An 81,667-nucleotide genomic window follows, 5' to 3' on the forward strand; every position below is an offset into this window, starting at 1 on the left:
GGTGCCGCTGACGACGATCCAGTGTTCGGCGCGGTGGTGATGCATCTGCAGGCTGAGCACGGCACCGGGCTTGACGGTGATGCGCTTGACCTGGTGACGGTGACCCATGTCGATCGAATCGTAAGCACCCCACGGACGATAGACCTTGCGATGCCAGGTCGCCTCGGAGCGACCGTCGGCCTTGATCCGGCCGACCACATCCTTCACTTCCTGGATGCGATCGCGGTGACCGACCAGAACGGCGTCTGGCGTTTCCACCACAACCACGTCTTCCAGGCCGACCATGGCGATCAGGCGCGAGCCATACGCATAGGTGTTCTTGCAGTCCAGCTGGATGACATCGCCGTGGTGCGCATTGCCCTGGCCGTCCTGTTCGGAGACGTCCAGCAGCGACGACCACGAGCCGACATCGTTCCAGCCGGCATCCAGCGGCACCACCACTGCATCGGCGGTCTTTTCCATCACCGCATAGTCGATCGAATCCGATGGGCTGGAGGCGAACGCGTCCTTGTCCAGACGGGTGAAGTCGGCATCGCGCTTGCCGCCTTCCCACGCCTTCTGGCAGGCATCGGCAATGGCCGGCTGGAACTTGCGCAGTTCTTCCAGGTAGCGCGAGGCACGAAACAGGAACATGCCGCTGTTCCAGTAATACTCGCCGCTGGCCAGATACCCCTGCGCGGTGGCCAGGTCGGGCTTTTCGACGAAGCGCTCGACCGCAGTGGCGCCGGTGCCGGCACCGGCCTTGATGTAGCCATAACCGGTTTCAGGCGCGGTCGGCTTGATGCCGAAGGTGACCAGCTTGCCCTGCTCTGCGGCGGCGGCTGCGACGGTGACTGCCGCCTGGAAAGCAGCCTCGTCACGAATGACATGGTCCGAAGGAAGCACCAGCAGCAGCGGATCACCACCGTTACGGGTGGCTTCCAGCGCAGCGACGGCAATTGCCGGGGCAGTATTGCGTCCCTTGGGCTCGAGCAGGATGGCCGACGGCTTCACGCCCAGCTGCTGCAACTGCTCGGCGGCCATGAAGCGATGCTCTTCGTTGGCCACCACGATGGGGGCGTGTGCCGCCACCGGAGCAGAACGCAACCAGGTGGCCTGCAGCATGCTGTGCTCGCCGACCAGCGGCAGGAACTGCTTGGGATAGGATTCGCGCGACAACGGCCAAAGGCGCGTGCCGGAACCGCCGGACAGAATAATCGGAAGGACATCGCTCATGAGCGGGGGAAACTCCAATGCGTCAAAGTGGGGGACGATGTTAAATCAGCCGCGCAGCAGGTTGGAAATTTCCTGCGTACGCGTTTCCAGCAGTGCGGCGTCGCCGCGCGTTTCCACGTTCAGACGCAGCAGCGGCTCGGTATTGGAGCTGCGCAGGTTGAAGCGCCATTGGCCGAAATCGGCACTGATGCCGTCGGTGTAGTCCAGTTCCGGCGACTGGTCGCCGTAGTGCTCCATCACGCGGGCAACCGCCGCCTTGGCATCGTCCACCTTGAAGTTGATCTCGCCGCTGCAGGGGAATTTCTGCATGCGCGCTTCGACCAGATCCGCCAGCGAACGACCCGACTGCGACACCAGCTCGGCGATCAACAGCCACGGAATCATGCCGGAGTCGGCATAGGCGAACTCACGGAAATAATGGTGCGCGCTCATCTCGCCGCCATAGACGGCATTTTCGCTGCGCATCTTTTCCTTGATGAAGGCATGGCCGCTCTTGCACAACACCGGAATACCGCCGGCGTCCTCGACCATCTCGACGGTGTTCCAGGTCAGGCGCGGGTCGTGCACGACCTTGCCACCCGGCTGCTTGGCCAGGATCGCCTGGGCCAGCAGGCCGACCAGGTAATAGCCTTCGATGAAGCGGCCGGTGTGATCGAAGAAGAAGCAGCGATCGAAGTCGCCATCCCAGGCAATACCGAAATCGGCGCCGTGTTCCTTGACCGCCCTGGCCGTGGCGTCGCGGTTTTCCGGCAACAATGGGTTGGGAATGCCATTGGGGAAGTTGCCATCGGGTTCGTGGAAGACGCGGACGAACTCGAACGGCAGCTGCGGTGCAAGCAGGTCGACGATCAGGCCGGCGCCGCCGTTGCCGGCGTTGACCACCAACTTGAGCGGCTTGAGCGTGCTGCGGTCCACGTAGCTGAGCAGATGCTCCAGGTAGGCCGTCTTGTCGGTGCGGCTGTGCTCGCTTGCGGTGGGCTCGCCGGGGGCGGCGGTGTCGGCAGCGACGGTGTCGCGAATCGCGAACAGGCCGGTGTCGGAACTGATCGGCCGCGCCTGCTCGCGCACCAGCTTCATGCCGTTGTAGTCCATCGGGTTATGGCTGGCCGTGACCATCACGCCGCCAGCCGCCTTGAGGTGATCGGTCTGGAAATAGACCTCCTCGGTGCCGCACAGGCCGATGTCGATCACTTCGCGGCCGCTGGCGCGCAGGCCGGCCGAGAGCGCTTCCTGCAGGCCGGGGCTGGCCAGGCGCACGTCGTGGCCCAGGACCACCGGCCCTTGCTCCAGCTGCGCCGCCAATGCCACGCCGATGCGGCGCGCCAAGTCCTCGTTGAGTTCATCCGGCACGCGGCCGCGAATGTCGTAGGCCTTGAAGGCGGGTAGCGTCATGGGCAATTCCTGGGGTGGGGGAAATCCCGAGTTTAGCGGCTGCGCCGTGTCTTGGGTGTGGCGGAATTGCGATCGGGGACAGGGAACAGTCAGCGGCTAGAATGGCCGCTTCACATCAGCGAGGCGAGGGCGGTGATGAGCAATGATGGGCGTGGTGCGGCAAGCGGCAAACGCTATGCCGATGCCGGGGCGGCGCTGGATGGGGTGCTGGCCGATGGCCAGACCCTGGCGGTCGGCGGCTTTGGCCTGTGCGGAATTCCGGAGGCGCTGATTGCAGCGGTGCGCGAGAGCGGGGTCGGCGGGCTGACCGTGATTTCCAACAACGCCGGCGTCGATGGATTCGGGCTGGGCCAATTATTGGCCACCCGGCAGATCCGCAAGATGATTTCGTCCTACGTGGGCGAAAACAAGGAATTCGAGCGGCAGTATCTGGCCGGCGAACTCGAGCTGGAGTTCAACCCTCAAGGCACGCTGGCCGAGCGTCTGCGCGCGGGCGGTGCGGGAATCCCCGCGTTCTACACCGCAACCGGCTACGGCACCATCGTGGCCCAGGGCAAGGAAACCCGCGAATTCGACGGCAAACAGTACGTGATGGAAACCGCGCTGCAGGCCGATGTCGCGCTGGTCAAGGCCTGGCGTGCGGACACGGCCGGCAATCTGGTGTTCCGCAATACCGCGCGCAACTTCAACCCGGCCTGTGCCATGGCCGGTCGCGTCTGCGTTGCCGAGGTCGAGGAGATCGTCGAGGTGGGCGCGATCGATCCGGACCAGGTGCATCTGCCCGGCATCTATGTCGACCGGCTGGTGCTCAACGCCACGCCGGAAAAACGCATCGAACAGCGCACCGTGCGCGAAGGACAGCACTGATGGCCTGGACCAGAGACCAGATGGCCGCACGTGCGGCGCGCGAATTGACCGATGGCGCCTACGTCAACCTGGGCATCGGCCTGCCGACGCTGGTGGCCAATCACATTCCCGATGGCATGGACGTCTGGCTGCAATCGGAAAACGGCCTGCTCGGCATCGGCCCGTTTCCCACCGAGGACGAGGTGGATGCGGACCTGATCAATGCCGGCAAGCAGACGGTGACCGCGCGTGCCGGTGCCAGTTATTTCGGCAGCCACGACTCGTTTGCGATGATCCGCGGCGGGCACATCGATCTGGCGATTCTCGGTGCGATGCAGGTCACCGACCGCGGCGACCTGGCCAACTGGATGGTGCCCGGCAAGATGGTCAAGGGCATGGGTGGCGCAATGGACCTGGTGGCCGGCGTCAAGCGCGTGGTGGTGCTGATGGAACACGTCGCCAAGGACGGCAGCCACAAGATCCTGCCCGAATGCGATCTGCCATTGACCGGCGTCGGCGTGGTGGATCGCATCATCACCGACCTGGCGGTATTGGATGTCACCGATGGCGGGCTGGTGCTGGTGGAGGCGGCCGATGGGGTAGAACTGGAGGAGTTGCGCCAGAAGACCGGCGTGGCACTTCTGACGCCTCAACCGTGAGGCCAGGCCGGATGACCGTCAGGTCATCCGGCCCGAACCGATCCGCGTCCGGTGAAACGGTCGTCGAGTTGCAGATCCGCCAGCCACGGCGCCTGCCAGCGTCCGGAGCCGACGCACTGCAACGGGATCTGGACCGCGGCTCGATTGAAGTCCAGCAGATGGCTTTCGTCCTGCGCAACCTTGCAAACGTCTGCAATGAACGCCAATGCACCTTCGTGCACCTGTGCGATCGTCGCCCATTGCGCTGGCGACAGCTCCGCACTGGCGTAGACCGCAGTCGGAACGTTGGTGGCGTCTGCAAAATAGGAAAACTGCGGCGAAGGAGCGGTGAGAAGTGTCTCCAGAAGCAGGTCATGGCGCAGGATCGTCGACTGCTCCGGAGCACCTTCGGTACGGCCATCAAAATAGCGGGCGGCGGCCCAGCTCTGGGCAGCGATCTTCGTGGCGCGCCCGTTCAGTGCAAAATACGCGCCACCCAGCGGCTGCCCGGTCAATCGCGCGAGGTTGGCCTGGATGGTGCCGGAGTACCCTATGTCGGCCACCATGGCGGCACCGTCGCCTGCGGTCGCCGTCCAGTAACGCAGGTAGGCCGTCCTTTCAGTTTCGGCAAGCGCCAGCAGGTCATTGATCGCTGGGGCAATGAGTTGCAGCAGCTCGGCATGCATCTCCGGCAGGTAGACATCGCGTTGCATGACCGGGCGCCCCAGGCGACGTTCCAGAATAGCTGCGGCAGCATCTCCCAGGCGCGCCTGTATCAGGCCGCTCAACGTGCCGGTGTAGGTGCTGTCCAGCAGCACTGCAAGATCATCCGGCGCATGCAGCGAGGGTGTTCCGGTTCCCCGCCGAGATGCCAGCAGATACTTGCCCTGAAGCTGCTGCAGCGAAGGCGAGGTTTGCCTTACTAGCTGAAAACCCTGCTCCAGCAGGTGGCCTTCTCGGCTCAAAAACAGGATTGTTTCGATATTGGCTTGCTTCGCCATGCGGATCAGCCAGGCGAGATAATCGAAGATCAGCGGGCCGATGACCACGTAGCCGAGAGATGCCGGTGAAAGCATCGACAGCGGCATCAAGGTTTCCGGGTGCCGGTCGGCAAGATCGGCGAATCGATTGGCCAATAGGCCAAGCCACAACTGGTCCTGCCACCGCGTTGCGTCACCCGACGGCGGTCTGAGCGGGCGCAATGCGGGGACCACCTCAAACAGCGCGGATGGGCGAAGCACGTGCACCGGCGTCAACAGCTTGTGCATCTGTGGACGCTGGACATCTGCATGTTCGTTGTCGCCGACATGCAGCCAGTGCGATGTCTCGATGTTTTCGATGCCTGGCAGTTCCTTCCAGGCGCTGTCAGCATCCTTGCGCCAGCCCGTCTCGCACGACACATACCAGGCAGCTGGCAACGCGCTGACGTCGGCCGGCAGGACCTGCTGCAGCAACGTGCTATCCAGATACATGTCCGAAAGCGCAACCAGGCGGATGCCACGTTGTTGCAGGTGCGCCGCCGCTGCGATCACGCCTCGCCGTGGTTGCAGCAATCTGGCTTCCAGCGCCACTTCCAGTGCCTGCAAGGCACCGATGGGAAGTCCTCCCGCACCGGGCAGGCCAGACAGCGTGGTGTAGATGCTTGATAGATCGATATCGGCGCCACGTTGATGGCGTGCCTTTGCCTCGGCAAGCTCGCGGAGTTCGAGAAAATTCCCGACCCCGAATCGGTCCGCGACCAGATGGGCAAGATAGGCGCGCGCACCCGCCGGAAACAGGAACGGCCTCACTACCAAGGTATCGAAGATATCCAGCGACACCAGCCGAGCTTGAAGAGAGGACAGGGTCAACCGCGTGGCGATCGGTGTTTCGAACGCCGCCTGCCAGTTGCGTCCACCTTCGCCGCTGAGTGCCAGCGTGCCATCTTGCGGCAATATGCCAATCCGATACTGCTGGTGGCGCACAACAGCGACGAAGATGCGCTCCACTGCGTGGTGCAGGGTGCCATCGATCTGACCGTGTTCTTCCGGAAAATCCTTGAGTTCCAGATCCAGCGCGTACAACGGCCGCAGTGCATCCACCTTTGCCCAGAACATCGATCCGGCAGGAAAATCGATGTACTCCGAGGGGCTGATGTCGAATCCGAGTCGCTGGGCAAGCGCGCGACACACGCTGAAATTGCTGAGCCAGGTATGCGCCCACAGCAACACCCGCTCGTAACTCTCGGGATAGAGCATGCCAAGCCGTGGCTCGGCCTGAAACATTCCCAGGTGCCAGGCGATGCGCTCCGGGCTCCCCATCAGGGATGACACCAGGTAACGGCGCCATTGGCCTTGCTCGCTGCCTGTATACAGCGACTTTTTCGTGTGCAGATGGCCAACGACATCCAATGCCAGGACCTGTTCGCGAAATGTCACCAATAGCGGCGCGATGTCTCGGCCACGGTTGGGCACGATGCGGATATCGAGCTTGTCCACCCGCGGCAACCTTGAAAAACGGTCTCGCACCTGGACGGCGGCGGCTTCATCCATCACCGATACCAGCAGGTCGTAACCCACCGGCATGTGCTGAAGTGACTGTGCGAATTCGTCGATCAGGTCGGGATAGAAGACGTGCAGCATCACGCCAGTCTTGAGCCGCAGCTGCGACAGCGGCGCAGGCGCGACGAAAGGTTCCTGGTCAGACAGGTGATGGACCGCCGGCTGCGTACGCCCGGCCAGTTGCAGCCGCCCCAGCAGGCCGCGTATGCCCAGGGCGCGGATGACCTTGAAGGCCCGTATTGCGACCGTGGCTACGCCGGCGAAGCCGCCACCATGGAGCTCTACCGAGCGACGTGCCGCAGCCAGGAGCTTGGAGAGACCGCCGCTCACGCGGTATGCCGACCGTTGCTCACAGATTCTGGTAGTTCGGGCCCGAACCACCCTCCGGCGTGACCCAGGTGATGATCTCGTACGGGTCCTTGATGTCGCAGGTCTTGCAGTGCACGCAGTTGGCGGCGTTGATCTGCAGGCGCTTGCCGGACGGGCTGCCGGCGTCTGCGACCATTTCGTAGACATTGGCCGGGCAGAAGCGGGTGCAGGGATTGTCGTATTCCTGTACGCAGCGGGTAGCGCACACGTCGGTATCGAGTACCTTCAGATGCACGGGCTGGTCTTCGTCGTGCTCGGTGGCAGCGAAGTACACCGCCTGCAGCCGGTCGCGCGGAGCGAGCTCGCGCGTGCCGTAGTGGCGCGTGGGTTGCTCGTACTCGCCGATCTTGTGCAATGCCGACCAGTCGGGCTTGTTTTTCAGTGTCCATGGTGAGGCGCCCTTGAGCGCAGTTTCCCAGGCGGCGTTGAGCAGGCCGAACCACAGGCCCTTCTTGAAGCCCGGCTTGATGTTGCGCACCTGCTTGAGCTCGGCCATCGCATCGGAGGCGCGCAACTTGGCGTCGAAGCCTTGCGGCGCCAGCTGCGATTGCACCAGATGTTCGGCGGCCAGCATGCCGCTGCGGATCGCCTGGTGGGTGCCCTTGATCTTGGGCACGTTGAGCAGGCCGGCAGTGTCGCCGATCAACAGGGCGCCCGGCATTTCCACCTTCGGCAGCGACTGCCAGCCGCCGGTGACGATGGCGCGCGCGCCGGCCGAGAGGATGCTGCCGCCTTCCAGCAACGGCTTGATCAGCGCGTGGTTTTTCCATTGCTGGAAGGCTTCCCATGGCTGGTATTGCGGGTCGCTGTAGTCCAGCCCGCTCACATAACCAAGCGCGATCTGGTTGTTGTCCAGGTGATACAGGAAGCTGCCGCCGTAGGTGCGGTTGTCTGCCGGCCAGCCCAGCGTATGCACGATCTTGCCGGGACTGACGCGCCCCTCCGGTACCTGCCACAGTTCCTTGATGCCGATCGAATAGCCCTGCGGGTCGGCGTCGGCGGTGAGGTCGAAGCGCTTGAGCAGGCGCTTGGTGAGGTGCCCGCGTGCGCCTTCGGCCAGCACGGTGACCTTGGCACGGATGTCGATGCCGGCGGTGTAACCGGGCTTGTGCGACCCATCCTTGGCCACGCCCATGTCGCCGATACGTACGCCGATGACCTGGTCGTTGGCGTCGTGCAGCGTTTCGGCAGCGGCAAAGCCCGGATAGATCTCCACGCCCAATGCTTCGGCCTGCGGCGCCAGCCAGGCGCACATTGCGCCCAGGCTGACGATGAAGTTGCCGTGGTTGCGCATGCCCGGCGGCACCACCGGGAACTTGCGCGCGCTGTCCTTGCCGAGGAACCAGAACTCGTCGTCGGTGGCGGCCACGCAGATCGGCGGCGGGTTGTCGCGCCAGCCCGGCAGCAAGGCATCCAGCGGGCCCGGCTCGATCACCGCGCCGGACAGGATATGCGCACCGATGGTGCTGGATTTTTCGATCACGCAGACGCTGATGGCCGGATCCAGCTGCTTGAGCCGGATCGCAAAAGCCAGCCCGGCCGGGCCGGCGCCGACGGTGACGACGTCGTACTCCATCACGTCGCGCTCGACCGTCTCTGGCGCACTTGCGCCGACTCCTGCTTCCGACATTGCTCCGCTCCCGTTGGCTCGATGGCTACCGCGCATTTTCCGGGATTCGATGTGACGCCGGCAAATCGGATCGATTCATCCGTACCGCCCAGCCTCACGTAGCGGGAGCGTGCTAGCGTTTGAAGCATGAAGATTCGGGTTGCCTTGCCGCATGCAGAGATCGCCTGGTGCCGTGGCTGGTTGCCGCGCGCGCAGGCCGATGCGCTGCTGCAGGCGCTGCTGACGCAGGTGCAGTGGGAGGTGCATCGCATCCGCATGTTCGGGCGGACGGTGGATTCGCCGCGTCTGAGCAGTTGGATCGGCGATGCGGACGCCAGCTACCGCTACTCGGGCACGCAGTTCGCGCCGCAGCCGTGGCTGGAGGTATTGCAGCCTCTACGCGCGCGCCTGCAGGCCGAGACCGGGGCGCCATTCAACAGCGTGCTGGCCAACCGTTACCGCAGCGGCAACGATGCGATGGGCTGGCACAGCGACGACGAGCCGGAGTTGGGCGCGCAGCCGTTGATCGCTTCGCTGAGCCTGGGCGCGACGCGGCGCTTTGCCTTCAGGCATCGCGAGGATGCGGCGTTGAAGCAGGCGCTGGAACTGGGGCACGGCGATTTGCTGCTGATGGGAGGCGATACCCAGCGCCACTACAAGCATGCGTTGCCGCGCACCGCAAAACCGGTCGGCGAGCGCATCAATCTGACGTTTCGCAAGATTGATGCGCGGGGCCCCAAGCGCTAGTCCGGCTGTCGCGGTGACAGCGGACGCGGCACTCGCTGGCTATCCTGCTGGCCATTGAGTAGGGTCCAGCCGACCAGTTCGGTGGTGACCTGCGTCATCGCCTGTTCGAATGCCGCTGCCACTGCCGCCGTGTCGGTGCCGCTGGACGGGCGTGCCACCAGGAAGGTGCGCGAGGCCACCACGCGCTGGTCGGCGGCGTGCAGCAGCTTGGCATTGAGCTCGATGGTGGCCGAGGGTAGCGCCTGGCCGGCGTAATCGGACTCGAAGCGGCGCAGGTCGATCGCCAGCTTGTAGTCGGAACGGATGCCGGTGCCGATGCGGGCGACCGCGGCGATCTTGCCGGAGTCCTCGAATGCGCGCACCACGCTGTCTTCCAGCATATCGGTGGCCGGCTGCGCCCAGCCTGCGCCGTGGTAGACCTGCAATTCGCTCGGGGTCGGGCGCACGTTGATGCGCGGGCTGTCGATGATGCGCGCCGCGCTCGGCTTGGCCACTGCCAGTTGCCAGGTCACCTGCGGCCAGGACGGATTGGGTGTCACCCGCACGGTCGGCGCGTAGATGGTGGCCGGCTTCTGGTCGCCGCCGGTCAGCAGCGAGCAGCCGCCCAGCGCCAGCAGGGAGACGCACAACACGGGACGCAACAGGCGCATGGCAGTCATTTCGGTTCGAACTCCTTGGGTGCGTCGCGGCCAAGCAGGTAGCGCGCAGGGTTGTTGTCCAGTTTGTCGCTGACCCGGCGCAGGTCGCGGATCAGGCCGCGCAATTCGGTCAGCGTGGGCCCGAGCTGGCCCAGCCCGTCGTTGGCAAAGCTGTTGATGGCCGCGCGGTTCTCGCCAAGGATGTTGTCGGCGTTGCCGGCAGCCGAATCCAGCTTGACCAGGGTGGCATCGAGCTTCTCCAGGATGCCCGGCAGCTGCTGCACCAGGTTCTGGTCCAGCCGCTTGATGGTGCCGTTGGTGGTGGTCAGGGTGGTGTCCAGATTGCGTGCGGCATCGCGCGCGCTGACGATCAGCGCCTGCATGCCTTCGTCGCGATCGGCGATGCCGCCGCTGATCTTTTCCAGGTTCTGCAAGGTGGCGGTGATGCTGGCCACGTTCTTGTCCGAGAGCATCTGGTCCATGCGCTCGACGATGCGGTTGGCGGTGTCGGTGATGTTCTGCAGCGCCGACGGCGTGGTCTGGATGATCGGCGCGTCGCTCTTGTCGATGGTGGTCAGCGACGGTGCCTCGGGCGTGCCGCCGGAGAGCTGGATGATCGACGGGCCGGTCAGGCTGGTGATGGCCAGCTTGGCGCGGGTATCGCTCTTGATCGGCGTGGTGGAGTTCACCCGCACGTGTGCGACCACCTGGCGCGGGTCGTTCGGCGCCAGCGTCAACTCGGTGATCGAGCCGACCGCGATGCCGTTGTACTGCACCGGGCTGCCGACCGACAGGCCGGTCACCGCCTCACGGAACACCACCCGGTACTGCTGCCAGGTGCGGTCGGAGGAATACTTTGCGGCCCATAGCCCGAACAGCAGCAGGGCCAGGCCTGCCACGATGGTGAAGGCGCCGATCAGGACGTAATTGGCTTTGGTTTCCATGCTCAGGCGGTCTCGGTGGAGTCGGTCTTGGCCGCGCGCGCGGCGCGGGCGCGCGGACCGTGGAAGTATTCCTGGATCCAGGGGTGGTCGACCTGTTCGATCTCGGCCAGCGGCGCGTTGGCAATCACCTTGTGATCGGCCAGCACCGCGATGCGGTCGCAGATGGCGTACAGCGTATCCAGGTCATGGGTAATCAGGAACACGGTCAGGCCCAATGCCTGCTGCAAGGTGCGGATCAGGCGGTCGAAGGCGGCCGCGCCGATCGGGTCCAGCCCGGCGGTGGGCTCGTCCAGGAACAGCAGCGGCGGATCCAGCGCCAGCGCCCGCGCCAGGCCGGCGCGCTTGCGCATGCCGCCGGACAGCTGCGAGGGCAGTTTGTCCAGCGCATCGGCCGGCAGGCCGGCCAGCTTGATCTTCAGCAGCGCCAGCTCGAAATACCAGCGCTCCGGAAACTCGCCGTGATGCTCCTTCAGCGGCACCTGCACGTTTTCGCCGACGGTCATCGACGAGAACAGCGCGCCGTCCTGGAACAGCACGCCGGTATTGCGGGTGATGTGCTGGCGGTCGGCGAAGCGGCCCGAGCGCGCATCCGCCCCCAATACCTGGATGCTGCCGGCATCCGGCTCGCGCAGGCCCAGGATGCTGCGCATCAGCACCGACTTGCCGGTGCCCGAGCCGCCGACCACGCCCAGGATCTCGCCGCGCCGCACGTCCAGATCCAGGTCCTCGTGCACGACCTGGCTGCCGAAACGGTTGGTCAGCCCGCGCACGGAAATCGCCAGCTGGTCGTCGTCGGCCTCGGCCTCTGTGCCGGGATTGGGGAGTGGGGATTCGGGATTGGTCACAGCACAGCTCTCCCGGGTGTCAGGGCGCCAGCTGCGCTTCTGCCTTGCACGAATCCCGAATCCCGAATGTCCAATCCCGGCTCCATCACCACCCCATCTTCATGAACCACAGCGCGGCGACCGCGTCGAGGATGATGACCAAGGAAATCGTCTGCACCACCGAGGAGGTGGTGCGCTCGCCCACCGATTGCGCGGTGCCGCTGACCTTCAGGCCTTCCAGGCAGCCGATCAGGCCGATCACCAGCGCAAACAGCGGCGCCTTGGACAGCCCGACCAGGAAATGCCGCAACTGGATGGTGTCGTGCATGCGCGCCAGGTACATCTGCGGCGGAATGTCCAGGTCGAACGCGCCCACGGTGACGCCGCCGGCCAGGCCGGCGATCATCGCGATGAAGGTCAGCAGCGGCAGGGTGAAGATCAGCGCGAGCAGGCGCGGGATCACCAGCAGGTCGATCGGGTCCAGGCCCAGGGTGCGGATCGCGTCCACTTCCTCGCGTGATTTCATCGCGCCGATCTGCGCGGTGAAGGCGCTGGCAGTGCGCCCGGCCAGCACGATGGCGGTCAGCAGCACCGCGAACTCGCGCAGGAAGGCGATGGACACCAGCTCCACCACATAAATTTCCGCGCCGAAGTCGCGCAGGATGGTCGAGCCCAGGAACGCGATCACCGCGCCAACCAGATACGACAGCAGCACCACCAGCGGCACCGCATCCAGGCCGACCTGCTCCATGTGGTGCACGGTGGCGGTCAGGCGGAAGCGGCGCGGCTCGTGGATCAGCCGCCCGATCTTGACCAGGTTCTCGCCCAGAAAACTGTTCAGTTCCAGGATGCCCTGGCCGACGCCATGGGTGGTGCGGCCCAGACGGTCCAGCGCGGCGACAAAGCCGTAGTCGCGTTTGGGCTTGGGGCGTTCGTCGTTGAGTTCCTCGATGGTGCACACCAGGGCCTGGTGCTCATCGCGGAAATCGATCGCATCTTCCTTCAGGCCCATGCGGCCGGCAAAGCGCAGCAACTGCAGCACGCCGGCCGAATCCAGTTGGCCGATGCCGCGCGCGTCGATGCGGCGCACCCCGTCGGGCACGGCCTGCAGCTGTTCTGCCTGGGACAGGGCGGTTGCCAGCACCCAACTGCCGGCGAGGCGGAGCTGGGTCTGATCCTGCGAGTCTTGGTCGATGCGGGGAGGTTGCGGTTTGATCATGGGTGGCCTGTCCGTGGCGCCAGCATACCGCGCCCGGCGTGAGCGAATGATGGGGACGCTTCGCACTTGCGGTCCCGGCACAGACGATCGGCACGCCGGCCAGGGGCGCTGCGGCATACACTGGCGGCCTCGCCAGACGGCGTTTCTCCGATCCGACCCGCCACGCATGTCCGCTGCCACCGTCGTCCAACCGTCCGCCAGCGCCACCTATGCCCAGCGCGTCGCCTTTGTTTCGGAAATCGCCGGACGCCTGCATTCCTACGGCACCACCGCGCAGCGCCTGGAGGCCGCCGTGGTCGGACTGTCGCAGAAGCTGGGCCTGGACTGCGAGCCCTGGTCCAATCCCACCGGGATCATCTTGAGCTTCAGCGATCCAACCAAGGCCATCGGCTCCAGCGACATCACCCGGGTGATCCGGCTGGCCCCGGGCGAGAATGACCTGTACAAGCTCAGCGTGGCCGATTACGTGGCCGACAGCGTGGCCAACGGGCGCATGAGCATCGCGCAGGGCCACACCGCGCTGCGGCGGCTGGACCGCGAGGTCGATCGGCGCGGCAAGACCATGCAGGTGCTGGCATTCGGGCTGGCCGCCGCCGGCGTGGCAGGGCTGTGGAAACTGCCCTGGCTGGACATCGCCACCGCCGGTGCGATCGGCATGTCGATCGGCCTGCTGACCCAGTACACCGACAAGCGGCCGGCGACCAAGGAGGCCGGCGAGGCGCTGGCCGGGCTGTTGGCCGGGGTCGTGGCTGCGGTGGTGGCGTCGCTGCTCGGGCCGCTGAACCTCAATACGGTGATCATCGCCTCGCTGGTGGTGCTGCTGCCCGGCATGTCGTTGACCAATGCCTTCAACGAGCTGGCCAGCCAGCACTGGGTCTCGGGCACGGCGCGGCTGGCCGGTGCGGTGACCACGGTGCTCAAGCTCACCGTCGGTGCGGTGATCGCGGTGACGCTGACCCAGGTGGTCGGCCTGCATCCGCAGGTGGCCGCATTGCGCCCGCAGGCCAGCTGGGTGGAATGGGCCTCGCTGCTGGTGGCCGCTTATGCATTTGCGGTGTTGTTCAAGGCCAATCGGCGCGATTATTTATGGATCATGGCAGCGGCCATGTCCGGGTATGTCATTGCGCGTTATGCCGGACATGCCTGGGGTGGTCCGGCCGGTGTCTTTGCATCGGCGATGGCATTGACCGCCGCCGGTAATCTGTTCGGGCGGGTGGTGCAAAAACCCGGTGCATTGATCCGTTTGCCCGGCATCATCATGCTGGTTCCGGGCAGTGTCAGCTTGCGTGGCTTTCTGACCCTGGTACAGCAACAGGATGTCAGTGTCGGGCAGGCCGCACTATTGGCGGTGACCAATATCGTGATGGCCTTGATGGCCGGGTTGCTGTTCGGCAATCTGTTGATTCCGGCCCGCAAGAATTTATGACAGATAAAAACGCGCAATAAAAACCCCGGCAATGCCGGGGGTTTTATTGCGGTGAATCAGGCGGCCTTGGACTTCTTGGGCGCGCGCTTGGTGGCGGCCTTGCGCGGGGCGGCCTTCTTGGCCGGAGTCTTCTTGGTGCTGACCTTGCTGATCAGAAAGTCTTCGACTTTCTTGCCGGCGGCGGTCAGTTCGGCCAGCCAGCGCGGCTGCTTGCCGCGGCCGGTCCAGGCTTCCTGGGGATTGGCGGGGTTGCGATACTTGGGCGGAACCTTGCCCAGCTTGCGGCCGGCGCGCGGGCCCGGCTTGGCAGCGGCAGCAGGACGACCCGGGCCGGCGCTGGTGCCAAACAATTCTTCGATGGAATAACCCTGGGCTTTTGCCGCGCGGGTCAGTTGCGTGCGGACCTTGGCAATCGGAGCACGCTTGGCAACCACGGTCTGCTGCTTCTTCGCGTTTTTGATCAGGGCACCCAACTGCTTGGCCGACAGGCCGCTAAGATCGATCGACATCACTACTCCGGAGGATGAGAGAGAAAAGAATGCCGGTCCGTGGCAGCGCTGGCCATCATAATGTCAGAAAACCCGGGTGACAAATGCGCCGAAATAATTCGGCGCCTTGTGTTCATCCAATCCAAGTAGTTTCGGCTGATTTGATCAACAACCCAGGCGGGAGAATAACCCGGCCTTATCCAGGTTTTCTGCTGCCTCTGCAGTGCGGGCACGATATTCAAATGTGCCGGCGGCCAATCCGCGTTCGGAGACCACCACCCGATGCGGAATGCCCAGCAGTTCCATATCGGCAAACATGGCGCCCGGGCGCAGGCCGCGATCGTCCAGCACCGCGTCGATCCCCGCGGCGATCAATTCGTCCAGCAATGCCTGGGCGGCGGCAACCACCTGTGCATCCTGCTTGGGGTTGATGATGCAGATCGCCACCTGCCACGGTGCCATCGGTGCGGGCCAGACAATGCCGGCATCGTCATGGTTCTGCTCGATCGCCGCAGCCACGATGCGCGAAATGCCGATGCCGTAGCAGCCCATCTTCATCACCGCGGGCTTGCCGTTCTCGTCGATCACGGTGGCCTGCAGTGCCTGCGCATACTGGTCGCCGAGCTGGAACACATGGCCCACCTCGATTCCGCGCGCCAGACGCAGTTCGCCGCCATCGGCCGCGCGTTCACCGTCGATGACGTTGCGCACATCGGCAACGGTGTCAGGTTCGGGCAGGTCGCGGCCCCAGTTGACCCCTGCCAGGTGCTCCCCGGGCACGTTGGCACCGACCACGAAATCGGCCATCGCCGCGACATCGCGGTCGGCCACCACCCGCACCGGGCGGGCGGTGTTCACCGGGCCCAGGAAGCCCGGCTCGCAGCCGAGGTGGTCGCGGATCTCGGTCTCGTTGGCCAGGCGGTAGCCGGCCAGGCCGGCGACCTTGCCGAGCTTGATCTCGTTGACGGCGTGATCGCCGCGCACCAGCACCAGCACGAAGCCGGCCTCGGTCATCACCGCCACCGACTTGACCGTGCGCTGCAGCGTGATGCCCAGCAACCGGGCGACGTCTTCGCAGGTCTTCTGGGTGGGCGTTGCGACCTGGCGCATCGCCTCGCCAGCCTCGGCGCGCGGGGCGGGCAGGGCGGCGCTGGCGGTTTCCACGTTGGCGGCGTAATCGGAGCCGGTGGAGAATGCCAGCGAGTCTTCGCCGGAAGCGGCAATGACGTGGAATTCCTGCGAGGCATCGCCGCCGATCGCGCCGGAGTCGGCCTGCACGGCGCGGAATTCCAGCCCCAGCCGGGTGAAGATGCGGGTGTAGGCCGCGCGCATGTTGTCGTATTCGCGCGCCATGTCGGCATCGGTGAGATGGAAGGAGTAGGCGTCCTTCATCAGGAATTCGCGCGCGCGCATCACGCCGAAGCGTGGACGGATCTCATCGCGGAACTTGGTCTGGATCTGGAAGAAGTTCAGCGGCAACTGCTTGTAGCTGTTGATTTCCTGGCGCGCGAATTCGGCCGCAGCCTCTTCGGCGGTCGGGCTGTAGCAGAACTCCTGCTCCTTGCGATCCTTGATCTTGAGCAACTGCCCGCCGAACTTTTCCCAACGACCGGTGGCATCCCACAGTTCGCGCGGCTGGATGGTGGGGAACAGCACTTCCACCGCCCCGGCGCGGTTCATTTCCTCGCGCACGATGGCCTCGACCTTGCGCAGCACGCGCAGACCCAGTGGCGACCAGGTATACAGCCCGGAGGCCAGCTTGCGGATCATGCCCGCGCGCAGCATCAGACGGTGGCTGACCAACTCGGCGTCGGCCGGGGTTTCCTTGGTGGTGTGCAGGTGGAACTGGGAAAGACGCATCGGGCTTCGCTTGGGCGGAAAGCCCATAGTTTGCCAGTCTCGCGCCCTGCCGGTCAGTGGCGCCGGCCGATCGGCCGGACGCATGGGCCGGTAGGTGGCCGCTCCCGGGCCGGCTCAGGAGGCCGGAGTGCCGCTCGCTGCCGGCTTGCAATAGGCCTTGGCGGCCGCTTCGGCGAGGTTGCGTTGCGCCGCGCGGGCATCCGGGTCCAACGGGGTGCCGGGCTTGCCATCGGCGCCGGCGCCCATGGTGACCTCGCCCTTGCCACTGAGCAGCTCCAGGTTGCGGCGTGCGGTCAGGCAGTCGGCCGATTCGGGCGTGGTGGTGTCCGGCGCGGCGATGGCGGCGGTGCCGCTGCGTGCATCGATCCGGCGCGCTTCGTAGCGCTGGCCGGACGGTGGCGGGGTTTCGGTGTAGTGGGTGACGCCCTTGGCGTCCTTCCATTTGTACAGATCGGTCGCGCCGGCGGCGGCGCTGACCAGCATCAACAGGGCGCAAAGCCCGGACGACAGGTGCATGTGGCTTCCCCTGGATGATTCCCGCGGCGATTGCAGCATCCGCGGCCGGCGCTGGCAAGTGAGGCTGCACGCCGCCGGCGCGCTACCGCCGGATGGACCTCAGGCCCTACACTTGCCGGATGGATGAGATGAGACCGCCCCCGCGCTCGCGCACGATCTACCTGCTGCCGAACCTGTTCACCACCGCCGGGCTGTTTTCCGGTTTCTACGCCATCATCGCCGCCGCCAACGGGCAATTCGTCCAGGCCGCCATGGCGGTGTTCGTGGCCGCGGTGATGGACGGGCTGGACGGCCGGGTCGCGCGCCTGACCAATACCAGCAGCGAGTTCGGCGTGCAGTACGACTCGCTGGCCGATCTGGTCAGCTTCGGCATGGCCCCGGCGCTGGTGATGTATCACTGGTCGCTGTCGGCGCTGAAGTACGACAGCAACGTGATGGGCCGGGTCGGCTGGTCGGCCGCGTTTCTGTATGCGGCCTGCGCGGCACTGCGCCTGGCGCGCTTCAACACGCAAGTGGGGGTGGTCGACAAGCGCTGGTTCATCGGCCTGGCCAGCCCGGCCGCCGCCGGCTTGATGATGTCCTTCGTCTGGGCGTTTGCCGACGACAGCCTGGGTTTCGATGGCGAGCAGCTGCGTTACCTGGCGCTGGCGGTCACGGTGGTATCGGCCTTGCTGATGGTCAGCCGGATCCGGTTCTGGAGTTTCAAGGGCGGCGCGCGTGGTCCGCGTGCCGACCGTGTGCCGTTCCTGGCGCTGGCGATCGCCACGGTGGTGATCGCGCTGCTTGTGATCGATCTGGCCCGTTCGCTGCTGGTGATCGGCGTGCTGTATGCACTGTCCGGGCCGGTGATGTGGCTGTGGCGGCGCTGGCGGCGTACGCCCGAGCTGCCATGAGCCAGATGCCATGAGTCAATTGGCCTCCGAGCCGATGTGGTCCGATCTGCAGGTGTCGTATCTGCAGGCGTTGGGACACACCGTGTATCTGGATCGCGACACCGTGGACGCGGCGGCGGTGCCTGAGGAGACGATGGAGCGCGCGCCGGCGGCCGCACCGCCGCGCGTGGAGCGCACGCCACCAATGCCGGCGCCAGCGGTAGCGCCGGCGGTCCGCCGCAGCGCACCGGTAGCGCCGGCCCACGCGCCGGATGCAGTCACGACTGCGCCGGCAGCGCCGCCGCGGCGCAGCCGGGTCGGCATGCCCGATCGCCTGCAGATGGCGTTGCTGCGCGCCTCCGGCTGCAACCCCGGCGATCCGAATACGCAAGCCTTGATGGCGTCCTGGCCGCTGGCCGAGCTGCGCGGCAACCCGGCCGCCAAGCGCGCGCTGTGGCCGCAACTGCGCGCGCTGCGGCGGCGTCGGAACCCGGCATGAGCGCCCTGAACGCGCCGCTGCCCACCTCGCTGCGCGCCATGCGCGAGAGCGATCTGGATGTGGTGATGGACATCGAACATCGGGCCTATCCGTTCCCGTGGACGCGCAGCATCTTTCGCGACTGCCTGCAGGCCGGCTATCCGGGCTGGGTGATGGAGCAGGGCGGGCAGGTCATTGGCTACGGAGTGATCAGCATCGCTGCCGACGAGGCGCACGTGCTCAATGTCTGCATCGCACCGGAGGCGCAATCCCGCGGGCATGGCCGCGTGCTGTTGCGCGCGCTGATCAAGGGTGCCTGCGATCGCGGCGCGCGGCGCGCGTTTCTGGAAGTACGCCCGTCCAATCCGTCGGCGATTGCGCTGTATCACTCCGAAGGCTTCAATGAGATCGGGCGGCGCCCACGCTACTACCCCTCCAATACCGGCCGCGAAGATGCGCTGGTGATGGCAATCGAGTTGTCCTTCGAAGGGTTCTCCTGAGCCTCATCGGCCGAGGCTGATGGAAGCGTTCTCCCGCGTCCGGCTGGTTCTGCCCCGACGCACCTGATACGCGTCGCGCGGTTGCATCGGTGAGGCACGCGTCACGACCCGAGACACCACCCCGGCTCCTGCATAGCCGCCAGGCGACCGTGCTGGCGCTTTGCTGTTTCGCCCCGAAGCGGCGTTGTGGTGATGCACCACAATCAGTTCATCAGGCAATGCACCCGCTGTGCGCCGAGCTGTTGTGCATCGCTGCAATCGATCGCAACAGGGTGAATGTTTTTCCATTTGCATCGCACGAGGTGTCGCCTGCACGGCGCCATCCGGCAGGGCGCACCTGCAGCCGCGACGGTGATCATGCCGCCACGTGCCACCCGTGGTTTCCAGCAGCGCCAATCGACTGTGTCCATGTGCCAGGCGCACTGCGATAGCGATGCAATTGCCGTGCGCGCCGAAAAAAAACATGCATGCATGTGATGGCGGCGGCACACCGTGCTGGAGCTGTGTCGGTCTGCGTTGCACTGCAGAGCATGCTGCGCTGCAGTGTCCTCATGCCTGTCCCCGCATGTCTTGATTACAGCGTTTTGTCTTCTCCTGGATGTCCCGCAACCGTTTGCGTGACTGCGCGTGCACATCGATACATCGGCTAGATACAAGCCATTGCGATGCTCCTAGTATCGGCGTCGCGGAACTGAACATTACAAAGATGAAAAGTATGTTCCGCGCCTGCTAGACGAGGGGTGTGCCGCCGCGCGGCGCATCGAACCTATCCGAGGGAGAGATCAAGATGAAGCCGAAATTTTCAACGGCGGCCGCCGCGTCGCTGTTTGTCGGGTCGTTGCTGGTTGTTGGCGTTGCCTGCGCCGATCCTGCACTGGAAGTTGCAACCACTGGTTGGGCAACACAGAACGGAGGGACCAAAGGCGGTTCCAAAGCGGCCGCAGCCAACATCTACACGGTCAAGACTGCCGCCGAGCTGAAGAGCGCGCTGAAAGCCAGCGTGGGCAGCAACGGGCGCATCATCAAGATCAGCGGCATCATCGACATCAGCGAAGGCAAGCCGTACACCACGACCTCGGACATGAAGAGCCGCGCGCGGTTGGACATCCCCACCAAGACCACGCTGATCGGCATCACCAGCAATGCGGAGATCCGCGAAGGCTATTTCTACGTCAAGGCCAACGACGTCATCATCCGCAATCTCACCATCGAAAATCCGTGGGATCCGCAGCCGGTCTGGGACCCGGATGACGGCAGCGCCGGCAACTGGAATGCCGAGTACGACGGCCTGACGGTCGAGGGCGCAACCAATGTGTGGGTGGACCATGTCACCTTCACCGACGGTCGTCGTACCGACGATCAGAACGGCACCGCCAACGGCCGTCCCAAGCAGCATCACGATGGCGCGATGGACGTCAAGAAGGGCGCCAACTTCGTCACCATTTCCTACTCGGCGTTCAAGTCGCACGAGAAGAACGACCTGATCGGTTCCAGCGACAGCGCCTCCAGCACCGACAGCGGCAAGCTCAAGGTGACCATCCATAACACCTTGTTCGAGAACATCTCTGCACGCGCACCGCGGGTGCGCTTCGGGCAGGTGCATCTGTACAACAACTACCACGTCGGCAGCACCACCCATCCGGTCTACAAGTTCTCGCACGCCCATGGCGTGGGCAAGGAGTCGAAGATCTTCTCCGAGCGCAACGTGTTCGACATCAGTGGAGTGAGCAGCTGCGACAAGATTGCGGCCGACTACGTCGGCAGCGTCTATCGCGATCAAGGCTCACTGCTCAACGGCAAGGCGCTGACGTGCTCGTGGAACAGCAACATCGGCTGGACCCCGCCTTACACCTATAGCCTGCTGTCGGCCGACAAGGTCGCTGCGGACGTCAAGGCGAAGGCCGGCGCCGGAAAGCTGTAAGCCTTATCAAGGCACCACGCAAATGCAGTGCCCGCAAGACGGGTACTGCAAATGCGTTCGACATCGGTGGTGTGAGCAGCTGCGACAAGATCGCCGGCGACTACAAGGGCAGCGTGTATCGTGACCAGGGTTCGCTGATCAACGGCAAGGCGCTGAATTGCTCGTGGAACAGCAACATCGGCTGGAAGCCGCCGTATACCTACAGCCTGCTGGCCGCCACCAAGGTGGCGGCAGACGTCAAGGCAAAGGCCGGGGCGGGCAAGCTGTAAGGCCCCTGCGGTACGCAACGCCGCGATGCGTGCAGCGTTGCACGTCTTTCCATAACGCCCGCAGCACTGTGGGCGTTGTGCGTTTGCGTAATGTCCTTATCGATGTCTCATTGTCCGGCGACATACGCTGTTTCGACGCCGTGGCGCGTGCGCGCAGCATCACGCGTCTTCAGTTCTCTGCGCAGCCGGGCGTAGGATCCATGCAGGGCCCTTGCCCGCCCACCATTACGCGGCATCGATGCCGCGTAAGGTCCCGCGACGGTGGGCGGGCAAGGACCAGTCGAGATGATCGGTGTGCATGGTTTTCAGTAAAGCAGCCGACCAACTGTCTGGCGCGGTGTCCTTGCCGGTTGCGGGACCGTGTGGCGGCATGGATGCCGCCACCGAGCCCCCAGGGACAGGTTCACGGCGTGTCCCGCAAGCGGTGAGGGCACCGCGCACTCGACGCTGCGAGTTTGCTGCAGGGCCCTTGCCGGCCCACCATCGCGGGACACGCCGCAAGTACGTCCATGTAGGCTCCGGCGCGGCATCCATGCCGCTCAGGGTCCCGCGACGGTGGGCCGGCAAGGACCAGTCGAGATGGTCGGTACGTAACGTAGAGCAGTGCTGGGTGCGCCTTGTTCGATCGTGAAGCATCGCCTCCACGTCTGATGCGCACCGCGCGACAGACAGCTTTCAGATGAGCGCCGACCAACTGTCTGGTGAGGGCACAGCGCACTCGACGCTGCGCCTTGGCTGCAGGGCCCTTGCCCGCCCACCATCGCAGGACACGCCGCAAGTACGTCCATGTAGGCTCTGGCGCGGCATCCATGCCGCTCAAGGTCTCGCGACGGTGAGCGGGCAAGGACCAAGCGAGATGGTCGGTGTGCATGGTAAGAGCGGTGCTGGATGCGCCTTGTTCGATCGTGAAGCATCGCCTCCACGTCTGATGCGCACCGCGCGACAGACAGCTTTCAGATGAGCGCCGACCAACTGTCTAGTGAGGGCACAGCGCACTCGACGCTGCGCGTTGGCTGCGCGGCCCTTGCCCGCCCACCATCGCGGGACACGCCGCAAGTACGTCCTTGTAGGCTCTGGCGCGGCATCCATGCCGCTCAAGGTCCCGCGACGATGGCCGGGCAAGGGCCAGTCGAGACGGTCGGTGTGCATGGAAGAGCAGTGCTGGATGCGCCCTGTTCGATCGTGACGTATCGGCCCCGCGTCTAATGCACACCGCACGACAGACAGCTTTTCAGATGAGCGCCGACCAACTCTCTGGTGCGGTGTCCTTGCCGGTTGCGGGACTGTGTGGCGGCATGGATGCCGCCACCGAGCTCCCAGGGGCGGGTTCACGGCGTGTCGCGCACGCGGTGAGGGCACCGCGCCCTCGACTAACCAGGCTGTTGACCCCGTCCCGGCCAACAGTGATTGGCGGTCCTAGAGCTTGGCGCGTTGCTCGCGCAGGCCGGTCAGCTGCGTGGTCCAGTCGTTCAGGCGCGCGCGTTCCTGCTCGACCACCACGGCCGGTGCGTTCTGCACGAAGGTGGCGTTGCCCAGCTTGCCATTGCACTTGCCGATCTCGGCTTCCACGCGTTTGATTTCCTTGTCCAGGCGCGTGCGTTCGGCATCCATGTCGACCAGGCCTTCCAGCGGCACCAGCAGGGTCAGCTCGCCGACGATGGCCGTGGCCGACGGCGGTGTGTCCTGGCCGGCGTCGAGCCAGTCGATCGCTTCGAGCTTGAGCAGGAACGACAGCTGCGAGGCGAAGCGGCCGACACGGGCGCGATCGTCGGCAGTGCCGGCTTGCAGCAGCAGGCGCACCTGCTTGGACGGCGGTACGTTCAACTCGCTGCGCACACGACGCAGTGCCGACACCATCGACTGCAGCCATTCGACATCCGCCTCTGCGCTGGTGTAGCCCGCAGTGTCGACATCGCCGGCCTGCGGGAATGCCTGCAACGAGATCGTGGCGGCGCTGATGCCCAGGCGCGGTGCAACCTGCTGCCACAGTTCCTCGGTGACGAACGGGGTGAGTGGGTGCAGCAGGCGCAGCAGCGCTTCGAGCACGTACAGCAGTGTGTGGCGCGTGCTGGCGGCTGCCTCGCTGTCCTGGCCGTTGAGCGCGGGCTTGGCCAGTTCGACGAACCAGTCGCAGAACGCATTCCAGGCGAACTCGTACAGCGATTGCGTCAGCAGATCGAAGCGGTAGCTGGCGTAGTGTGCGTGGGTTTCTGCAGTCACCTTGTCCAGGCGCGCCAGAATCCATTGCTCGGCTTCGGTACGCGGCTGCGGCACGCCGGCAAAGCGCGCGCCTTCGGTGTTCATCAGCACAAAGCGCGTGGCGTTCCACAGCTTGTTGCAGAAGTTCTTGTAGCCTTCGGCGCGGCCCAGATCGAACTTGATGTCGCGGCCATGCGTGGCGAGTGCGGCGATGGTGAAGCGCAGCGCGTCGGCACCATGGGCGATGATGCCGTCCGGGAACTCCTTGCGCGTGGCTTTTTCGATCTTCTCGGCCATGCGTGGCTGCATCAGCCCGGTGGTGCGCTTGGCAACCAGGTCTTCGATGCTGATGCCGTCGATGATGTCCAGCGGGTCGAGCACGTTGCCCTTGGACTTGGACATCTTCTGGCCCTGCGCATCGCGGATCAGGCCGGTGATATAGACATCGCGGAACGGCACCTGGCCGGTGAAGCTGTCGGTGGCCATGATCATGCGCGCCACCCAGAAGAAGATGATGTCGAAGCCGGTGACCAGCACCGACGACGGCAGATAGCGCGCGAAACCGCGCTCGGCCATCGCGTTCGCGTCCGGCCAGCCCAGCGTGGAGAACGGCCACAGTTGCGAGGAGAACCAGGTTTCCAGAACGTCGCTGTCCTGGTGCAGCGCGACGTCGGCACCCAGGCCGTGTTTCGCGCGCACCTCGGCTTCGTCATGGCCGACATAGCACTTGCCTGCCTCGTCGAACCACGCCGGAATGCGATGCCCCCACCACAGCTGACGGCTGATGCACCAATCCTGGATGTTCTCCATCCAGTGGCGATAGGTATTGATCCAGTTCGGCGGGACGAACTTGACCTGGCCGCTTTCGACCAGCTCCAGGCCGCGCTTGGCCAGCGCGTCCATCTTCACGAACCACTGGTCGGTGAGATACGGCTCGATCACCTGGCCGGTACGGTCGCCGCGCGGCACCTGCAGCTTGTGCGGCTTGGTTTCGACCAAGACGCCCAGGTCTTCCAGTTCGGACAGCACCAGCTTGCGTGCGTCGTAACGATCCAGGCCGCGGTACCGCTCCGGCGCATTCTCGTTGATGGTGGCGGTGACGGTGAACAGGTTGATCAGCGGCAACTCGTGCCGCACACCCACCTGGTAATCGTTGAAGTCATGCGCAGGCGTGACCTTGACCACGCCGGTGCCGAAGGCGCGGTCGACATAGTCGTCGGTGATCACCGGCACTTGCCGGCCGGTCAGCGGCAGCACGATGCGGGCGCCGTGCAGCGTGGCATAGCGTGGGTCTTCCGGATGCACCATCACCGCGGTATCGCCCAGCATGGTCTCCGGGCGCGTGGTGGCGACCACCAGGTAATCGCGGGTCTCGCGCAGCGTCTCGGCGCCGTCGGCATCGTGCTCGACGTGCTCGTAGGTCACGCCATCGGCCAGCGGATAGCGGATCGACCAGAGGAAGCCGTCTTCCTCGACGTTTTCCACCTCCAGGTCGGAGATCGCGGTCTTCAGCACCGGGTCCCAGTTGACCAGGCGCTGGCCGCGATAGATCAGGCCCTGCTCGTACCAGCGCACGAACGCTTCGTTGACCGCGGCCGACGGCTGCGGGTCCATGGTGAAGGTGCTGCGCGACCAGTCGCTGGAGGTGCCCAGGCGGCGCATCTGGCGCTCGATGGTGTCGCCGGATTCGGCCTTCCACTCCCACACCTTGGCGATGAAGCCCTCGCGCCCCAGCGAGTCGCGCGTTTCGCCCTTGCCTTCCAGCGCCAGGTTGCGCGACACCACCATCTCGGTGGCGATGCCGGCATGGTCGGTGCCCACCTGCCACAGCGTGTCGAAGCCACGCATGCGGTGATAGCGCACCAACGCATCCATCAACGTCTGCTGGAACGCATGGCCCATGTGCAGCGTACCGGTCACATTCGGCGGCGGCAGCAGCACCGTATACGGCTCACCCTGGCCGGACGGCACGAAATACCCGGCAGCCTCCCACTGCGCGTACAGGCGCGATTCGAAGGAAGAGGGGTCGTAGCTGGAGGCGAGGGTGGTCATAGTGGGGCGGGGATTCGTTGTTCGGGATTCGGGATTGGTTGCGTCATGGGGCCGGCGAGAACCGCCGGCATCCAGTCATCAACGTCAGTGGTGGTGCCGTGGAGCGAAGGTCGGCCGTTTGGGATTAGTCGTTGGATGCAGTCCTCGGAGACGCAAAAAATCTGCTTTTACGAATCCCCAATCCCAACTCCCCAATCCCCGCCCCTCTCACATGTCGTACTTGGTCAGTTCCAGGCCCAGGGCCTTGTACTGCTTCCAGCGTTCGCGCAGCGGTTCGCGGGCCGCCGGGTCGGCGGGGACGACTTCCAGCACGCGGTCGCAGGCGCCCAGGTAGGGATCGTCGCGCAGGTTGATCACCAGCGGGCGCGAGGGAGCATCGAACTCCGGCGAGGCGATCAGTACCGGCGCCAGCTCGTCTTCCTCGTCGGTGCCGGCAATCTGGTGCGGAATGTAGGCCTCGTCGTCGAATGCCCACAGCAGGTCGTCCAATGCCTCGGCCTGCGCAGCGTCGCGCGCCAGGATCAGCGTAGGCAGGTTGGCGTCGTTGGCCTTGCGCGCCAGCTCGCAGACCAGCCGCAGCGGTTCGTTGAGGAAGCGCGGTTTGGCGATCAGGTAGAAGTCGGCACGGGGCATCAGGGCAGGGAATCGGGAGAGGGGAATCGGGAATGGTCACGGCATCGCCGCGACCTCGAAGGTCGCGGCGGTGACTGAGAGGAAAGGGATTTCACGATTCCCTATTCCCGATTCTCAATTCCCACCTGCGGCGCGGTCCAGCAACCACTGCGTCAACAGCCCCACCGGGCGTCCGGTGGCCATGCCGCGCTTGCCTTCGTCGCTGGCGACGCCGGCGATGTCCAGATGTGCCCAGCGCTGGTTCTCGGTGAAGCGCGACAGGAAGCAGCCGGCGGTGATCGCGCCGCCCCAGCGGCCGCCGATGTTGTAGACGTCGGCGAAGGTGGAATCCAGCAGGCCCTGGTACTCGTCCCACAGCGGCAGGCGCCAGGCGCGGTCGAACACGTGCTCGCCGGCGGCCAGCAGTTCGTTGGCCAGGTCGTCGTGCTTGCTCATCAGGCCGGCGGTCTGGTGGCCCAGCGCCACCATGCAGGCGCCGGTCAGCGTGGCCACGTCCACCAGGGCTTCGGGGTTGAAGCGCTCGGCGTAGGTCAGCGCATCGCACAGGATCAGGCGGCCTTCGGCGTCGGTATTGCCGACCTCGATGGTCTTGCCGGACATGCTGGTGATCACGTCGGAGGGGCGATAGGCATTGCCGTCGATGGCGTTCTCCACCGCCGGCACCACCACCACCAGGTTGATCGGCAGCTCGGCCTTGACCGTGGCCACGAAGGTGCCGATGACGTTGGCGCCGCCGCACATGTCGTACTTCATTTCCTCGATGCCGCCCTGCGTCTTGAGGTTGACGCCGCCGGTGTCGAAGGTGATGCCCTTGCCGACCAGCACATAGGGGCGCGCGTCGCCGCCGCCGTTCCACTTCAGCACGATCAGCCGCGGGCGGTTGGCCGAGCCACGCGCCACCGACAGCAGCGAGCCCATGCCCAGCGACTCCATCTGCGTCTCGTCCAGGATCTCGGCCTCGGCGCCGGGGAACTTGCCGGCGAAGGCGGCCGCGGTCTCGGCCAGGTAGGCCGGGGTGCAATAGTTCGGCGGCAGGTTGCCCAGCTCGCGGGCGAATTCCACGCCCTCGGCGGTGGCCACGCCCACGGCCAGGGCACGGGTGTCGTCGCCGGCGATCGCCAGCGTGGTCAGGCCGGTCTCGTCGACCTTCTTCTTGCCCAGCGTGGCGGTGTAGCGGTAGGCGGCATGGTCGCTGACGATGATCGCCTGGCGGATGTTCCAGGCGCTGTCGCGCGCCTTGACCGGCAATTCGGTCAGGGTGAGCAGGGCGGTGCCGACCGGGCCGGTCTTCAGCGCGCGGGTCGCATCGCCCACCGCCTTGAGGTACGGCGCCACGCCGAACTTGCCGGCCTCGCCCAGGCCCACCACCATCACGCGCGGGGCAGCAACGCCCGGCAGGTCGTGCAGCAGGCTGGTGCTGCCGGTCTTGGCAGCCACGTCGCCACGTGCCACCAGGGCCGTCAGACGGCCCTGGCTGGCACTGTCCAGCGCCTGGGCGGCGGGCGACAGGGTCTTGTCGGCGAACACGCCAACCACGATGCAGTCGACGGCGGCGCTTGCCGGCGCGTCTTGGTTCAGGGTGAATTGCAGGGCCATTGATCAGATTCCGTAGGCAAATCCGTACAATCGCGGGCTGTTTACGCCAACCGGACTAGGCTGGCGCCGCCGCGAACGAATCCGAGAGTTTAAAACAAGCCCACCCCATGCCGAAGCTCGATCGATACCTGCTTAGCGATTTCACCCAGAGCTTCCTGGCCACCTTGATCGTGCTGCTGGTCGTCAGCGTGGGCGGTGTGCTGGTGGATATCCTCGGCAATATCGCCGATGGCCGCATCCCTGCTCGCTTGCTGCTGTCCCAGGTGGGCCTGCAATTCGTGGCGTACCTGCCGATCATCCTGCCGCTGGCGCTGATGCTGGGGCTGTTATTGGCACTGGCGCGGCTGTACCGCGATTCAGAAATGGCGGTCATCACCGCCATCGGCGTGGGCCCGCGGCGCATGTTGCGGCCGATGTTGATGCTGGTGGTGCCGGTCGTGGTGGTGATCGGGTTGTGCTCGCTGTGGCTGGGCCCCTGGGCCAGCCGCACCGCCGAGACCATGCTGGAGGACGCCAACCGCAGCATCGTGATGGCCGGCCTGGAATCGGGCAAGTTCACGCCGCTGTCCGGCGGCGGGGTGGTCTACCTGACCACGATCTCGGCCGACGGCAAGGGCCTGGGCAAGGTGTTCCTGCAGCGCCAGAAGGACGACCGCATCGACGTGGTCACCGCCGACCGCGGCGCGATGTTCTTCGAAGGCAAGGCCGACCGTTACCTGCGCCTGGAGGACGGCTACCGCATCGAAGGCCCGGCCGCCGGCAACACCCTGGACTACCGTTTGATGAAGTTCGCCAGCAACGACGTGGCCTTGCCCGACCGGGCCCAGGTGCACGATGCCAACGATCCGGAAGTGATGTGGACCACGCAGCTGCTCTCGGACCAGCGCCCGGCGGCGCGCGCGCAGCTGCATGAGCGCCTGGCGCCGCCGTTGCTGGCGCTGGCCTTCGCGCTGCTGACCCTGCCGCTGTCGCGCAGCGCGCCGCGGCAACAGCGTTACGGCCGGATCATGCTGGCCTTCCTGGCCTACATGGTGGGTACCAATCTGATGATCGTCGGCACCCAGTGGATCGCCAATGGCAAGACCCCGGCTGCGCTCGGTCTGTGGTGGCTGACCTTGCCGCTGCTGGCGGTGGCGATCTGGGCGTATGCGCGCGATGGCCGCGTGCGGCGGCCGAGGGTGCGCGCATGAGGCTGATGCCGCGGGTGCATGACTGGTACGTCGGGCGTGCGGTGCTGTTCACCGTGCTGCTCACGTGGGCGGTGCTGCTGGGCCTGGACCTGGTCAATGCCTTTGCCAGCGAGGCCAAGAACATCGGCCAGGGTGCCTACACCTTTGGACACGCGATCGCGTATGTGGCCTACACGGTGCCGCGCCGGGCCTACACCTTGTTTCCGACCGCTGCGGTGATCGGCGCCTTGATGGGCCTGGGCCAGCTGGCGGCGACGTCCGAACTCACCGCGCTGCGCGCACTCGGCGTGTCGCGCAAGCGCATGTCGGCTTCGGTGGTGGCGGCCATGGCGCTGCTGACCGCCACCATGGTGATCAGCGGCGAGACCGTGGGGCCGTGGGCACAGAACCAGGCCGATACCCTGAAAACCAGCGCCCGCTACAACAGCGACATGGCAATGGCGCGCTATTCCGGCCTGTGGGCGCGCGAGGGCGACACCTTCCTCAATGCGCTGAGCGGCGAAGAGAAGCTGCTCGACGGCGGCGGCACCGCATTGGATCTGCACGATGTGCGGCTGTATCACCTCGATGCCGGCGGCCGTCTGGCGCAGCTGACCTACGCGGCGCTGGCCGAGAACCGCAACGGGACCTGGACGCTGCGCCAGGTGCGCCGCGATACCTTCCAGGAACGCTCGGTGCAGCGCGAAACCTTCCCCGAGCTGGCGTGGCAGTCGCAGCTCAGCCCGGCAGCGCTGGCGGCCGGGCTGGCCAAGCCGCGCAACCTGTCTGCGCGCGATCTGCAGCAGAGCATCGAATACCGCCGCCGCAACGGCCTGGATGCGCGCGACTACGAAGATCAGTACTGGAGCCGCTGGTTCTACCCGCTCAACGTGCTGGCGCTGTGCATGGCGGCGATCCCGTTCTCGTTCGGTTCGCTGCGCAGCGGCGGGCTGGGCAAGCGCCTGTTCCTGGGCATCCTGTTCGCGCTGGGGTTCTGGCTGCTGCAGCTGTTCTTCGGCCGCATGGCCGGTGCCCTCAAGCTGGACTACCGCATCGCCTATGCGCTGCCGCCGATGGTGATGCTGGGCGTGTCGGTGTGGTTGTTCCGACGGCGCAGCAGCTGACGCGGCTGCGCCGGTTCAGCGTCTTCGGAACCGTGCGCTGCCTGCGCTAAACGGTGGTACCGGTTTGCGCGTGTGGCTGCCAGGGCTTTGCATGGCGGCCCCATTCCAGCACTGCCTGCCGGGGAGGTCGGCAAGCTGCCGGCCCGGGCGTTTCAGCGCTTGGGCGTGCGCTGCAGCCGGGTGCCGCTGGCACGGTCGTGCCAGGCCAGCCGATCGCGGTCCAGCCAGGCCCACCAGAATCCCGCGCCAGCCAGGGCCAGCGACAGCGTGCCGACGGCATAGCGGATCCACAGTACGCGCCACGAGGCTTGCGGCCCGACCAGCGACAAGCGCCACGGGCGCATGCCCAGGGTCTGGCCACCCCGCCGCCAGCTGACGGTGGCGTAGACCCCGGCCGCGATCCAGCAGCACAGCCACAACAGCCATTGCCAGCCGCTGAAGGGGGCAATGTTTTCGCGGGCCGGATGCCCGGCAAGCGTAAATCCCAACGTGAACGCGGCGGAGATCAGCATCCACAGCGCGAGCACCGGCCAGGCGTCGTAGCACATGGCCAGCAGTCGCCAGACCACCAGGGCAGGTGCGCGCGCGCTGCGCGGTGCGGGGGGCGAAGTCATGCTGCGAGCATAGCCGGCGCAGGCGAGCGAGCAACGTCGCGCTGCGGCAATCCCGTGCCAGGCGGGGCCTGGGTGTTGAGCTGAGAGCCACGTGGCGTGTGGCCGATCGAGGCAGTCTGCGTTGCCAAATCCCGCTCCTGGCTGACATGGCGCGCCGCAAAACGCATGCCACGCTCTATGCTGTTGCGATGTCAGCCAGCAGTCCTGCCGAACGCCGCCAACTGGCGCAACACCTGCCGCCGGTGCAGGCCGCCGATGCCGCCGCCATCGAACGCTTTCTGGACCGGTTGTGGGCCGAGCAGGGCGTGGCGCGGCAGACTCTGGACAGTTACCGGCGCGACCTGGAAGGGCTGGCGCGTTGGCGCGACGGTGCCGGCGGCGGCTTGCTGGGTGTCGATCGGGCGGTGTTGTTCGACTATCTGCGCTGGCGCACCGAGGCGCGCTATTCGCCGCGCAGCAATGCCCGGCTGCTGTCGACCCTGCGTGCGTTCTACGGCCTGTGTCTGCGCGACGGCGTGCGCGGCGACGACCCTACCGCATTGCTGGACCCGCCACGCCTGCCGCGCTCGCTGCCCAAGGCGCTGACCGAGACGCAGATCGAGGCGCTGCTGGCCGCGCCCGATATCGCCACGCCGCTGGGCCTGCGCGACCGCGCGATGCTCGAGCTGATGTATGCGGCCGGCCTGCGCGTCAGCGAACTGGTCAACCTGCCGGCGGTGGGGGTCAACCTGCGCCAGGGCGTGCTGCGGGTCACCGGCAAGGGCAGCAAGGAGCGTCTGGTGCCGTTGGGCGAGGAATCCCAGCACTGGCTGGAGCGCTATCTGAGCCAGGCGCGCCCGCTGCTGGCCAGCCACAAGGCGGTGGCAGCGGTGGACGGGCAGGTGCCGTTGTTCATCGATGCGGCGCGGCAGCCACCCAGCCGCCAGCAGTTCTGGGCGCTGGTCAAACGCTATGCGGCGGTGGCCGGGATCGACCCCGCCACGGTCAGCCCGCACGGGCTGCGGCACAGCTTTGCCACCCATCTGCTCAACCACGGCGCGGACCTGCGCGCGCTGCAGATGCTGCTCGGGCACAGTTCGCTGTCCACCACCCAGATCTATACGCTGGTTGCGCGTCAGCACCTGCAGAAGCTGCATGCCGCCCATCACCCGCGCGGGTGATAGCGGGTGCGCCGCAGGCGAGGCAACGGTCCAGAGAAAGAAGAAAGCGTTTCAGCCGCTGTCTGGCTTCATCTGCGCTGTGCGAGAATCCAGGCACCCCATTCCACTGGATGCGTGAATGTATCGTCTTGCCATCGCCGCGCTGCTGGGCGCACTCAGCCTTACCGCCTGCGCGCAATCCTCGCAGCCTGCGGCAAGCAACGCCGGCGCCAAGCCAGCCGCTGCTGCCGCCCCCGCCGCCGCCGCGGGCAACGTGGACCAGCGTGTGAGCGTTGCGCTCAAGGCGCTGGATCCGGATTTCAAGCCGGACTACATCGGCGCAGCGCCGTTTCCCGGTTTCCGCGAAGTGGTGGTCGGCGGGCAGGTGCTGTACGTCAGCGACGACGGCCGTTACCTGATCCAGGCGCAGCCGTTCGACATCCAGAACAAGCAGTTCGCTGCCAGCCCGGGCCTGCTGGCCTACCGCCGCAAGCAGCTGGAGACCGTGCCCAAGGCCGACCGCATCGTGTTTGCGCCGGCAAACCCCAAATACACCGTGACGGTGTTCACCGACGTGGAATGCGGCTACTGCCGCAAGCTGCACAGCGAGATCGGCGAGCTCAACAAGCAGGGCATCGCGGTGGAATACCTGGCGTTTCCGCGCATGGGCCTGGGCAGCCAGGACCACAAGGAAATGATCGCGGTGTGGTGCGCCGCCGACCGCAAGCAGGCGCTGACCGCGGCCAAGTCCGGGCAGCCGGTCAATGCCAAGGACTGCAAGAACCCGGTGTCGATGGAATACACGCTGGGCCAGCGCCTGGGCGTCAACGGCACCCCGGCGATCTTCGCCCCGGACGGCACCCAGCTGGGTGGCTACCTGCCGCCGGCGCAGTTGCGTGAAGCGCTGGAAAAGCGCGCGGTCACCACCGCCGGTGGCAGCCGCTGACGTCGCCGCCAGCAGCGCCGTGATGCTGCGCTGACGCTGGCCGCCGCGACGGTCGGCGTGATCGATCAACAGGCCGGGATGCGCATGCATTCCGGCCTGTTGCGTTTCAGGACCGGCTGGCAGCGGGGTTTGGGCTGGCAGCACGGTTTGTCGGGTGAGAGCGGCGATGGACCGGCGTGGCGGCCAGCGCTGCGGAGGTCGGCCCCGCGCGCAGATCCGGCCCAAGGCAGGTGTGCGCGCGAAACCGGGTCGGCATCGCCATCCGCCGCTGCCGCTGCCGCATCTGGCCGGAACGTGCCGAATCCGCGCCGGGCGATGCGAGTCACCACCGCACAGATCGCTGGCCGCCACATCCCGGGTCCGGCGCCGACGCATCAGCTCCGTTACAATCTGCAGCCCCGTTTCTGACACGGTTCCCCGGACATGATGGTCCTCGAGGGCGCTTCCGCCCTTTCGCCGTTCCGCCGCGCTCGGCTCGAAACCCGCCTGCAAACCCTCGTTCCCGCGCTGCGCATCACCGGCGCCTGGCACGTGTACTTCATCCGCGCCGAGGCCGGGCAAGCGCCCGACCAGGCCACCTTGCAGCGGATCCTGCAGGCCGAAGCCGCCCCCGCGCCGCGGGCCGAGGAGGCTTCCTCGCGTTACGTGGTGCCGCGCCTGGGCACGCTGTCGCCATGGTCGAGCAAGGCCACCGAACTGGTGCGCGGGGCCGGGCAGCCGATCCAGCGCGTGGAGCGCGGCACCCGCATCGATCTGGCCGGCTGGCCGGCCGACGACGCGACGCAGGCCGCCGTGGCCAAGCTGCTGCACGACCCGATGACGCAGTCGCTGCTTGGCTCGGCCGCGGCCGCCGAGGCGCTGTTCAACGTGCCCGATCGCGGGCAGTTGCAGCGCGTGCCGCTGGCGGCGCTGGAGCAGGCCAACCGCGACCTGGGCCTGGCCCTGGCGCAGGACGAGATCGACTACCTGCGCGAACGCTTCGCCGAGCTGGGCCGCGACCCGGCCGATGTCGAGCTGATGATGTTCGCCCAGGCCAACTCCGAGCACTGCCGGCACAAGATCTTCAACGCCAGCTGGACCATCGACGGCAAGCCGCAGGAACGCTCGCTGTTCCGCATGATCAAGCACACCCACCAGCAGACCCCGCAGCACACCCTGTCGGCCTACAGCGACAACGCCGCGGTGGTGGAAGGCGTGCCGGCCGCGCGCTATCGCCCGGATCCGGCCAGCGGCGAGTACCGCGCCGAGGCGGTGCTGCCGTCGGCGTTTGCGATCAAGGTGGAAACGCATAACCACCCCACCGCGATCGCGCCGTTTCCCGGTGCCGCCACCGGTGCCGGCGGCGAGATCCGCGACGAGGGCGCCACCGGCCGCGGCGGCAAGCCCAAGGCCGGCCTGACCGGGTTCACGGTCTCGCACCTGCGCATCCCGACCCTGCCGCAGCCGTGGGAGGCGCCGCGCGCGCTGAACCCGCGCATGGCCCCGGCGCTGGACATCATGCTCGACGGCCCGCTCGGCGGCGCCGCGTTCAACAACGAATTCGGCCGGCCGAACCTGCTCGGCTATTTCCGCAGCTTCGAGCTTGCCGAAGGGCAGGGCCTGACCCGTGCCTACGACAAGCCGATCATGCTGGCCGGTGGCCTGGGCGCGATCGATCGCAACCAGGTCGAGAAGCTGCGCCTGCAGCCCGGCGATGCGGTGATCGTGCTGGGCGGCCCGGCGATGCTGATCGGCCTGGGCGGCGGTGCGGCCAGTTCGGTGGCCGCCGGCGACAGCGCCGAGGCACTGGATTTCGCCAGCGTGCAGCGCGAGAACCCGGAGATGGAGCGCCGCTGCCAGGAGGTCATCGACCGCTGCGTGGCGCTGGGCACCGACAACCCGATCCGCTGGTTCCATGACGTGGGCGCGGGCGGCCTGTCCAACGCCATTCCCGAGTTGCTGCACGATTCGGGCGTGGGCGGCATCATCGACCTGGGCCGCGTGCTCACCGACGACCCCTCGCTGTCGCCGCTGGAACTGTGGTGCAACGAATCGCAAGAGCGCTACGTGCTGGGCGTACCGCAGGCGCGCCTGGACGAATTCGCCGCGATCTGCGCGCGCGAGCGCTGCCCGTTTGCCGCCGTCGGCGTGGCCACGGCCGAGGAGCGGCTGGTGGTCGGCTATGGCGTCTTCGACGCCGGGAATGGGGAGTCGGGAATCGGGAATGGTAACGGCGCACTGCCGGTTGCCGATGCCGCTTCTCACCATTCCCCATTCCCCACTCCCGATTCCTCGCTGCCGATCGATTTGCCGATGGACGTCCTCTTCGGCAAGGCGCCGAAGATGCATCGCGATGCGGTGCATCCGCCGGCGCCGCAATGGCCGGTGCTGCAGACCGCCGTGCTGGATCTGCAGCAGGCTGGCCTGCGCGTGCTGGCGCATCCCACGGTGGCGTCCAAGAGCTTTCTGGTCACCATCGGCGACCGCAGCGTGGGCGGCCTGACCGCGCGCGAGCAGATGATCGGGCCGTGGCAGCTGCCGCTGGCCGATTGCGCGATCACCCTGGCCGGCTTCGATACCTTCGCCGGCGAGGCGATGTCGATCGGCGAGCGCACCCCGCTGGCGTTGTTGAACGCCGCCGCGTCGGCACGCATGGCGGTGGGCGAGGCGATCACCAACCTGTGCGCCGCGCCGGTGCAGACGCTGGACAGCATCAAGCTCTCGGCCAACTGGATGGCCGCGGCCGGTCATGCCGGCGAAGACGCCTTGCTGTACGACGCCGTGCGTGCGATCGGCATGGAGCTGTGCCCTGCACTCGAATTGAGCGTGCCGGTGGGCAAGGACTCGCTGTCGATGCAGGCGCAGTGGGTTGTCGAGAATGGGGAATCGGGAATCGGGAATGGCGAAACGCCGCAGCCCGCCGCTTCCACCATTCCCGATTCCCTACTCCCCATTCCCGGCGAAACGCACAAGAGCGTTTCACCCGTCTCGCTGATCATCAGTGCGTTCGCACCTGTCGCCGATGTGCGCACGCAATTGACGCCGCTGTTGCGTAGCGACGAAGAGAGCGAGCTGTGGTTGATCGGGTTGGGCGGCGGCAAGCAGCGTCTGGGTGGCTCGGTGCTGGCGCAGGTGTATGCCGACGATGCCGCGCTGCCGGCATTCGGCGGCGAGGTGCCGGATCTGGACGATGCGCAGCGCCTGCGCAGTTTCTTTGAACTGATCCGCGCCGCGCGCGAGAGCGGCCTGTTGCTGGCGTACCACGACCGCAGCGATGGCGGTGCGTTTGCGGCACTGTGCGAAATGGCGTTCGCCTCGCGCCAGGGCCTGGATATCACACTCGATGCCTGGGGCGACGACGCGTTCCGCAGCCTGTTCAACGAAGAACTGGGCGCGGTGGTGCAGATCGCCAACGAGGATCGCGCCGCGTTCGCCGATCTGGTCGAGCGGCATGCCTTGACCGAATGCGCGCAGCGCATCGCACGTCCCACCGGCGCGCCGCGCATCCGCGTGAGCGGGCAGGGCCGCGTGCTGGCCGAGTGGCGTTGGGAAGCCTTGTTCGATGCCTGGTGGTCGGTGAGCCACGCCATGCAGAAGTTGCGCGACAACCCGGAAACCGCCGACGAAGAGCGCGCGCAGGCGCGCGACTTCCAGGCGCCGGGATTGCGTCCGAAGCTGGTGTTCGATCCGTCCGAAGACGTGGCCGCGCCCTTCGTGGCGACCGGTGCGCGGCCCAAGGTGGCGATCCTGCGCGAGCAGGGCGTCAACGGGCAGATCGAGATGGCCTACAACTTCGAGCGCGCCGGTTTCCGTGCGTTCGACGTGCACATGAGCGACCTGATCGAAGGCCGGGTGGATCTGGCGCAGTTCTCCGGGTTTGCCGCCTGCGGCGGCTTCAGCTACGGCGACGTGCTGGGTGCCGGCCGCGGTTGGGCCACCTCGATCCTGGAACGGTCGGCCTTGCGCGATGCGTTCGCCGCGTTCTTCGCACGCAGCGACACCTTCGCGCTGGGTGTGTGCAACGGCTGCCAGATGCTCAGCCAGCTCAAGGACATCATTCCCGGTGCCGAGCATTGGCCGCGGTTCCTGCGCAATCGCAGCGAGCAGTTCGAAGCGCGCACCGCCTTGCTGGAAGTGGTGGAGTCGCCGTCGATCTTCCTGCGCGGCATGGCCGGCTCGCGGATTCCGGTGGCGGTGGCGCATGGCGAAGGCCGCGCCGAGTTCGACACCGTGGTGGATCAGGCCGCTGCACGTGTGGCCCTGCGCTTCATTGATGGCGATGGCGCGGTGGCCTCGCAGTACCCGCTCAATCCGAACGGCTCGCCGGACGGCATCACCGGGCTGACCAGCACCGACGGTCGCGCCACCATTCTGATGCCGCATCCGGAGCGCACCCCGCGCACGGCAAACCTGAGCTGGCACCCGGCCGACTGGGGTGAGGACTCGCCGTGGCTGCGCATGTTCCGCAATGCGCGGGTCTGGTGCGGTTGATGATGTGGCGCGGTACGGCATGAGCTGAAGCGCCGTACCAACGGTGCCATTGGACGGCCGTGTGCAGCGATGCACACGGCCGTTGTCGTTTCTGGTCCTGCAAGAAAGTAAGTAATCAACGCCGGGACATGGTTTGCTTTACGTCACTATAAAAACTACTAGTTATTTACTCGCGGTATATGGTGATGCTGCTTGTGTGATGTCAATCCCAATTGAATCTTTGGTTTTTCAATAGATTCAGACCACGTTTTGAATCATTGATTCATGGCGTTTCTGCAGCACTTTATGTCGCGATTCGTGGGTTCTTTTGCGCGGGTAATCTCCGGCGCAGACGCAGTGCGAGTGCATTTTATATAAACCTCAGGGGGACCGTGCGATGCAATCGCGCGGTGGTCGGTTTTTACACCAGACCAATGGGGAGTAAGTCGTCGATGAAACCAATGTACTTGGATGCCGGCGGTGGGCAGCATGCCCATTGCCGAACGGGCAGGCTTGCCTGCGATGTGGGGAATCAGCGGTTGAATCGATCGCCGGTGCACGCGCGCGGCAGGCTGGCGGTAGCGATGCTGCTGGCACTTGCCGGCGTGGCCGCAGCTGCCCAGGCCACCACGCATGCCGATGCGCTTGCGCATTGCACGGTGGTCGAGGGCCGGCAACGTTGCGACACCGATGCGGCGACCCGCAACGACGTAGTGCCTGCAACCGCGAGCGCGCAGGTGACCGCAACGCCTGCGGCCGATACCGATGCACCGGGGTTTGCGGATGGGCAGGATGCGTTGGCACTGGGCAATGCAAGCAATGCGCTGGGCGATGGCACCAGTGCGTTCGGTGGCGGAAGCCTGGCGCTGGAGCGCGACGCCACCGCGATCGGGCACAACGTGTCGGCCGCCGGGGAATCGGCAACCGCCATTGGCGGCGTGGCAACGGTCTACGACTACGACGCATTCGGTTTTGTCATCGGGCAACGCGAACAGGCCACGCAAGCGTCCGGGGTGGGGGCGACGGCCATCGGCGGTGGTGCACTGGCCGGCGATCCGTTTTCCAGCGCCCTGGGCAGCGGCGCCAGCGCCATCGGCGTGCAGGGCACGGCGGTGGGGTATCGCGCGCAGACCGGCAACGACGGCGCCACCGCGGTGGGCGGTCTGTCCACGGCCAGTGGTTTTCTGTCCACCGCCGGCGGCTACAGTTCGCGTGCCAGCGGAGATACGTCCACCGCCTTCGGTTACCGGGCGCGCAGCGAAGGCAGTAGCAGTATTGCAGTGGGCGATACCGCACTGGCCAGCGGGGTGCAAAGTGTGGTGGTGGGTGGCATCAGCAACTTCGGCTCGATCACCGCCGCCACCGGAACAGGCGGCATCGCGCTCGGCGCAGGTGCGCAGAGCCAGTCCGACTATGCGATTGCCATTGGCTACGATTCCAACATCTTTCCGAATCGGCCTGGCAATACCGATTCCGTGGCGATCGGCCACAGCGCCGGTTCGTTCGCGCCACGCACGGTATCGCTGGGTGGTTTTGCATTGACGATGGGCGATGGCGGCATCGCGATCGGTCACGACAGCACGGCCTACCTGGAAAACAGTATCGCCTTGGGCGCGCGCGCCGCCACCTCGTGGTTCAACGGCAACAACACCGCGATCGGTGCAGATTCCCAGACCAATGGCATCGATGCGCTGGCGATCGGCTATGGCGCGCGCGTGGGCGATTTTGTCGACGATGCCTGGAATCGTTCGGCATCCAGTGCCGTCGCACTGGGCGCACATTCCTACGCGTACCGCAGCAACACGGTGTCGGTGGGCGATGTGCAGGCCGGGCTGACGCGGCAGATCACCAGCGTGGCGGCAGGCACCGAAGCCAACGATGCGGTCAATGTGGCCCAACTCGACAGCGTGCGTGCGATCACCAATCGGCTCGACAGCACGCTGGCCATTGGCAAGACCGATACGGACGAAGCCGCTGCCCATGTCGACGGACTCAATGCGCTGGCCTTGGGGAGCGCCAGCAACGCCATCGGCGATGGCGCCAATGCGCTGGGCTCGGGCAGCCTGGCGCTGGGGCGCGATACCGTGGCCGTTGGCCGCAACGCCAGCGCGGCCGATGCCTCGGCCGTTGCAGTGGGCGGCGTGGCGTCCGTGCCGGTGTTCGACGCGGCGGGCTCGATCGTCGGCGCGCAGGAACAGGGTGCCTCGGCCCAGGCGCGCGGCGCGGTGGCGCTGGGCAGCGCGGCCATTGCCCAGCGCAGCTTCGCCACTGCGGTCGGCACGGGGGCCGCGGCCAGTGGCGAGCAATCGATGGCGGCCGGATTCAGCGCCCGTGCGCAGGATGATGTGGCCACTGCGGTGGGCGCCTTTTCGAGCGCCCGCAGTGCGGCGGCGTCGGCCTTCGGCTTCGGTGCGCTGGCCAACGCGAGCATGACCACGGCGGTGGGCTTCAACGCCTCCAGTCTTGGCGAAGGCAGTGTGGCCGTGGGCAGTCTGGCGGTTGCCGCTGGCGAGCGCAGCGTGACGCTCGGCGGCATGTCGCTGATCAGCTCCACACTCAGGTCGGCAGGTGCCTTCCGGGTCGGTGGCGTTGCCATCGGCGCCGGCGCGCGAAGCGACGGCGATTACGCCGTTGCGCTGGGCTACAACGCCAATGTGTTCTCCAACGACAGCAATGCCGATGCGGTGGCGATCGGCCATAGTGCGGCCTCGTTCGCGCCGCGCACGGTGGCGCTGGGGGCGCTGGCATCTGCCGAGGGCGTTGAGGGGATCAGCATCGGCTACGACGCGCGCGCCACCTCCAGCAGGAGCATTGCGATCGGCAGCGGCGCCAATACGTCGATCCTCCATGGCGACAATATCGCCCTGGGAACCAACGCCAGGGCGGATGCGCCCGACGCGATCGCGATCGGGCGCAATGCCAGCGTCGGCGTATTCGTCGGTGAAGCGGGCAGCGCGGCGATGGCACTGGGCGTGCAATCCAATGCGCTGGGCAACAACAGTCTGGCGATGGGCTACAACGCCTTTACTCGGCAAGGGGGCAGTAACGCCGTCGCACTCGGTGCCGATGCCGGTGCCAGTGGTGCCGATTCGGTGGCGCTGGGCGCGGGCTCGCGCAGCTACGAGGCCAACGTGGTGTCGGTGGGCAACGGCAATGGCCGCGGCGGGCCGGCCACGCGTCGCATCGTCAATGTCGGCAGCGGCGCGATTGCCAGTGCCAGCACCGATGCAGTCAACGGCGGCCAGTTGTTCCAGTCGTTGAGCAACGCTGCCAGCTTCCTCGGCGGTGGCGCGGCGATCGGTGCGCAAGGGGTGTTCGTGGCACCGACCTACGTGATCCAGGGCAGCAGTTACCGCAATGTGGGCGAGGCGCTGACTGCGCTGGACAGCAAGGTCAGCGAGCTGGATGCGCGAGGTGGAGCGGCCACCCCCGGCACTGCCGCACGTTCAAGCGCTGCGCGTGTGGCAACGGCGCCTTCACCAGTTGCGGACGCCTCGACTGTCGCCACCGCGGCGGATGCGACAGGCGATGGCCTGCAGGCGACAGCGCTGGCCACCGACGGCATGCCAGAAAGTTCGGCGTCGTCGGTTGCTGCAACGGCGAGCGCGCTGGATGCAGGCAACGCGGTGCAGGGCAGGCCGACTGCGGCGGTGGTCGGCAGCATCACCCCGGCCGCAACGTCCACCGCCGTCGGCACGGCGGCAGTGGCCAACCACGTGACCGGCACGGCGATCGGCGGCAGCGCGTATGCGCATGGCCCCAACGACACTGCGATCGGCAGCAATGCGCGCGTCAATGCCGACGGCAGCACCGCGGTCGGCGCCAATACGCAGATTGCCGCGGTGGCGACCAATGCGGTGGCCATGGGCGAAGGCGCGCAGGTCAGCGCGGCCTCCGGCAGCGCGATCGGACAGGGTGCACGGGCAAGCGCACAAGGTGCGGTGGCCCTGGGTCAGGGATCGGTGGCCGATCGCGCCAACACGGTGTCGGTGGGCAGCGTCGGCGGCGAGCGGCAGGTGGCCAATGTGGCCGCCGGCACGCGTGCCACCGACGCGGTCAACAAGGGCCAGCTGGACAACGGCGTCGCCGCGGCCAACAGCTATACCGACAGCCGCTACAGCGCGATGGCCGACAGCTTCGAGACCTACCAGGGCGACATCGAGGACCGTCTGCGCCGGCAGAACCGTCGCCTGGACCGGCAGGGTGCGATGAGCTCGGCGATGTTGAACATGGCCGCCAGCGTCGGTGGCATCGCCACGCAGAACCGCGTCGGTGCCGGCGTCGGTTTCCAGAACGGCGAATCGGCGTTGTCGGTGGGCTACCAGCGTGCGATCAGCCCGCGCGCCACGCTGACGGTGGGCGGCGCGCTCAGTGGTGACGACAGGTCGATCGGCCTGGGCGCCGGCTTCGGCTGGTAACGCAGGCCTTGCCGTTGCAGCGGCGCGCGTATGGCCGCTGCGTGCTCACTCATTTGCTTTGCATTTCATCTTGAAGAGGACGTCATCGTGATTCAGACCCATCGTTCCCGAACGCTCGCCATCGCCTGCAGTGCCGTCCTGTCGCTCGCCAGCGGCATCGCCACCGCGGCCACGCCGGATTCCGGCGTACGCACTGCGCAACGTCAGCAGGCCATGCGCGACGCCCCGGTCGACAGCATCATCGTCAACTATCGCAGTGGCCGGGTGAGCGCGCGCAGCGCCGGCACTGCGTCGGTAGCCACGATCGCCGCGGCGGCATCGCGCGCGGCAGTGCGCCTGGTGCCGGCCGCGCGCAGCGGCACGCAAACCGCGCCGACGCATGTGCGTACGCTGGCGGTGGGCAGTGAGTTGATCAGGTTGCCCGCACAGCTCAGCCGCAGTGACGCCGACCGCCTGGTGCGCGAACTGCAGGCCGATCCTGCAGTGGAGTACGCGCAGATCGACACGCGCATGTATCCGTTGCAGAACAGCGGTGGCAGCCTGCCCGACGACCCGCTGCTGGCGGGCAATCAATGGCATCTCACCGATCCGGTTGGCGGCATCGATGCGCCGGCGGCCTGGGCCACCGCCCAGGGCGAAGGCGTGGTCGTGGCGGTGATCGATACCGGCATCTTGCCGGGGCACCCGGATCTGGCCGGCAACCTGCTGCAGGGCTACGACTTCATCACCAACGCCGACAGGTCGCGACGCGCCACCGACGCGCGTGCGCCGGGCGCGCTGGATTACGGGGATTGGGAAGCAACGGACGGCGAATGCGGCATTTTTTCAGCGGCCCGCGACAGTTCCTGGCACGGCACGCATGTGGCCGGCACGATTGCCGAAGCCACCGGCAACGGCATTGGCGGTGCCGGTGTGGCCTACAAGGCCAAGGTGCTGCCGGTACGCGTGCTGGGTCATTGCGGCGGTTCGTCCTCGGACATCACCGATGCCATCGTGTGGGCGTCGGGCGGCCATGTGGATGGCGTGCCGGACAATCGCAACCCGGCGGAAATCATCAACATGAGCCTGGGCGGCGTTGGCCCCTGCGATTCGGTCACGCAGGCGGCGATCAACGCTGCGGTGTCGCGTGGCACCACCGTGGTGGTGGCGGCCGGCAACGATGGCGCGGACGTGTCCAGTGCCGTGCCGGCCAACTGCGCCAATGTGGTATCGGTGGCGGCCACCCGCCTGACCGGCGGGTTGGCGTACTACAGCAATTTCGGCAGCTTGATCGATCTGGCTGCGCCCGGCGGCGGCGCGCGCGATCTGGAAACCGACACCTTGTACGACGGCCCGATCGGCAGCTGGATCTGGCAGACCGGTTACACCGGCAAGACCACGCCCACGTCCGGCCAATTCGCCTATCTCGGGCCTGGCTTTGCCGGAACCTCGATGGCCGCGCCGCATGTGGCGGGGACGGCCGCGCTGGTGCAGAGCGCCCTGATCGCCGACGGCAAGCCGCCGCTGACACCCGCGGCACTGGAGCGCCTGCTCAAGCGCAGTGCGCGCGCGTTCCCCGTGCAGTTGCCGTTGAGCACGCCGGCCGGTAGCGGCATCGTGGATGCCGGCGCGGCCATCGATCGGGCACTGCGCCGTTGCGACAGCGGCGACCTGGGCTGCCAGCTGGACGCGCAGACGCTGCGCAACAGCGTGCCCGAGCGCGGTCTGTCAAATGTGGCCGGCGATGCCGGCGTCTTCGCCTTCGAAGCGAATGCGGGTGCGGTGCTGAGCGTCGTCAGCTTCGGCGGCAGCGGGCAGGTGGCGCTGTATGTCGCCATGGGCCGCGCGCCGACCGCAACCGACAACGACGGCATGTCCAGCCGCAGCGGGACCAGCCAGACGGTGCGCTTCACTGCACCGCGTGCCGGAACCTATTTCATCCGGCTCGATGGCAGCAGCTTCGATGGGGTGAGCCTGTTGGCGCGCCAGTGATCCGACACGCGGTGGCCCCAGAGGGCGCTGCCGCCGGTTTCTTGGCGCGATGATGCGGATGAGAGCGGCCTCATTGCGAGGCGTCGTGGCCTGAAGCGTCGGCGCGGGACGCGCTGGCGCGGTTCCTGACCTGTTTCGCGCGCGGTTTTGCGCAACCAAGCCTGCTGGCGTCCTGCCAGCGGGCTTTTTTGTCTGCTGCAGACATCCGTATTCAGCTTTCAAATGTCTCGCGGGACATGATCTAGATCGCTGTTTTCCAAAGAATTATCAAAAAACTAATAAACGCAAGCCGAAGTGTGACAGAAAGCACGCTTAGCTTCGCTTTCTGTCAAAAACTTGACGCCCGATTTGACCGCTGTTAACACTTCGCTCAGTTCTATGGTTGGGTAGCGTTCACTTTTTGACTATCCAGGGTGCCGCTTTCCGCGCACCGCCAGTTGGCCCATGGCACCAATCACCACGGGGATCGCAGTGGCTGACGGCTTCGCGACGGTGGGTGTTTGTCAAAAAAACCAGTCCCAACATTCAGGAGCAGGGCGTCGATGAATCGGATTTATCGCAAGGTCTGGAACAAATCGTTAGGCGTGTGGGCCGTGGCATCGGAGTTGGCCAGCGGCGACAGCCCGGGCGCAGTGAGCACCGCCGCATTCATCGACCGCCGCCAGAGCCGTTGCCTGGTTGCCGCGATCGCCCTGGCGCTGGGTAGCGCCGGCATCGCCATCCCCCTTTCCGCAGTGGCGCAATCGGTCGAAGTCGGTCGCGGTGCGTCGGCACCTGCCGCCAACGCCACCGCCATCGGCGCCGGGAGTCGCGCCAGCGCGACCGGCGCGCTCGCCACCGGTGCCGACAGCAGCGCCAGCGGCGTCAACAGCAGCGCGATCGGCCGCCAGACCAATGCGATCGGCGAGAACGCGGTGGCCATCGGCTACAACAGCTTCGTGCGCCAGAGCGGCGAAAACGGCGTGGCGCTGGGCGCCAACGCCGGCGTGACCGGTGCCAACTCGGTGGCGCTGGGCGCAGGCTCGCGCACCCACGAGGACGATGTGGTGTCGGTCGGCAGCGGCAATGGCCGCGGTGGCCCGGCCACGCGCCGCATCACCAACGTCAGCGCCGGCGTCAACGCCACCGACGCGGTCAACGTGGCGCAGTTGCGCGACGTGGCCGACGTGGCCGAAGACACCGCCACGTTCTTCAAGGCGACCCCGGGCGAAGACAGCGTCGGCGCCTATGTCGATGGCGACAGCGCGCTGGCTGCCGGCGATGCCGCCAATGCCACGGGCACGGCGACCACTGCGCTGGGAACCGGTGCCAATGCGGTGGCCGACAATGCCACCGCGGTCGGTGCCAATGCGCTCGCCTCCGGGCAGAACAGCGCGGCATTCGGCCATAACGCGCAGGCCAACGGCCCCGGCAGCGTGGCCGTCGGCGGCGCTGCAGTAGACGAAGACGGCGAGCCGTTGGTCACCAACGGCGGCGTACCGGTCACCACCGGTGCCACCAGTGCCGGCGTCGGCGGAACCGCGGTCGGCGCCAGCGCCAATGCCGATGGCTTCGCGGCCTCGTCGTTCGGCGTCGGCGCGTATGCGGCCGGTGCGCAGTCGTCCGCGTTCGGTGCGGTTGCCAATGCGGCAGGCGATTACGCCACCGCCGTAGGCACGCAGACCAGCGCCAGCGGCACCAGCAGCACCGCAGTCGGTGGTCCGGTCGATTACGTCCCGGGTCTGGGCTTCTTCGTGCAGACCCAGGCCAGCGGCGATGCGTCCACCGCGCTCGGCGCCGGGGCGATCGCATCGGGTACCTACACCACCGCCGTCGGCGTGCTCAGTGAAGCCTCCGGCACCGAAGCCACCGCCGTGGGTTACTTCGCCTATGCACCCGGCGAAGGCGCCACGGCAGTCGGCCCGGAATCCTGGGCCAGCGGCGAGCTGAGCACGGCGCTGGGTTACTACAGCACCGCACGCGGCGCCAACTCGGTTGCGTTGGGCGCCAATTCGATTGCCACGCGCGCCAACACCGTGTCCGTTGGCGCGGCAGGCGATGAGCGCCAGATCACCAATGTCGCCGCCGGTACCGAAGGCAGCGACGCGGTCAATCTCGACCAGCTCACCGCCGTGTCCGACGTTGCTTCCACCACCGCGCGCACGTTCGTGGCCACCGGCGATGGCACCGCGATTGCAGAGGGCATCGACAGCGTTGCGGCCGGTTCCAACGCATCGGCAACGGGTGACTACAGCACTGCATTCGGTTCGACCAGCCAGGCATCCGCGCAGGGCAGCACCGCGCTCGGCAGCGGCGCCATCGCGACCGGCGAGAATGCAAGCGCGCTCGGTTTCAACAGCAATGCAGTCGCCGACAACGCCACTGCGCTTGGCGCCACCAGCAGCGCGTCGGGCGAGTCCAGCACCGCAGTGGGCGGCGCAAGCCAGGCCACCGCCAGCGGCGCGACCGCACTGGGTTACGAGAGCATCGCCAACGCCGCCGACTCCACTGCGCTGGGGGCGGGCAGTGTGGCCTTCGGCGACACCAGTACGGCCGTGGGCGGTGCAAGCGTCGCGTTCGGCGATGACAGCGCCGCTTTCGGCGCCAATGCCGCCGCCGGCGGTAGCGCATCCACTGCGATCGGCGCAAACAGCAGTGCCTTCGGCGAGCGCACCGTTGCGCTGGGTGGCGCCAGTAATGCGTCGGGCGACGACAGCATCGCACTCGGTGCGAGCAGCCAGGCCTCCGCGCTGGGCACGACGGCGGTCGGCAGCAATGCCAACGCCAGCATCGCCAATGCCACGGCGGTGGGCTTCAACAGCAGCGCCAGTGACGACTACGCCACCGCGCTCGGCGGCGACAGCAATGCATCGGGATATTTCAGCACCGCCGTCGGCGGCAACAGCATCTCCAACGGACGCTACTCGACAGCGATCGGCTATGAAAGCATCGCCAACGGCGGCTCGGCCACTGCGCTGGGCAGGGCCAGCGTCGCCTGGGGCGATGGCAGCACCGCGATCGGCATCGAGAGTTCGGCCTATGGCTACGACAGCACCGCAGTGGGCCCCAATGCCTTCGCCGCCGACACCGCCTCGGTGGCGATGGGTGCATTCGCCAACGGATGGGGCGCGCGTGCCATTGCACTTGGCAGCGAATCTGCCGCGGTAGGCGATGAAAGCGCTGCGCTGGGCTGGGAAGCGCAGGCCGATGGCGCGCAGAGCGTGGCCATCGGTAGCAACGCGCTTGCGTCCGCGCAAAACAGCGTAGCGCTGGGCGCCGGCGCAGTTGCCGATCGCGCCAACACGGTGTCGGTGGGCAGCGTCGGTGGCGAGCGCCAGGTCACCAATGTCGCCGCCGGTACCGAAGGCACCGACGCGGTGAACCTGGACCAGCTCAACGCGGTCGGCGAGACCGCCGAAACAACTGCGCGCCTGTTTACCGGTACCGGCACCGGCACCGCCGATGCGCAGGGCGAGGACGCCATCGCGGCCGGGTCCAACGCCACCGCCGATGGCGATTACAGCAGCGCGTTCGGCTCCAGCAGCCAGGCCACCGCGATCGGCGCGGTCGCCATCGGCAGCGGTGCCAGCGCCACCGCGCAGTACGCCAATGCGGCCGGCTACAACGCCGCCGCCAGCGGCTACGGCAGTGTGGCCAGCGGCGCCTTCAGCCAGGCCAGCGGTGATTATGCCGTGGCCGTGGGTGGCGAAAGCGAAGCCGCCGGCGCGCAGAGCACCGCGCTGGGTGCGGCGGCAGGCGCCTATGGCGATGGGTCGCTGGCGGCCGGCACGCTGAGCGTGGCCGATGGCAGCGAAACCACCGCAGTGGGCTATTTCGCCAGCGCCAGTGGCGATTCGGCCACCGCGGTCGGCGCAGAAAGCGTGGCCGATGGCACCAGCGCGGCGGCGTTCGGCTTCGGCGCCGAGGCCACCTCCAACTACTCCACCGCCCTGGGCGGCTATTCCAGCGCGACCGGGTTCAACAGCACCGCGCTGGGCAATTTCAGCACCGCCAGCGGCTCCAGTACCGTGGCCGTGGGTGGCGATGCCACCGCAACCGGCGACTACAGCGTCGCGGCCGGCCAGGGCAGCGTGGCCAGCGGCTACAACAGCGTGTCGGTCGGTGGCGCCTTGCTCGGCCTGCTGCCGACCGAAGCCTCCGGCGACTTCTCCACCGCGCTCGGCGGCGCTGCATGGGCGCCTGGCCTCAACAGCACCGCACTTGGCAATTTCGCCGAATCCACCGGCGAAAGCAGCGTGGCGCTGGGCGCCGATTCGGTGGCCGATCGCGATTTTGCGGTCTCGGTGGGCAGCGCCGGTAACGAGCGTCAGATCACCAACGTGGCCGCCGGTACGCAGGGCACCGATGCGGTGAATCTGGACCAGCTCAACGCCGTGGCCGAAACCGCGCAATCCACCAGCAAGTACTTCCAGGCCAGCGGCAGCGCCGACAGCGATGCCGGCGCCTATGTGGATGGCGACAACGCGCTGGCTGCAGGCGAGGGCGCCAATGCCACCGGCACCGGCACCACGGCGTTGGGCGCAGGCGCGCAGGCGGTGGTCGATAACGCAACGGCGGTCGGCGTGAGCGCACTGGCCAGCGGCATCGGCGCGGCGGCGGTGGGCAACAATGCCCAGGCCACCGGCGAAAACAGCAGCGCGGTCGGCAGCAATGCCCTGGCCAGCGATGTCGGCGCCACCGCAAACGGTGCCGGCGCGCAAGCGGTTTCGACCTATACCACCGCGCTCGGCAGCGAGGCAGTGGCATCGGACAACCAGGCCACGGCGGCCGGTTTCCGCAGCACCGCCTCCAATGTCGGCAGCGCCGCCTTCGGTGGCTACAGCGAATCCAGCGGCCGGCTGTCGTCGGCGCTGGGTTACGGCGCGGTGGCCTCGAGCGACTACAGCACCGCGGTCGGTGCCGCATCGCTGGCCTCCGGTGCAAGCGCGGTCGCCGTGGGCGAGTTCAGCGAAGCCACCGGCGACGAAAGCGTGGCGGTGGGCGGCAGCACGTTCTTCGGCTTCATCCCGGCGCGTGCCACCGGCACCGGCGCTGCCGCATTCGGTGCAGGTGCCTGGGCCACGGCCGACTACACCACCGCGATCGGCTGGAATTCCTATGCCGACGGCGTCAATGCCACCGCGCTGGGTCAGAGCGCGGCGGCACTTGCCGACAACACGCTGGCCCTGGGTGGCGGCAGCCGCGCCGATGCAGTCGGTGCCAGCGTGGTCGGCGTGGATGCATCGGCGACCGGCATCAACAGCACCGGCGTCGGCCGACAGGTCAACGTGATCGGCGAGAACGCGGTGTCGGTGGGCTACAACTCGTTCGTGCGCCAGAGCGCGGTCAACGGTGTGGCCCTGGGTGCCAATGCCGGTGCGACCGGTGCCGATTCGGTGGCGCTGGGCTCGGGCTCGCGCAGCGACGAAGCCGACACGGTGTCGATCGGCAGCGGCAACGGCCGCGGCGGTCCGGCCACCCGTCGTATCGTCAATGTCAGCGACGGCCAGGCGGCGACCGATGCGGTCAACAAGGGCCAGTTGGATGCGCTGGCGGCCGATGTGCAGACCACCACCGGCATGGTGCAGACCACCGGCGAAGGGGTGGCCACCGCGACCGGTGATCGCGCCACCGCCGCAGGTGCCGGCGCAACCGCCAGCGGCGCACGCAGCGTGGCGATCGCCTCCGGCAGCCGCGCCTCGGCCACCGGCGCCAGCGCCATGGGCGTGGACAGCAGCGCCAGTGGCGTGAACAGCACTGCGATGGGCCGGCAGACCAATTCCATCGGCGAAAACGGCGTGGCGCTGGGCTACAACTCCTTCGTGCGCCAGAGCGGTGCCAACGCAGTGGCGCTGGGTGCCAATGCCGGTGCCAGCGGTGCCGATTCGGTAGCGCTGGGCTCGGGCTCGCGCACCTACGACGCCAACGTGGTGTCGGTCGGTAGCGGCGATGGCCGCGGCGGCCCGGCCACGCGTCGCATCGTCAATGTCGGCAGCGGCGCGATTGCCAGTGCCAGCACCGATGCGGTCAACGGCGGCCAGTTGTTCCAGTCGTTGAGCAACGCTGCCAGCTTCCTCGGCGGTGGCGCGGCGATCGGTGCGCAAGGCGTGTTCGTCGCGCCGACCTACGTGATCCAGGGTGCCAGCTACAACAACGTCGGTGCGGCATTGACCGCGCTGGACAGCAAGGTCACCGAGCTGGACGCACGTGGCGGTACTGCAACGGCCAGCACTGCGGCACGCACGCTGTCGCTGCGCACCGCAGCGGTGCCGGCTGTTGCCACCAGTGCAGTGACTGCATCGAGCAACGCTGTCGCCGATACCGGCGCCAGCGTGCAGGGCACGCCGACCGCAGCGGTGGTCGGCAGCATCACCCCGGCCGCAACGTCCACCGCCGTCGGCACGGCGGCAGTGGCCAACCACGTGACCGGCACGGCGATCGGCGGCAGCGCGTATGCGCATGGCCCCAACGACACTGCGATCGGCAGCAATGCACGCGTCAATGCCGACGGCAGCACCGCGGTCGGCGCCAATACGCAGATCGCTGCGGTGGCGACCAATGCGGTGGCCATGGGCGAAGGCGCGCAGGTCAGTGCGGCCTCCGGCACGGCGATCGGCCAGGGCGCAAGGGCGAGTGCACAAGGTGCGGTCGCGCTGGGCCAGGGGTCGGTCGCCGATCGCGCCAACACGGTGTCGGTGGGCAGCGTCGGCGGCGAGCGGCAGGTGGCCAATGTGGCCGCCGGCACGCGTGCCACCGACGCGGTCAACAAGGGCCAGCTGGACAACGGCGTCGCTGCGGCCAACAGCTATACCGACAGCCGCTACAGCGCGATGGCCGACAGCTTCGAAACCTACCAGGGCGACATCGAGGACCGTCTGCGCCGGCAGAACCGTCGCCTGGACCGGCAGGGTGCGATGAGCTCGGCGATGTTGAACGTGGCCGCCAGCGTCGGTGGCATCGCCACGCAGAACCGCGTCGGTGCCGGCGTCGGTTTCCAGAACGGCGAATCGGCGTTGTCGGTGGGCTACCAGCGTGCGATCAGCCCGCGCGCCACGCTGACGGTGGGCGGCGCGCTCAGTGGTGACGACAGTTCCATCGGTGTGGGCGCCGGCTTCGGCTGGTAACCCGCTGGGTGCATGACACGCGCCGGCGCCGGTGTGCGCCGCCGCGCCAGAGCAAGGCCCGAGGGGGCGGGCAAGGACCGTGGCTGGGCCGGCCAACGGATTCGATGGAGTGATGGCCTTATCAGGAGTGGCTGATCAAACGCAGCGAGCTGCACCGCAGTTGCGCAGCAGTTTCGAAAGCCGCTCCCAGCTGATCGACGAAAAACACGAAGAGGACTTCACCGTGATCGACAAGAATTTCCGTCTCTCCCCGCTGACCGGCGCCATCTTGATGATGGCGCTCGGTGCATCGGGCACGCTCGCTGCTGCCCCGCAACTGCTGGTCAAGGAACCGACCCAGGCAGCATCGGCCGGCGCTGCGTTCAGTAGCCGCCTGATCGTGCGCTACAAGGACAACACCGCCGCCGCGACCGATCGCGCCAGCAAGCTGAGCGCGGTGCAGGCCGCCGTCGGCCGTGTCGGTGCGAGCACTGGCGCACGCAGCAGCGCAGCCGCCGCCAAGGCGACGTATGTGCGCAAGCTCGGCATCGGCTCGGACCTGATCAAGCTGTCCAGCACGCTGACCACCGCACAGGTGGACAAGGTCGTGGTCGAGCTCAAGAACGACCCGTCCGTGGCCGACGTGCAGATCGACCGCATGCTGCGCCCGGTCGAGATCAAGAAGAGCCTCGCCGCCACCGACGTGAGCCCGCAGCTGGTGCCCAATGACCCGCTGTACGCGCAGTACCAGTGGCATCTGAGCAACCCCAACGGCGGCATCAATGCGCCGGCCGCATGGGATCTGTCGCAGGGCGCCGGCGTGGTGGTGGCAGTGCTGGATACCGGCATCCTGCCGGGCCATCCGGATTTTGCCGGCAACCTGCTACAGGGTTACGACTTCATTACCGATGCCGAAGTCTCGCGCCGTCCCACCGACGCCCGGGTACCGGGCGCGCTGGATTACGGCGACTGGGAAGAGGCCGACAACGTCTGCTATGACGGCTCGGTGGCACAGGAAAGCTCCTGGCACGGCACCCATGTTTCGGGCACCGTGGCCGAGGCGACCAATAACGGCGTCGGCATGGCCGGCGTGGCGCCGAAGGCGACCATCCTGCCGGTGCGCGTGCTCGGCCGTTGCGGTGGCTACACCTCCGACATCGCCGATGCGATCGTCTGGGCCTCCGGCGGTACGGTTGCTGGCGTGCCCGCCAACACCAACCCGGCCGAGGTCATCAACATGAGCCTGGGCGGCGGCGAGCCGTGCGATTCGGCCACCCAGCTGGCAATCAACGGCGCCGTCTCGCGCGGCACCACCGTGGTGGTGGCGGCCGGCAACAGCGGCGAAGACGCGGCCAACCATTCGCCGGCCAGCTGCAACAACACCATCACCGTGGGTGCCACGCGCATCACCGGCGGCATCACCTACTACTCCAACTACGGCAGCAAGGTGGACCTCTCCGGTCCGGGCGGCGGTGGCAGCGTGGACGGCAATCCGGGCGGCTACATCTGGCAGGCCGGCTATACCGGTGCGACCACGCCGACCTCGGGCACCTATACCTATATGGGACTAGGCGGCACCTCGATGGCATCGCCGCACGTGGCCGGTGTCGTCGCCCTGGTGCAGAGCGCGGCGATCGGCCTGGGCGATGGCCCGCTGACTCCGGCCGCAGTGGAAGCCCTGCTCAAGCAGACCAGCCGCCGCTTCCCGGTGACGCCGCCGGCCAGCACCCCGATCGGCAGCGGCATCGTCGATGCCAAGGCCGCGCTGGAAGCGGTGCTGGTGGAGCCCTGCGATCCGGCCACCGAAAGCTGCGCGCCGACCGCCATTGCCTTGACCAACAAGGCCCCACTGACCGGCCTGAGTGGTACCGCCGGCAGCGCCACGCTGTACAGCTTCGAAGCCAAGGCCGGGGCCGTGCTCAGTTTCATGACCTACGGTGGCACCGGCGATGTGTCTGTGTACGTCAGCCATGAAGCCGAACCCAGCGCGACCAGTTACGACGCCAAGTCGACCCGCCCGGGCAACAGCGAAACCGTGCGTTTCACTGCTCCCAAGGCAGGCACCTACTACATCAAGCTGGTGGGCGCTGGCGACTACGCGAAGCTGACGCTCGTTGCACGACAGTAAGTAGGCAGATAGTGTGACCGATGCCCCCGGCCAATCACCGGGGGCATCGTTTTTCAGGACGATTCAGATGCGTGCGGTTGATCGTCGCGGCAAACTGCTACAGTCGGCGCCGGACCAGTGGAGACGAGTGTGAACGCGGTTGCCGTCGATCCAATTGAGCATCGCAGTGCGGAGACGCGCATCGTCGAGGCGCTGCTCGAACGCCGTCGCCTGAAAGACACCGATCTGCTGCGCGCGCGCCAGTTGCAGACCGAATCCGGCATGGGCCTGCTGGCCTTGCTCGGCCGTCTGGGCCTGGTATCCGAACGCGATCATGCCGAGACCTGCGCCGATGTGCTGGGTCTGCCGCTGGTGGACGCCCGCCAGCTCGGCGATACCCCGCCGGAGATGCTGCCGGAAGTGCAGGGGCTGTCGCTGCGCTTCCTCAAGCAATTCCATCTGTGCCCGGTCGGCGAACGCGATGGCCGGCTGGAGCTGTGGATCGCCGATCCCTACGACGATTACGCGATCGACGCGGTGCGGCTTGCCACCGGCTGTGCGCTGTTCCTGCAGGTTGGCCTGCGCTCGGAAATCGACGATCTGATCGAGCGCTGGTACGGCCAGGGCCGCAGCGCGATGGGCACCATCGTGGAAACCGCCGATGGCGATGCCAACAGCAGCGACGATATCGAAGCGCTGCGCGATCTTGCGTCCGAAGCGCCGGTGATTCGCCTGGTGAACCTGGTGATCCAGCATGCGGTGGAACTGCGCGCCTCGGACATCCATATCGAACCGTTCGAAAGCCGGCTCAAGGTGCGTTACCGCGTGGACGGCGTGCTGGTGGAAGGCGAAAGCCCGCCGGCCAAGCTCACCGCCGCGGTCATCAGCCGCATCAAGATCATGGCCAAGCTCAACATCGCCGAACGCCGGCTGCCACAGGACGGCCGCATCATGTTGCGCGTGCAGGGCAAGGAGCTGGACCTGCGTGTCAGCACCGTGCCCACCGCGCACGGCGAGAGCGTGGTGATGCGTCTGCTCGATCGCGAGACGGTGGTGTTCGATTTCTACAAGCTCGGCTTCACCGAAGAGTTTCTGCCGCAGTTCCGCAAGGTGCTGGAGCAACCGCACGGCATCATGCTGGTGACCGGCCCGACCGGCTCGGGCAAGACCACCACGCTGTACACCGCATTGAGCCAGCTCAATACCTCCGACGTGAAGATCATCACCGTCGAAGACCCGGTGGAATACCAGATCGAAGGCATCAACCAGATCCAGGCCAAACCGCAGATCGGGCTGGATTTCGCCAACGCGCTGCGCAGCATCGTGCGCCAGGATCCGGACATCATCATGATCGGTGAAATGCGCGATCTGGAAACCGCACGCATCGCGATCCAGTCCGCGCTCACCGGCCATCTGGTGCTATCCACGCTGCACACCAACAATGCGGCCGGCGGCATCACCCGCCTGCTCGACATGGGCGTGGAGGATTATCTGCTCACCTCCACCATCAACGGCATCCTGGCGCAGCGCCTGGTGCGCAAGCTCGACCTGGCCAACGCCGAGCGCTATCTGGCATCGCCGGAAGAAATCGAACGCTTCAACCTGCGCCGGCTGCAGCCGGACGGGGAGATCTACCTGTATCGCCCGCGCGCCTCTGCCGCCGCGCCGACCGGTTACCTCGGCCGCACCACCATCGTCGAATTCCTGGTCATGAACGACGAGTTGCGGCGTGCGGTGATGCGTCGCGCCGGCATGGGCGAGATCGAGCAACTGGCCCGCAAGGCCGGCATGCGCACCATGTACGAAGACGGCCTGTCCAAGGCCTTGCGCGGCGAAACCACCATCGAAGAAGTGCTGCGCGTGACGGAGGATGCGTGAGAGTCAACGGAGCCACAACGAGCATCGGATGCTCAGGATCGGAAGATAAGCAGGGCAAGGTCCCGGCAACGCGTCGCGCACGCGCACAGCTGCGCCCGGTGGCGCCAACGCAGCGCAGGATCCTGCGTTTCCCGATTCCCGATTCCCGATTCCCGAATCCCGGCCTTCCAGCCTGATGCCCCTGTACCGCTACAAGGCGCTCGACGCCCACGGCGAAATGCTCGATGGCCAGATGGAAGCGGCCAGCGACGCCGACGTGGCCCTGCGCCTGCAGGAGCAGGGCCACCTGCCGGTGGAAACACGCCTGGCCACCGGCGAAAACGACTCGCCGTCGCTGCGCATGCTGTTGCGCAAGAAGCCGTTCGACAACGCCGCGCTGGTGCAGTTCACCCAGCAGTTGTCCACGCTGATCGGTGCCGGCCAGCCGCTGGATCGCGCGTTGTCGATCCTGATGGATCTGCCCGAAGACGACAAAAGCCGGCGCGTGATCGGCGATGTGCGCGACACCGTGCGTGGCGGCGCGCCGCTGTCCTCGGCACTGGAGCGCCAGCACGGGCTGTTTTCCAAGCTCTACATCAACATGGTGCGCGCCGGCGAAGCCGGCGGCAGCATGCAGGACACGCTGCAACGCCTGGCCGATTACCTGGAGCGCAGCCGCGCGCTGCGCGGCAAGGTGATCAACGCGTTGATCTATCCGGCGATCCTGCTGGCGGTGGTCGGCTGCGCGCTGCTGTTCCTGCTCGGCTATGTGGTGCCGCAGTTCGCGCAGATGTACGAAAGCCTGGATGTGGCCTTGCCGTGGTTCACCCAGGCGGTGTTGAGCGTGGGCCTGCTGGTGCGCGACTGGTGGGTGGTGTTGATCGTGGTGCCGGGCGTACTGGGGCTGTGGCTGGATCGCAAACGCCGCAATGCCGCCTTCCGTGCCGCGCTGGACGAATGGTTGCTGCGGCAGAAAGTGGTCGGCAGCCTGATCGCGCGCCTGGAAACCGCACGGCTGACGCGTACCCTGGGCACCTTGTTGCGCAACGGCGTGCCGCTGCTGGCGGCGATTGGCATTGCGCGCAACGTGATGTCCAATCTGGCATTGGTCGAGGATGTCGATGCCGCCGCCGACGACGTCAAGAACGGCCATGGCCTGGCGATGGCGCTGGCACGCGGCAAGCGCTTCCCGCGCCTGGCCCTGCAGATGATCCAGGTCGGCGAAGAATCGGGCGCGCTGGACACGATGCTGCTCAAGACCGCCGACACCTTCGAGCTGGAAACCGCGCAGGCCATCGACCGCGCGCTGGCCGCGCTGGTGCCGCTGATCACGCTGGTGCTGGCCTCGGTGGTGGGGCTTGTCATCATCTCGGTGCTGGTACCGCTGTATGACCTGACCAATGCCATCGGATAACGTGGCGGTGGATTCACAACAACGTTCCGGCGACCGCGCGACACCCATGCGGGAACCATTGCAATGGCCGCTGTGTCATCTTCTGGCGGCAGCATCTTTCATCGACGTGCAAGGAAATCGTTCATGATCAAGCGCTCCATCACCCGTAGCCCATCGCGTGCAGGCCAGGCCGGCATGAGCCTGCTGGAAATCATCATCGTCATCGTCCTGATCGGCGCGGTGCTGACCCTGGTCGGCAGCCGTGTGCTCGGTGGTGCCGATCGCGGCAAGGCCAATCTGGCCAAGTCGCAGATCCAGACCCTGGCCGGCAAGATCGAGAATTTCCAGCTCGACACCGGCAAGTTGCCGAGCAAGCTCGATGACCTGGTGACCCAGCCCGGCGGCAGCAGCGGCTGGCTGGGCCCGTACGCCAAGCCGGCCGAACTCAACGACCCGTGGGGCCACACCATCGAATACCGCGCGCCCGGCGATGGCCAGCCGTTCGATCTGATCAGCCTGGGCAAGGACGGCCGCCCCGGTGGCAGCAGTTACGACGCGGACATCAAGTACCAATAAGCCGTTCGCCATGCGCGTTGCGTGTCAGCCGTTGCGTCATCCGCATGGAGTGGTCGGCCCTGGTCGCACACGCACGCGTGGCAGTTCGTTGCTGGAGATGCTGCTGGTCATCGCCCTGATCGCGATGGCCGGTGTGCTGGCTGCCGCAGCGCTCAACGGCGGGATCGACGGCATGCGCCTGCGCACCGCCGGCAAGGCGATCGCCTCGCAGCTGCGCTATACGCGCACGCAGGCGATCGCCACCGGCACGCCGCAGCGCTTTCTGATCGACCCGCAGCAGCGCCGCTGGGAAGCACCCGGCGGCCATCACGGCGATCTGCCGGCGTCGCTGGAGGTGCGTTTCACCGGCGCGCGGCAGGTGCAGTCGCGGCAGGATCAGGGCGCCATCCAGTTCTTTCCCGATGGCGCCTCCACCGGCGGGCGCATCGATCTGCGCGTCAAGGACGCGACCTGGCGCGTGGACGTGGGCTGGATCACCGGCGAAGTGCGTTCCGGGCAGTTGCGGACGCCGGCGCCATGAAGCGCCAGCGCGGTTACACGCTGATCGAGGTGATCGTCGCCTTTGCGTTGCTGGCGCTGGCATTGAGCCTGTTGCTGGGATCGCTGTCCGGTGCCGCGCGTCAGGTGCGTGCGGCCGACGAGAGCACGCGCGCCACCTTGCATGCGCAATCGTTGCTGGCGGCCCAGGGCATGGACAAACCGCTGGTGCCCGAGCAGCAGCAAGGCACGTTCGAGGACGGGCATTTCCGCTGGTCGATGGATGTGCGCCCGTACGACGAGCCGCGGCGCAATCCGCAGGCGCCGGTATCCCCCGGCGCACACACGCTGCTGCAGCTGACCCTGGTGGTGCGCTGGGGCGAGCAACCCAACCAGGTGTTGCAGTGGCGCACCTTGCGGCTGGTCGCGGCGGCGCAACCGGGCAGCGCGCCATGAGTCGGCCGCGTAGTGCCGGGTTCACCTTGATCGAAGTGTTGCTGGCGACGATGTTGCTGGTGGGCGGGCTGGCATTGGCGTTTGCCACCTTGCGCTCGGCCAGCGCGGTGAGCCAGCGCGGCGAGGCGATCGCCCAGCGCAGCGAGCGCGTGCGTGCGGTGGAGGAATTCCTGCGCCGGCGGCTGGCGGCGGCACTGCCGATCGCGATGGGTATCGACCCGCAGAGTCAGCAGCCGATGCTGTTCATCGGCGAGGCGCAGCGCATGCGGTTTGCCGCCGATGTGCCGGATTACCTGGGCCGCGGCGGGCCGTACCTGCATGATCTGTCGGTGGCCGGCGATGGCGAGCAGCGCACGCTGCGGATCGCATTGACCATGCTGCAATCGGGCAAGCCGATTGAGGAGGGCACCACGCTGCCGCCGGAAACACTTGCCGACGACGTGCAGCAGGTGAGCTTCCGGTATCGCGGCATGGATCCGCAGAGCGGACGCCTCAGCGCGTGGTTGCCGCAGTGGGAATGGCACGACCGTCTGCCGTTGCTGGTGCGCATCGAGATCCGTAGTGGCGGTGCCGCCTGGCCGCCGCTGGTGGTGGCTCTGCCGCAATCCAGCAACCCGGGAGCGGGGCAATGAGCGCGATGCGCGGTGCCGCGCTGGTGTTGGTGCTATGGCTGATTGCGCTGCTCACCGCGATGATCGGCGCATTCGCGCTGACCGCGCGGGTGGAAGCGCTGCAGGGCAGCATGCTGCGCAACGGCGCGCAGGCGCAGGAATACGCGCGCTCCGGACTGGAATACGCATTGTCCCGCCTGCAGAGCACCGACACCCAGGCACGCTGGCTTGCAGACGGCCGGCGCTATCGTTGGCAGATGGACGATGCCACGGTGGAGATCCGCATCACCGACGAAAGCGGCAAGGTGGACTTGAACATGGCCGAGCCCGCGCTGCTGGCCGGCCTGGTGCGCGCGGTCGGTGCCGAACAGGGCCGCGATACGCGCATTGCCGGCGCCATCGTCGACTGGCGCGACGGCGACTCGCTGAGCCAGCCCGGCGGTGGCGCAGAAGATCGCGATTACGCCGATGCCGGGTTGCCGTACGGTGCCAAGGATGGCCCGTTCGAAACGCTGGGCGAGTTGCGCCTGGTGCTGGGCATGGATGGCGAGCTGTATCGCAAGCTGTTGCCCAACCTCACCCTGTACAGCGGCCGCTCGCGTCCCGAGGCGCGCTTTGCGCCCGGGCCGGTGCTGACCGCGATGGGCCTGGATGCGCGGCAACTGCTGGCCCAGCGTGACGCGCCGCCGGGTTTGCCGGGCAGCGAGGCGACGGTCGGTGGGTCGGACACTTATAGTATCGAGAGCCGGGCGCGACTGAGTCAGGGACGCGAGGCCGTGTTGCGGGCAGTCGTCTCCACCAGTGCGTCCGCATTACCTGGGTCGGCGTATACCGTGTTGCGTTGGGAAGAGGGAGCAGCAGTGCAATGACCGCATGGCGGGATACCTTGGGTCGTATCGGCGTACGCGCCATGCCGGGCGCCGGAGGCTTCTGGCGTTGGTGGCAGCAATCCCTGCTGGCCTGGCTGCCGCAGCGCTGGCAATGGCAGTTGGGCCTGTCGCCGTCGCGGCTGTTGTTGCAGCCCGATGGGCAGGCGTTGCAGTTGCTGCGTCAGCGCGACCACAGCAGCGAGGCCATCGCCAGCCTGCCATGGCCGGTGCAGCCGCAGGAGGTCCATGCCTTGCTGCCCACCGCGCTGGAGGGCCTGCCGCGGCATTGGCTGCTGCCGGCCGCGCATGCCTTGCGTCGCCCGTTGCGCCTGCCTGCTGCGGCAGCGGCGCGCCTGCAGGACGTGGCGCGCTTCGAGATCGACCGGCAAACCCCGTTCACCGCCGACCAGGTGTACTTCGATGCGCGCGTGCTGGACGTACGCGAAGACGGCCAGCTCGATGCCGAACTGGTGGTGGTGCCGCGACGCATGATCGATGGCCCCGACGGCGTGCCCGACGCATGGACCAGCGCCTTGTCCGGCATCGATGTTGCCGATGCGCAGGGCCTGCCATTGGGTGTGAACCTGCTGCCACCGGCGCGCCGGCTGCGGCGCAGCGACCCGATGCAGCGCTGGAATCTGTTGCTCGCGGCCGCCGCACTGGTGTTGCTGGCCGTGGCCGGCTGGCTGCTGCTGGACAACCGCCGCCAGGCCGCCGACGACCTGCGTGCCAAGGTGCAGGCCAACGCCGCGCGTGCGCGCCAGGTTGCCGCCGAACGCCAGCAATTGCTGGATCTGGTCGAAGGTGCAAACTTCTTTCAGCAGCAGCGCGCCACCCGCCCGACCTCGGTGGAAATCTGGGACGAGCTGAGCCGGCGCCTGCCCGGCGGCACCTATCTGGAAAAATTCTCGGTCGAAGGCGGGCAATTGCAGTTGATCGGTCTGAGCAACGAAGCCTCTTCGCTGGTGCGGCGTCTGGAAGGCTCGCCGCTGTGGCGCACGCCCTCACTGACCGGCGTGCTGCAGAGCGATGCCGGTCGCAACGTCGACCGCTTCACCATCACCGCCGAACTGGCCGGCCCCGATGCCAAGGAGGCGGCCGATGCCACGCAACGTTAAGCGCGATCGCTGGATCGCTTTGGGCCTGCTGCTGCTGGTGATCGGCGTGGCCTATCTGGTTCTGGTGCACCCCTGGTTCACCCAGCCGATGATCGCCGTGCAGGACGAGCTGCAGGCGCTCCGCGAACGCGAGCTGCGCGTGCGCGTGCAGCTGCAGCAGGCGCCGGAAGTCAGCAAGCGGCTGCGCCAGGCGCGCCAGACACTGGAAAGCCGCCCGGGCTTTTTGCCGGAGACTTCGGCCGAACTGGCCTCGGCCGGCCTGGTGCAGCGGCTGGAGCGCGCCGTGGTGGAAGCCAGCCCCGGCAACCGCAGCTGCGCGATCAGCAACCGCTCGCCGCTGCAGCCGGAAAGCAAGGACCGCTTCACCCGCGTTGCGGTGCAGGTGCGCCTGCGCTGTGGCACGCCGGAGCTGGCCTCGGTGCTGTACAGCCTGGAAAGCGGCACCCCGCGCCTGTTCGTGGACAATCTCAACGTGATGGCGCAGCGCTACCAACTTTCGCCCAACGAAAGCGGCAACGGCCTGGATATCGCCTTCGAACTGGCCGGCTATCTGCGCCCGGGCGCCAGCGCCGCGCCGTTGAACACCGACGCGGCGCCCGCCGCCCCCGACGCTGCGGAGGCCGGCAATGCGCCTTGACATGATCGGCCTGCGCACCTGGCTGCTGGCCACCGTGGTCGGCTGGGCGCTGCTGGTATGCGTGCTGGCCGTGGCCGGGCTGGGCAAGCGCGTGGAGCTGCTGCCGGACGACCCGGCACTGGTGCAGCGCCTGCCCACGCTGCCGGCACCGGCCCCGGAACGGCTGGGCGCATTCGAAAAATATTCGGAGATCGCCGCGCATCCGGCCTTCGCCGAAGACCGCCTGCCGCATCCGTTCTTCCTGTCCGGCAACGACGGCAGCGGTGCTGCCTCGACGGTGCGCCTGACCGGCGTGCTGCTGACGGACAACTTCAAGATGGCCACGCTGACGCTGGACCCGCAGGATTCGGTGCGTGTGCAACTGGGCGGCGAGGCGGTCAAGGGCTGGCGCCTGCTCGCCCTGCAGCCGCGCAGCGCAACCATCGAAGGCCCCGGCGGCACCCAGACACTGGAGCTGCACGTGTTCAACGGCCTGGGCGGGCAGCCACCCACCGCCAATGCGGGCGCGCGCGCCGCTGCCGGCGCCATACCGCCGTTACCCTCGCCCGATGCCGCCGCCGTTGCGCCGACGCAACCGCCGCAGACCCAGCCCGCCGCGCAGCCACAGCAGCCCGGCGGGCAGACACCGCCGACGGTGCCGCCGCAGCGCAGCGATGGCGCCCAGGAAGCCCCACGCCCCTCCGACGATCAGATGCGCGCCATCCGCGAACGTATCGAAGCCCGACGCCGCCAGCTGCAACAGCAGCGCCAGAGCGGCTCTACCCCCGGTCAGACCCAATGAGTGAACGCATGACGCAGCGCCTGTTTCCCGTGTCCCTGCTGATCGGCCTGCTGGCCGGTTGCGCCTCCACGCCGCCGCCGGACGTGCGCCGCGACGCGCGCCTGGACCCGCAAGTCGGCGCTGCCGGCGCCACCCAGACCAGCGCCGAGCAACGCGCCGAGGGCAATGCCAGCGCCAAGCCCACCCCGGTGATCCGGCGGGGCAGCGGCACCATGATCAACCAGAGCGCGGCGAGCGCGCCGGCACCGACGCTGGGCATGGCCAGCAGCGGCAGCGCCACCTTCAACTTCGAAGGCGAGTCGGTGCAGGCGGTGGTCAAGGCGATCCTGGGCGACATGCTCGGGCAGAACTACGTCATCGCCCCCGGCGTGCAGGGCACCGTGACCCTGGCCACGCCCAATCCGGTCTCGCCGGCGCAGGCCTTGAACCTGCTGGAAATGGTGCTGGGCTGGAACAACGCGCGCATGGTGTTCAGCGGTGGCCGCTACAACATCGTGCCGGCCGACCAGGCGTTGGCCGGCACCGTCGCGCCCAGCACCGCATCGCCGTCCGCTGCGCGCGGTTTCGAAGTGCGCGTGGTGCCGTTGAAGTTCATCTCCGCCAGCGAAATGAAGAAGGTGCTGGAGCCGTACGCGCGCCCGAACGCCATCGTCGGTACCGACCCCTCGCGCAACGTGATCACGCTGGGCGGCACCCGCGCCGAGCTGGAAAACTACCTGCGCACCGTGCAGATCTTCGACGTGGACTGGCTGTCGGGCATGTCGGTGGGCGTGTTCCCGATCCAGTCCGGCAAGGCCGAAAAGGTCTCCGCCGATCTGGAAAAGGTCTTCGGCGAACAGAGCAAGACGCCCAGCGCCGGCATGTTCCGCTTCATGCCGCTGGAGAACGCCAACGCGGTGCTGGTGATCACCCCGCAACCGCGCTACCTGGACCAGATCCAGCAGTGGCTGGACCGCATCGACAGCGCCGGTGGCGGCGTGCGGCTGTTCTCGTATGAGTTGAAGTACATCAAGGCCAAGGACCTGGCCGACCGCCTGTCGGAAGTGTTCGGCGGCCGCGGCAACAACGGCGATTCCAATGCTTCGCTGGCGCCGGGCGCGGAAACCAGCGTGCTGGGTGGGCAGCTGGGCAATCGCGACAGCAGCATGGGCGGCAGCTCCGGCATGACCGGCGGCAGCGTCGGCGAGAGCAGCGATGGCAGCTCCTCCGGCAGCAGCTTCGGTGGCAGCAGTGGCAGTGGCAGCAGCAGCGGTGGGCTGGGCAACGGCAGCCTGCAGCTGTCGCCGCGCAGCAACGGCAACGGCGCGGTGACGCTGGAGGTGGAAGGCGACAAGGTCGGCGTGTCGGCGGTGGCCGAAACCAATACCTTGCTGGTGCGCTCCACCCCGCAGGCGTGGTCCTCCATCCGCGACGTCATTGAAAAGCTCGACGTGATGCCGATGCAGGTGCATATCGAGGCGCAGGTGGCTGAGGTGAATTTGACGGGCGACCTCAGCTACGGCGTCAATTGGTACTTCGAAAACGCGGTGAATGCTTCGAGAGATCCAGCGACTGCATTAACGAACGCCACTGGTATTGGTGTTGGCGCTGGCCTTACCAACGCTGCGGGTCGGAACATCTGGGGGGATATTGCCGGAAGCGTGACTAGTAACGGTTTGGGATGGACATTTCTTGGAAAGAATGCGGCTGCCATCATCACTGCGTTAGATCGGGTGACAAATGTCCGATTGCTCCAAACGCCTTCGGTGTTTGTGCGAAATAATGCAGAAGCGACGCTCAACGTCGGTTCGCGAATTGCGATCAACTCAACTTCGATCAATACGGGTCTTGGTAGCGACAGTAGTTTCTCTTCTGTGCAATACATTGATACGGGCGTGATTTTGAAGGTGCGTCCGCGTGTGACCAAGGACGGGATGGTGTTTCTGGATATCGTCCAAGAAGTAAGTAGCCCCGGTGATCGGCCTGCCGCGTGTACTTCGGCGACCGCAACGGTAAACGCAGCAGCCTGTAACGTCGACATCAACACCCGCCGTGTCAAAACAGAAGCTGCTGTGCAAAGCGGCGACACGATCATGCTGGCCGGTCTGATTGATGACACAACCACGGATACGAGCGATGGCGTGCCCTTCCTGAGCAAGCTGCCTGTAGTCGGTGCGTTGTTCGGAACCAAGGGAAAGAGCAATACCCGCCGCGAAGTCATCGTGCTGATCACCCCGTCGATCGTGCGCAACCCGCAGGAAGCGCGCAATCTCACCGACGAGTACGGCCAGAAGTTCAAGGCCATGGAGCCGCTGAAGCCCAGCCAGAAGCCGCAATGAGTGCGGCACTGCCCGTCGTGCTGGTGCCGGTCGGCACCGACGACGAGGCCCTGGATGCGTGCCTGGGCGCACTGGATGCCGCCACGCCCGCTGGCACGCGGGTGTGGCTGGCCGACGACGCGCAGGCCGGCCCGCGTGGCCGCGCGGTGATCGCGCACTGGCTGGCGCGCACGCATCTGCAGGCGCATCACACACGGCGCCAGCGCATGCTCGGCGAGGTCGCGCATCTGGACGAAATGCTCAGCGCCTGCGGCGATGCCGACGTGGTGGTGCTGGGCGTGGACGCCTGCCCGCTGCCGGGTTGGTTGAATCAGCTCGACACCTGTTTTGCGCGCGATGCGGCGATTGCCACCGCCACCCCGTGGAGCAATGTGGGCGAAGCCTGTGCCTGGCCACGCCTGGGCGAACTCAACCCGATGCCCGAGGCGCGGGAGCGGCTCGCCGCTGCGTGTGCGGCGATGCCGCCGCTGCATCCGGAACTGCCATCGGCGATCGGCCACGCGGTGCTGCTGCGCGGCAGCGCACGGCGCAAGGCCGGCGGCCTGGATGCCAGCAGCTACGGTTCCTGGTATGCGGCACTGGTGGACCTGAGTCTGCGCATGGCGGGGCTGGGATGGCGCAACGTGCTGTGCGATACCGCCTTTGTCGCTTCGCCACACGAAGGCCGCCCGGCCGATGGCGACATGGATGCACTGGCCACGCGCTGGCCGGCCTGGCACGCCCGCCTGGCCAACTTCCTGATGCACGACCCGCTACGTGCGCAGCGCGATCAACTCGCGCAGCTGCTCGCCGACCTGCCGCCGCCGGATCCACAACGCAGGCTATTTGACGCGTAGAACAGCTGCCAAAGCGGCATGCTCACCGTCAGGCGGGCGCAGCCGGTGTTCGGTGGACTTGTGCAGTGCAGTTCTTGAGCGCTGTCCTATGCAACCTGACGACTGCTTGCCGTGCGGTGAGTGCAGTGGCTTGTCGGCCGTATGCTGGTAGATGCTATCGGGAGTCCAGGTCAAACGCCGAGGGGGTCGAGGGCGCGGTGCCCTCACCGCTCGCGGGACACGCCGTGAACCCGTCCCTGGGGGCTCGGTGGCGGCATCCATGCCGCCACACGGTCCCGCAATCGGCGAGGACACCGCACCGGAGAGTGAGTCGGTTGCTTTGTTGAAAACATGCACACCGACCATCTCGACTGGTCCTTGCCCGCCCACCGTCGCGGGACCTTACGCGGCATGGATGCCGCGTAAGAGCCTCCATGGACGGATTCACGGCGTGTCCCGCGATGGTGGGCGGGCAAGGGCCCTGCAGCCAGGCCGCAGTGCAATGACTGACGTGACGTCGTCTTGTTAGCCGCTCAAGAAGCCGACCGCATCGGCGCCTCGGTCCGCACCACCACTTCCAGCGCGTCGTGGCGCCAGGATTCGATATCCAGTTCCACCGCGCGGCCGTCTTCGGCGAAGCTGATCCGCTGCAGCCGGAAGCACGGTGTGCCGGTGGTGGACTGCAGCAACAGGGCTTGCGCGGCGTCCAGCCCGGCCGGATGCATCGATAATTGCGCGCGGCTCAGGAACAGACCGAGTTTCCGGTTGAACACGCTCGACAGCGAACCGGCCAGGTCGTGTTCCAGCAGGCCGGGTGCCCAGGCAGCCAGCACCACGTTGGTTTCCAGCAGCACCGCGCGGCGGTCGATCCAGCGCCGGCGCTGCAGCACGAAGACCTCTTCGTAGGGCGTCTGCAGCCGTAGCGCCGCCGCGTAGGCAGCGCCCGCCGCCTGGCGGGTGGCACTCAACAGTTCGGTGCGCGGTTTACGCCCCTGCGCCGCCACGTACTGCATGAAGCCGGCGATGCTGGTGGGGTCGTAGCGCACGCGCGGTGCGCTGACGAACCAGCCGCGCCGGTTCTCGCGGTAGATGCGTCCCTGCGCTTCCAGTTGCTGCAAGGCCTCACGCAAGGTGATGCGGGTGCAGCCAAAGCGTTCGGCAAGCGCGCGCTCGACCGGCAGGCGCTGGTCCGGACCCCATTCGCCGGCGGCGATCTGCGCGGAGACGATTTCGGTGATGGCGTGCTGGCGCGGTGCGCTCATGCGGCGATCTGCCGGTGGTGGCTGCAGCGCCTGTGCAAGACAGTTGGGTGAGAGAGGTACATGCGGCGATGGTAAAGAAGAACGCGCCCGCAAACCGCAGGTGGCTCAGGCAACGCCTGCCGGGTTCTGCTGCTGTTGGGCTTTCCAGCTACGCCATCCATACACCGCAAGCCCCACGAAACCGGCGTAGAGCAGGGCGGTGGGGTATAGCCCTTTGCTCAGGAACACGCCTACGTAAATGCAATCGAGCACGATCCAGAGCACCCAGTTGGCGATGCGTTTGCGCGCGGCCCACACGCTGGCGACCAGGCTGAAACTGGCCAGCGCCGCATCCAGCCACGGCAGCGTGGCATCGGTGCGGTGATGCATGTAGGCACCGAGCGCGGCAGCGAACGCCGCGCCGATGCATAGCGATAGCCACAGTTCCGCAACCGGCATCGGCAGCGGGCGAATCCGCGTTTCTGCAGCGGCACCGCGTTGCCAGTGCCACCATCCGTATAGCTGGGTCAGCACATAGACCCCTTGCAGCAGCATGTCCGAATACAGTTTCCACTGATAGAACAGCCAGGCATACAGCGCCACCGCCACGATGCCGACCGGCCAGCACCAGCGAATGCGCCGCGCGGTCAGCCACACGCCCAGCAGGTTGATCACGACGGCGGTGGATTCGAGCAACGACATGCAATGCCTGATGGAAAGTGGACAGCGGTGGGAGAGGTGCAGGCCGTGCAAAACAGCGGTGCGGTCGGACGTGGATGCTGCGCGGTGCCCCGAATCTGCTTGCGATGGAAACGCGATAGCGCTCTCACCGCTGAGTCCCTGCCTTCAACTGGTGCCTGCTGTTTTCAGCCATTGCCTCAAACACGCACAAGCACAGCTGACTCGCTTCGACGTCCTTCTCCCGCCTGCGGGGGAAGCTGCCCGAAGGGCGGATGGGGGCAGCAGACCTCAAAAATCCACCTGCACCGTCAGGCGCGCCGTACGCGGCGCACCCGGGAACAGGTATGCATCGCCCTGGTATTCGCCCGCATCGCGCCAGTAGCGCTTGTCGAACACGTTGTCCACGTTCAGGCGCCAGGTGGTGGCCACCCCGCCCAGTGCGGTGGCATAGCGCGCGCCCAGGTTGGCCACGGTGTAGGCCGGCACGCTGGCGTTGCCGAGCCGGTCGGCGAACTTGCGTCCGCTGTATTGCAGGCCTGCCAGCAGCGCCAGGCCGTCGATGCCGGGCACGCTGTAGTCGGCCTGCAGGCTGGCGCGCAGCTTGGGCACGTTGATGGCCTGATGGCCTTCGTAGTCGGCAATGTCGGTGTCTTCGGCGCGCGCGCGGATGGCGGCGACGCTGGCGAACAGGCTCAGCTGTTCGGTTGCCGCCCCGTCGGCCGATAGTTCCAGCCCGCGGTTGTGCAGGCGGCCCTGTTGCACGAACAACAGACCTCCATCGGCCTGCGGCTGGGTGAACTGGTAGGCCTGGCGGATGTCGAACAGCGCCGCGCCCAGGCGCAGGCTGTCGAAATCGAATCTTGCACCGGTTTCCAGCTGGTAGGCATTGGTCGGCGGCAGGATCTCATCGGCGTTGTCGGCAAACCACGGCGCGGTGCCGCCGGCGGCCAGGCTCTTGGCGTAGCTGGCATACAGCGACACGTTCTGTTGCGGCTTGAACAGCAGTGCGGCCTGCGGCAGCAGCGTGTCCTTGCGCGTGCGGCGCTCCAGGACGCCATCGCGATCGAAGCTGCGCTCGTCCAGGCGCACATAGCGCGCACCCAGCGACAGCTCCCATTGCCGGCCCAGTCCGATCCGGTCGGCGACCACCAGGGCGCGTTGACGGCTGTCCAGGCGGCGCTGTTTCGGGTCCAGGGCGACGTCGGTTTGTGCAAACACCTCCGGGTCGCGGTCGATGCTGCCGCTGCCGACGAATTCGTTGACCGAGCCGAAACGATCGATGGTGCGGCGCAGCCAGTCGCCGCCGATGCTCAGGTGGTGATCCAGTGCGCCGGTGAGCACGCGGCCTTCCAGCGTGGCGCGTAGTTGATCGTGCACGCGGGTGTCGTCGGGGTTGCGGTAGTCGTAGACGTCGTACCCGCCTTGCGCACTGAAGAAATTCGGGGTGACGCTGTCGGCGCAACTGGCCGCGCCGTAACAGCCCCAGGCGAACGCGGAGAAGTCGTTGATCACCGAGCGGCTGCGCGCCGCCTCGGCAGTGGCGCGCCAGTCGTCGTTGAACTGGTAGGCGTAACGCAGCTGCGCATTGAGCGCATCCATCTCCACCGGCCGCGACCATGGCTGGTAGCCGAGCAGGCGATGCACATCGATGACGCGCGGCACCTGTGTGCCGCCCAGCAGTTGATAACCCGGCACCGAGCGTTGCTGGCGATGCTGGTATTCCACGTCCAGCTGCAGCAGCGATTGCTGGGTGATCTTCCAGTCGCCGGCCAGCGAGAGGAAATTGCGGTAGCCGTCGGCGTGGTCGACATAGCTGTCGATGTCTTCGCGCGCGGCGTTGACGCGCAGGCCCAGGCTGCGTTCGGCGCCGAACCAGTCGCCCAGGTCGGCGGCGACATAGCGCGAACCCTGCTCGTCAGTGCCCAGGGTCACGCTACGCACGTGCTCGGGCCGCTTGGTGCGGTAGTCGATCAACCCGGCCGGTTCGTTGACACCCGATTGCAGCCCGGCCAGACCCTTGAGGAGCTGCACCTGCTGCTTGTTTTCCAGCGCGATGGATTGCTCGCCTACTGCGCTCAGGCCGTTGATGCGGTAGCTGTTGGCGGCGTTGAGCGAATAGCCGCGCACGACGAAATTTTCGTAGTAGCCGATCGGTGCATAGGCCTCGCCCGTGGAGGCATCGGCACGCAATACCTCGCTGAGCACGTGTGCCTGGCGGTCGAGCACTTGCTGGCGATCGATCACCGCGATCGAGGCCGGGGCATCCAGCAGCCGCGTGGCGCCGAAGCCGGTCAACGCGGTGCTGGCCTCGGCGCGTTCGCCACGTACGTTGACCGCATCCAGTTCCACCGCCTCGGCGCCGGGGTCTTGCTGCGCGAGTGCAGGCGTGGCCACGCACAGCACGAGTGCAAGCGCGAGCGGGCGGCGGTGGGGCAGGGAGACGGGCAGGTACATGCGCAGGACTCGAAAAGGACAAGAAAGAACGCTCATGGCAACCGGCGCGCGCGCGCGTGCAGGTGGTCGAGCAGACGCTGGCCATCGGCACTGGCAAACCAGTCCGCATGACCGAGCAGGTAGCGGTGATAGGCGATGTCGGCGTTGTCGGCCGAGCGGGTGATGCCGGCGAAGTAGTCGATCTCGCTCAGGGCGAAGTCGGCATGCACGATCGGCAGCAAGGCGACCAGCTGCCGCAGCTGCACCGCGCCCAGCGTGCAGTGCCGGCTGTAGCCGTCCAGCAAGGCGTCCAGTTGCTCCAGCTGCGGCTGCGCACGTTGCCCTGCGTCCAGGTTCAACCATGGGATCAGGTTGCGTTCGATCGCCGTGGCCAGGTCGAACATCGCAAAGTTGCGGTCGCACAGGCCGAAGTCGAACACCGCGCCGACCTCGGTGTCGCCATCGTCGTGCGTGCGCCACAGCAGGTTGGAGGCATGCCAGTCGCCGTGCGTCCACAGCGGCGGCAATGCGCCGGGCACCGACAATACCGGCCACGCCCGGGCGTGCCAGGGCAGCAAATGGTCGGCCAGGTCGCGGCGCCAGGACCGGCCCTGGAAATCGGCGGCCAGGCCGGGGCGCGACAGCAATGCCAGTTCCACCGCCCGCAGCGGGTCGGCCTGCGCGAACAGCGCCAGGTTGGCGACCAGGACGCTGCTTCGACGTGGCGGCGCATCGAATCCCTGCGCTGCCAGATGCAGGCGTGCCAGCGCGGCGCCTGCGGCCAACGCATGCGCGGTGCTGGTAAAGGGCGTCCACGACAAGGCGTCCCGATACAGGTCCTGGCCGAGGCCTGCGCGCTGTACTTCATAGACCCAGTGCGCATCGGCCAGGGCGGTGTGGCCGGCGGCATCGTGCAGCACCTCGACCACCGGCGCGCCGGCCCAGCGCAGGTGCGCCATGAAGCCATGTTCTTCGCGCAAGTCGGCGATGCTGCGCACGCTGCGGTGATGCCGCTTGACGATGAGCGTGCCGGTGGCGGTGTCCACGCAGGCGGCAGCGGAAAACGGGCGTGCGCTATGCCAGCGAATCCGTGCGCCATCGCCGGCAGCGCAAACGTGCTGCAGCACGCGATGGATTTCCTCGGCGGTCAACACCGGCCAGTCCGGCAGTGCCAACTCCAGGCTCATGCCGTGCACCTGATGCGAGGTGCTCATGCACGCAGCTCCGGTGCGGCGCACGCCAGTGGTATAGACCAGCCAATCGATGCCGTTGTAGCGGACCCGGCGCGCGCACCGGCGATAACACGGACGGCGCTGCCGGGCCGTCGTTGCAGCGCGCGCGCCATCAGGCGGCTGCGCTGCAGGGAATGAAAAGGCAGCGCAACACCGAAAGGTCGCTGGCCGTCATCTCGACACTGAAGAATGTGGGGTACGCCGTGGGCGGCGCCTGCGGAAGACCGCCGGGCGGCTCCGGGCGCGCAGTATGCCTGCTGGCGCTGCCAGCCGTCATGTGCGGGCCGGCATCGGCGTGATGGCGTTGCGCGGCCTCGGCACCGGATAATGGACCGATGACTCCTGTCCAGATCGCCGCCGTCGTCGTCACCTACCAGAGCAGCAGCACCATCGATGCGTGCCTGTCGCGGCTGCGCGTGGCCGAGGGCATCAGCGAGATCCGGGTGGTCGACAACGCCTCCAGCGACGACACCCTGGAAGTCGTGCAGCGGCATGCCCTGGCCGATGCGCGCCTGCACTTCATCGCCAACCCGGACAACCCCGGCTTTGCGACGGCCTGCAACCAGGGCGCGCGCGACTCGCAGGCGCCCTGGCTGGTGTTCATCAATCCGGACCTGATGGTCGAGCGCGACACATTGGCGCAGCTGTGCGCACGCGCGGCAGGGCATGCGGCAGTGTTGTTGGGCGTGGAGCAGGTGGACGAGCAGGGGCAGCCGGATGCGGCAGTGCGCCGCCGCGATCCGGATTTTGCCGCGATGCTGCGCGCACCGCGCGCTGCGGCGCAGCTGGCGGTGCCGGCCGATCCGTCTGCGACGTTGCAGGTGGTGGACGCCATCTCCGGCGCCTTGATGCTGATGCAGCGCAGCCTGTTCGACCGGCTCGACGGCTGGGACGGTGCCTACCGCCTGCATGCCGAAGACCTGGACCTGTGCCGGCGGGCGCGTCAGGCCGGCGCGCTGGTGGCGGTGGCCAACGATCTGCAGGTCGTGCACGTGCGTGGCGTGTCCAGCCGGTCGCGGCCATTCTTCGTGGAGTGGCACAAACACCGCGGGCTGTGGCGCTATTTCCGCAAGTTCGAGGCGGGCCGGCGCGGGCCGGTCACCCAGCTTGGCGTATGGCTGGCGATCTGGACCCATGCCGCTGTCCAGGTGCCGAAATTGTTGCGAAAGAGATGAGTTCGCTAGCGTTAAATTTGTGATAAATCAGTGATGGGTGGCGGGGCGTAACTGTGATACGTTTCGCTTCGAAGTGTGATCAATCACTAGCTTCCTGTCCCTTCCGGGTCCCCCATCAGGAATCGTGCAAATGTCCTTACAGAACGACCCGCAACTGCGGGTACGTCAGCCGTGCGCCGCTGCGCTGCAGTCCCGTCCGGTTGTCTCGCCTCCTTCTCTTGCGTCCAGCACCCGCCGCGTGCCGGCGGCCGCGTTATCGGCGCTTGCGCTGAGCTGTGTGATGGCCGCCGTGCCGGGCACCGCCGTGGCCGGTGCCTGGACCCAGCCGCAGGGCGACACCCTGGTGATCGTCAAGGCGCTGCATAGCGATGGCCGCGGCTGGTTCGACGACAGCCATCACCGCACGACGTTTGGCGACGGCCAACAATTCGACGGAAACGGGCGTAGCCGCCAGGACCAGTTGAATGTCTACGTCGAGCATGGGCTGACCGACAAGCTGAGCTTCATCGGCAATTTCTATTTCACCGAAGTGGGTTTCAGCAATTACGGCGGTGATGGCCGGACCCGCACCAGCACGACCGGTCTTGCCGATCAGGAAGTTGGCTTGCGCTATGCGCTGCCAAGCGCGCAAGAGGACGTCTGGCGCAGCTCGGTGCAGGCATTGGTCAGCATTCCGGCTTATGGCCGCAGCAAGACCTACCATCCGAACAATCCCAGTGCGAATACCGATCCTGCGCTGGGCCTGGGCGACTATGGCCTAGAGCTGCGTTACAGCCGTGGGCGAGGTTACACGCTGGGCGGGCGCAACGGCTACGTTGATCTGGGGGGTGCAGTACGCTTGCGCGGCAGTGCGGCCTCCGACGAACTGCGCGTGGACGCGTCTACCGGTCTGAGCCTGACCCCGAGCTGGTTGCTGCTTGGCGAAGTCAACGTGATCCAGGGTCTGGGCAACGGGCGCAACAATTTTGACGTCCCAGGCTCTGCTGGGGGCGTCGGCTTCGTTGCCACCGGCACCAACTACGACCTCACGAAGCTGCAGTTGTCCACGCTGTACACCGCGCCGGGCGGCAGCCAGTGGCAGGTGGGGTATCAGCAGCCAGTGATGGGCCGCAACACCGCTGCTGCAGGTGGGCCATTCGTGGCTGCCTGGTGGCGGTTCTAAGGACGCCACGACAATGACGGTCACCTGCGAAATGGACGCGCTGGGACGGGCACCGGACATCGGCCGCGAACGCGGTCTGTTGGGCCGCGCGCTGGTCACGGCAGGCGTCATCACCGACGAACAACTGCGCTCGGCGCTGGCATTGCAGCAACGCTGGAACTCGCGCCTGGGCGATGTGATCCTGGCCCAGCGCGGCGTGCCGGCGCAGCGGTTCTACGCCATCGTCGCCGCGCACTTCGGCCTGGAGTTCGTCGACCTGGTGCAGCAACCGCCGGATCCGGAACTGCTCACCCCCGGCGATCTGGAAAGTTATGCGCAGCGTCTGCTGCTGCCGTGGCGCCGCGAAGACGGCGTGCTGGTGCTGGCCGTGGCCGACCCCGACCCGGCGGTGTTCGCCTGGGCGCGTGCGCACTATGGCGAAGACGTGCGGTTTGTCGGCACCGCCAAGTTCGACATCATCTGGAGCCTTCAGCGCTACGCCGACGAGCAGCTCACCGACAATGCGCTGAACCTGCTCGCATCGCATGCGCCGACCTACTCGGCGCGCCAGGTGGTGACACGCGGGCAGAAGCTCACGCTGTGGGCAATTGCCGCGGTGCTGGTGATCGCGATGGTGCTGTTCCCGGTGCCGGCCCTGATCACCATCAACGTGCTGGTGGCGCTGGGCTTTCTGGCGACCTTCGGACTGAAGCTGTTGCTGGTGTGGTTCGGCTCGCGCCACCGCATCGACATCAAGGTCACCGAGGACGAAGTGGCCGCACTGCGCGATGACGACCTGCCGGTCTATACCGTGCTGGTGCCGATGTACAAGGAGCCGGAAGTCCTGCCGATCCTGGCCAATGCGCTACGCAAGCTGGATTACCCGATCAGCAAGCTCGACGTGAAGCTGGTACTGGAAGCGGACGATTTCGACACCATCGAGGCCGCCAAGAAACTCGGCCTGGAAGCGTTCTTCGAAATCATCCGGGTGCCGCCGTCGCAGCCCAAGACCAAGCCCAAGGCCTGCAACTACGCGCTGCATTTTGCGCGCGGCGAACTGCTCACCATCTACGACGCCGAAGACAAGCCCGAGCCGGATCAGCTCAAGCGCGTGGTGGCGGCATTCCGCAAGGCGGACAAGGATGTGGTGTGCATCCAGGCGCGCCTGAACTACTACAACGCCGACGAAAACTGGCTGACGCGGATGTTCACGCTGGAGTACACGCTCTGGTTCGATTTCTACCTGCCGGCGCTGGAATACCTGCGCATCCCGATTCCGTTGGGCGGCACCTCCAACCATTTCCGTCTGGATGTGTTGCGCCAGGTGCGCGCGTGGGACCCGTACAACGTCACCGAAGACGCCGATCTGGGCGTGCGGCTGATCCAGAACGGCTACCGCGTCAACGTGGTCAATTCCACCACGTTCGAAGAAGCCAACGTCAGCATTCCCAACTGGATCCGGCAGCGTTCGCGCTGGCTCAAGGGCTATATGCAGACCTGGCTGGTGCACATGCGCGACCCGATGCATCTGTATCGCAGCACCGGGTTCAAGGGCTTCTGGGGCTTTCAGTTCTTCATCGGCGGCGGCTTCTTCACCGCGTTGGGCGTGCCGGTGCTGTGGGCGCTGTACGTGGTCTGGGCAGTCACCGGGACAAGCGCGTTCGAACGGTTCTTCCCGCCGTGGCTGGCCACCATTTCGCTGGTCAATCTGTTGTTGGCCAATGCGTTCTTCATCTACATCACGCTGGTGGCCGCGTTCAAACGCGACTACTTCAAGCTGGCGCCCTATGCGCTGACCGTGCCGTTGTACTGGGCGCTGCAGTCGATCGCCGCCTACAAGGGCCTCTGGCAGCTGATCCACAATCCGTTCTATTGGGAGAAGACCACTCATGGCATCAGCAAGCATTCGGAAAACGAGCGCCGCGCCGCACTCGAAGAGTGAGTCGGCAGTTCCGCGCCGGCACAGCGGGCTGCCGGCGTTTCTGGTCGCCGTGGTGGCGCTGTCGCTGCTGAGTCAGCCGTTGCTGCTGCAGTCGGCCGGCTCCGCCGCACCGGCCATCGCACCAGCAGCCGGCTTGCCGGCAACCGGCGTGTTGGCGTGGGCGATCAATCTGGGGCTGGACAGCTGGAATCTGCCGTTCCAGGTCTGGCCGTTCCTGGCGGTCGCCGCCAACGCGCTGTTCCTGTCGCTGCTGTGGCGCGATCTGGCCGGCGTGTTCGGACGTGGCTGGGCCAGTGGGCTGACGGTGCTGGTGGGCTGCAATCCGCTGTTCCTGCTGCCGATCGCCGCAGGCGGAAGCCAGGCGCTGGGCCTGCTGGCGTTCTACGGCCTGTGCCGCACCTTGCGCCGCCTGCAGACACCGGTGGAGGCCTTCACCTATCTGCGTATCGCCGGCTGGTTGTGCATCCTGCTGTGCCTGGATCTGCAGACCCTGGCGCTGTCGACGATGGTGGCGCCGTGGCTGCTGCTGGTGATGCCGCCGCAGATGCTGCGCAAGGCGCCGGGCTCGTTCTACCTGGTGTGCTACCTGCCGTTCGCGTTTCTGGTCGGCATGTGGGCCTACGTCAACCTGACCGTGTTCAACGCACCATGGCCGACGCTGTCCAGCATCGGGCAGGGCGCGCATCCGCTGCCGCTGCCGTTGGCCGAGCATGCGCAAGACTGGTTGCCGGCGGTGCGCTGGGGCGTGGCGGCGGTAGTCTGCTTCCCGGTCCTGGCCTTGCTGGCCCGCAGCCGCAGCAGCGCGCTCACGCGCGGCGTGGTGGCCAGTGCCGGCACCGTCCTCTGTGCGGCGGCGTTGTCGTTCGCCTTCGGCTGGGCCGGGTTCGACGCCTTGCTGCTACTGTGGGTGCCGGCCGCGTTGCTGCTGCGCGCACTGCATGCCGATCAGCGCACCCAGGCCGCCGGCCTGCTGTTGCTGGGCCTGATCGGGGCGGCCTGGGTACAGCCGCAGGGCTGGGGCAGCTGGATGCGTGCGGCGCCTGCCGATGCGCAATCCCTGCTGCAGGGCGAGGCGGTGGTGATGACCGCGCCGGTGTCGTTGCCGACCAGTGGCCCGGCGACGCCGGCAGCGGACGCGGCGCAGTTGCCGCCCACCGCGGCGACCGCCGTGGGCGATGCCGTGGCCACGCAGGGTGCTGCCGGCGCCAGTGCGCCCGCTGCGGCTGCCACTGCGGCGATGGTGCAGCCGGGCAAGAACACCGCGGCCATTGGTGCAATGGACTGTGCGCGGAGCACCGCAGCGTCCACCACCGAGGCATCTGCCACATGTTCAAACGCGTTCTGAGCACCGCGTTGCTGGTCGGGGCGTGCATGCTGGCCAACGGCTGCAATGCGGATGCATCGACGTGGATGGGCGCCAACGTCAAGGTCTCGGCCAATGCGCCGTGGCAAAGCGAGGCTGCGGGGCAGTCGCTGGATGCGCTGGCCAAGACCGGCGCCAGCAAGGCGCTGCTGGTGGCGTTTGTGTGGCAGGCCAGCCCGCAGTCGAACGACCCGGTATTGGGCAGCGACAGCAGCGTGGAGGACATGCGCGCCGCGTTGCGGCAGAGCCACCACGCCGGTCTGCAGGCCACGCTCAAGGTGCACGTGTGGATTCCCGGGCATTGGGCCGGCGACACCGCGCCCACCGATCAGGCAGCCTGGTTTGCCGCGTATCAGAACGCGTTGCTGCCATTGGCCAGGCTGGCCGAAGACGAGCACGCCGAAGCACTGGTGATCGGCACCGAACTGCGCAAGCTGCAGGACGCGCCGCAGTGGCCGGGCCTGGTGGCGGAGGTGCGCAAGGTCTACCGCGGCAAGCTGCTGTACGTGGCCGACGGCATGGAGCATGCCGAAAGCTTCCGCTACTGGTCGTTGTTCGATGCGGTGGGCACCAGCCTGTATCCGCGCCTGTCCGAAGCGGCCGCCGCCCGCACGGCCGAGATGAACGCCGCTGCGCAGCGCCTGCAGCAACTGGGCCAACGTGTGGGCAAGCCGGTGTGGGTGGCGGAGCTGGGCCTGCGGTCTGCACGCGGCAGCCTGGCCGCACCCTGGGAAAGCCCGGAACAACGCGCTGCCGCCGTCGATACCCGCCTGCAACTGCAGGTGTTGCAGCAGTGGCGCAAGGTGTTGCAGGCGCACGGCGTGGAAGGCATCGCGCTGTGGTGCTGGTACACCGATCCCAAGGCCGGCGGGCCGGGCGACAGCGACTTCACCGTGCAGGGCAAACCGGCGCAGCAGGTGCTGGCGCGCTGAGCGATGGCGCTGGGCATCGTCCAGGGACATTGCCCAGCCCATTGCCGAGGTATCGCCAAGGTGATGGCCCGGCGCACTGCCGCCAGCTTGCATGCCGCCGCCCTCGCGCATCGACCGGCTTGCACGCAGCACGCCCGCCGCTACGGGCATAATCCGGCGGCATGATCATCCATTCGCTGCTCGACACCGACCTGTACAAATTCACCATGATGCAGGCGGTGCTGCATCAGCATCCGGCCGCGCAGGTCGAGTACCGCTTCAAATGCCGCACGCCCGGCGTGGATCTGGCGCAGTTCATCGACGAGATCTCGGGTGAGATCGACGCGCTGTGCCGGCTGCGGCTGCACGAGGACGAGGTGGCCTATCTGCGCGGCCTGCGCTTCATCAAGCCGGATTTCGCCGACTTCCTGGCACTGTTCCATCTGGACCGCAAATACCTGCAGCTGTCGGCATCGACCACCCATCCGGGCGAGATCGAGCTGACCCTCCGCGGCCCGTGGCTGCACACCATCCTGTTCGAAGTGCCATTGCTGGCGATCATCAACGAGGTGTGGTTCCGCAATACCTCCGAGCCGGATTTCGAGGAAGGTCGCAGCCGCCTGCGCGAGAAGGTGAGCAGCCTGCGCAGCATGCCGGCCGGCTGCAAGATTGCCGATTACGGCACCCGGCGGCGCTATTCGCGGCATTGGCACGGCGAGTTGCTGCCGTTGCTGCGCGATGGCCTGGGCGCGCAGTTCGTCGGCACCAGCAATGTGTATTTCGCCAAGCATTACGGCCTGACCCCGCTGGGCACGATGGCGCACGAATATCTGCAGGCATTCCAGGCACTGGGGCCGCGGTTGCGCGACTCGCAGGTGGCCGCGCTGGAATCGTGGGCGCGCGAGTACCGCGGCGACCTGGGCATCGCCCTGTCCGATGTGGTGGGGCTGGACGCGTTCCTGCGCGACTTCGACCTGTATTTCTGCAAGCTGTTCGACGGCATGCGCCATGATTCGGGCGACCCGTTCGAATGGGGCGAGCGTGTCATCGCCCACCTGCAGGCACACCGCATCGACCCCGCGACCAAGGTGCTGGTGTTCAGCGATGGCCTCAACATCGACAAGGTGATGCGGCTGTACGCGCACTTCCACACGCGCTGCCGGCTGGCGTTCGGCGTAGGCACCAGCCTGACCAACGACCTGGGGCCGACGCCGCTGCAGATCGTGATCAAGATGGTCCGCTGCAACGGGCAGCCGGTGGCCAAGCTCAGCGACTCGCCGGGCAAGAGCATGTGCGAGGACGCCGGTTACCTGCGCTATCTGCGCGATGTGTTCGGCCTGCCGCCGGTACCGGACGCCGGTGACCACGCGCGGCAGTGACTGACGTGCAGCGGCGCATCGAGAACCGTTGCCGCTCATAGCAGGCAGCAGCAACCTTGCGGCGCATCGCTCGATCGCAGCGGGGAGCGAGCTCCGTGCGGGAATGGCAGACGCTGAAGCGAAATCGCGACGCCTGCGTTGGCAGGCAGCCGATCCGCTTGCGTTGAATAGGGTGATTGCAGATAAACGAACGGCGCCTGACGGCGCCGTTCGCATTACACGCAGTGAATCTTGCGGATTACGGGCGCACCTTGGTGGCACAGACAAACACCGCTGCCTGTTGAATGCGGCTGATTGCCCCCTGGTTCTGCAACTCGCGCGCGTGCTCGTCCATGCAGGTCAGGTAACCCAGGCGGTTGCCGGCGTTCTGCGCCTTGCACAGGCTGTTTTCGGCCGAGATGTTCGCGCCGGGAATCAGCCCGCCGGTCTCCAGCGTCGGCACCAGCGTATTGCAGCTGCCCAGCTTGGCCAGCCCGCGATTGAGCGTCCAGCCGATATCGGCAAACAGCGCCGGGGTCAGGTCGATGTTCAGATGCGCCTGTACTTCCGGCGTATCGAACGGTTCCATCAACGCGTTGGGCTGCAGGTCGGTATCGAAGTGCGAGAACGTCGAACCACCGGCCACCACGCTGGGTGCGTACAGCCGCGTGCGGCCTGCGCTGTCGGTGCCCTGCAGCAGTTCGGGGTCTTCGTACAACGCCGCCACCACTCCGGCGCTGCCCTTCAGCCGCGCGCCATCGGCCTGCGAGACCATGATGGCCGGGATGGTGATGTCGGTGATCGGCGGTGCGGCATTGCCCATCGTCTGCACGCCGGACGCGTTATTGGCCACGATCACGCCCACCGCACCGTTGAGCTGTGCGTTCTTGACCTTGATCGCGAACGCGCAGGTGCCGCGGTCGATCAGCGCCACCTTGCCGGCCACCTCGGCCGCATTGACGAACGGCGTTTCGCAGCCATCGCTGGCCGACGCGGCAGCCACCCCGTCATTGACCGTCACCACTGCGCGTGCCGGGAAATTGGCCGCCGTGGCCAGCGGCCCGAAGCTGGCAAAGCCCACCTCGAACTTGCCGGCCGCGCTGGCCGGTGCGCTCACCTGCAACAGGGTGCGCGGATCCAGGATCAGCGCCGCCTCGCGGTTGACGCGCGTGCCGGCCCAGACCGTACGGCCGGGCGTGCGCATCGCTTCGGCACGCAGCGCGTTGGTCATGGCCGGATCGTCGAAGCGCTTGTTCTGCACATTGTCGAAGGCCTGCGCGGTGTAGACGTCGGTCAGGCCGCTGCCCGAGCCGAGCACGCCGGTGGTCTTGTTGAGGAAGCCGGCCGCACCCAGGCCGTGGCCGATCTCATGCATCACCACGTTGAGGAAGTTGATCTGGCCTTCGGGCGTCTTGCCGTCCAGGCCCAGGTACCAGCCCGAGCCAGCCAGGCAGTCGTCCTTGCCCAGGTCGCCGTTGAATTGCGAAAACACGTCGGCCGGATCGCTGGGATCGGGGACCAGGTCCTGCCCGGCGATCGCATCGCCCAGCGCGGACGGATACAGCGTATTGGGCTTGGAACCGGGGAAGTCGTTGACGATCCAGTTCGGGCCGGCCTGGCCCAGCGTGCCGCCAGTGGCGGTGCAGGTCAGCCGTGCGAACGAGGCATACACCTTGATCTCGACATTGCTCTGCAGCACCGCGCCCCACAGGTCCATCGCGTACTGGTAGGCGATGCGACGCTGCTCGCCAACCGAGCGCCCCGGGTTGCCGCCCAGGGGCGCAGCGCTGGTGGGGTCGTTCAAGCCGACGCTGGTGCCGGCGTCGCCATTGATCAGCGTGACGTTGGCGGCGCTGGCGTGCAGCGGCGCGATGGCGGCAGCCACGGCCAGGGACAGCAGCAACAAGGGCTTATTCATGCGGCAGCGCTCCGTGCTCGGCGTGGGCGGGTTGGGTGGCGGCATCGTCGCCGTGCTCGATGACGATGCGGCCATCGGCTTGACGGGTCGCCATCAATGAGCTCATCTGCGTGGCCGGCAACTTGCGCGCCACGGTGCCGTTGGGCAGGCGTCGCTCGGTCGCGCGTGCGGCAGATTCGGTCTGCGGCACCGCGGTGCGGGCAGCGCTGCTGCGGGCGGCCGAGGCGGCCTGCTGGTCCAGCGCCGCGCTCTCGGCGTCGGTCAGCGGGCGCAGCTTGCCGGTGGCGGGGTCGATGCCGACCTTGGAACTGTTAGTTGCTGCCTCCTGCGCGACGGCCATGGCCGGCAGACAAACGACGCACAACATACCGGACAGCATCCATCCGGGCTTACGAAAGCTCATCATCGTTGGGGTTTCCTTGGGTCCAGCAGGGAAAAGGGACGCCGTGCAGACACCAGCGTCGGGGGAATCCTTCCGTTTCAGTCTGTTCATGACTGAATCATGAATCCGTGATGTGTGTCAATCTTTTGACATGTAGGGTGCTGAATGCGAAACGAGCGCCTGAAACAGTCACCTGCGCACTTGCGTCGAGGGAAATTTCCGGGAAGTGCAACGGCGATTGGCGAGCGGGCTGGTCAGGGTTTTGACGCAAACCGGGGGGCCAGAGGCCGTCCTTGTCCGCCAGTAGCCGGATCACGTCTCCCTTCTCCTCCTTGGGAGAAGGTGCCCCGAAGGGGCGGATGAGGGCAGGCGCGAAGCCCGGCGGAGCTTGAGTACAGCGTTGGGTCTATCTGCGCTTCGGCCTGTACCCTCACCCCAACCCCTCTCCCGAGGGGAGAGGGGTCGTAGTCCGCCCAGGCCGGCGGCAGGGCCTGTGCAGGCAGCGCGGATGCACCAACGTGCGCAAGCCGTGCACTGGCGCCTGCTGGCGAGATGCTGATGCCGGATGCTGATGCCGGCATCGGCATCGGCATCGGCGCGCTGCGCTGGTTGCGCATGCCATTCCATCGCAGCGATTTATAGTGTCAGCAACCCCGCGCACCAGGCTTCCATGCACGCCGTCATCTATCACAACCCCGACTGCGGAACCTCCCGCAACACCCTTGCCCTGATCCGTCATACCGGCATCGAGCCGCAGATAGTCGACTACCTGCAACACCCGCCCACACGCGAAACACTGCAGTCCCTGATCGCTGCCGCCGGCATCCCGGTCCGGGAGGCCATGCGTCAGAAAGGCACCCCGTATCTGGAACTCGGGCTCGACGATCCCGCGCTGGACGACGCAGCGCTGCTGAGTGCCATGCTCATGCATCCGATCCTGATCAACCGACCCTTCGTGCAAACCGCGCTGGGGACGCGCTTGTGCCGCCCTTCCGAACGGGTGCTGGACCTGCTGCCGCCGGCGACGCACGGCTTCGTCAAGGAAGACGGCGAACGCGTGCTGGACGATGCCGGGCAACGCGTAACGGGCTGATAGACAGATACCCGGAACACGCAGTCATCCCACATCAAGCGCAGTCGCCCTAATTCCCATTCCCGACTCCCGACTCCCG

Annotated in this window: 57 protein-coding genes and 1 pseudogene (1 of these 58 only partly in view); 37 read left to right on the forward strand and 21 right to left on the reverse strand. The window is 66.8% G+C overall.

The window, feature by feature from the left end:
- A protein-coding gene (locus tag EO139_RS12580; RefSeq protein WP_104535074.1) for a mannose-1-phosphate guanylyltransferase/mannose-6-phosphate isomerase crosses the window boundary here: on the reverse strand, positions 1-1,215 show its 5' portion. The gene continues 189 nt to the left of window position 1, outside the view; only the first 1,215 of its 1,404 coding nucleotides appear in the window; it begins with the start codon at positions 1,213-1,215; its stop codon lies beyond the left edge, outside the window.
- A 45-nt stretch (positions 1,216-1,260) separates the two neighbouring features.
- Positions 1,261-2,607 carry a phosphomannomutase gene (locus EO139_RS12585; RefSeq protein ID WP_104583295.1) on the reverse strand — a complete coding sequence of 449 codons (1,347 nt, stop codon included), beginning with the start codon at positions 2,605-2,607 and terminating at the stop codon, positions 1,261-1,263.
- A gap of 135 nt (positions 2,608-2,742) precedes the next feature.
- On the opposite strand from EO139_RS12585, the gene EO139_RS12590 reads away from it, so the two are divergent.
- Both EO139_RS12590 and EO139_RS12595 read left to right on the forward strand, forming a co-directional pair.
- Positions 2,743-3,474: a CoA transferase subunit A gene (locus EO139_RS12590; protein WP_126970899.1), complete on the forward strand. Its 732-nt coding sequence runs from the start codon at positions 2,743-2,745 to the stop codon at positions 3,472-3,474.
- Positions 3,474-4,112, forward strand: coding sequence for a CoA transferase subunit B (locus EO139_RS12595; RefSeq protein ID WP_126942634.1), 639 nt, complete (start codon positions 3,474-3,476; stop codon positions 4,110-4,112). The genes EO139_RS12590 and EO139_RS12595 overlap by 1 nt, the downstream gene beginning before the upstream one ends.
- 23 nt (positions 4,113-4,135) lie before the next feature.
- Here EO139_RS12595 and EO139_RS12600 read toward each other — a convergent pair whose 3' ends face one another.
- Both EO139_RS12600 and EO139_RS12605 read right to left on the reverse strand, forming a co-directional pair.
- Positions 4,136-6,871, reverse strand: coding sequence for a rhamnan synthesis F family protein (locus EO139_RS12600; protein WP_126970953.1), 2,736 nt, complete (start codon positions 6,869-6,871; stop codon positions 4,136-4,138).
- 109 nt (positions 6,872-6,980) lie between these two features.
- Positions 6,981-8,630 carry an electron transfer flavoprotein-ubiquinone oxidoreductase gene (locus EO139_RS12605; RefSeq protein ID WP_104583298.1) on the reverse strand — a complete coding sequence of 550 codons (1,650 nt, stop codon included), beginning with the start codon at positions 8,628-8,630 and terminating at the stop codon, positions 6,981-6,983.
- A 126-nt stretch (positions 8,631-8,756) separates the two neighbouring features.
- Between EO139_RS12605 and EO139_RS12610 the strand changes: the two genes are divergently transcribed.
- Complete coding sequence (locus EO139_RS12610; protein WP_126970901.1) at positions 8,757-9,356, forward strand: alpha-ketoglutarate-dependent dioxygenase AlkB; 600 nt, start codon at positions 8,757-8,759, stop codon at positions 9,354-9,356.
- On the opposite strand, the gene EO139_RS12615 is transcribed toward EO139_RS12610, so the two are convergent.
- The 4 genes from EO139_RS12615 to EO139_RS12630 all read right to left on the reverse strand — a co-directional run bounded on the left by EO139_RS12615 (position 9,353) and on the right by EO139_RS12630 (position 13,098).
- Positions 9,353-10,015, reverse strand: coding sequence for an ABC-type transport auxiliary lipoprotein family protein (locus tag EO139_RS12615; protein WP_126970903.1), 663 nt, complete (start codon positions 10,013-10,015; stop codon positions 9,353-9,355). The genes EO139_RS12610 and EO139_RS12615 overlap by 4 nt on opposite strands.
- Positions 10,012-10,938, reverse strand: coding sequence for an MlaD family protein (locus EO139_RS12620; RefSeq protein WP_011035876.1), 927 nt, complete (start codon positions 10,936-10,938; stop codon positions 10,012-10,014). The genes EO139_RS12615 and EO139_RS12620 overlap by 4 nt, the downstream gene beginning before the upstream one ends.
- Positions 10,939-10,940: 2 nt before the next feature.
- Positions 10,941-11,783 carry an ABC transporter ATP-binding protein gene (locus tag EO139_RS12625; RefSeq protein WP_104583301.1) on the reverse strand — a complete coding sequence of 281 codons (843 nt, stop codon included), beginning with the start codon at positions 11,781-11,783 and terminating at the stop codon, positions 10,941-10,943.
- 85 nt (positions 11,784-11,868) lie between these two features.
- Positions 11,869-13,098: an ABC transporter permease gene (locus tag EO139_RS12630; protein ID WP_180496775.1), complete on the reverse strand. Its 1,230-nt coding sequence runs from the start codon at positions 13,096-13,098 to the stop codon at positions 11,869-11,871.
- 49 nt (positions 13,099-13,147) lie between these two features.
- On the opposite strand from EO139_RS12630, the gene EO139_RS12635 reads away from it, so the two are divergent.
- A complete protein-coding gene (locus EO139_RS12635) occupies positions 13,148-14,407 on the forward strand; it encodes a threonine/serine exporter family protein (RefSeq protein ID WP_104583303.1) in 1,260 nt (419 codons plus the stop codon).
- Between the two features lie 56 nt (positions 14,408-14,463).
- Here the strand turns inward: EO139_RS12635 and EO139_RS12640 are convergent, their stop codons facing one another.
- The 3 genes from EO139_RS12640 to EO139_RS12650 form a co-directional block, all read right to left on the reverse strand.
- Positions 14,464-14,916, reverse strand: a complete 453-nt coding sequence (locus EO139_RS12640; protein WP_104583304.1) for an H-NS family nucleoid-associated regulatory protein — start codon at positions 14,914-14,916, stop codon at positions 14,464-14,466.
- Positions 14,917-15,060: 144 nt separating this feature from the next.
- Positions 15,061-16,755 carry a proline--tRNA ligase gene (locus EO139_RS12645; protein ID WP_104583305.1) on the reverse strand — a complete coding sequence of 565 codons (1,695 nt, stop codon included), beginning with the start codon at positions 16,753-16,755 and terminating at the stop codon, positions 15,061-15,063.
- A 114-nt stretch (positions 16,756-16,869) separates the two neighbouring features.
- A complete protein-coding gene (locus EO139_RS12650; protein ID WP_104583306.1) occupies positions 16,870-17,271 on the reverse strand; it encodes a DUF4124 domain-containing protein in 402 nt (133 codons plus the stop codon).
- Positions 17,272-17,390: 119 nt separating this feature from the next.
- On the opposite strand from EO139_RS12650, the gene pssA reads away from it, so the two are divergent.
- The 5 genes and pseudogenes from pssA to EO139_RS12675 form a co-directional block, all read left to right on the forward strand.
- Positions 17,391-18,164 (forward strand): CDP-diacylglycerol--serine O-phosphatidyltransferase, encoded by a 774-nt coding sequence (gene pssA, locus EO139_RS12655; protein ID WP_104583307.1) that lies wholly within the window; start codon positions 17,391-17,393, stop codon positions 18,162-18,164.
- A 10-nt stretch (positions 18,165-18,174) separates the two neighbouring features.
- Positions 18,175-18,642 carry an alanine acetyltransferase gene (locus EO139_RS12660; RefSeq protein WP_104649400.1) on the forward strand — a complete coding sequence of 156 codons (468 nt, stop codon included), beginning with the start codon at positions 18,175-18,177 and terminating at the stop codon, positions 18,640-18,642.
- The gene (gene rimI, locus EO139_RS12665) at positions 18,639-19,121 is read left to right on the forward strand and encodes a ribosomal protein S18-alanine N-acetyltransferase (RefSeq protein ID WP_164739833.1); all 483 of its coding nucleotides are present in this window, start codon (positions 18,639-18,641) and stop codon (positions 19,119-19,121) included. Before EO139_RS12660 ends, rimI begins: the two co-directional genes overlap by 4 nt.
- A 787-nt stretch (positions 19,122-19,908) precedes the next feature.
- Positions 19,909-21,042, forward strand: a complete 1,134-nt coding sequence (locus EO139_RS12670) for a pectate lyase (RefSeq protein ID WP_126970905.1) — start codon at positions 19,909-19,911, stop codon at positions 21,040-21,042.
- Positions 21,043-21,098: 56 nt separating this feature from the next.
- Positions 21,099-21,311 (forward strand): annotated as a pseudogene (locus tag EO139_RS12675) (pectate lyase); the annotation flags it as partial.
- 1,416 nt (positions 21,312-22,727) lie between these two features.
- Here the strand turns inward: EO139_RS12675 and EO139_RS12695 are convergent.
- The 3 genes from EO139_RS12695 to EO139_RS12705 form a co-directional block, all read right to left on the reverse strand.
- Positions 22,728-25,562, reverse strand: coding sequence for a valine--tRNA ligase (locus tag EO139_RS12695; protein ID WP_126970909.1), 2,835 nt, complete (start codon positions 25,560-25,562; stop codon positions 22,728-22,730).
- Between the two features lie 207 nt (positions 25,563-25,769).
- A complete protein-coding gene (locus tag EO139_RS12700; protein ID WP_104535058.1) occupies positions 25,770-26,195 on the reverse strand; it encodes a DNA polymerase III subunit chi in 426 nt (141 codons plus the stop codon).
- A 114-nt stretch (positions 26,196-26,309) separates the two neighbouring features.
- Complete coding sequence (locus EO139_RS12705; RefSeq protein WP_126970911.1) at positions 26,310-27,791, reverse strand: leucyl aminopeptidase; 1,482 nt, start codon at positions 27,789-27,791, stop codon at positions 26,310-26,312.
- A 107-nt stretch (positions 27,792-27,898) separates the two neighbouring features.
- Between EO139_RS12705 and lptF the strand changes: the two genes are divergently transcribed.
- Both lptF and lptG read left to right on the forward strand, forming a co-directional pair.
- Positions 27,899-28,981 carry an LPS export ABC transporter permease LptF gene (lptF, locus tag EO139_RS12710; RefSeq protein WP_104585974.1) on the forward strand — a complete coding sequence of 361 codons (1,083 nt, stop codon included), beginning with the start codon at positions 27,899-27,901 and terminating at the stop codon, positions 28,979-28,981.
- Positions 28,978-30,084: an LPS export ABC transporter permease LptG gene (lptG, locus tag EO139_RS12715; protein WP_104585972.1), complete on the forward strand. Its 1,107-nt coding sequence runs from the start codon at positions 28,978-28,980 to the stop codon at positions 30,082-30,084. Before lptF ends, lptG begins: the two co-directional genes overlap by 4 nt.
- Before the next feature lie 152 nt (positions 30,085-30,236).
- On the opposite strand, the gene EO139_RS12720 is transcribed toward lptG, so the two are convergent.
- Positions 30,237-30,698 (reverse strand): RDD family protein, encoded by a 462-nt coding sequence (locus EO139_RS12720; RefSeq protein WP_126970913.1) that lies wholly within the window; start codon positions 30,696-30,698, stop codon positions 30,237-30,239.
- A gap of 188 nt (positions 30,699-30,886) precedes the next feature.
- Here EO139_RS12720 and xerD point away from each other — a divergent pair, with 188 nt between their 5' ends.
- The 19 genes from xerD (at position 30,887) to EO139_RS12815 (ending at position 64,739) form a co-directional block, all read left to right on the forward strand.
- Complete coding sequence (xerD, locus tag EO139_RS12725; RefSeq protein ID WP_104585982.1) at positions 30,887-31,858, forward strand: site-specific tyrosine recombinase XerD; 972 nt, start codon at positions 30,887-30,889, stop codon at positions 31,856-31,858.
- 118 nt (positions 31,859-31,976) lie between these two features.
- Positions 31,977-32,783 (forward strand): DsbC family protein, encoded by an 807-nt coding sequence (locus EO139_RS12730; RefSeq protein ID WP_126970915.1) that lies wholly within the window; start codon positions 31,977-31,979, stop codon positions 32,781-32,783.
- 423 nt (positions 32,784-33,206) lie between these two features.
- Positions 33,207-37,253, forward strand: coding sequence for a phosphoribosylformylglycinamidine synthase (gene purL / locus EO139_RS12735; RefSeq protein WP_126970917.1), 4,047 nt, complete (start codon positions 33,207-33,209; stop codon positions 37,251-37,253).
- Between the two features lie 563 nt (positions 37,254-37,816).
- Positions 37,817-41,650 (forward strand): YadA-like family protein, encoded by a 3,834-nt coding sequence (locus EO139_RS12740; protein WP_241235957.1) that lies wholly within the window; start codon positions 37,817-37,819, stop codon positions 41,648-41,650.
- 87 nt (positions 41,651-41,737) lie between these two features.
- Positions 41,738-43,621, forward strand: a complete 1,884-nt coding sequence (locus EO139_RS12745; protein WP_126970921.1) for a S8 family peptidase — start codon at positions 41,738-41,740, stop codon at positions 43,619-43,621.
- A 542-nt stretch (positions 43,622-44,163) separates the two neighbouring features.
- Positions 44,164-50,724 (forward strand): ESPR-type extended signal peptide-containing protein, encoded by a 6,561-nt coding sequence (locus EO139_RS12750; RefSeq protein WP_126970923.1) that lies wholly within the window; start codon positions 44,164-44,166, stop codon positions 50,722-50,724.
- Positions 50,725-50,947: 223 nt separating this feature from the next.
- Positions 50,948-52,831, forward strand: coding sequence for a diffusible signal factor-reguated S8 family serine peptidase (locus EO139_RS12755; protein WP_104585978.1), 1,884 nt, complete (start codon positions 50,948-50,950; stop codon positions 52,829-52,831).
- 129 nt (positions 52,832-52,960) lie between these two features.
- Entirely contained in the window at positions 52,961-54,688 is a 1,728-nt protein-coding gene (gene gspE / locus EO139_RS12760; protein WP_164739834.1) for a type II secretion system ATPase GspE, read from the forward strand.
- Between the two features lie 175 nt (positions 54,689-54,863).
- Positions 54,864-56,081 carry a type II secretion system F family protein gene (locus EO139_RS12765; RefSeq protein WP_104585582.1) on the forward strand — a complete coding sequence of 406 codons (1,218 nt, stop codon included), beginning with the start codon at positions 54,864-54,866 and terminating at the stop codon, positions 56,079-56,081.
- A gap of 123 nt (positions 56,082-56,204) precedes the next feature.
- Positions 56,205-56,636: a type II secretion system major pseudopilin GspG gene (gene gspG, locus EO139_RS12770; protein ID WP_024939118.1), complete on the forward strand. Its 432-nt coding sequence runs from the start codon at positions 56,205-56,207 to the stop codon at positions 56,634-56,636.
- Between the two features lie 10 nt (positions 56,637-56,646).
- Positions 56,647-57,156, forward strand: a complete 510-nt coding sequence (locus tag EO139_RS12775) for a GspH/FimT family pseudopilin (protein ID WP_119131815.1) — start codon at positions 56,647-56,649, stop codon at positions 57,154-57,156.
- A complete protein-coding gene (locus EO139_RS12780; RefSeq protein ID WP_029218999.1) occupies positions 57,153-57,569 on the forward strand; it encodes a prepilin-type N-terminal cleavage/methylation domain-containing protein in 417 nt (138 codons plus the stop codon). Before EO139_RS12775 ends, EO139_RS12780 begins: the two co-directional genes overlap by 4 nt.
- Positions 57,566-58,201 (forward strand): type II secretion system protein J, encoded by a 636-nt coding sequence (locus tag EO139_RS12785; RefSeq protein WP_104585580.1) that lies wholly within the window; start codon positions 57,566-57,568, stop codon positions 58,199-58,201. The genes EO139_RS12780 and EO139_RS12785 overlap by 4 nt, the downstream gene beginning before the upstream one ends.
- Positions 58,198-59,049 (forward strand): type II secretion system protein GspK, encoded by an 852-nt coding sequence (locus EO139_RS12790; RefSeq protein WP_104649414.1) that lies wholly within the window; start codon positions 58,198-58,200, stop codon positions 59,047-59,049. The genes EO139_RS12785 and EO139_RS12790 overlap by 4 nt, the downstream gene beginning before the upstream one ends.
- On the forward strand, positions 59,046-60,167 hold the full coding sequence (locus EO139_RS12795) for a PilN domain-containing protein (protein ID WP_119127322.1): 1,122 nt from the start codon (positions 59,046-59,048) through the stop codon (positions 60,165-60,167). The genes EO139_RS12790 and EO139_RS12795 overlap by 4 nt, the downstream gene beginning before the upstream one ends.
- Positions 60,151-60,804 (forward strand): type II secretion system protein GspM, encoded by a 654-nt coding sequence (gene gspM, locus EO139_RS12800; protein ID WP_126970927.1) that lies wholly within the window; start codon positions 60,151-60,153, stop codon positions 60,802-60,804. The genes EO139_RS12795 and gspM overlap by 17 nt, the downstream gene beginning before the upstream one ends.
- Positions 60,794-61,585 carry a type II secretion system protein XpsN gene (xpsN, locus tag EO139_RS12805; RefSeq protein ID WP_126947198.1) on the forward strand — a complete coding sequence of 264 codons (792 nt, stop codon included), beginning with the start codon at positions 60,794-60,796 and terminating at the stop codon, positions 61,583-61,585. Before gspM ends, xpsN begins: the two co-directional genes overlap by 11 nt.
- On the forward strand, positions 61,582-63,903 hold the full coding sequence (gspD, locus tag EO139_RS12810; RefSeq protein WP_126970929.1) for a type II secretion system secretin GspD: 2,322 nt from the start codon (positions 61,582-61,584) through the stop codon (positions 63,901-63,903). The genes xpsN and gspD overlap by 4 nt, the downstream gene beginning before the upstream one ends.
- On the forward strand, positions 63,900-64,739 hold the full coding sequence (locus EO139_RS12815; protein ID WP_126970931.1) for a glycosyltransferase: 840 nt from the start codon (positions 63,900-63,902) through the stop codon (positions 64,737-64,739). The genes gspD and EO139_RS12815 overlap by 4 nt, the downstream gene beginning before the upstream one ends.
- Before the next feature lie 512 nt (positions 64,740-65,251).
- Here EO139_RS12815 and EO139_RS12825 read toward each other — a convergent pair.
- From EO139_RS12825 to EO139_RS12840, 4 genes are all read right to left on the reverse strand, one after another.
- Positions 65,252-65,980, reverse strand: coding sequence for a UTRA domain-containing protein (locus EO139_RS12825; RefSeq protein ID WP_119131821.1), 729 nt, complete (start codon positions 65,978-65,980; stop codon positions 65,252-65,254).
- A 105-nt stretch (positions 65,981-66,085) separates the two neighbouring features.
- Complete coding sequence (gene pnuC / locus EO139_RS12830; RefSeq protein WP_104585568.1) at positions 66,086-66,661, reverse strand: nicotinamide riboside transporter PnuC; 576 nt, start codon at positions 66,659-66,661, stop codon at positions 66,086-66,088.
- 267 nt (positions 66,662-66,928) lie between these two features.
- Entirely contained in the window at positions 66,929-69,094 is a 2,166-nt protein-coding gene (locus EO139_RS12835) for a TonB-dependent receptor (protein ID WP_126970933.1), read from the reverse strand.
- A gap of 32 nt (positions 69,095-69,126) precedes the next feature.
- Positions 69,127-70,287, reverse strand: coding sequence for an aminoglycoside phosphotransferase family protein (locus tag EO139_RS12840; RefSeq protein WP_126970935.1), 1,161 nt, complete (start codon positions 70,285-70,287; stop codon positions 69,127-69,129).
- A gap of 353 nt (positions 70,288-70,640) precedes the next feature.
- Between EO139_RS12840 and EO139_RS12845 the strand changes: the two genes are divergently transcribed.
- From EO139_RS12845 to pncB, 6 genes are all read left to right on the forward strand, one after another.
- A complete protein-coding gene (locus tag EO139_RS12845) occupies positions 70,641-71,480 on the forward strand; it encodes a glycosyltransferase family 2 protein (RefSeq protein ID WP_126970937.1) in 840 nt (279 codons plus the stop codon).
- 130 nt (positions 71,481-71,610) lie between these two features.
- On the forward strand, positions 71,611-72,642 hold the full coding sequence (locus EO139_RS12850; RefSeq protein ID WP_164739835.1) for a transporter: 1,032 nt from the start codon (positions 71,611-71,613) through the stop codon (positions 72,640-72,642).
- 13 nt (positions 72,643-72,655) lie between these two features.
- Entirely contained in the window at positions 72,656-74,563 is a 1,908-nt protein-coding gene (locus EO139_RS12855) for a glycosyltransferase family 2 protein (protein ID WP_126970939.1), read from the forward strand.
- Between the two features lie 49 nt (positions 74,564-74,612).
- Positions 74,613-75,908 (forward strand): hypothetical protein, encoded by a 1,296-nt coding sequence (locus tag EO139_RS12860; RefSeq protein ID WP_164739837.1) that lies wholly within the window; start codon positions 74,613-74,615, stop codon positions 75,906-75,908.
- On the forward strand, positions 75,890-76,858 hold the full coding sequence (locus EO139_RS12865) for a glycosidase-like protein (RefSeq protein ID WP_119127340.1): 969 nt from the start codon (positions 75,890-75,892) through the stop codon (positions 76,856-76,858). Before EO139_RS12860 ends, EO139_RS12865 begins: the two co-directional genes overlap by 19 nt.
- A gap of 161 nt (positions 76,859-77,019) precedes the next feature.
- Positions 77,020-78,216 (forward strand): nicotinate phosphoribosyltransferase, encoded by a 1,197-nt coding sequence (gene pncB / locus EO139_RS12870; RefSeq protein ID WP_115677932.1) that lies wholly within the window; start codon positions 77,020-77,022, stop codon positions 78,214-78,216.
- Positions 78,217-78,454: 238 nt separating this feature from the next.
- Here pncB and EO139_RS12875 read toward each other — a convergent pair whose 3' ends face one another.
- Positions 78,455-80,113 carry a PA domain-containing protein gene (locus tag EO139_RS12875; RefSeq protein ID WP_104649427.1) on the reverse strand — a complete coding sequence of 553 codons (1,659 nt, stop codon included), beginning with the start codon at positions 80,111-80,113 and terminating at the stop codon, positions 78,455-78,457.
- Positions 80,106-80,519 carry a hypothetical protein gene (locus EO139_RS12880; RefSeq protein ID WP_164739838.1) on the reverse strand — a complete coding sequence of 138 codons (414 nt, stop codon included), beginning with the start codon at positions 80,517-80,519 and terminating at the stop codon, positions 80,106-80,108. Before EO139_RS12880 ends, EO139_RS12875 begins: the two co-directional genes overlap by 8 nt.
- A gap of 646 nt (positions 80,520-81,165) precedes the next feature.
- Between EO139_RS12880 and arsC the strand changes: the two genes are divergently transcribed.
- Positions 81,166-81,588: an arsenate reductase (glutaredoxin) gene (gene arsC / locus EO139_RS12885; RefSeq protein ID WP_104585587.1), complete on the forward strand. Its 423-nt coding sequence runs from the start codon at positions 81,166-81,168 to the stop codon at positions 81,586-81,588.
- Positions 81,589-81,667: the final 79 nt, after the last annotated feature.

The sequence above is a fragment of the Xanthomonas sp. BRIP62411 genome, assembly GCF_003993525.1.
Classification (GTDB): domain Bacteria; phylum Pseudomonadota; class Gammaproteobacteria; order Xanthomonadales; family Xanthomonadaceae; genus Xanthomonas; species Xanthomonas euroxanthea.

Excerpts from the sequence above, each read along its gene's own strand:
- arsC (WP_104585587.1), top strand. The coding sequence starts at position 81,166 with ATGCACGCCGTCATCTATCACAACCCCGACTGCGGAACCTCCCGCAAC.
- gspD (WP_126970929.1), top strand. The coding sequence starts at position 61,582 with ATGAGTGAACGCATGACGCAGCGCCTGTTTCCCGTGTCCCTGCTGATC.
- gspG (WP_024939118.1), top strand. The coding sequence starts at position 56,205 with ATGATCAAGCGCTCCATCACCCGTAGCCCATCGCGTGCAGGCCAGGCC.
- EO139_RS12670 (WP_126970905.1), top strand. The coding sequence starts at position 19,909 with ATGAAGCCGAAATTTTCAACGGCGGCCGCCGCGTCGCTGTTTGTCGGG.
- EO139_RS12630 (WP_180496775.1), bottom strand. The coding sequence starts at position 13,098 with ATGCCGCAGCGCCCCTGGCCGGCGTGCCGATCGTCTGTGCCGGGACCG.
- EO139_RS12845 (WP_126970937.1), top strand. The coding sequence starts at position 70,641 with ATGACTCCTGTCCAGATCGCCGCCGTCGTCGTCACCTACCAGAGCAGC.
- EO139_RS12775 (WP_119131815.1), top strand. The coding sequence starts at position 56,647 with ATGCGCGTTGCGTGTCAGCCGTTGCGTCATCCGCATGGAGTGGTCGGC.
- EO139_RS12835 (WP_126970933.1), bottom strand. The coding sequence starts at position 69,094 with ATGTACCTGCCCGTCTCCCTGCCCCACCGCCGCCCGCTCGCGCTTGCA.
- EO139_RS12620 (WP_011035876.1), bottom strand. The coding sequence starts at position 10,938 with ATGGAAACCAAAGCCAATTACGTCCTGATCGGCGCCTTCACCATCGTG.
- EO139_RS12790 (WP_104649414.1), top strand. The coding sequence starts at position 58,198 with ATGAGCGCGATGCGCGGTGCCGCGCTGGTGTTGGTGCTATGGCTGATT.
- EO139_RS12850 (WP_164739835.1), top strand. The coding sequence starts at position 71,611 with ATGTCCTTACAGAACGACCCGCAACTGCGGGTACGTCAGCCGTGCGCC.
- rimI (WP_164739833.1), top strand. The coding sequence starts at position 18,639 with ATGAGCGCCCTGAACGCGCCGCTGCCCACCTCGCTGCGCGCCATGCGC.
- EO139_RS12650 (WP_104583306.1), bottom strand. The coding sequence starts at position 17,271 with ATGCACCTGTCGTCCGGGCTTTGCGCCCTGTTGATGCTGGTCAGCGCC.
- EO139_RS12880 (WP_164739838.1), bottom strand. The coding sequence starts at position 80,519 with ATGATGAGCTTTCGTAAGCCCGGATGGATGCTGTCCGGTATGTTGTGC.
- EO139_RS12660 (WP_104649400.1), top strand. The coding sequence starts at position 18,175 with ATGAGTCAATTGGCCTCCGAGCCGATGTGGTCCGATCTGCAGGTGTCG.
- lptG (WP_104585972.1), top strand. The coding sequence starts at position 28,978 with ATGAGGCTGATGCCGCGGGTGCATGACTGGTACGTCGGGCGTGCGGTG.
- EO139_RS12855 (WP_126970939.1), top strand. The coding sequence starts at position 72,656 with ATGACGGTCACCTGCGAAATGGACGCGCTGGGACGGGCACCGGACATC.
- EO139_RS12635 (WP_104583303.1), top strand. The coding sequence starts at position 13,148 with ATGTCCGCTGCCACCGTCGTCCAACCGTCCGCCAGCGCCACCTATGCC.
- EO139_RS12590 (WP_126970899.1), top strand. The coding sequence starts at position 2,743 with ATGAGCAATGATGGGCGTGGTGCGGCAAGCGGCAAACGCTATGCCGAT.
- EO139_RS12585 (WP_104583295.1), bottom strand. The coding sequence starts at position 2,607 with ATGACGCTACCCGCCTTCAAGGCCTACGACATTCGCGGCCGCGTGCCG.
- EO139_RS12765 (WP_104585582.1), top strand. The coding sequence starts at position 54,864 with ATGCCCCTGTACCGCTACAAGGCGCTCGACGCCCACGGCGAAATGCTC.
- lptF (WP_104585974.1), top strand. The coding sequence starts at position 27,899 with ATGCCGAAGCTCGATCGATACCTGCTTAGCGATTTCACCCAGAGCTTC.
- EO139_RS12605 (WP_104583298.1), bottom strand. The coding sequence starts at position 8,630 with ATGTCGGAAGCAGGAGTCGGCGCAAGTGCGCCAGAGACGGTCGAGCGC.
- EO139_RS12645 (WP_104583305.1), bottom strand. The coding sequence starts at position 16,755 with ATGCGTCTTTCCCAGTTCCACCTGCACACCACCAAGGAAACCCCGGCC.
- pncB (WP_115677932.1), top strand. The coding sequence starts at position 77,020 with ATGATCATCCATTCGCTGCTCGACACCGACCTGTACAAATTCACCATG.
- EO139_RS12825 (WP_119131821.1), bottom strand. The coding sequence starts at position 65,980 with ATGAGCGCACCGCGCCAGCACGCCATCACCGAAATCGTCTCCGCGCAG.
- EO139_RS12615 (WP_126970903.1), bottom strand. The coding sequence starts at position 10,015 with ATGACTGCCATGCGCCTGTTGCGTCCCGTGTTGTGCGTCTCCCTGCTG.
- EO139_RS12785 (WP_104585580.1), top strand. The coding sequence starts at position 57,566 with ATGAGTCGGCCGCGTAGTGCCGGGTTCACCTTGATCGAAGTGTTGCTG.
- EO139_RS12700 (WP_104535058.1), bottom strand. The coding sequence starts at position 26,195 with ATGCCCCGTGCCGACTTCTACCTGATCGCCAAACCGCGCTTCCTCAAC.
- pnuC (WP_104585568.1), bottom strand. The coding sequence starts at position 66,661 with ATGTCGTTGCTCGAATCCACCGCCGTCGTGATCAACCTGCTGGGCGTG.
- EO139_RS12705 (WP_126970911.1), bottom strand. The coding sequence starts at position 27,791 with ATGGCCCTGCAATTCACCCTGAACCAAGACGCGCCGGCAAGCGCCGCC.
- EO139_RS12815 (WP_126970931.1), top strand. The coding sequence starts at position 63,900 with ATGAGTGCGGCACTGCCCGTCGTGCTGGTGCCGGTCGGCACCGACGAC.
- EO139_RS12640 (WP_104583304.1), bottom strand. The coding sequence starts at position 14,916 with ATGTCGATCGATCTTAGCGGCCTGTCGGCCAAGCAGTTGGGTGCCCTG.
- EO139_RS12780 (WP_029218999.1), top strand. The coding sequence starts at position 57,153 with ATGAAGCGCCAGCGCGGTTACACGCTGATCGAGGTGATCGTCGCCTTT.
- EO139_RS12695 (WP_126970909.1), bottom strand. The coding sequence starts at position 25,562 with ATGACCACCCTCGCCTCCAGCTACGACCCCTCTTCCTTCGAATCGCGC.
- purL (WP_126970917.1), top strand. The coding sequence starts at position 33,207 with ATGATGGTCCTCGAGGGCGCTTCCGCCCTTTCGCCGTTCCGCCGCGCT.
- EO139_RS12740 (WP_241235957.1), top strand. The coding sequence starts at position 37,817 with ATGCTGCTGGCACTTGCCGGCGTGGCCGCAGCTGCCCAGGCCACCACG.
- xerD (WP_104585982.1), top strand. The coding sequence starts at position 30,887 with ATGTCAGCCAGCAGTCCTGCCGAACGCCGCCAACTGGCGCAACACCTG.
- EO139_RS12840 (WP_126970935.1), bottom strand. The coding sequence starts at position 70,287 with ATGAGCACCTCGCATCAGGTGCACGGCATGAGCCTGGAGTTGGCACTG.
- EO139_RS12720 (WP_126970913.1), bottom strand. The coding sequence starts at position 30,698 with ATGACTTCGCCCCCCGCACCGCGCAGCGCGCGCGCACCTGCCCTGGTG.
- EO139_RS12865 (WP_119127340.1), top strand. The coding sequence starts at position 75,890 with ATGTTCAAACGCGTTCTGAGCACCGCGTTGCTGGTCGGGGCGTGCATG.
- EO139_RS12730 (WP_126970915.1), top strand. The coding sequence starts at position 31,977 with ATGTATCGTCTTGCCATCGCCGCGCTGCTGGGCGCACTCAGCCTTACC.
- xpsN (WP_126947198.1), top strand. The coding sequence starts at position 60,794 with ATGCGCCTTGACATGATCGGCCTGCGCACCTGGCTGCTGGCCACCGTG.
- EO139_RS12875 (WP_104649427.1), bottom strand. The coding sequence starts at position 80,113 with ATGAATAAGCCCTTGTTGCTGCTGTCCCTGGCCGTGGCTGCCGCCATC.
- gspM (WP_126970927.1), top strand. The coding sequence starts at position 60,151 with ATGCCACGCAACGTTAAGCGCGATCGCTGGATCGCTTTGGGCCTGCTG.
- EO139_RS12750 (WP_126970923.1), top strand. The coding sequence starts at position 44,164 with ATGAATCGGATTTATCGCAAGGTCTGGAACAAATCGTTAGGCGTGTGG.
- pssA (WP_104583307.1), top strand. The coding sequence starts at position 17,391 with ATGGATGAGATGAGACCGCCCCCGCGCTCGCGCACGATCTACCTGCTG.
- EO139_RS12595 (WP_126942634.1), top strand. The coding sequence starts at position 3,474 with ATGGCCTGGACCAGAGACCAGATGGCCGCACGTGCGGCGCGCGAATTG.
- EO139_RS12795 (WP_119127322.1), top strand. The coding sequence starts at position 59,046 with ATGACCGCATGGCGGGATACCTTGGGTCGTATCGGCGTACGCGCCATG.
- EO139_RS12610 (WP_126970901.1), top strand. The coding sequence starts at position 8,757 with ATGAAGATTCGGGTTGCCTTGCCGCATGCAGAGATCGCCTGGTGCCGT.